This is a genomic window from Lentilactobacillus buchneri (assembly GCF_018314255.1).
Taxonomy (GTDB): Bacteria; Bacillota; Bacilli; order Lactobacillales; family Lactobacillaceae; genus Lentilactobacillus; species Lentilactobacillus buchneri.
The window spans coordinates 461,370-576,712 of the sequence record NZ_CP073066.1 but is presented as its reverse complement, the minus strand read 5'-3'; the positions used below and the strand labels follow the sequence as shown (position 1 = coordinate 576,712).

At 44.6% G+C, this 115,343-nt stretch carries 126 protein-coding genes, 8 tRNA genes, 1 pseudogene and 1 riboswitch (2 of these 136 cut by a window edge); of the genes and pseudogenes, 119 read left to right on the top strand and 16 right to left on the bottom strand.

Translation table 11 applies throughout. From position 1 onward, the window contains the following. Window positions 1-127 carry the 3' portion of a cupin domain-containing protein gene (locus KE627_RS03020; protein WP_056938789.1) on the top strand. The gene continues 290 nt to the left of window position 1, outside the view, so 127 of the gene's 417 nt are visible here — the last part of the coding sequence; its start codon lies beyond the left edge, outside the window; its stop codon occupies window positions 125-127. A 2-nt stretch (window positions 128-129) separates the two neighbouring features. Continuing rightward, window positions 130-447, top strand: coding sequence for a carboxymuconolactone decarboxylase family protein (locus KE627_RS03015; RefSeq protein ID WP_013728555.1), 318 nt, complete (start codon window positions 130-132; stop codon window positions 445-447). A 158-nt stretch (window positions 448-605) separates the two neighbouring features. On the opposite strand, the gene KE627_RS03010 is transcribed toward KE627_RS03015, so the two are convergent. From KE627_RS03010 to KE627_RS02995, 4 genes are all read right to left on the bottom strand, one after another. Next, window positions 606-1,247 carry an NAD(P)H-binding protein gene (locus KE627_RS03010; protein WP_013728554.1) on the bottom strand — a complete coding sequence of 214 codons (642 nt, stop codon included), beginning with the start codon at window positions 1,245-1,247 and terminating at the stop codon, window positions 606-608. Between the two features lie 105 nt (window positions 1,248-1,352). Next, window positions 1,353-2,711 (bottom strand): FAD-dependent oxidoreductase, encoded by a 1,359-nt coding sequence (locus KE627_RS03005; protein WP_013728553.1) that lies wholly within the window; start codon window positions 2,709-2,711, stop codon window positions 1,353-1,355. A gap of 352 nt (window positions 2,712-3,063) precedes the next feature. Beyond that, the gene (locus tag KE627_RS03000; RefSeq protein WP_013728552.1) at window positions 3,064-3,522 is read right to left on the bottom strand and encodes a threonine/serine exporter family protein; all 459 of its coding nucleotides are present in this window, start codon (window positions 3,520-3,522) and stop codon (window positions 3,064-3,066) included. Continuing rightward, window positions 3,519-4,301 (bottom strand): threonine/serine exporter family protein, encoded by a 783-nt coding sequence (locus tag KE627_RS02995; RefSeq protein WP_056938790.1) that lies wholly within the window; start codon window positions 4,299-4,301, stop codon window positions 3,519-3,521. Before KE627_RS02995 ends, KE627_RS03000 begins: the two co-directional genes overlap by 4 nt. A 424-nt stretch (window positions 4,302-4,725) precedes the next feature. On the opposite strand from KE627_RS02995, the gene KE627_RS02990 reads away from it, so the two are divergent. The 7 genes from KE627_RS02990 (at window position 4,726) to KE627_RS02960 (ending at window position 12,583) form a co-directional block, all read left to right on the top strand. Beyond that, complete coding sequence (locus KE627_RS02990) at window positions 4,726-5,601, top strand: homoserine O-acetyltransferase/O-succinyltransferase family protein (RefSeq protein ID WP_056938791.1); 876 nt, start codon at window positions 4,726-4,728, stop codon at window positions 5,599-5,601. Beyond that, window positions 5,598-6,920, top strand: coding sequence for an O-acetylhomoserine aminocarboxypropyltransferase/cysteine synthase family protein (locus KE627_RS02985; RefSeq protein WP_056938792.1), 1,323 nt, complete (start codon window positions 5,598-5,600; stop codon window positions 6,918-6,920). Before KE627_RS02990 ends, KE627_RS02985 begins: the two co-directional genes overlap by 4 nt. Window positions 6,921-7,787: 867 nt before the next feature. Next, window positions 7,788-8,816 (top strand): N-acetyl-gamma-glutamyl-phosphate reductase, encoded by a 1,029-nt coding sequence (argC, locus tag KE627_RS02980; protein ID WP_013728548.1) that lies wholly within the window; start codon window positions 7,788-7,790, stop codon window positions 8,814-8,816. 17 nt (window positions 8,817-8,833) lie between these two features. Further along, entirely contained in the window at window positions 8,834-10,042 is a 1,209-nt protein-coding gene (gene argJ, locus KE627_RS02975; protein WP_056938793.1) for a bifunctional glutamate N-acetyltransferase/amino-acid acetyltransferase ArgJ, read from the top strand. A 12-nt stretch (window positions 10,043-10,054) separates the two neighbouring features. Then, window positions 10,055-10,804 (top strand): acetylglutamate kinase, encoded by a 750-nt coding sequence (gene argB / locus KE627_RS02970; RefSeq protein WP_056938794.1) that lies wholly within the window; start codon window positions 10,055-10,057, stop codon window positions 10,802-10,804. Window positions 10,805-10,816: 12 nt separating this feature from the next. Beyond that, window positions 10,817-11,980, top strand: coding sequence for an acetylornithine transaminase (gene argD / locus KE627_RS02965; RefSeq protein WP_056938795.1), 1,164 nt, complete (start codon window positions 10,817-10,819; stop codon window positions 11,978-11,980). A 108-nt stretch (window positions 11,981-12,088) separates the two neighbouring features. Next, window positions 12,089-12,583, top strand: a complete 495-nt coding sequence (locus KE627_RS02960; protein WP_225424196.1) for a hypothetical protein — start codon at window positions 12,089-12,091, stop codon at window positions 12,581-12,583. A gap of 46 nt (window positions 12,584-12,629) precedes the next feature. On the opposite strand, the gene KE627_RS02955 is transcribed toward KE627_RS02960, so the two are convergent. From KE627_RS02955 to KE627_RS02940, 4 genes are all read right to left on the bottom strand, one after another. Continuing rightward, window positions 12,630-14,114, bottom strand: a complete 1,485-nt coding sequence (locus KE627_RS02955; protein ID WP_056938796.1) for a hypothetical protein — start codon at window positions 14,112-14,114, stop codon at window positions 12,630-12,632. A 28-nt stretch (window positions 14,115-14,142) separates the two neighbouring features. After that, window positions 14,143-16,248 (bottom strand): hypothetical protein, encoded by a 2,106-nt coding sequence (locus KE627_RS02950; RefSeq protein ID WP_056938797.1) that lies wholly within the window; start codon window positions 16,246-16,248, stop codon window positions 14,143-14,145. 561 nt (window positions 16,249-16,809) lie between these two features. Then, entirely contained in the window at window positions 16,810-17,136 is a 327-nt protein-coding gene (locus KE627_RS02945) for a heavy metal-binding domain-containing protein (protein WP_013728541.1), read from the bottom strand. Between the two features lie 208 nt (window positions 17,137-17,344). Next, complete coding sequence (locus tag KE627_RS02940) at window positions 17,345-18,703, bottom strand: FAD-dependent oxidoreductase (RefSeq protein ID WP_056938798.1); 1,359 nt, start codon at window positions 18,701-18,703, stop codon at window positions 17,345-17,347. 207 nt (window positions 18,704-18,910) lie between these two features. On the opposite strand from KE627_RS02940, the gene KE627_RS02935 reads away from it, so the two are divergent. The 18 genes from KE627_RS02935 to KE627_RS02850 all read left to right on the top strand — a co-directional run bounded on the left by KE627_RS02935 (window position 18,911) and on the right by KE627_RS02850 (window position 30,930). Further along, window positions 18,911-19,789: an RluA family pseudouridine synthase gene (locus KE627_RS02935; protein ID WP_013728539.1), complete on the top strand. Its 879-nt coding sequence runs from the start codon at window positions 18,911-18,913 to the stop codon at window positions 19,787-19,789. 159 nt (window positions 19,790-19,948) lie between these two features. After that, window positions 19,949-20,125 (top strand): hypothetical protein, encoded by a 177-nt coding sequence (locus KE627_RS02930; protein ID WP_013728538.1) that lies wholly within the window; start codon window positions 19,949-19,951, stop codon window positions 20,123-20,125. A 129-nt stretch (window positions 20,126-20,254) separates the two neighbouring features. Then, on the top strand, window positions 20,255-21,046 hold the full coding sequence (locus KE627_RS02925) for a DUF1003 domain-containing protein (protein ID WP_056938799.1): 792 nt from the start codon (window positions 20,255-20,257) through the stop codon (window positions 21,044-21,046). A gap of 88 nt (window positions 21,047-21,134) precedes the next feature. Beyond that, window positions 21,135-21,725: a GNAT family N-acetyltransferase gene (locus tag KE627_RS02920; RefSeq protein WP_013728536.1), complete on the top strand. Its 591-nt coding sequence runs from the start codon at window positions 21,135-21,137 to the stop codon at window positions 21,723-21,725. A 427-nt stretch (window positions 21,726-22,152) separates the two neighbouring features. After that, on the top strand, window positions 22,153-22,353 hold the full coding sequence (locus KE627_RS02915; RefSeq protein WP_013728535.1) for a helix-turn-helix transcriptional regulator: 201 nt from the start codon (window positions 22,153-22,155) through the stop codon (window positions 22,351-22,353). Window positions 22,354-22,364: 11 nt separating this feature from the next. Further along, complete coding sequence (locus KE627_RS02910; protein ID WP_013728534.1) at window positions 22,365-22,847, top strand: DUF3278 domain-containing protein; 483 nt, start codon at window positions 22,365-22,367, stop codon at window positions 22,845-22,847. A 10-nt stretch (window positions 22,848-22,857) separates the two neighbouring features. Then, window positions 22,858-23,382 (top strand): DUF3278 domain-containing protein, encoded by a 525-nt coding sequence (locus tag KE627_RS02905; RefSeq protein WP_013728533.1) that lies wholly within the window; start codon window positions 22,858-22,860, stop codon window positions 23,380-23,382. After that, complete coding sequence (locus KE627_RS02900) at window positions 23,382-23,915, top strand: DUF3278 domain-containing protein (RefSeq protein ID WP_013728532.1); 534 nt, start codon at window positions 23,382-23,384, stop codon at window positions 23,913-23,915. Before KE627_RS02905 ends, KE627_RS02900 begins: the two co-directional genes overlap by 1 nt. Before the next feature lie 99 nt (window positions 23,916-24,014). Continuing rightward, complete coding sequence (locus KE627_RS02895) at window positions 24,015-24,410, top strand: hypothetical protein (protein ID WP_013728531.1); 396 nt, start codon at window positions 24,015-24,017, stop codon at window positions 24,408-24,410. A gap of 77 nt (window positions 24,411-24,487) precedes the next feature. After that, complete coding sequence (locus KE627_RS02890; RefSeq protein WP_013728530.1) at window positions 24,488-24,709, top strand: MerR family transcriptional regulator; 222 nt, start codon at window positions 24,488-24,490, stop codon at window positions 24,707-24,709. A 530-nt stretch (window positions 24,710-25,239) separates the two neighbouring features. Beyond that, the gene (locus KE627_RS02885; protein ID WP_013728529.1) at window positions 25,240-25,860 is read left to right on the top strand and encodes an FMN-dependent NADH-azoreductase; all 621 of its coding nucleotides are present in this window, start codon (window positions 25,240-25,242) and stop codon (window positions 25,858-25,860) included. 313 nt (window positions 25,861-26,173) lie between these two features. Next, entirely contained in the window at window positions 26,174-27,085 is a 912-nt protein-coding gene (locus KE627_RS02880) for a cation diffusion facilitator family transporter (protein ID WP_013728528.1), read from the top strand. Between the two features lie 22 nt (window positions 27,086-27,107). Continuing rightward, the gene (locus tag KE627_RS02875) at window positions 27,108-27,755 is read left to right on the top strand and encodes a metal-dependent transcriptional regulator (protein WP_014940349.1); all 648 of its coding nucleotides are present in this window, start codon (window positions 27,108-27,110) and stop codon (window positions 27,753-27,755) included. Between the two features lie 5 nt (window positions 27,756-27,760). Next, the gene (locus KE627_RS02870) at window positions 27,761-28,531 is read left to right on the top strand and encodes a threonine/serine exporter family protein (protein WP_013728526.1); all 771 of its coding nucleotides are present in this window, start codon (window positions 27,761-27,763) and stop codon (window positions 28,529-28,531) included. Window positions 28,532-28,540: 9 nt separating this feature from the next. Next, the gene (locus KE627_RS02865) at window positions 28,541-28,996 is read left to right on the top strand and encodes a threonine/serine exporter family protein (protein ID WP_013728525.1); all 456 of its coding nucleotides are present in this window, start codon (window positions 28,541-28,543) and stop codon (window positions 28,994-28,996) included. 104 nt (window positions 28,997-29,100) lie between these two features. Beyond that, entirely contained in the window at window positions 29,101-29,418 is a 318-nt protein-coding gene (locus KE627_RS02860; RefSeq protein WP_013728524.1) for a PadR family transcriptional regulator, read from the top strand. Further along, a complete protein-coding gene (locus tag KE627_RS02855) occupies window positions 29,411-30,043 on the top strand; it encodes a DUF1700 domain-containing protein (protein WP_056938800.1) in 633 nt (210 codons plus the stop codon). The genes KE627_RS02860 and KE627_RS02855 overlap by 8 nt, the downstream gene beginning before the upstream one ends. Further along, the gene (locus KE627_RS02850; RefSeq protein WP_056938801.1) at window positions 30,040-30,930 is read left to right on the top strand and encodes a DUF4097 family beta strand repeat-containing protein; all 891 of its coding nucleotides are present in this window, start codon (window positions 30,040-30,042) and stop codon (window positions 30,928-30,930) included. The genes KE627_RS02855 and KE627_RS02850 overlap by 4 nt, the downstream gene beginning before the upstream one ends. Before the next feature lie 74 nt (window positions 30,931-31,004). On the opposite strand, the gene KE627_RS02845 is transcribed toward KE627_RS02850, so the two are convergent. Then, entirely contained in the window at window positions 31,005-31,385 is a 381-nt protein-coding gene (locus KE627_RS02845) for a DUF1634 domain-containing protein (RefSeq protein WP_013728521.1), read from the bottom strand. A gap of 1 nt (window position 31,386) precedes the next feature. After that, window positions 31,387-32,223 (bottom strand): sulfite exporter TauE/SafE family protein, encoded by an 837-nt coding sequence (locus KE627_RS02840; RefSeq protein WP_013728520.1) that lies wholly within the window; start codon window positions 32,221-32,223, stop codon window positions 31,387-31,389. Window positions 32,224-32,382: 159 nt separating this feature from the next. On the opposite strand from KE627_RS02840, the gene KE627_RS02835 reads away from it, so the two are divergent. The 18 genes from KE627_RS02835 to rpoC all read left to right on the top strand — a co-directional run bounded on the left by KE627_RS02835 (window position 32,383) and on the right by rpoC (window position 51,030). Continuing rightward, window positions 32,383-33,072: a phosphatase PAP2 family protein gene (locus KE627_RS02835; protein WP_013728519.1), complete on the top strand. Its 690-nt coding sequence runs from the start codon at window positions 32,383-32,385 to the stop codon at window positions 33,070-33,072. A gap of 50 nt (window positions 33,073-33,122) precedes the next feature. After that, on the top strand, window positions 33,123-33,632 hold the full coding sequence (locus tag KE627_RS02830; RefSeq protein WP_013728518.1) for a GNAT family N-acetyltransferase: 510 nt from the start codon (window positions 33,123-33,125) through the stop codon (window positions 33,630-33,632). An 84-nt stretch (window positions 33,633-33,716) separates the two neighbouring features. After that, window positions 33,717-33,888, top strand: a riboswitch (Lysine riboswitch). Window positions 33,889-33,983: 95 nt separating this feature from the next. Then, window positions 33,984-35,468 carry an amino acid permease gene (locus tag KE627_RS02825; RefSeq protein WP_056938802.1) on the top strand — a complete coding sequence of 495 codons (1,485 nt, stop codon included), beginning with the start codon at window positions 33,984-33,986 and terminating at the stop codon, window positions 35,466-35,468. Window positions 35,469-35,606: 138 nt separating this feature from the next. Beyond that, window positions 35,607-36,647 carry a tagatose 1,6-diphosphate aldolase gene (locus tag KE627_RS02820; RefSeq protein ID WP_056938803.1) on the top strand — a complete coding sequence of 347 codons (1,041 nt, stop codon included), beginning with the start codon at window positions 35,607-35,609 and terminating at the stop codon, window positions 36,645-36,647. A 102-nt stretch (window positions 36,648-36,749) separates the two neighbouring features. After that, on the top strand, window positions 36,750-37,388 hold the full coding sequence (locus KE627_RS02815; protein WP_013728515.1) for a deoxynucleoside kinase: 639 nt from the start codon (window positions 36,750-36,752) through the stop codon (window positions 37,386-37,388). A gap of 280 nt (window positions 37,389-37,668) precedes the next feature. Beyond that, on the top strand, window positions 37,669-38,952 hold the full coding sequence (gene serS / locus KE627_RS02810) for a serine--tRNA ligase (RefSeq protein WP_056938804.1): 1,284 nt from the start codon (window positions 37,669-37,671) through the stop codon (window positions 38,950-38,952). 319 nt (window positions 38,953-39,271) lie between these two features. Continuing rightward, a tRNA-Val gene (locus KE627_RS02805) sits at window positions 39,272-39,344 on the top strand. A 2-nt stretch (window positions 39,345-39,346) separates the two neighbouring features. Continuing rightward, window positions 39,347-39,419 (top strand) — tRNA-Lys (locus KE627_RS02800). Window positions 39,420-39,437: 18 nt separating this feature from the next. Next, window positions 39,438-39,519, top strand: a tRNA-Leu gene (locus KE627_RS02795). A gap of 33 nt (window positions 39,520-39,552) precedes the next feature. Then, a tRNA-Thr gene (locus KE627_RS02790) sits at window positions 39,553-39,626 on the top strand. Window positions 39,627-39,630: 4 nt separating this feature from the next. Next, a tRNA-Gly gene (locus KE627_RS02785) sits at window positions 39,631-39,702 on the top strand. 46 nt (window positions 39,703-39,748) lie between these two features. Next, a tRNA-Arg gene (locus KE627_RS02780) sits at window positions 39,749-39,822 on the top strand. 25 nt (window positions 39,823-39,847) lie between these two features. Beyond that, window positions 39,848-39,921 (top strand) — tRNA-Pro (locus KE627_RS02775). Between the two features lie 61 nt (window positions 39,922-39,982). Further along, window positions 39,983-40,056: transfer RNA gene (locus tag KE627_RS02770), tRNA-Pro, on the top strand. Between the two features lie 452 nt (window positions 40,057-40,508). Continuing rightward, complete coding sequence (locus tag KE627_RS02765; protein ID WP_013728513.1) at window positions 40,509-40,976, top strand: CtsR family transcriptional regulator; 468 nt, start codon at window positions 40,509-40,511, stop codon at window positions 40,974-40,976. Window positions 40,977-40,991: 15 nt separating this feature from the next. Continuing rightward, window positions 40,992-43,484: an ATP-dependent Clp protease ATP-binding subunit gene (locus tag KE627_RS02760; RefSeq protein ID WP_056938937.1), complete on the top strand. Its 2,493-nt coding sequence runs from the start codon at window positions 40,992-40,994 to the stop codon at window positions 43,482-43,484. 247 nt (window positions 43,485-43,731) lie between these two features. Further along, entirely contained in the window at window positions 43,732-47,349 is a 3,618-nt protein-coding gene (gene rpoB, locus KE627_RS02755; RefSeq protein ID WP_041805722.1) for a DNA-directed RNA polymerase subunit beta, read from the top strand. Window positions 47,350-47,367: 18 nt separating this feature from the next. After that, window positions 47,368-51,030, top strand: coding sequence for a DNA-directed RNA polymerase subunit beta' (rpoC, locus tag KE627_RS02750; RefSeq protein WP_056938936.1), 3,663 nt, complete (start codon window positions 47,368-47,370; stop codon window positions 51,028-51,030). A gap of 70 nt (window positions 51,031-51,100) precedes the next feature. Here the strand turns inward: rpoC and KE627_RS12255 are convergent, their stop codons facing one another. Then, the gene (locus KE627_RS12255; RefSeq protein WP_228284300.1) at window positions 51,101-51,499 is read right to left on the bottom strand and encodes a prepilin peptidase; all 399 of its coding nucleotides are present in this window, start codon (window positions 51,497-51,499) and stop codon (window positions 51,101-51,103) included. Between the two features lie 51 nt (window positions 51,500-51,550). Then, a pseudogene (locus tag KE627_RS12250) lies at window positions 51,551-51,787 on the bottom strand (prepilin peptidase); the annotation flags it as partial. Window positions 51,788-52,035: 248 nt separating this feature from the next. On the opposite strand from KE627_RS12250, the gene rpsL reads away from it, so the two are divergent. The 39 genes from rpsL to KE627_RS02550 all read left to right on the top strand — a co-directional run bounded on the left by rpsL (window position 52,036) and on the right by KE627_RS02550 (window position 74,647). After that, window positions 52,036-52,449 carry a 30S ribosomal protein S12 gene (gene rpsL / locus KE627_RS02740; RefSeq protein ID WP_013728508.1) on the top strand — a complete coding sequence of 138 codons (414 nt, stop codon included), beginning with the start codon at window positions 52,036-52,038 and terminating at the stop codon, window positions 52,447-52,449. A gap of 56 nt (window positions 52,450-52,505) precedes the next feature. Then, on the top strand, window positions 52,506-52,976 hold the full coding sequence (gene rpsG / locus KE627_RS02735) for a 30S ribosomal protein S7 (protein ID WP_013728507.1): 471 nt from the start codon (window positions 52,506-52,508) through the stop codon (window positions 52,974-52,976). 80 nt (window positions 52,977-53,056) lie between these two features. Further along, window positions 53,057-55,159, top strand: a complete 2,103-nt coding sequence (fusA, locus tag KE627_RS02730) for an elongation factor G (protein ID WP_013728506.1) — start codon at window positions 53,057-53,059, stop codon at window positions 55,157-55,159. Window positions 55,160-55,530: 371 nt separating this feature from the next. Then, window positions 55,531-55,839 carry a 30S ribosomal protein S10 gene (gene rpsJ / locus KE627_RS02725; RefSeq protein WP_013728505.1) on the top strand — a complete coding sequence of 103 codons (309 nt, stop codon included), beginning with the start codon at window positions 55,531-55,533 and terminating at the stop codon, window positions 55,837-55,839. Window positions 55,840-55,866: 27 nt separating this feature from the next. Further along, window positions 55,867-56,502, top strand: a complete 636-nt coding sequence (gene rplC, locus KE627_RS02720; RefSeq protein ID WP_013728504.1) for a 50S ribosomal protein L3 — start codon at window positions 55,867-55,869, stop codon at window positions 56,500-56,502. Window positions 56,503-56,519: 17 nt separating this feature from the next. After that, window positions 56,520-57,143, top strand: a complete 624-nt coding sequence (gene rplD / locus KE627_RS02715) for a 50S ribosomal protein L4 (protein WP_013728503.1) — start codon at window positions 56,520-56,522, stop codon at window positions 57,141-57,143. Next, entirely contained in the window at window positions 57,143-57,430 is a 288-nt protein-coding gene (gene rplW / locus KE627_RS02710) for a 50S ribosomal protein L23 (RefSeq protein ID WP_013728502.1), read from the top strand. Before rplD ends, rplW begins: the two co-directional genes overlap by 1 nt. 33 nt (window positions 57,431-57,463) lie before the next feature. After that, the gene (rplB, locus tag KE627_RS02705; RefSeq protein ID WP_211772865.1) at window positions 57,464-58,303 is read left to right on the top strand and encodes a 50S ribosomal protein L2; all 840 of its coding nucleotides are present in this window, start codon (window positions 57,464-57,466) and stop codon (window positions 58,301-58,303) included. A 51-nt stretch (window positions 58,304-58,354) separates the two neighbouring features. Then, entirely contained in the window at window positions 58,355-58,630 is a 276-nt protein-coding gene (gene rpsS / locus KE627_RS02700; RefSeq protein ID WP_056938935.1) for a 30S ribosomal protein S19, read from the top strand. A gap of 18 nt (window positions 58,631-58,648) precedes the next feature. Beyond that, window positions 58,649-59,005, top strand: a complete 357-nt coding sequence (gene rplV, locus KE627_RS02695) for a 50S ribosomal protein L22 (RefSeq protein ID WP_013728499.1) — start codon at window positions 58,649-58,651, stop codon at window positions 59,003-59,005. 3 nt (window positions 59,006-59,008) lie between these two features. Then, a complete protein-coding gene (gene rpsC / locus KE627_RS02690) occupies window positions 59,009-59,674 on the top strand; it encodes a 30S ribosomal protein S3 (RefSeq protein WP_013728498.1) in 666 nt (221 codons plus the stop codon). Window positions 59,675-59,676: 2 nt separating this feature from the next. Next, window positions 59,677-60,111, top strand: coding sequence for a 50S ribosomal protein L16 (rplP, locus tag KE627_RS02685; RefSeq protein WP_014940334.1), 435 nt, complete (start codon window positions 59,677-59,679; stop codon window positions 60,109-60,111). Further along, window positions 60,101-60,295, top strand: a complete 195-nt coding sequence (gene rpmC, locus KE627_RS02680) for a 50S ribosomal protein L29 (protein ID WP_008855795.1) — start codon at window positions 60,101-60,103, stop codon at window positions 60,293-60,295. Before rplP ends, rpmC begins: the two co-directional genes overlap by 11 nt. A gap of 24 nt (window positions 60,296-60,319) precedes the next feature. Continuing rightward, entirely contained in the window at window positions 60,320-60,586 is a 267-nt protein-coding gene (gene rpsQ, locus KE627_RS02675) for a 30S ribosomal protein S17 (RefSeq protein ID WP_013728496.1), read from the top strand. 58 nt (window positions 60,587-60,644) lie between these two features. Next, on the top strand, window positions 60,645-61,013 hold the full coding sequence (gene rplN / locus KE627_RS02670) for a 50S ribosomal protein L14 (protein WP_013728495.1): 369 nt from the start codon (window positions 60,645-60,647) through the stop codon (window positions 61,011-61,013). 30 nt (window positions 61,014-61,043) lie between these two features. Further along, entirely contained in the window at window positions 61,044-61,352 is a 309-nt protein-coding gene (rplX, locus tag KE627_RS02665; protein ID WP_013728494.1) for a 50S ribosomal protein L24, read from the top strand. A gap of 28 nt (window positions 61,353-61,380) precedes the next feature. Beyond that, window positions 61,381-61,923, top strand: a complete 543-nt coding sequence (gene rplE, locus KE627_RS02660; RefSeq protein ID WP_056938934.1) for a 50S ribosomal protein L5 — start codon at window positions 61,381-61,383, stop codon at window positions 61,921-61,923. A gap of 15 nt (window positions 61,924-61,938) precedes the next feature. Next, a complete protein-coding gene (locus tag KE627_RS02655) occupies window positions 61,939-62,124 on the top strand; it encodes a type Z 30S ribosomal protein S14 (RefSeq protein WP_014940332.1) in 186 nt (61 codons plus the stop codon). Window positions 62,125-62,149: 25 nt separating this feature from the next. Next, entirely contained in the window at window positions 62,150-62,548 is a 399-nt protein-coding gene (gene rpsH / locus KE627_RS02650) for a 30S ribosomal protein S8 (protein ID WP_013728491.1), read from the top strand. Window positions 62,549-62,574: 26 nt separating this feature from the next. Further along, the gene (rplF, locus tag KE627_RS02645; protein ID WP_013728490.1) at window positions 62,575-63,114 is read left to right on the top strand and encodes a 50S ribosomal protein L6; all 540 of its coding nucleotides are present in this window, start codon (window positions 62,575-62,577) and stop codon (window positions 63,112-63,114) included. 28 nt (window positions 63,115-63,142) lie between these two features. Continuing rightward, window positions 63,143-63,508 (top strand): 50S ribosomal protein L18, encoded by a 366-nt coding sequence (gene rplR, locus KE627_RS02640; RefSeq protein WP_081464586.1) that lies wholly within the window; start codon window positions 63,143-63,145, stop codon window positions 63,506-63,508. A gap of 19 nt (window positions 63,509-63,527) precedes the next feature. After that, on the top strand, window positions 63,528-64,031 hold the full coding sequence (rpsE, locus tag KE627_RS02635; protein WP_013728488.1) for a 30S ribosomal protein S5: 504 nt from the start codon (window positions 63,528-63,530) through the stop codon (window positions 64,029-64,031). A 14-nt stretch (window positions 64,032-64,045) separates the two neighbouring features. Beyond that, a complete protein-coding gene (gene rpmD / locus KE627_RS02630; protein WP_013728487.1) occupies window positions 64,046-64,231 on the top strand; it encodes a 50S ribosomal protein L30 in 186 nt (61 codons plus the stop codon). Window positions 64,232-64,256: 25 nt separating this feature from the next. Further along, the gene (gene rplO, locus KE627_RS02625) at window positions 64,257-64,691 is read left to right on the top strand and encodes a 50S ribosomal protein L15 (protein ID WP_056938933.1); all 435 of its coding nucleotides are present in this window, start codon (window positions 64,257-64,259) and stop codon (window positions 64,689-64,691) included. Continuing rightward, the gene (gene secY / locus KE627_RS02620) at window positions 64,691-66,007 is read left to right on the top strand and encodes a preprotein translocase subunit SecY (protein WP_013728485.1); all 1,317 of its coding nucleotides are present in this window, start codon (window positions 64,691-64,693) and stop codon (window positions 66,005-66,007) included. The genes rplO and secY overlap by 1 nt, the downstream gene beginning before the upstream one ends. A 44-nt stretch (window positions 66,008-66,051) precedes the next feature. Continuing rightward, a complete protein-coding gene (locus KE627_RS02615; protein ID WP_173667730.1) occupies window positions 66,052-66,702 on the top strand; it encodes an adenylate kinase in 651 nt (216 codons plus the stop codon). A gap of 123 nt (window positions 66,703-66,825) precedes the next feature. Further along, entirely contained in the window at window positions 66,826-67,044 is a 219-nt protein-coding gene (gene infA, locus KE627_RS02610) for a translation initiation factor IF-1 (protein ID WP_003559541.1), read from the top strand. A gap of 36 nt (window positions 67,045-67,080) precedes the next feature. Continuing rightward, entirely contained in the window at window positions 67,081-67,200 is a 120-nt protein-coding gene (gene rpmJ, locus KE627_RS02605; protein WP_013728483.1) for a 50S ribosomal protein L36, read from the top strand. 24 nt (window positions 67,201-67,224) lie between these two features. Beyond that, window positions 67,225-67,587, top strand: a complete 363-nt coding sequence (gene rpsM / locus KE627_RS02600) for a 30S ribosomal protein S13 (protein WP_013728482.1) — start codon at window positions 67,225-67,227, stop codon at window positions 67,585-67,587. Between the two features lie 25 nt (window positions 67,588-67,612). Then, window positions 67,613-68,002, top strand: coding sequence for a 30S ribosomal protein S11 (gene rpsK, locus KE627_RS02595; protein WP_013728481.1), 390 nt, complete (start codon window positions 67,613-67,615; stop codon window positions 68,000-68,002). A 93-nt stretch (window positions 68,003-68,095) separates the two neighbouring features. Continuing rightward, complete coding sequence (locus KE627_RS02590; RefSeq protein WP_014940328.1) at window positions 68,096-69,046, top strand: DNA-directed RNA polymerase subunit alpha; 951 nt, start codon at window positions 68,096-68,098, stop codon at window positions 69,044-69,046. A 28-nt stretch (window positions 69,047-69,074) separates the two neighbouring features. After that, on the top strand, window positions 69,075-69,458 hold the full coding sequence (gene rplQ / locus KE627_RS02585; RefSeq protein ID WP_013728479.1) for a 50S ribosomal protein L17: 384 nt from the start codon (window positions 69,075-69,077) through the stop codon (window positions 69,456-69,458). Between the two features lie 182 nt (window positions 69,459-69,640). After that, on the top strand, window positions 69,641-70,474 hold the full coding sequence (locus tag KE627_RS02580) for an energy-coupling factor transporter ATPase (protein WP_013728478.1): 834 nt from the start codon (window positions 69,641-69,643) through the stop codon (window positions 70,472-70,474). Beyond that, on the top strand, window positions 70,444-71,319 hold the full coding sequence (locus tag KE627_RS02575; protein ID WP_013728477.1) for an energy-coupling factor ABC transporter ATP-binding protein: 876 nt from the start codon (window positions 70,444-70,446) through the stop codon (window positions 71,317-71,319). Before KE627_RS02580 ends, KE627_RS02575 begins: the two co-directional genes overlap by 31 nt. Then, window positions 71,312-72,109 carry an energy-coupling factor transporter transmembrane component T family protein gene (locus tag KE627_RS02570; protein ID WP_056938931.1) on the top strand — a complete coding sequence of 266 codons (798 nt, stop codon included), beginning with the start codon at window positions 71,312-71,314 and terminating at the stop codon, window positions 72,107-72,109. Before KE627_RS02575 ends, KE627_RS02570 begins: the two co-directional genes overlap by 8 nt. A 10-nt stretch (window positions 72,110-72,119) precedes the next feature. After that, complete coding sequence (gene truA, locus KE627_RS02565; protein WP_041805959.1) at window positions 72,120-72,914, top strand: tRNA pseudouridine(38-40) synthase TruA; 795 nt, start codon at window positions 72,120-72,122, stop codon at window positions 72,912-72,914. A gap of 126 nt (window positions 72,915-73,040) precedes the next feature. Continuing rightward, window positions 73,041-73,484: a 50S ribosomal protein L13 gene (gene rplM, locus KE627_RS02560; protein WP_013728474.1), complete on the top strand. Its 444-nt coding sequence runs from the start codon at window positions 73,041-73,043 to the stop codon at window positions 73,482-73,484. A gap of 13 nt (window positions 73,485-73,497) precedes the next feature. After that, window positions 73,498-73,890, top strand: a complete 393-nt coding sequence (gene rpsI / locus KE627_RS02555) for a 30S ribosomal protein S9 (protein ID WP_013728473.1) — start codon at window positions 73,498-73,500, stop codon at window positions 73,888-73,890. A 160-nt stretch (window positions 73,891-74,050) separates the two neighbouring features. Continuing rightward, a complete protein-coding gene (locus KE627_RS02550) occupies window positions 74,051-74,647 on the top strand; it encodes an ECF transporter S component (protein ID WP_013728472.1) in 597 nt (198 codons plus the stop codon). Between the two features lie 44 nt (window positions 74,648-74,691). Here the strand turns inward: KE627_RS02550 and KE627_RS02545 are convergent, their stop codons facing one another. After that, window positions 74,692-74,991, bottom strand: a complete 300-nt coding sequence (locus KE627_RS02545; RefSeq protein WP_013728471.1) for a hypothetical protein — start codon at window positions 74,989-74,991, stop codon at window positions 74,692-74,694. Between the two features lie 222 nt (window positions 74,992-75,213). Between KE627_RS02545 and KE627_RS02540 the strand changes: the two genes are divergently transcribed. From KE627_RS02540 to KE627_RS02375, 34 genes are all read left to right on the top strand, one after another. After that, window positions 75,214-75,789, top strand: coding sequence for a glycoside hydrolase family 73 protein (locus tag KE627_RS02540; RefSeq protein ID WP_041805957.1), 576 nt, complete (start codon window positions 75,214-75,216; stop codon window positions 75,787-75,789). Window positions 75,790-75,803: 14 nt separating this feature from the next. Then, entirely contained in the window at window positions 75,804-76,376 is a 573-nt protein-coding gene (locus KE627_RS02535; protein ID WP_056938930.1) for a xanthine phosphoribosyltransferase, read from the top strand. A gap of 78 nt (window positions 76,377-76,454) precedes the next feature. Then, complete coding sequence (locus KE627_RS02530; protein ID WP_056938929.1) at window positions 76,455-77,615, top strand: ATP-grasp domain-containing protein; 1,161 nt, start codon at window positions 76,455-76,457, stop codon at window positions 77,613-77,615. A 64-nt stretch (window positions 77,616-77,679) separates the two neighbouring features. Beyond that, entirely contained in the window at window positions 77,680-79,914 is a 2,235-nt protein-coding gene (gene pcrA / locus KE627_RS02525; RefSeq protein ID WP_013728467.1) for a DNA helicase PcrA, read from the top strand. Window positions 79,915-79,932: 18 nt separating this feature from the next. Further along, window positions 79,933-81,960 (top strand): NAD-dependent DNA ligase LigA, encoded by a 2,028-nt coding sequence (gene ligA / locus KE627_RS02520; RefSeq protein ID WP_013728466.1) that lies wholly within the window; start codon window positions 79,933-79,935, stop codon window positions 81,958-81,960. 17 nt (window positions 81,961-81,977) lie between these two features. Next, complete coding sequence (locus KE627_RS02515) at window positions 81,978-83,120, top strand: CamS family sex pheromone protein (protein ID WP_013728465.1); 1,143 nt, start codon at window positions 81,978-81,980, stop codon at window positions 83,118-83,120. An 83-nt stretch (window positions 83,121-83,203) separates the two neighbouring features. After that, window positions 83,204-83,515 carry an Asp-tRNA(Asn)/Glu-tRNA(Gln) amidotransferase subunit GatC gene (gene gatC / locus KE627_RS02510; RefSeq protein ID WP_013728464.1) on the top strand — a complete coding sequence of 104 codons (312 nt, stop codon included), beginning with the start codon at window positions 83,204-83,206 and terminating at the stop codon, window positions 83,513-83,515. Beyond that, window positions 83,515-84,978 carry an Asp-tRNA(Asn)/Glu-tRNA(Gln) amidotransferase subunit GatA gene (gatA, locus tag KE627_RS02505; protein WP_056938928.1) on the top strand — a complete coding sequence of 488 codons (1,464 nt, stop codon included), beginning with the start codon at window positions 83,515-83,517 and terminating at the stop codon, window positions 84,976-84,978. The genes gatC and gatA overlap by 1 nt, the downstream gene beginning before the upstream one ends. Further along, window positions 84,978-86,399: an Asp-tRNA(Asn)/Glu-tRNA(Gln) amidotransferase subunit GatB gene (gene gatB, locus KE627_RS02500; protein ID WP_013728462.1), complete on the top strand. Its 1,422-nt coding sequence runs from the start codon at window positions 84,978-84,980 to the stop codon at window positions 86,397-86,399. The genes gatA and gatB overlap by 1 nt, the downstream gene beginning before the upstream one ends. Window positions 86,400-86,414: 15 nt before the next feature. Then, window positions 86,415-87,413 (top strand): diacylglycerol kinase, encoded by a 999-nt coding sequence (locus KE627_RS02495; protein ID WP_056938938.1) that lies wholly within the window; start codon window positions 86,415-86,417, stop codon window positions 87,411-87,413. Window positions 87,414-87,490: 77 nt separating this feature from the next. After that, on the top strand, window positions 87,491-88,861 hold the full coding sequence (gene rlmD / locus KE627_RS02490) for a 23S rRNA (uracil(1939)-C(5))-methyltransferase RlmD (protein WP_013728460.1): 1,371 nt from the start codon (window positions 87,491-87,493) through the stop codon (window positions 88,859-88,861). 478 nt (window positions 88,862-89,339) lie between these two features. After that, window positions 89,340-90,539 carry a quaternary amine ABC transporter ATP-binding protein gene (locus tag KE627_RS02485; RefSeq protein WP_013728459.1) on the top strand — a complete coding sequence of 400 codons (1,200 nt, stop codon included), beginning with the start codon at window positions 89,340-89,342 and terminating at the stop codon, window positions 90,537-90,539. After that, window positions 90,532-91,383: an ABC transporter permease gene (locus tag KE627_RS02480; protein WP_013728458.1), complete on the top strand. Its 852-nt coding sequence runs from the start codon at window positions 90,532-90,534 to the stop codon at window positions 91,381-91,383. The genes KE627_RS02485 and KE627_RS02480 overlap by 8 nt, the downstream gene beginning before the upstream one ends. A 12-nt stretch (window positions 91,384-91,395) precedes the next feature. Further along, window positions 91,396-92,298, top strand: a complete 903-nt coding sequence (locus KE627_RS02475) for a glycine betaine ABC transporter substrate-binding protein (RefSeq protein ID WP_013728457.1) — start codon at window positions 91,396-91,398, stop codon at window positions 92,296-92,298. 527 nt (window positions 92,299-92,825) lie between these two features. After that, a complete protein-coding gene (gene deoC, locus KE627_RS02470) occupies window positions 92,826-93,497 on the top strand; it encodes a deoxyribose-phosphate aldolase (RefSeq protein ID WP_013728456.1) in 672 nt (223 codons plus the stop codon). A 27-nt stretch (window positions 93,498-93,524) separates the two neighbouring features. Next, on the top strand, window positions 93,525-94,721 hold the full coding sequence (locus KE627_RS02465) for a phosphopentomutase (RefSeq protein WP_013728455.1): 1,197 nt from the start codon (window positions 93,525-93,527) through the stop codon (window positions 94,719-94,721). A gap of 14 nt (window positions 94,722-94,735) precedes the next feature. Continuing rightward, window positions 94,736-95,449: a purine-nucleoside phosphorylase gene (gene deoD / locus KE627_RS02460; RefSeq protein ID WP_056938927.1), complete on the top strand. Its 714-nt coding sequence runs from the start codon at window positions 94,736-94,738 to the stop codon at window positions 95,447-95,449. A gap of 20 nt (window positions 95,450-95,469) precedes the next feature. After that, the gene (locus tag KE627_RS02455; protein WP_013728453.1) at window positions 95,470-96,417 is read left to right on the top strand and encodes a sugar-binding transcriptional regulator; all 948 of its coding nucleotides are present in this window, start codon (window positions 95,470-95,472) and stop codon (window positions 96,415-96,417) included. Window positions 96,418-96,520: 103 nt separating this feature from the next. Next, window positions 96,521-97,822 (top strand): pyrimidine-nucleoside phosphorylase, encoded by a 1,302-nt coding sequence (locus KE627_RS02450; protein ID WP_013728452.1) that lies wholly within the window; start codon window positions 96,521-96,523, stop codon window positions 97,820-97,822. Window positions 97,823-98,653: 831 nt separating this feature from the next. Continuing rightward, the gene (fabZ, locus tag KE627_RS02445; protein WP_013728451.1) at window positions 98,654-99,100 is read left to right on the top strand and encodes a 3-hydroxyacyl-ACP dehydratase FabZ; all 447 of its coding nucleotides are present in this window, start codon (window positions 98,654-98,656) and stop codon (window positions 99,098-99,100) included. Window positions 99,101-99,124: 24 nt separating this feature from the next. Continuing rightward, window positions 99,125-99,592: a MarR family winged helix-turn-helix transcriptional regulator gene (locus KE627_RS02440; protein WP_013728450.1), complete on the top strand. Its 468-nt coding sequence runs from the start codon at window positions 99,125-99,127 to the stop codon at window positions 99,590-99,592. Further along, the gene (locus tag KE627_RS02435) at window positions 99,589-100,572 is read left to right on the top strand and encodes a beta-ketoacyl-ACP synthase III (RefSeq protein ID WP_013728449.1); all 984 of its coding nucleotides are present in this window, start codon (window positions 99,589-99,591) and stop codon (window positions 100,570-100,572) included. The genes KE627_RS02440 and KE627_RS02435 overlap by 4 nt, the downstream gene beginning before the upstream one ends. Window positions 100,573-100,613: 41 nt before the next feature. Then, the gene (locus KE627_RS02430) at window positions 100,614-100,853 is read left to right on the top strand and encodes an acyl carrier protein (RefSeq protein ID WP_013728448.1); all 240 of its coding nucleotides are present in this window, start codon (window positions 100,614-100,616) and stop codon (window positions 100,851-100,853) included. Window positions 100,854-100,877: 24 nt separating this feature from the next. Next, the gene (locus KE627_RS02425; protein WP_013728447.1) at window positions 100,878-101,795 is read left to right on the top strand and encodes an ACP S-malonyltransferase; all 918 of its coding nucleotides are present in this window, start codon (window positions 100,878-100,880) and stop codon (window positions 101,793-101,795) included. Then, window positions 101,795-102,526 carry a 3-oxoacyl-[acyl-carrier-protein] reductase gene (gene fabG, locus KE627_RS02420; RefSeq protein WP_013728446.1) on the top strand — a complete coding sequence of 244 codons (732 nt, stop codon included), beginning with the start codon at window positions 101,795-101,797 and terminating at the stop codon, window positions 102,524-102,526. The genes KE627_RS02425 and fabG overlap by 1 nt, the downstream gene beginning before the upstream one ends. A gap of 20 nt (window positions 102,527-102,546) precedes the next feature. Further along, window positions 102,547-103,776 carry a beta-ketoacyl-ACP synthase II gene (gene fabF / locus KE627_RS02415; RefSeq protein ID WP_013728445.1) on the top strand — a complete coding sequence of 410 codons (1,230 nt, stop codon included), beginning with the start codon at window positions 102,547-102,549 and terminating at the stop codon, window positions 103,774-103,776. Between the two features lie 3 nt (window positions 103,777-103,779). Continuing rightward, entirely contained in the window at window positions 103,780-104,253 is a 474-nt protein-coding gene (gene accB, locus KE627_RS02410) for an acetyl-CoA carboxylase biotin carboxyl carrier protein (protein ID WP_014940304.1), read from the top strand. 4 nt (window positions 104,254-104,257) lie between these two features. Next, window positions 104,258-104,674, top strand: a complete 417-nt coding sequence (locus tag KE627_RS02405) for a 3-hydroxyacyl-ACP dehydratase FabZ family protein (RefSeq protein ID WP_013728443.1) — start codon at window positions 104,258-104,260, stop codon at window positions 104,672-104,674. Window positions 104,675-104,687: 13 nt separating this feature from the next. Then, window positions 104,688-106,067 carry an acetyl-CoA carboxylase biotin carboxylase subunit gene (accC, locus tag KE627_RS02400; protein WP_013728442.1) on the top strand — a complete coding sequence of 460 codons (1,380 nt, stop codon included), beginning with the start codon at window positions 104,688-104,690 and terminating at the stop codon, window positions 106,065-106,067. Then, window positions 106,048-106,893, top strand: coding sequence for an acetyl-CoA carboxylase carboxyltransferase subunit beta (locus KE627_RS02395; RefSeq protein ID WP_013728441.1), 846 nt, complete (start codon window positions 106,048-106,050; stop codon window positions 106,891-106,893). The genes accC and KE627_RS02395 overlap by 20 nt, the downstream gene beginning before the upstream one ends. After that, window positions 106,883-107,653 carry a carboxyltransferase subunit alpha gene (gene accA, locus KE627_RS02390; RefSeq protein ID WP_056939203.1) on the top strand — a complete coding sequence of 257 codons (771 nt, stop codon included), beginning with the start codon at window positions 106,883-106,885 and terminating at the stop codon, window positions 107,651-107,653. The genes KE627_RS02395 and accA overlap by 11 nt, the downstream gene beginning before the upstream one ends. Before the next feature lie 27 nt (window positions 107,654-107,680). Next, window positions 107,681-108,439, top strand: a complete 759-nt coding sequence (gene fabI, locus KE627_RS02385) for an enoyl-ACP reductase FabI (protein WP_013728439.1) — start codon at window positions 107,681-107,683, stop codon at window positions 108,437-108,439. A 26-nt stretch (window positions 108,440-108,465) separates the two neighbouring features. Next, window positions 108,466-109,458: a biotin--[acetyl-CoA-carboxylase] ligase gene (locus KE627_RS02380; protein WP_013728438.1), complete on the top strand. Its 993-nt coding sequence runs from the start codon at window positions 108,466-108,468 to the stop codon at window positions 109,456-109,458. Window positions 109,459-109,525: 67 nt separating this feature from the next. After that, window positions 109,526-110,068 carry a biotin transporter BioY gene (locus KE627_RS02375; protein ID WP_013728437.1) on the top strand — a complete coding sequence of 181 codons (543 nt, stop codon included), beginning with the start codon at window positions 109,526-109,528 and terminating at the stop codon, window positions 110,066-110,068. A gap of 238 nt (window positions 110,069-110,306) precedes the next feature. Here KE627_RS02375 and KE627_RS02370 read toward each other — a convergent pair whose 3' ends face one another. From KE627_RS02370 to gntK, 3 genes are all read right to left on the bottom strand, one after another. Beyond that, window positions 110,307-111,587, bottom strand: a complete 1,281-nt coding sequence (locus tag KE627_RS02370) for a gluconate:H+ symporter (protein WP_211772864.1) — start codon at window positions 111,585-111,587, stop codon at window positions 110,307-110,309. A 2-nt stretch (window positions 111,588-111,589) separates the two neighbouring features. Then, the gene (locus tag KE627_RS02365; protein ID WP_146971951.1) at window positions 111,590-112,519 is read right to left on the bottom strand and encodes an IS30-like element ISLpl1 family transposase; all 930 of its coding nucleotides are present in this window, start codon (window positions 112,517-112,519) and stop codon (window positions 111,590-111,592) included. 230 nt (window positions 112,520-112,749) lie between these two features. Beyond that, entirely contained in the window at window positions 112,750-114,312 is a 1,563-nt protein-coding gene (gntK, locus tag KE627_RS02360) for a gluconokinase (protein WP_013728435.1), read from the bottom strand. Window positions 114,313-114,610: 298 nt separating this feature from the next. Here gntK and KE627_RS02355 point away from each other — a divergent pair, with 298 nt between their 5' ends. After that, window positions 114,611-115,343, top strand: partial view of a MurR/RpiR family transcriptional regulator gene (locus tag KE627_RS02355; RefSeq protein WP_013728434.1) — the 5' portion only. The gene runs 113 nt beyond the window's last position; only the first 733 of its 846 coding nucleotides appear in the window; its start codon is at window positions 114,611-114,613; the stop codon falls past the right edge of the window.

The window sequence follows — 115,343 nt, the reverse complement described above, 5'->3', positions numbered from 1 at the left end:
TGGCGTCAAGCACTGGCATGGGGCCACAAAAGACAGTTGGTTCTCACACATTGCGATTACCGCTGGGACACCGGAGTGGCTCGAACCGGTCTCAGATGAAGAATACGATCAATTGGAGGTTCAATAATCATGGCTAAAAAACAAACTGCTGGAAGAGATGCACTGGGTGATTTTGCACCCAAATTTGCCGAACTAAATGACGACGTTTTATTTGGCGAAGTCTGGTCAAGAGAATCAAAGCTGTCTGCCAGGGACCGCAGCATGATCACCTGTGCCAGCTTGATGTCACAGGGGTTGTTCCCACAACTGGAAGCCCATATGAAAATGGCCAAGGCAAACGGGGTTACAAAAGACGAAATCGTCGAGATCATCACTCATTTAGCATTTTATGCCGGCTGGCCAAAGGCTTGGTCTGCGTTTGACATTGCGAAGAAAATTTTTCATTAATTGATGATGGAAATTTATGAGTGTGGAACGTAATGCGTTTTGACCCATCATTTAAGCAAAGGAGCGAGTCATTCCTGTCTTGGAATGACTCGCTCCTTTGTTTAAACTCTGCACATTTTATCAATATAACAGTGGTAATCAAAGTCACCGAAATTGAATCAATAAAATGACGGCTTATCGAACTTGGTGTTCGGTTCATTGACACCGATACTCTTGCGAGTAAATTTCCGTGAGTTGTCGTTTAAGATGTCGATGATTAACTGGGCCACCGCCTGACGAGTGACTTCCGTACCACCAAACGGTTCACCGCTTTCAGTCAATTCGTAATTGGTATTGCCATCCTTGTTGTACAGCCATGCCAATCGCAAGAGGGTATATGTCAGATCAGAATCTTCGATCGCTTTGGCAGTGGTTTTGCGCTTGGTGATCGAGCTTTCAATCATGCTGGTATTCCACTGACCAAAGGCACCTTTGACTTCGTCTTCGATCCCGAGAACGGTCGCCCCAATGAACTGGCGAACGTGGTTGGCATCCATTGCCTCAATGATGTTCTTAACGGACGTGATGTCCCGCATCTCATTGAGATAGACAGCGTCGACACCATCCATGGCCTTGTTCAAAGTATCGTGATCGTTAAAGTCACCATCAATGACTGTTTCGCGCTTGGGATCCGTTACGTGAAGCCGACTGGTGGCATTCCGAGCGTAAAGTTTTAAATTAAAATCAGTTTGTTTTAAGAGCTGGGGGATTAAGAAACTGGGAATTTGTCCGGCAGCACCAAGAATTAAGACAGTTTTCAAAAAAATTCCTCCCTAAAATGATTTTAGCTACGCCTTTACTATAACGCAGATTTGCGTTTGCGTAACGGTGAGCAATCGTTTTAGGGAGGAATTTTGTTTAACTGATTATTTGGCTAAAGTTTGGAGTGCTTTTTGAGCAGCTACATTCATGATATTCCACGGCCGGTCAAATCCTGGTTGGAAGAAGAAGTCGGCATAGGCTAAATCATCCAACGTCATTTTTGCTTGGACGGCCAAACTAATGGCATTCATGTTGGCGGTGACGTCACGCTTCGACATAATCTGAGCACCCAAAATCCGGTGATTTCCGGGATCAAAGGTCAACTTGAAGTAGACCTTTTGATTGCCGGCCTCATTTGGTACGAATGGTGGCTGGGTGGTATCAGTTACGAAGACGGATTGACTCAACACGCCGTTGGCTGCGGAAGTCCCTTCCTTGATTCCCGTTGAAGCAAAGTGGTAATCAAAGACAGACAGGGCAGATGAACCGGAAACAGCCGGCATCTTCATGTCGTCTCCCAGGACGTTTTTCGCAGCAATCCTGCCTTGGCGTCGAGCATTGGTAGCCAAAGCAATCTGGAGTTCCTTACCAGTTGGGGCAAATGGAACTTTGGTGCTGTCACCGACGGCGTAAATATCAGGCTGGCTGGTTTCTTGATGATCATTGACTTTGACCAGACCCTTATCGGTTAAATCAAGGGTGCCCTTTAACCAGTCGGTATTTGGCTTGATGCCGGCAGTCTCGATGACCAGGTCACTTGGATATTCAGCTTGATCAGTCTTAACTGCCGTCACCTGGCCGTCCTCACCATTGAATGACTTGACTGTTTGGCCGGTTGCCAAGTAAATGTTGTGATCCTTTAGCGTCTTGGAAAGGACATCGGTAAACTCCTGATCCAGGTACAGGGCCAATGGACGAGGGAGAATATCAATCAACGTCACATGCTTGCCGGCTTTGGAAAAGACTTCAGCGGCTTCAATACCGATATAGCCGGCACCGACGACGGTGACATTTTGAACATCGGGGTCAACCGTCTTCTCCTTTAATTTGATGGCCCAGTCACGTCCACGCATTGCATAGACATTTTTGAGATCGCCGCCAGGAACAGGAATTCTTGCCGGTACGGCACCGGCAGATAGTACCAACTTGTCATATTTTTCTTCACGAGTTGAATCATCGTCCAAATTATGGACAACTACCGTATGCTCGTCTGGATTAATTGAGGTAACTTCTTGGTGGACAAACACATTGACACCTTGGGCCCGCATTTGTTCCGGCGTTGCATAACGAACAGCGTTGACATCCTTGACGACCCCTTCAAGATAAAGCTGCATCCCACAGGAGAGAAATGAAATGAAGTCGCCCTTTTCATACCATTGAATTTCGGTATCCGGCTTTTCTGCCAAAATCCCCCTGACAGTTTCAAACCCACCGTGAGATGAACCAACAACAATAACTTTCATCAACGATTCCGCCTTTCTAGATTCGATATTTACAAGTATTTGACTTGCTAAATACAGCGTAACATATTTATGAGGTGATTTGTCGAATAAATTAGAATAATTATAAACTACATATTGATTCTTTTGCCATAAAATGCGGATTATTGTTTAAAAGGTGAATACACAGGTAGATAATGCCCACCGCCGACCATCATTCAAAAGTTATCATGATAACATTTTATTTAGAACCATTATGACGGAAACGCTATCATTTTGAACTGATTTTCGAAACAACAACACTCAAAAAGGCGCCCAAGATTCAACTGGACGTCTGCTTGATTTGGATTCCTTATGATTAATGAGGGCGGTCACCTTATCGTTCACGCTGCTTTGCCAAAAGTCGCAGCAAAAGCGGTTTAATTCGATAAAAAATAACTTCTGCCACGACGAACCCGACTGCCAAGGCAATGGCAATTGTCAGCGCATTGAACATGTATTGCCCGGTGCGGATTTCATTCCCCAAAGTGAAGCTGCGCATCCCCAGGTATAAAATGCCGCCCGGGACTAATGAAACCAAGCTGGGGACATAAATAATATTGACGGGGACTCTAAACATCACCGCAGAAATATTACCCAGAATGCCGATAACAATTGCCGCGGTGAAGTTGGGGAGAATTAACCCGTTATCGACTTGCAAGACTAAATAATAGGCCACCCAGGCCAGTGATCCGGTGATGCCGGCGGGTAACAGTGATCTCCGGGGGACGTTGGTAACCAATCCGAAGCCGACCGTTGAGGCGAAACTGACGATGAGTTCAATCAGGACTTTCATAGGCCGCCTCCAATCAGATGGAAAATGATTCCGGACAGCCCAACGCCCAAAACAACTCCGGCACCGATGGATCCAGCGATAATCAAGGCGTCAACCGCCCGGACAACTCCGGAAATAGTATTCCGATCGATGATTTCTCGAAACGAGTTGGTAATGGCCACTCCTGGAACCAGTGGCATTAAAGCACTGACAATGATGTTCCCGGCGTTAGTGGCGATTCCCAGGGACTGCAGGACGGCTGCCAAAAAGCCGACTGTAAAACCGCCTAATCCAGCTGCCACATAAGGGGTCTTGATCCGGGGGCTGGAAAGGGCCGCTGCCAAGTAGCCAAAGATGCCGACGAAAAACGCTAGTGAAAGATCGGCCCAAGTTGCCTTGAACAGCAGCATTGGTGCGACAGACACCATGGCGGCACCAAACACTTTTTCCGGCCAAGTAAAGTCAATCACTTTCTTGTCGATTTGGTCGATGGTTCGTTTGAGCTCGGCAAAATCAATCTGTCCGGTCACAAATTTCCGTGACATGGTGTTGATTTCGTCAACCTTTTCCAAGTTGAAATCCCCCAGGCGGACTTTAACCAAGTGGGTTTTGGTCTGATTTTTGACCCCGACAAACAGGTCGGTAATCGTCGCGTGGCAGCTGATATCATAATGGGCAGCGCGGCCGATATATTCAACGGTGCCTTCGACACGCGATGTTTCCGCACCGCTGGTGAGCAGAATTTTACCGACCTTGCCGCAGACGGCGATCAGCTCATCTTCAGATATTGATTGATCCATACTTTCACCCCTTGAAAAATCTCTTTGCATTCCATTATAAACTCATATGTTTTTAATCATGACAAAAAGATTTTTCAAATGGGTGTTGACAAGGGCATGTTGTGATGATAAAGTTATTAGCAATTATTAAAAATACATTAGACATTGAAGAGAAGAGTAACGTTAACGCATTCCTAAAGAGAGCTTCGTTTGGTGAGAGAAGTGGTTTGCAGCGACGTGAAGATGAGCTCTGAGTCAGGTATCCGGTCAAAAGGCTAGGATATCCGCGAGTCCGCGATATTGGACCGGGTATTCCAAGGAGTACTTATTAAGGCTGTCATTGTGAGGTGACAGTAAATCAGGGTGGCATCGCGAAGCTTTCGTCCCGTAGTTGAAATAACTATGTGGACGGAAGCTTTTTTTATGACTTAAGGAGATGATTTGGATGACGGCAAATGCAATTAATGGGTTCTTATTGGCAGCACAAAAGTGGGTTAACCACGAAGTTACTAATCCGCTATCAATCTTGGTGTTGAACCTAATGCCAACACGGCAGAATACTGAGCGTCAGTTTTTAACGCGGTTCAGTGAAATTGGTTCCGACGCGGAATTAACGTTTATGTATCCGTCATCCCATCATTTTCGTGGGACGTCAACAGACCTGATTCAACGGGATTATGTCTGTTTGGATCAAATTAGGGATGCCCATTATGATGGCTTAATTGTCACTGGAGCGCCAATCGAAACGCTCCCGTTCAACCAAGTTGATTATTGGGATGAGCTTGAGGAAATCATTGACTGGTCAAAGGATCATGTCACTGAATGTTTGTATGAATGTTGGGCTGCTCAAGCCTGTTTGTTCCACGACTTTGGTGTTCGGAAACACTTGCTGCTGAGCAAATTGTTTGGTGTTTATCCGGCAGAAACCATCAACGCGGAATCACCGATTGCCCGTGGATTTGGCGCTGGGGGATTGCTGAAGATGCCCCAATCCAGACATACCGGCATTGTTTTGGACGAGGATCATCTTCCGGAAGGTTTGATGGTGGATGTTTCATCAGCTGTTACCGGCCCGATCATCTTGTCAGCTGACAGTCTTCACAGCACTTACATCACCGGTCATCCCGAGTATTCCGAAGGAACGCTGGTATTGGAATATTACCGCGATTTATATGAGCAGATGCCGATCAGATTGCCGCAAAACTACTTCATTGATCAGGATTCCGGAACGGTGGACTATTCTTGGAAAAACAGCAGTATTCAGATTTATGATAACTGGACGAAAATCATCGCAAATAAGAAAGTGGGTTTATCAATATGACAGAAGAAAACAGTCACTTACACTTTGAAACACTTCAGGTACATGCGGGTCAAACGGTTGATGAAACCGGTTCTCGAGCAGTCCCAATTTATCAAACCACCTCGTACGTATTCGACAATCCAGAGCAGGCCGCCGGCCGATTTGGCTTGACGGACCCCGGCAACATCTATACGCGTCTGACCAACCCAACCACCGATGTTGTCGACAAGCGGGTCGCTGCTCTAGAAAACGGTACCGGCGGCGTCACCCTGGCAACCGGTTCGGCAGCCATCACCGCCGCCATTTTGAATGTTGCCGGCAAGGGTGACGAAATTGTCTCGGCCAGCACGTTGTATGGCGGAACCTTTAACCTCTTCAACGTCACTTTACCGAAATTAGGCATTAAGACCCATTTCGTGGACCCGGACGATCCGGCCAATTTTGAAGCACCGATTAATGAGCACACAAAAGCACTCTATATCGAAAGTATTGGGAATCCGGGAATTAATTTGATTGATTTCGAAGCCGTTGCAAAGATTGCTCACAAACATGGCATTATCTTGATTGTTGATAACACGTTTGGCACCCCATACCTGGTTCGACCATTGGATCACGGCGCTGATGTGGTTGTCCATTCGGCCACCAAATTCATTGGCGGCCACGGGACCACAATGGGTGGCGTGATTGTGGAAGGTGGCAAATTTGACTGGAAAGAAAGCGGCCGTTATCCCGGCTTCACCGAACCGAATGCTCAATATAATGGCCTGGTATTTGCCGATCTCGGTGGTAGTGCGTTCACAACCAAAGTCAGAGCAGAATCTTTGCGGGATCTGGGGGCCACGATTAGTCCGTTCAATTCGTTCCTATTACTTCAGGGGCTGGAGTCACTTTCATTACGAGTTGAACGTCACGTTGAAAACACCAAGAAAATTGTCAACTTCTTGGATCGCCATCCCAAGGTGGCCTGGATCAATTATCCGGGACTTGAAGACAGTAAGTACCATGATTTGGCTGAAAAGTATTTTCCAAAGGGGGTCGGCTCAATCTTCACCCTTGGTTTGAAGGGCGGTGAAAAAGCTGGCAAGCAGCTTATTCAAAACCTCAAGTTATTCTCATTACTGGCCAATGTCGCCGATGCCAAATCATTAATTATCCATCCAGCTCCGACGACGCATGCGCAGTTGAATGAAGAAGAATTGCGTGAGGCTGGGATTACGCCCGACCTAATCAGAGTGTCGGTGGGTGTCGAAAATGCTGATGACCTGATTGCCGATCTCAGTCAGGCTTTGGATAAAATTCCGGAAGACGTTCAGGAAACAGTTGGGGCACCGAAACCTTGAATTGAATTAGTTTGACGAAGGATTAACTGCACTATGTGGTTAGTCCTTTTGTTTTGTGGATGATTGTCGACTCAGTTGGTCAAACTGTGGGGGAATTTAACTTAACGTTTGTGATTTTGCCAGCTGGGCTCCGCCTGCCATAGTGGCTTTGATTTCAAGCCTGTAGTCTTGAAATACAAAGGTGCTGTAATCGCCGCTTTCAGCGACTCAACAGCACTTTCACTATGGCTGGCAATGCCCAGCCGGCAAAATCAGGCAACCGAGAAGGCAAAATGACTGATGTTTGGTTCATGCAGTTCTCAAGCTATATTGGTTTGCAAGTCTCCAAGACCTTCCAAGGGTTTCGACTATTCGAATCTAATTTTTCTACCATCTGCCAAATGAGGGTTACAAGCTGCCAGGTGAGGGATATTTCAAACCATGTGGATGTTAACTCGTAACGGGGGTTCCATCAGCGTTCCAAAGAAGTGGCGCTCAGTTCGTTGGCATTGACTACCATAGTGAAAGGTGTTGTTGAGTCGCTGAAAGCGGCGATTACAACACCCTGGCATTTCGAGACTACAGGCTCGAAATCCAGGCCACTATGGTAGGCAGAGCCGACGAACTGAGCACCACGGCAGTCTAAGCAAAAAGAACCTCGATATGAATAAAACGACAATATTATTCATGAATACTGATGTGAATAAATTTCCTTCACAAGCCCAATATACACCTGTATACTCAAAATAATGAATAAATATTAATTTTTAAATAAAAATATGAATAATACCCAAAAAACATTGCATTAATCTGTATGTTGTTGTAAGATGTTTTCAATTCATTAATATTCAATTAGAGGAATATTTAGAAAAATGAGAGGCGATTGGTTTGCAAGTGGCTTTAGTCGGGATTACAGGATATGCAGGAATGGTATTGTATCAACTCCTTCGTCGGCATCCAGAAGTAGCCGGGATTAACCTGTATGACCATAAATTAACTGAAAATGAGAAATTGTCGCAAATGGTTTCGGCTTTTTACACGGATGACACCCAAGTGCAGCCATACGATCCTGAAACAATTATGGCAGACAATCAAATGGTCTTTTTCGCGACGTCGGCCGGGGTAACCGCCCAGCTCAGCCAACCCTACATTCAGGCAGGCTTTCCAGTGATCGACCTATCTGGAGACTTAAGGCTGGAGGATGCCAGCGAGTATCAACGCTGTTATCACAAGCCAGCGGCGCCACAACCGGCAATGCGGCAAGCTCATTATGGCCTGGCAGATTTCGAATCGGCCGCTCATCAGACCTACGTTGCCAATCCGGGCTGTTATGCCACGGCAACGTTATTAGGTTTGGCACCATTGGTTCAAAATGACTTGATTGACCCGGAGTCTATTGTCGTTGATGCCAAATCGGGAACCTCTGGCGCCGGCAAAAATCCCGCCCAGGCCACTCATTTCACACAGGCTAATGACAACCTGCAGATATATAAACCCAATCAACACCAGCACATTCCGGAAATCATGTTGGAATTGCAGCGCTGGAACGATGATGTGGCCGCTATCCAATTTATGACGACGCTGCTGCCAATCACCCGCGGCATCATGAGTACGATTTATGCCAAGGTTAAGCCCGGCGTTGGCGATGCCCAAATTGATCAGGCATATGACACCACCTACGGCAATAAGCCATTTGTTCATTATACCGGTGAGCATTTACCCGATATCAAACAGGTAGTCGGGACTAACAACTGCGATATTGGGGTTGTCTACAATCCGGTCACTCAGACGGTGGTCGTCGACAGCGTGATTGATAATTTACTGAAAGGAGCGGCCGGCCAAGCCGTTCAAAACTTTAACCAGATGTTTGATTATGAAGAAACCAGCGGCTTGAACCTACAAACGTTTTTGCCGTAAACCGAGGAGAGATTTGAATGCAGATGACAAGTAAGACACTCATTGAAGTGAGTCAGTTCACTTGGCCGAAAGGCTTTTCCGCCGACTCGACCCACGCCGGGTTCAAGCCCGACCAGGACGATATGGGATGGCTTTATTCCAGTACCCCCGCAAACGCAGCCGGGGTTTATACCACGAACCAGTTTCAGGCCGCACCAACCAAGCTGACCAAACAGACGATCAACTTGGCACATCAATTACAAGCGGTGGTCATGAATAGTGGTAATGCCAATTCATGCAACGGGGCGCAAGGAGAAACCGATGCCTTGATGATGCAGAAAATGACCGCCGATCGACTTCAAATCGATCCGCAACTGGTGGGGATTGCCTCCACTGGCGTGATTGGCGAACCGCTGCCAATGGACAAGATTAAGGCCGGGATTTCCCAATTGAAGCTGACCCAAAACGTTGGCGTCACTAAAGCAATCTTGACCACCGACACCCATCCCAAAACGATGACCGTCAAATGTTTGATTGATGGCCAGGAGGTGACCACCACCGGATTTTGTAAAGGGTCTGGGATGATTCATCCCAACATGGCCACGATGCTGGGCTTTGTGACAACTGATGCAGCAATTGCCGGAGGAGATCTCCAGCAGCTGCTCAGCACGACAGTCGATGAAACCTTCAATCAGATTACTGTCGACGGCGACACGTCCACCAACGACATGGTGGTTGTGATGGCCAACGGCGCTGCTGAGAATCAGCCCTTAACCAAAGCCGATCCGGATTACCCAACCTTTGCGGCAGCTTTTAAGCAGGTCCTCACCCATTTGGCACAGGAGATCGCCGGTGATGGCGAAGGGGCTTCCAAGTTAGTCGAAGTCAATGTCTCTGGCGCTTATAACCATTTGGAGGGCCAACGGGTTGCCAAGGCAATTGTCGGCTCCAACCTGGTCAAAGCGATGATCTTTGGCGAAGACGGCAATTGGGGCAGAATTATGCAGGCAATCGGCCAGACAACCGCCCACGTTGATTTAAACGGCGTCAGCGTTGCCATTAATGACCTGCAGCTGGTTCACAACTGCTTGGGCACCGGGATCGATGATGATAAAGTCGCAGCAACCCTTAAACAGAACAAAGTCGTGATTGACGTCGACCTACATGCCGGAAAAGCTACCGGAACTGCTTGGGGCTGTGATCTCACTTATCAATATGTTCAAATCAACGCATCATATCGAAGCTAGGAGGTGAAGGAAATGAGTCAGATAATTGTTGTCAAAGTTGGCGGTCACGCCACTGATCAGCTGACAGAAGAATTTTTTGAACAGCTACGGAGCTGGCGCCAAATGGGCAAACAGATTCTGATTGTCCATGGCGGTGGGCCACAAATCTCTGAGTGGAGCGCCCAACTCAATTTGCCGGTCGCCAAGATTAACGGCGTCCGGGTTACCAGCTCCCAAACCCTCAAAGTCACCCAAGCTGTATTATTGGGACTGGTTCAGCCGGCACTCTGTCGCCAGTTGTCTGCTCATGGACTTCCGGTCGTCGGATTAAATGCCGGCGGTCAGCCTGTACTGGTTGGTGACTACCTGGATCAGGCAGTTTATGGTGAGGTTGGCGAGGTTACCGGCATCAATCGGGATTACATCGACCACGCCTTGGCCGATGGAATTGGCGTGTGCGCCCCGTTGGGCGTGACCAAGTCGGGTAAGAATTTAAATGTCAATGGTGACGTGGCTGCTGCAGCAGTTGCCAGACTGCTGGGGGCAGAAAAGCTGTATCTGGTAACCGATGTGCCCGGTGTGATGGTCAACAGCCACGTTATTGATCAATTGAGCCTGCAGAAGGCCAATCAACTGTTCGAGGCTGAGATCATCAAATCAGGGATGCAGCCAAAAATCAAAGCCGCATTTGACGCATTAAAGCATGGCGTGAAAGAAGTTAAAATTACTAATCAGCTGCAGCATTCAGGGACCAGTTTATCGGTCAAGCAGCTGGCAATTTAAGGAGTGTAGAATATGGAACATGTTTTTCCAACGTATGCCCAATACCCGATGGAAATTGTTTCGGGGCATGATTGGCATTTAGTGGATAGTCATCACAAATCGTATTTGGATTTTACCAGCGGAATCGGGGTCTGCAGCTTCGGTTACAGCAATGATTGGATCGAGCAGAGTGTGATTAATCAGCTTGGGAAAGTTTGGCATACCTCCAATCTGTACCCCAGCAGTCTGCAGGATGAAGTAGCCGCTTCGCTGTGTCCAGCTGGCATGCTGGCCTTTTTCTGTAACTCGGGTACTGAAGCCAATGAGGCCGCATTTAAATTGGCCCGCAAGGCAACTGGTAAAGGCAAAGTTCTCGCGTTTAACAATGGCTTTCACGGCCGAACTTACGGGTCGATGTCCTTGACCGGCAATCCCGACATCCAGACGGGATTTAAGCCACTGGTTCCAGAGGTCAGTTTCGCTGATTACAACGATCCCCAGGCACTTGACGCGATTAATGAGGATTTGGCGGCTGTCATTTTGGAAGTGATTCAAGGAGAAGGCGGCGTCGTTAACGGCAATGGCGAGTGGCTGCAAAAAGTTGCCGCTAAATGCCACGACCAGGGCGTTCTGTTAATCATCGACGAGGTGCAGACAGGCATTGGCCGAACCGGAATGAAGTTTGCCTTCCAACACTACGATCTTGATCCTGACATTATTACGTGTGCCAAAGCCTTGGGCAATGGCCTGCCAATTGGTGCGATGCTGGGTAAAAAGGAACTGGCGAAGGCGTTTGGTCCGGGTTCTCACGGCACGACTTTTGGCGGCAACAAGATTGCTTTGGCTTCCGCAAAAGCAGTCTTAGAACAGTTAACCCCGACATTTTTGGCTGAGGTTCAAGAAAAATCTCAAGCGGTCTTTGCGGCCATTCACAAACAAATTTCGCCATTAACCGTTGTGGACAGCGTGAGTGGATTAGGTCTGATGATCGGGATTCATTTGAGTGCTGCCGTTAAAGTCGAGGATGTTATTGGCCAACTTCAAGAAAACGGGCTGCTGACGTTGTCGGCTAAGCACAATACGTTACGGTTACTGCCACCATTGGTAATGAGCGAGGCTGATCTGTTAGCCGGGATTGATCAAATTGCCGCCGTTTTGGCAAAGGTAGCTGCGGTCACTGAATCACAATCCGTCTAAAATGTGAAATAAATGTGAATAATTTTAATAATGCCTTTACATCCCAAGTCGCAACGGTTATCTTTAAGATATTCTGTTGCCGTTGAGAGGTGGATCAACTTGAAAATCGTGAGACATTTCTTGAATTATGGGTGGTCTCTGTTGGGTGGCTTGGTTGCGCTGTTACTGATTTATTTTTATGATGGTGCGCTGCAGCTTCCTGAGTGGTCCACCAAAGGCAGTCTGCGGTTGGCATTTAACCTGTCTGCTTGGGATTGGTACTTTTTGTTAGATATGCTCCTGATTCTGCCGGTGGTTCGAATCCTGATGCGGCAGGCATTCAGCCAAGAATCGGTTGAATTTGAAACCTATAAAGACAAAGCCCTCCGCCTGCATCATGCTGACGTTCAAGCCAATCATAAGAACCGTGCCTGGTCGGCCAATGGCGTCACCGTCAACCCTTGGGAGTTCCGCTACACTCAGACCCAATCATACAAGGGCGCGGCTGATTTTGGCTTTAACATTTTTAAAAATTTGTGTTTGAATCTTCTCATTGTGCTTTTCGGACCTTTGTGGTTGATTTATGCACTCATTAAACGTTCAAGGCACAGGAAAAGCCTGTAACTTCAGCATCATACTGAGTTGCAGGCTTTTTAGGTGCCATTCAAATTTAGTTTAGTGGTGCGGTACTCTTCATCAATTCCGCCGGCCACAGAGCGAGAAGGTGGCCGTAGCCTTGGGAGTCAAATGCCAGGCATTCCCATTCACGTTTGGATTGGAAAACCGAGTAGTTGACGTCATCCGGGGTTGCGGTGCCTGCAGTCAGTTTATCAACCGGAACGGAGGTCAAGACATCGTCAGAAACCACATAAATGCGATTATTGACATTGTTGAAAGCGACCCCTTGATTAGGCGAGCCACCGCGGGTCTTTAATTTTTCAGGGGCAGCGGCGAATTTGACACTGTTTTCGTCGAGTCGACCATAGAAGAACATGTAGCCCATGCCGTTCTTTCGACCCCAATAAGCGTTACCGTTCTTATCAAAGACTAACGTGTGCAGCTGGAGGTTGCCTTTGGTTCCCTGGAACATTTTGAAATTGTATTGTCTGATCGGCTCCATGGTATTGGGATCCATTTCCAGGACGGTGTTGTTTTCATCCCGGTTGCGCAGATCGGTCAACGTATTATCTTCAACCAGGTACAAATGCTTGTTTTGTGGGTTGAAGGTCAATGTTTGGCCGTGGCCAATATCGACTTGTGGACTGAGCTGAGCGGTTTCGGCAATTTCAATGTTCTTGAATAATTCAGGATTTTTCGCCTTGATTTTGGCGATCTGTGACTGGCCGTGCGCAATTTGTTTTTGCAACGCGGTTAATTTGGTCCTGTCAGCGGCCATCTTTTTGGCATTTGCTTTTAGACTCGCGGCTAAATGCTTCTTAGTCGTGCTGCTGGCCTTTCGATATTTCGCCTGGGTCGTCCGCTTGGCGTTTGCCAGGTCATTCATTGCTGCCTTAACGGTGGCTTCCTTGCTGGTAAGTGACTTGACAGTTTTAAAGGTATCTTTCATCGACTCATACAGATCATCGTACTGGTTGTTGTGGGTGACGCCGTCTTCAGTATACGGATTGAAGTAGTTAAAGGCGTTCCATAGGGCCATTGGGTCATTTTCCAGCCCCAGTTGTTTGAGCTTATTGGTATCAAATTTGATGATCACGCCCAAGTTGGTATCACTGCCGTTAGATTCGACAAAGTACACGTTCCCAGAGTCGTCCAGTGCGACGCTTTGGAAGTTACCGTGTTGGTAGTCGGTTACATTGAAACCGTCGGGGAGGAACCACTGAGTTTTAAACGAATTAGCGGTCGTTGTCGTCGCGTCAGTGGTCGCAAAGGTGTCGCCGGCGTTGTCCTGAGTTGGATCGATGGTGCCCTGGTTATATTTGCGATCCATGTTCCCGATCGGCGAAGTGTTATCAATATTTTTCAGATCACTTGAATCATAGTTGGTGAGGACATTGCCGGCGTTGACTTGGGGAATTGATTTGACCGCACCGGGAACGTCGATGATGTCGGCTTGGGCGTTGGTCGAGGCTGCGAGAACACCCGCGGCGGTAAATGCCAAGGCAAACGTGAAGATCGTTCTTAAAGGTTTATTCATCTTATCTCGTCCTTTTCTAAATAAATGATTATTGCGCGTCGAATGTGTAGGTCAGGCTGAGGGATTGGTCATCCGCATTTTGTTTGACCGATTTGGCGTGGTAGGTAATGGTTTGCCAAGCAATGTTAATCGACCCGTTGTCGTCTTTTCTAAAGACCGGATATTTTGGCGATTGAAGCGTTGACCAACTGCTGTTCTTCAAATTGCTTTTGGCAGAATCCAGGTCTGCCTGGTTCAAACTGGCAGTTTGGCCATTATCGACGTACTGCATCTCGGCAGCTGATTTAAAACTGTTATTGATCGCTGCCAGCGAATCAGAACTGTATTTTGCCAGTGCCTGTTTGAAGTTAGCCAGATTGGTGGCTGACAAACCGGCAATGTCAGCCGCACTTAACTGGCTGTAAGTTGGCTGACTGCTGCCGCCGACATCTGGAAATTCCCAGCTGTTGTTCACGTACGTCAATCCGGTTGGGGTCAGCTGTTGAGCGTTGGCGCTGTCTCCTGAAGAACTGGCAGCGTATAAATTAAAGTGAGTTGAGTTGTTGGCCTTGCCGACATTGATCGAAACGGAACTGCCAAACTTGGCTTTGGCCAAAGTGCTCTGCTGGTCATCGGAAAGGTGTTCCTGGTTCAACAGATAACCGGTTCCGGACAACGACGAGGCGGCCAGGGCATTGATTTCGACAACGTCACTATCGCCAAGCAGCCACTTGCCGGATTTTTGAGTGCCTAAAGTGGTGCCTTTCTTGGCCGGATCATCCGCATCGGTGTTGACATAGTCAATCGATTTGATGACTTTCCCGTTACTTGGGTCAACAAAATTGATGCGAACTGCGTTATCGGCGATTGATGTATCGGAGCTGTTGGCTTTCAGGTAAACGGCCCCGCCAAACTTGGTTTTGGCCAAGTCTGAGATTTGATCTGCTGACAAGTCGGTCAATTGGTACCCAGAATCCTTTAAGGCTGTGGAAATGGCGGACTGGATTGCCTTTCGATCAGTATCATTTAATGAGGTCGTTCCGTTTGAACTGGTCCCCAGTAATTGGCCGGGTTGGGCGCCTGTTGGGGTGTAGTCGACAGTATCGATCACTGCGTTGGCATCGTTGACCAGATTGATGCGGATGGCGTTTCCGGGAATGGGATCGGCATTCTTAACGGTCAGTGAGGCCCGGTGACCAAATTTAGCCTGGGCAAGAAAGCCGGCCTGGTTGGCAGAAATCGTGTCCAGGTTGTAGCCGGTCCCTTGGAGTGCTTGGCGAACGGCAACTTGAATGTTGGCGAGATCGTCGTTGCCGAGCGTCCAGGAAGTTTCGTATGGGATACCCAGTGGTTGGTCGTATTGGGCGTTGGCGCTGGTGTAATTGATGTAGCGGATCAAACTACCATTGCTGTCAACCAGGTCGATTCGCAAGGCATTATTTGGAATGGGGGATTCTGCTTGACGCAGGCCTTTGTAAAGAATCCAGCCATTTGCTTTGGCGTCGGCAGAATTCAGCGCACTGATGTGAACCCAAACATCGCCTTCGCGAGCCCGGGTGCCCATGCCGTCAATCTTAAACGTGGTATTGGCATATCTAACGGAGTCGCCAATCTGTTTGCCAGCTTGGTAGGTCGTGTTGATGGGTGCTTTGTATGTAACGGTTTTGCCATCGTTTTGGAACCCGGGAGCGGCAATTTTGAAGGTGTATTTACCCAGACTGGCCGGTGGGGTCGTTTGGTTGAACGTCCAGAAAGGTTCCAGACCGCCACTAAACTGACCAGCTTTTTTGCCACCGTAAATCCAGCCATGGTATTGGCCGTCAAAGGAAGTCACTTTGTAGTAGACGGCACCATTTTTGGCAGTGGCCTGACGATCAGCCGCAAAATTGTCAGCAGAAGATTTAGACGAGGCTAATTGCTTTAAAGTCGCCTTGCCGGCAACAACGTGGGCACCTTTGCCAACGGGTGGTTTGGAGTAAAGCGCAGACGTCCCGGTAAAGGTTACGTTATGGTTGGCAGGACTTCCGGTTAACGGATGTTCAGCCGTAAGTGCTTTGGGGGCGCTGGCGTGGGCGCTGGGAGCAACGCAACTGACGCCGAGAATCCCCAGCGCAACGGCTGAGATAAAGATAGAACTTTTCAACTTAACAATCATCAATTTCATCTCCATGAATTCTTAAGATTTTGTTTCTGCAATTTCATAGTATCGTGAAAGAGGGGATTTGAATTGAAGTTGGTTAAACTTTTACGTGTTGGTTACGTGAATTTTACAAAGAGTGCGAAGGGGGACGTTTAGCGATTGGATTCTAAGCCCCTCCGGACGAAAGCCGAGTCAGGCTTTTGGCTGGAGGGGCTTAGAATCCAATCGCTGTCCCCCGAAGCACGTTTCAGCTAAGTAGCAGAAGAGCGACGAAAGCCGAGTCAGGCTTTCGGGTGGTGCGACTTAGGTTCTCCCTGCTGTCCCCCGAAGCACGTTTCAGCTAAGTAACAGAAAAGCGACGAAAGCCGAGTCAGGCTTTTGGCTGGAGGGGCTTAAAATCCTTTTGCTGTCCCCCGAAGCACGTTTCAGCTAAGTAACAGAAGAGCGACGAAAGCCGAGTCAGGCTTTTGGCTGGAGGAGGGAGGGCAAAAGGTTCTGCTTTTAACCATCAAAAGATCCACAGAAAAAAGGCCCAAAGGTATCACTACCTTCAGGCCTCCAAATAAAACCGGCGGATTACTTATACTTAACCGCAGTCCCATAAGCAGCGACTGACTGCATATCCGCACCAATCGATCCGGAATCAAAGCGCATCATCACGACCGCGTCGGCGCCCATTTTAATGGCGTTTTGTTTTAGCCGGTCAACGGAAATGTTGCGGGCTTCATCTAACATCTTGGTGTAATCTTTGATTTCGCCGCCGACAATGTTTTTCAATCCGGCACCGATGTTTCGAACGACGTTTTTGGACTGGGTGGTTAAGCCAAAGACTTCACCGATCACTTCGTATTCTTTTCCGGGGATGTTTTCAGTTGTTGAAATGATAAAATGGTCTTCTGCCATTATTCATACCTCCAATTTCCTGTCTGAATCTGCCATAAGTATAGCCTGAATTATTGATAGCACAAGCATGATATAAGAAAACCCGCCCGACCGAAGTCAGACGGGATGCATTTGTGAGACGCTAAATGTGGTTTAGAAAGATCGTCATCACCATGCAGTAAATATTATAACGTGGTTCAGACTTATTTACAAAGCTAAAATGTAACCGTTATTTTGAAGTGGCCTTGGTAAGCTTGGCAGCTTGCTCTTGGGCGGCTTGTGCCAAAATGTTCAAGTAATTGAATGGGCGGTCAAATTGTGGTTGGAACAGCATATCAACCATTGCCAAATCGTCGATCGTGTTTTCATTTTGGATACATACCGACAGGGTATTAGCTGATTGGGAAACATCGTAGGTACTTAGTAATGAACCACCAAGAATTCGACGGGTTTCTGGATCATAAACCAATGACATCAAAACAGGTTCAGTGGTTGGCATGAACTCTGGCCGGTAGTTATCGGTGATGATCACCTCGCTGGCGTTGATATTTTGTGCCTTTGCCGCAGCCATGGTCAAGCCGGTGGAAACGATGGTCTTGTCGTATAACTTCAGACCTGATGAAGATTGGGTTCCCATGTACTTAACTGTTGGCTTTTCAATGTTCTTGCCGACTAAGATTCCTTGACGAACGGCATTGGTTGCCAGTGGAATATAGGCCAAGCCGTGAGTTGGGTTGTAGTGAACGGCAACACTATCGCCGGCACCGTAAATATCAGGATCTGAAGTCTGCATGTATTCGTTGGTAATCAACGCACCGTTGTCGGTCATTGCCAACTTGCCTTTGAATAGACCAGTGTTGGGACGGAAGCCGACGCAGAGAACAACTAAATCGGTTTCGTAAGTTCCTTTGGTAGTTTTGATGGTAACGGTGTCGTCACCGGAAATTTCTGTGACTTGCTGATCCAAGCCAAGGGTGACGCCGTGGTCGGTGAAGTCTTTTTCAACAACGTCGGTGAATTCTTTGTCAAAATACTTGCTCATGATGCGGTCGGCACCATCCAGTAAGGTTACTTCATGTCCTTTGGTGTTGTAAGCTTCGGCTAATTCGGCACCGATGTAGCCGGCACCAACGATGGTAATGCGTTTCTTTTCGGGTGCAGTTTCAAAGAGTTCTTTGGCGTGATTCCAGTTCTTGCAAAGGTAAACATTTTTGTTGTCAACGCCTTTGATTGGTGGAATAACTGGCCATGAACCGGTAGTGACAACTAATTTGTCGTAAGTGTCTTCAAATGATTGATCATTTTTAAGGTCGGTTACTTCAATGGTTTTGGAGGCGGGGTCAACGTTGGTAACTTCGTGATTCATCTTAACGCTGGCGCCTAGTTTTTTAAGTTCGTCTGGGCTAGAATAGAACAAGCCTTGCGGATCCTTTACATGTCCCCCGAGATATAAAGCGATTCCGCATGAAAGAAACGAAATGTTATCATTCTTTTCGTAAACGGTGACCTCTGCGTCTGGGTGTTCTGCTAAAATTGTTTTGATGGCAAAGGTTCCTGCGTGAGTACAACCAATAACTGCAACTTTCATATTAACTTCTCCTTCGTTTTATAAAAGATTCACAAGCGTTTGCTTGTACTTACATATTACAAGTTGCGCAAGCGATGTCAAGACCTTGACAAAAGCCTTTTTCTGTTATGCAATGTGGTTCACATGCTGGGATTGCTGTTAGGGCGGGATTTATAACGTAAACAAAATAGTTGTACACAATATAAAAATATTTTTTTGGAGGCCATTTTGAAATTTTCTTGGACAGTGACAGACAATGACCCACAATCGTTGAAAAAATTTTTGAATACCAAGGGCATCAGCCACCGGATGTACAAGAGCGCTAAAACTGATGGTGGTCAATTTCGAGTAGGTGGGCGAAAAGTTGATGCAACAGTTGTTCTGCGAGCCGGTGATCAGGTAACGGTTGATTTTCCTGCTGAGGCAAGCGATCCAAACGTTGCCGTCAGCAGGCAACCAATTTCAGTTATCTATGAAGACGACAACTGGCTGATTGTCGATAAACCGGCTGGCCTAACGGTGGTGCCGGGACCGGCGAACCGCGATGATACCCTGGTGAATCGAGTCAAGGGCCACCTGGTTGAGAATGGCGCCGAAGACTTGGTCCCCCATATTATTACGCGGCTGGATCGATTTACCAGCGGCCTGGTGTTAATTGCCAAGCATCGGCTGGCCAACAGCTTAGCCAATGAGATGTTGGCGGCCAAAACGCTCCACAAGCAGTATCAGGCTGTGGTGGCAGGGGTTGGATTGCAGAAACACGGTTTCATCGACCGGCCGATTGCTAAAGACCCCACCGGATACGGTCAACGGATTACCGCTGATGGCAAGCCGGCACAAACGGAATACTGGGTTGACCAGGCGTACGAGGATCGGACATTGGTTGATGTGGTCCTGCATACCGGCCGAACCCACCAAATTCGAGTCCACTTCGCTTCGATTGATCATCCGTTACTTGGGGATGCCCTGTATCACGGCCCAATGGAATTGGGAATTGGTCGTCAGGCACTCCATGCCACCCAGCTCAATTTTGAAGATCCATTTTCCAACAGGGCGTTAAGCTTTAAATCTCAACTCCCACAAGACATTTCAGCACTTCTTCATTAGAGGTCTACTCATATTGTGCACAAATGAACATTGCAAGACCAATGGTTGATCGGCTTGCGTTAATTTCAAATTAGAATTCGATGAAAGCGGGTTCATTTCCGTTGTATTTTCACATACTTCTGGTATAGTATGGGTATCAACTTAAGGAGGAGACTAGATATGTCTACCAATGGTGAATCGGATCAGACGGTTCAAAAAATTATTGCTGAGATGGAAACTAACTTGTCTGTATTATCATGGATGAAGGCGGCAGAGGAAGACAAGCAAACCCGCGAGCACATCCGTGCTTTGAAGGCCGCTTTGTTGAAAGCAAAATCAGATTTAATTAAGGCATAATGTTTCACGCTTTGGTTAGGCGCTAGTTTTAGACGACTATTAAATGATTTGAAAAGAATGGCTTACTGATATAATAATCGGTGAGACATTCTTTTTTTTGCATACATACATTAGGGAGGGATTGAGAACATGCCAGAAGCTAAAACAGCGATTTGCTTTATCGACCACCGGGAGCATATGTTGATCGATGGTCGATACCTAAAGGATTTGGAGCCGGCAACCAGAAATTTGATCAAGGGGGATTATCCGAAAGCCAAGGTTACCGATTTTATTTGTGACCATGACTTACTGAAGTACCAATTAATGCGCGTCGATGGGATGGTGAATGCCGACGTCAAGCAGACTAAAAAGATTAATCGTCGACTGACCAAGGCGATGCAGAGTGATGATTACGATATTATTGACGTCAATGATAATTTGGCCAAGAGTTTAACGTTTGGTCAGAAAGTCTCCGATGCCGTTGCCCGCTTCGGTGGTAGTTGGGGTTTCATTGGCGTTTTTACGTTTGTGTTAATTGCTTGGATGTGTATCAATGGCCTGCAGTTGTTTGGCATGCACTTTGATCCTTATCCATTTATTCTCTTAAACTTGGCGTTAAGCTGTATTGCCGCCATTCAGGCACCAATTATCATGATGAGCCAGAACCGGGCTGCCGACCGTGATCGGATGAGCTCTGAAAATGATTATCACGTTAACCAGAAATCTGAACATGAACTGCGAATCTTACATGCAAAATTGGATAATTTAACCCAAAATCAATTACCACATTCTTTGGAAATCCAGAAATTGGAAATTGAAATTCTTGGCCAAATCCGCACTGAATTGGACATGATTCAACGAAACCAGTTTGGCAACCCCAAGAGTAATCTGAATGAAAATGATCAGCAGGGTCATGAAAACCATTCTGAAAATGATCAGTAGTTTCATCCTCAATTTTGACAATAAATGAAAACTTCAGTAATATATGATGTAACACATACTGAATGTTCATTTACTTAGGAGGATTTTTTTGATAACCGTTAGAGAAGCACAGCAAGATGACGCCGGCCAGATAGCCCCGTTAATTGATATTATTTTTGATGAGATGGAACTTGATGAATTAGAAGACGTTCCCGAACCTGGATTAGCCAAGGTCATCACGAGGGCTTACCAGACAGACACGTATCTGTCCAGTAAGGCATCCACCGTGGTGGCCGAGGCCAATGGCCAAGTTGTTGGGGTCGTCTTTGGCTACCCCAGCGAAAATGAGGACGCTATTAATAAGGTTCTGATCAATTTATCGAAAAAGAGTGCTGATTTTAAAGAGCCGTATATCCCTGATTCCGAGACCAATTCTGACGAATGGTACTTGGATTCCATCGCCGTTGATCCTAATTGGCAGGGCCATGGAATTGGTAGTAAATTATTGGCTGCAGTGCCACGAATGGCTTTAAATGATGGTAAGTCGGTGATTGGCTTGAATGTGGATTTTGAAAATCCCCAAGCAAAGAAATTGTATGAACGAAAAGGATTTAAGACGGTGGGTACTCAGATGATTGGTGACCACTTGTACGATCATATGCAAAAGACCGCCAAGCAGCGGAGTTTGTTGTATGTATAAATAGTGTGGAAAAATGAGCGTCTAGCTTCCAGAATATAAGGGGGGCAAACAAATATCCAGGGCTTGGATATTTGTTTGCCCCCCTTATATGCCCGGAAGCTGCTCATTTTTCCACGATTCAGCTAAATAAAAGTAAGAATACTCAAGGAGAGGCTGGGGCACAACTAATTGGAAGTTGTGTCTTGGCCTCTCTTGCGTTCCACTGTTATCTAGTTTAAACGTGGAACTATCGGCTGATCCCAGCCATTTAAGCAAAGAAACGAGTCATTCCAAGACAGGAATAACTCGTTTCTTTGCTTAAATTCTGGGATCAAAACGCCTCGCGTCCCACTCTTTTTTGTCATATATAGTTGACATTATCTGCCAGTAGCATTATATTATTGATGACACATATATGTGACAAAGCAGCCAGGGGAGGCGGGTTAATTTGAACAGAGTCCGGGAATATCGAAAGCAGGTAGGCATTTCCCAATTTGCCTTGGCTGAAAAAGTCGGGGTGGCCAGGCAAACCATCAATTTGATTGAAAATGATAAGTACAATCCGTCGTTAAAATTGTGTATCAGCTTGGCGGAAGAATTGGGGACGGATTTAAACACACTATTTTGGAAGGTAGATGAAAATTCATGAAAGAGGGTTTCTTGATTAAAATCATGCGATACTTTTTCAGTATTCGCGGCGTATTGGATGAGCATAATGCTCGAGAAATCGGCAAGGTCGCCACAAACGCCTTTATGTTTTTGTGGATGTATACAGGGATTGCTAATGCCGTTTTTCTGCTTCTCCCACAGGCCATTAAGACCGGGTCAATGATCAATGGCTTTATTCTGTTCAATATGTTTATTGTATGGGGTGGCGTAGGACTTTACGTCACGCATAAAGTTTCAGAATTAAAACTGAATTATCAAGAAGTCTCAACTAAAGAGTATCTAAAGGCAGTTCATAAAGCCGTGATCCATGGCGCATGGTTTGGCATCAGTTATGGATTGGTTACGTATTTGATGTTTGCTCAATTTAACGGTTTTTTCTCGATCGTTAGCATTGGCTTTGCGATATTCATTGTTTTGATTTCTTGGACATCTGATACTCATCGAGAGATTGCCCACATTGTCAAAGTTGAATAGGAGGAAAATCATGCGACAAGACGATACGATTTCCACAAAATTATTCCGATACTTTTTTCACATTCGCGGGGTGTTAGACAAAGACGCCCGGCAACAAATGAATGCCGTCATCTCCAAGGCGTTTTTATTCATGTGGTTATACATATTGGTTTTCAACGGTGGTGTTTTACTGTTCGTAAAGAATACCCCCAATAGCGAATCTTGGATGCTGTTTGTCTATTTAAGTCTATTGATTGGCGTGGGCGGCTCCGGCCTTTATATTCGACGGCGGGCAGCTGACCTGGGTTTGGATATCCGCAAGGTGATTGCCAACCAGTATGATGACGCGGTTGAAGATGCGGTCATGGGCAGCGTCTGGGTTGGTTTTCTCGGCGGGGTGGTCCTATTTGCTGTCTGGATGAACGTCAGTCCGGCTGATCGGCCCTTCCCAGGAGTCTTTGCCTTCTTATTCTTGGTGGTCGCTTGTGTCTGGGAGGCCCGAGAAGCAATCAACCATATCGTTGTGGTGGAATCTGATGTCAAGAGGAGAAAATAATGAAAGCTAAAGAAAGTTTTGGATCAAGATTATTGATGCATTGGTTTGGGGTCAAACGACCATTCGACGAGTACAAGCACCAACAAATCGGCAGGATTGGCACCAACGCTTATATGATTTTGGCAGTCTACCTATTGGTTTCGAGCATTGTCGCCATTTTTGTGGGTCAAAAGCACCCAGAAGAAGCACTGATGGGTCTGGTCATGATTAACATTGTGATGGTTGGCTTCGTGGTAAACATTTATATCTTAATTGCGACTACCCGGGCACACATTGTGACGCGTGAGATTCAAGCGACCAGTCGGCAGGAGATCATCAAAAAAGCGGTTCTGAAAGGAATTGGTTTTGGAATATACTTCATGGTAATTATGTTGATGGCAGATATTTTAATGGATTGGTACTTTGACGGCACCAGTCCACTCAATAGTGTCGAAAACATGGGAGTGATTTGGCCAAACGTCAGAAGCGGGCTATTTTTTGGAGCGACGATGGCGATTTATGAAATTCTCACCACCAAGGTCTATAAAGAATAATTCATCGACTGGCTTTTTCATTGAACTTGCATGAACCGGTAATTATCAGTAGAATGATTTTTGCGTGATTGAATTATGATGAATGCAAAGGGGAATTCGATGGAAGATAATATTAAGCTTGGCAACCCGGTTTTTGACAAAATGATGTTTGTGCTGGATAAGCCAGTCAATGAACAGAATCACCGGGATTACCGATTCAACAATGAAGAATTGGTTGAAATTAGTGATGGGATTTGGGCGATGCCTGCCTATATGAAAGATGACGATGATTTCAGTATGTTCTTCATTATTACTGAAATTGATGATGGCAACACGGTGTTGGCATTCTCTACCGGTGAGAAAAAAGGCGAGCAATTTTCGTTGAGTAATCCGATTATTACCGGTGAGGCGCTCAATATGCTGGTTCAGCATGACAAGGACTTGGCAGCGTCGATTCTGCACTTCTTAGATCAAATTTCGAAAGCCGATGAGGGCAATTGGCGGATGGTCGAATAATTCGCTGTTGCATTTTGTCGGTAAGCTGTTAGACTATCATTTGATTTGAATTTTAACGAAATTTGGGAGTAACGGTTATGAAATTGACATTGAATGAAACGGCAGCCAAATTTAACGTCAGTCCTGACGTGATTGATGATTATATCAAAAACGGCCTGGTTCCAAGCAAGCCTCAAGTGGCAGTCGGTGCAGAATTTGACGACACCGATATGTACTGGATGGAAATGGTCAACTGTTTTATTGAAAATGGCTCGTCGGTAGAAGACGTCAAACAACTGATTAAACGTTGTAAGATCTAGACAAAGTTATTGTTAAACCAAGAATTGAATGATATTCTAAACACGTGGGGTATCGGCACTCTTTAAGTCATTAATTAGATGATCGTTTGTATAACTGTTAGATTGCACAAGTAATGTGACAAAAGAGTTCCATCGTGCGAATAAAAGCACTTTGAGTATTCGGTTATAAACCGGATCAGTATTCGAATATGAACGAAGTGATATTTGATTAAAACCATTAGAGTGGCCGATTCCCCGCAGGAGGGTCCAGTGCAGAGTGCACTGGGCCCTTTTTTAAGAGTGCGACAAGGGGCGTTTAGCAATAAGATTATAAGCACCCTCGGGTGAAGCCGAGTCAGGCTTTGCCAGAAGGTGGCTTAGGTCCCCATCATTGCCCCAAGGAGCACATTTTGGCTAGAGAGAAGCAAAGCAGTCCCCACCAAAACAGCGACCATGTTTTACTAGAAAATGAAAGCGTTGTCATTCCCACGAAATCATGCTATATTATCGGAGTTGACAACCCGATTGAATCGTAAAAGAGGTCTTGAATAATGGCAAAAGTACTAGTGGTGATTGCCCGTCCCGAAAGCCCAAAGTCGCGGACATTGAAAGTGTTGAACGCGTTTATGGATGAGTATGTGAAGGTCCATCCAAATGATGTTATCGAAAAATTGGATTTGTACAAAGTTGATTTTCAAGAAATTGACGGCGATATTTTTTCTGCGTGGGATGAACTTGAAGCTGGCAGACAGTTTAGCGACTTAACGTCGATCCAACAAGTGAAGCTCGCTGAATTTAATACCTCAACTGACCAGTTTTTGGCAGCTGATAAAGTGGTTATCGCAAATCCCTTGATTAATTTAATGGTCCCAACTAAATTAAAGGCGTGGATCGACACGATCAATGTCGCCGGGAAGACGTTTAAATATACTGATACGGGAACTGCAGTCCCGTTGACCAGCGGCAAAAAAGCCTTCCATATCCAGGCGGCCGGCGGCAAGTACAATAACCAGGATTTTGGGACTCAGTATGTTAAGGGAATTTTGAATTTTGTCGGCGTTCAGTCAGTGACTAAATTAAGTGTTGAAGGAATGGATCATTTCCCGGATCAAGCAGAACAAATCGTCGCGGATGCGGAAATTGAGTCCAGGAGGTTGGCGGATAAATTTTAATAGAGTGCGAAAGAGGACGTTTAGCAATCAAAAGCTAAGCCATTCCGGACGGAAACCGAGTCAGGTTTTCGGCAGGAATGGCTTAGCTTTTGATTGCTGTCCTCTTTCGCAGGTTTAATCAAAATAACAGGAAAACTCGGGACGGAAACCGAGACAGGTTTTCTGCAGGAATGGCTTAGCTTTCGATTGCTGTCGGGCCATTTTCAACGGCTTAGTAGAGCGATTTTCTGGTATCCCTAAAAGGATTGTTCACGTGTTATGGAAATTTTCATGAACTAATGCAATAATGATAGTAGATTGGAGTGATTAATGGATGGCTGAAAAAAATCATAATCACGAAGAATTAGCCGGTGCCAAGTTTTTCTGGGTGACCGTGCTAAATGTTGTTATTACCATTGCCGAGTTCATCGGCGGGGCGCTGTCAGGAAGTTTGTCACTGATTTCTGATGCTTTTCATAACGCTGGGGATTCGGTTTCAATTGTTTTCAGTTACGCGGCTAGTCGAATCAGCAAACGGCGGCAAAACGGGCGCAATACTTTTGGCTATAAACGAGCTGAGATTATTGCCGCATTCTTAAATTCAATTGCCTTGGCTTTGATTTGTGTAATTCTGATTATTGAAGCACTCAAACGGATCAGCAAACCCGAACCGATCAACGGTAATTTAATGCTGACCATTGCGGTTATTGGTTTGGCAGCTAACTTGCTGTCGGCCTTTCTGCTGAACTCGGGTTCCAAAAGCAGTCTTAACATGAAAGCAACCTACCTGCACATCTTGAGTGATGCACTGTCGTCTGTGGCGATTATTATTGGTGGAATTTTAATCGATCTTTATAATTGGACATTGGTTGACCCAATTGTCACCGTGTTGGTTGCCGTGTATATTTTCTATGAGTCGATCCCGATTATTCGCCAAACCTGCCGAATTTTGATGCAGGGGGCACCGAGCCTGGATTACGATCAGATTAAAAAAGATCTGTTGCAAATCGACGGTGTCTTCAGTGTCCATCACGTTCATGCATGGTCAATTGATGAAAACAACGTGATCTTTTCCGCCCACGTTAATATGCATGATATGAAGTTGAGTGAGGCTGAGCCGATTTATTCAGAAATCAGCAAGGTATTGAAGGACAAGTACCACATGTGTCACGTGACGATTCAAGCAGAAACGACCCGTGGTGAGCACGAAGACATCATTTATGACCGTGGTAATGATATTCCATAAAGTATAGGAGATTTTGAGTTAAATGACCCCAATGAAAGAGGACTATTTAAAAATAATATTTGAACTTGGCGGAACTGATGATTTGGTCAGCAACAAGCAGATCGCTCTCAGTTTAAACATCGCTGCCGGGTCAGTGACCGAAATGGTGAATAAGATGATGGCTGAAAAATTGGTCACCCACCAACCGTATTCCGGTGTTCAATTGACTCAAAAGGGTAAGCGTTATGCCGAAGAACTCGTGCGCAAGCATCGCATTTGGGAAACTTTCCTGGTGAACACGCTGCACTATGACATTTCCGACGTTCATGATGAAGCTGAACTGTTGGAGCACGTCACGTCCGACAAGATGATTGACCACCTGGATGACTTTTTGGGCAATCCCAAGCGTTGTCCCCATGGCGGCGTCATTCCAGATCGGAATGGTAATTATCACCCCGATCATGATAAACTGCTCACTGATGCAAAAGACGGTGAAGAAGTCATCGTTAACCGATTTATTGACAATCATGACTTATTAACGTTGCTGGGCGATATTAAGCTCGATATTGGCGATAAGTTGAAAATTATTTCTCACGATCCCTTCGAAGGGTCGGTAACCGTCAAGAATGTGACGGATAAGAAAAAATTGGTGATTGGCTTTAAAACGGCTCATTATGTTTTCGTGAGGTGATTGAAATGGCCGATACTGCAACTCGGCAGGAGAATTATGATCATTTAGTCTTGAACACCTGTGTGCTGGCTGGACGGATCATGATTGAATCCGGCTCAGAAATGTCCCGGGTCAACGACACAATTATGCGAATCGCCAAGAATGCCGGGTTAAAGGATGCCCAAGTCTACGCGACTTTGACCGGGATTATCATGTCAGGCGGCGTTAAGGAAGTTGGCGCCGAAGTCGGTTCGATTGACAAACGGGCTTTTGACATGGAAAAAGTAGCCAAGGTCAATGAATTGTCCAGGGCCTACGCTGCCAAAAAGATTGATATCTATGAGTTTCGTGACGATTTAGTCCACATTGATGACTTGGTAGCAACTTTCCCGCTCTGGTTGCAGACCTTGGGCGCTGGGCTAGTGAGCGGCACCTTGGTCGTGGTGTTTCAAAACAATCTGCCGGATTTTTGGATCACGTTTATTGTCGGCATGTTCGGCTGGGCAGTTTACTATTTTTTGAATATTTATATTCAAATACGGTTCTTAAGTGAGTTCCTGGCCGCAGTTGTCGTGGGTGCACTAGCTCTGATCGCTGTGAAAAATGGGATCGGCGTCAAAGCCGATGATATTATCATTGGCGGGATGATGCCACTGGTGCCGGGAATTCCCTTGACCAACGCGGTTCGAGATGCGTTGTCCGGCAACTTAATTAGTGGTCCGGCACGGGGGATTGAAGCCCTGATTAGTGCCTGTGCGCTTGGGTTTGGTGTGGCAATCGCGCTGCACTTCTTTTGAGGGATGCTTATGAGTCTGTTTATTATTAAATGTATTTGTGTTTACTTTTCAGGCATTGGCTTTGGCCTAATCGTCAACCTGCCACACCGGGCTTTGAATGTCGCCGGGATCACCGCCACTTTGAGTTGGCTGGTGTACTATGGCGTCATGAATACCTGGGGTGGATTGGGAGCTGCTAATTTTTTTGGCGGCTTGACGATTGGTTTGGTGTCCGTGGTGATTGCCCACCTCAAAAAAATGCCGAGTATCTTATTTGACGTCCCTGGCTTGGTTCCATTGGTGCCTGGGGGTCAGGCGTATAACACGATTAAAAACTTTGCATTAGGTGATTATCAGGTGGCCTTTAATTATCTTTCAGAGGTCGTCTGGATTGCCGGATCGATTGCCTTGGGGTTTATCGTGGCCGAGTTGATTAACAAAATTCGAATTAAGATTAAATATGTGTCTAAAGGATGGGATAAATAACCCATCCTTTTTTTCTGCCATAAATTGTTTGACATTCCTGGTTAGAGGCGTATTATTTGTCTTGGATAATATTATACCGCGTATAATACTATGGAGGTGGCAATATGGCGATCCAAATAAGTTCGGAATTGTTGGATGGATGTGTGCTGGGAATTCTGAATGGTCAGGATTATTACGGCTACGCGTTAACCCAGAAGGTCCAAGAGTCGATTTCTGTTTCGGAGTCGACGATGTACCCGGTTTTAAGACGGTTGAAGAAGAACGATCTGTTGACAACTTATGATGAGCCATATCAGGGTCGCAACCGACGGTATTATAAAATTACGCCGGAAGGAAAACGACAGTTTGGCATTATTCAGCAGGAGTGGCAGGAATTTAAGCAAGGGATTGATAACATGTTAGGAGATGATCAGAATGAATGATTACATTGAAGAGTTTCAGGCACTGCTGGGACAATTGAGTCCTGAAGAGCGGGATGAAGCAGTCGATTTCTACCGTGAATATCTTCAAGACGGCGGCTATGCGAGTTACGACGATTGCATCAGGGAGTTGGGAACGCCTCATCAATTGGCTCGGAAGGTGTTGGCAGATTATTCCATTCGGACACTGGACGCACCGATGTCTCAGCAGTCTCGACAGCAACAACCGAAAAATGATGTTAAAACCATTTGGCTGATTATTTTAGCATTGCTTTCGACTCCAGTGACAATTCCGCTGGCACTTGCGCTTGCAGGGGTGATTTTTGCCGGAATCGCAGTTTCGGGTTCACTGATTATTGCCGTTTTGGCGATCTTCTTTGCGGTGGTCGTGGTTGGTATTACCGGGTTTGTCGTCGGATTGGGCACCCTGTTTAGTTCGTTTTGGACGGGCATTTTCTATTTGGGAATGGGTCTGATGGTCATTGGGGTCATGATTATGCTGGTGCCGGTCTTCAAAGCCGTCATCAACGGTCTGATTCGTGGTATCACGTTATTTTCGAAATGGATTTATAACAAGATTGTCCCGAAGAACCGGGCTGAACGAAAAGGAAAGGGTGACCAAAAATGAAAAAAACTGTCATCGTGGGATTAACTGTGACCTTGGTTGGAACCGTTCTGTTGGCGCTCGGCCTAGGCAATGGTGGTGCCCGCACGGTCTATTGGGATCACGGGTTCACAACTGATCAGTCCACGCCGGTTAAGTCACACCAAACCAGTGCCAAATTTTCCGGCGTGAAAAACTTTTCTTTGTCAACGGCCAGTCCGGTGCAAATTAAGAAGGGTAACGTTTCTAAAATCGAGGTTACTTATCCAAGTGCTACCAAGATCACGCAATCAGGCAATACCCTTCATTTCAATTTAAAAAGTCCACGTAAGCACCATGGTATCATCTTCTTTGGTGATTTTCGCCGAGCGCGCCAGGCCTTTGGCAAGACCATCATCACCGTTCCAAGAAGCATGAAGGTCGGTACGATCAACAGTGATGTTGCCAACTCAATTACTATCAAGAATATGACCATCAAGACGATCACTTCGTCTGGGGTCGGCGATGTTAATTTGAATCACGTGACGACCACTGAAAACTTGGACTTGGAGAATACCGGTGATGTGAATTTAACAACCAGCACTTTTCCCAGCGCACATCTTGATGTTGGTGCCGGCGATGTCGATCTGACGTCCAATAAATTCGACTCAATGGCCGTTGAAACCGGTGCCGGGGATATTAATTTCAATTCCCAAAAAGTCGGCAAGTCTTTTACCGCCCACAGCGACGTTGGCGATATTTCAGGACATGTGGTTAAGAACAAGCGAACGCAGATTTCAGTGAGTGCCGATGTTGGCGATGCATCATTGTTTGGCAGCTCACACAACAAGAAGATTGACAGCAATGCCAAAAATCCGGTGACTTACAGATTTACCAGCGACGTTGGCGATGTCACGATTCACCAGAGTTAAAAATGTTAATCAACTCAAAAGAGGCGCCGGCAAAGGGAATGTTCCCTTACCGGCGCCTCTTGATTGTTAATTGATTATCTTAAAATTCCAAACACAAAACTAATTCCTAAAATCACCAGCACAATTGTGGTGATCCAAACGTACAAGCTGTCACCTTCGCGATAGAAGGAATAAATTGAAACGACCACCCGCAATACCGGTGTCAAAATCAATAGGAAAATTCCCAGCATCATGATGGCGTACGGCTTGAGTTCGGCAATTCCCGCCCAAATTTGGGTAAAGTCGGTGGGAAAGGCATTGTGAGGATAGCCGCCGTTGCCTTTGACAATTAAAAGCACCAAGCCAATGATCATCACGGTTGCAGAAATCATGACCCCCAACCGAAGAATCTTGCCGATAATCAATTGGACGTCGGCCATTTCTTCAGTCATTTGTTCTCTGGTATTTTTGTCCATCTTATCTGATCCCCTTCATAAACATTTCGATACCGATATAAAACAAGATCGGAACGAAAATCATTCGAATCGTCCGCGCTGACATATCCCGCATGATTCGTGAACCACCGCGGGCGCCGACCAAGATTCCCAGTGCCAAAGGAACGGCAATCATTGGTTTGATCGAGCCGTTGAAGAAATAGACAGTGGCACTGGCAGCCGCGGTAACACCCATCATTAAATTACTAGTGGAAGTCGATGGCTTGAGCGGCATCTTCATAACGGTGTCCATTGCCATCACTTTGAAAGCACCCGAGCCGATTCCAAGCAGCCCACTGGCAATGCCGGCACCGTACATGACTGCCAAGCCGCCGGGAATGTGTTCAACTTGGTAGTTGATCGTTTTGCCTTCAACATTATCGAAGTAGCTGCTGTCCAGCTTGAATTTGGACGATAATTGATCGGGATGAGCCCGATGAAGGACTTCCTGGTGACTGATTAATTTGCGAATCATATTGTAGCCTGAGAATAATAGCAATAATCCAAATAGTATGTACAAATATTTCGGATCAATCACACCGGTCAACAAGGCGCCGCTCAATGCCCCTAAAGTGGTGGCAATTTCCAAAAACATCGCGACCCGCAAATTGAGCACTTTGTCACGGAGATAGGCAATCGTTGCTCCGGAACTGGTGGCAATCACGGCAATGATACTGGCTCCGATTGCGTATTTAATGTCGACACCCATCAACAATGTCAAAATCGGCGTTAAGATGATTCCACCACCCAGGCCGAGGATGGCACCGGCAAACCCGGCGAACACGCCAATGGCAATCATCAATAAAGCATAGTTTATCAAGTCTTTCACTCCTTTTAAATGTGATCTCTAACTCACAAGATTATACACTTTCTGTAAATAATTAAAAGATAGCTAAGAATTTTCAGAAACCAGAAACCGGGTTTTCGATTTGTGATATACTCATTTTTGAGTAATACATACGAGAGGGTTGTTGAACTAATGTACGGAAACGAAGATTACATGCTGATGGAACGCGATCCAAACCGGTTGGTCAAGCTGATTGTGAGTTTGTGTTTTACGACCTTGCTGTCAATTTCGGTAGCGTTTAATTTTGATTATTTGCAATTTTTAGATTCAATTTTTACAACGGCCATTCAAGGATCCGCGCCGACACCGGGACTGGAACATTTCTACTCAGTAATCACATTTCTGGCCAGCCCGAAAATGGACATTTTCTGGGTGTTCATCATCGCCTTTTTCCTTTGGGGATTTAAGTACAAAGTTCCCGCACTTTGGGCATTAGGGACGATAGTCGGCGGCGACGTGATTGGCGCAGTCGTCAAACAACTGGTTAGACGGCATCGACCGCCGCTGCATCTGGGTGTCGATAATGGCTACAGTTTTCCAAGTGGTCACGTCCTGGGATTTTTCCTGGTTGCCGGGGTGTTATGGATCATCGTCCTGCCGTTGATTGAGCGGGCGTCCATTCGAGTGGTGATGAAAGTACTGCTCGTCATCGTCTTGGCGTTGGTGATGCTTTCCCGGGTCTACTTGAACGCCCATTACCCAACGGATACGGTGGGAGCCTGCCTGGTTGGCTATTCCTGGCTGTTGGTAGCTGAAATGCTTTATGCCAGTTACGCGCCCCAGGTTGCCCGCTACCGGTTTGTGGTTCACACTAAAATCTGATTGAAAATGCCGAGGATTTTTCCTGGGCATTTTTTTGAAAGGAGATCGCCATGGATTTACCGATTGAGACCAACCGACTTCAACTGACTGAATTAACGCTGGCTGACTTAACGGCTTACGAAAAATTAATCAGCATCCCAGAAATTGCCGCCGGCGCCGGTTTTAATCTGGTCAGTAATCAACAAATGCTGGGGGCAGTGGCCAAAAGACAGATTACAACGCCTAACTCCTTTGGCATCCGGATCCACGATCGGCTGGTCGGGGCAATTCTTTTATATGAACAAGTTGGTTTTGATCACCAACCCGATCCTGCCAATTTGGAACTGAGTTATTTTCTTCACCCGGAACTGTGGCGTCAAGGGATCATGTCTGAAGCCCTTACTAAATTAATTCAGGAACTCGCTGTTAACCCAACGATTGAGACGTTGAATGCAGAGGTGTTCAGCGATAATCAAGCCTCTATGGGTGTCTTAAAGAAGGTCGGGTTTCAAGTGAAGACCACACTGATTGATCCGCTTGTCGGCAAAGAAAAGACCATTTATCAGCTGGCGTTGCATTGAGAAAAGTCTTTCTGGTTTGTCAATTCAACCCAAGTGAGTTACAATTTTGATTGTCGAAGTTATTAACAACTAAATTAATCAATCTAATCGAGTAGAGGCGCATTCATCAAGAGTATATTTCAGGAACTTGAAGGAAGTTATGACTGAAGTAAAAAGGGATGAGTGCCGAAACGATCAGCTGCCTTCCAGTTGGTTGTTGGGGCCCAGTTTAAGAAGCTGGGGACTGTCGCGGAAATCGCGGAGAGCTATCAAGATGTTGAGAAACGCAAACTGTCTCTTTCAATATTTTGAAAGGGATTTTTTTGTAGATTTAGCGAGATTTTGAAATTATTGGATATAGGAGACGAAAAGATGAACGATAATGAGAGCCAAGAAGCCAACGGACAAGTCAAGCGGGGCCTAAAAGCCCGTCACGTGTCAATGATTGCTTTGGGTGGCTGTATTGGAACCGGGCTGTTCGTGGCCAGTGGTTCAGCTATCAGCCAAGCCGGCCCTGGTGGTGCTTTAACGGCATACGTCCTGATGGGGATGATGGTCTATTTCCTGATGACCAGTCTGGGAGAAATGGCCACTAATATGCCGATTTCCGGCTCGTTTGCCGCATACTCATCCAAATACGTTGACCCAGCCTTGGGATTTGCCATGGGCTGGAATTACTGGTTTAACTGGGCGATTACGGTGGCTGTTGATATTAGTACCGCCGCTTTGGTTATGAAATTCTGGCTGCCAAATGTGCCTGCCTGGATTTGGAGTGCAATTGCCTTAGTGATTATTTTCCTGATTAATGCCATGTCAGTCAGTACCTTCGGTGAAACCGAGTTCTGGATGTCCGCCATTAAAGTGGTCACGATTATTATTTTCCTGGTAGTGGGTGCCTTGACGATCTTTGGAATCATGGGCGGCCATTTTGTCGGCATGCGTAACTTTTCTATTAAGCAGGCACCATTTGTCGGCGGTTTTCCGGCAATCCTGAGTGTCTTCGTGGTCGCCGGGTTCTCATTTCAAGGAACTGAGCTGGTTGGCATCACTGCCGGCGAGTCCCAAGATCCCCAACACAGTGTGCCAAAGGCAATTAATGAAGTGTTCTGGCGGATTATTTTGTTCTACATTTTGACAATTTTCGTCATCGCCGCCATTATTCCTTACACCAGCCATTCACTGCTGGGATCAAGTGCCACTGACATTGCGATCAGTCCATTTACATTGGTTTTCCAGCGGGCTGGTTTGGCCGCTGCTGCCAGTGTCATGAACGCCGTTATTTTGACCTCCGTTATTTCATCGGCGAACTCCGGTATGTACGCCTCTACCCGGATGCTGTATTCACTGTCTAACAGCGGATATGCGCCAAAATCCCTGGGTAAAACGGCTGCCAATGGGATTCCATATTATTCATTATTGGCAACGACTTTTGTTTCGCTATTGACCTTTATTTCCAGTATTGCCGGGCCCCAAATCTATATGTGGCTGGTGGCAGCTTCCGGGTTAACCGGCTTTATTGCATGGTTTGGAATCGCCATTTCACATTACCGATTCAGACGGGCGTTCATTCGCCAGGGCCATGACCTCAGCGAACTCAAGTATCATGCCAAGCTCTTCCCGTTCGGTCCTGTATTGTGCCTGATTTTGTGTATTCTGGTAATTGTCGGTCAAAATCCGCAGGCCTTTGCAAGCTTTGACTGGAAGCAGATTCTGGTCACTTACATTAGCGTGCCGTTGGTATTGATTTTGTACATTTGGTATAAGCTCAAGCACCATACGAAAATCATTCCGCTGGATCAGGTTGACGTTCCCCCGGCCCATAGAGACGAGGATCTTTCAAAATTGAACAACAAGTAATATATTAATAATGAATTGGTCTATCCGTCTTGGATGGGCCGATTTTTATTATTTTATCGGCCTAAAACTTGATATTGGGGCATAATGTTTGGTACAATTTTACCAATTGGTATATTAAAAATATGAGGTGAAAGATATATGAAAAAGTTTATGTCAAAAGGTAAATTTGAAAGAATGAACAAATTGTCCAATGATCAGAACATTATCGATGCATTGGCGTTAGACCAACGTGGATCACTTGTTAAGGGAATGAAAACGGCCTCCGAAAAATACGGGAAGCTTTTCAGTATGAAGATGGTCTATGATTTCAAGGAGATTGTCTCTGAAATCTTGAGTCCACTGAGTTCTGCCGTGCTTTTGGACGAACAAATGGGTTTCAAGGGGATCCAGGCCAAGGCTAAAGACACTGGTCTGATTATGTCTTATGAAAAGACTGGATACGATGCCGACACCCCGGGACGATTACCAAGCTTGATTTCTGATCAATCAGCTCAAATTATGGTTGAGAAGGGAGCAGATGCCCTTAAGGTATTGGTCTACTACAATCCCAATGATCCTGATGAAATCAACGACGTTAAAAAAGCGTTCGCTGAACGATACGGGACGGAAGGTTTGGCAGCCCAGACGCCAACCTTCTTTGAAATTGTCACTTACGACGACCGTTACGACAGCAAGTCGTTGGATTTTGCCAAGATCAAGCCTGATCTGGTGCTGCAGTCAATGATGGAATTCACCAAGGAGAAATATCACATTGACGTTTTGAAGATGGAAATTCCATTTAACCCGACCTACGTCAAAGAATGGGCTGATGGTGGCGATTACGCCTACACCGAAGACCAAGCCAAGGGCTGTCTCAAAGAGTTGAGCGACGAGGCGACCCGCCCATTTATTTTCTTGAGTGCCGGTGTGCCGACCCCTGTTTTCCAACGGGAATTGAAGCTGGCTGGAGATGCCGGTGCCAAGTTTAACGGTGTCTTAAGCGGTCGGGCAACTTGGTTGGAAGGTGTCGACATTTACATTCGTGACGGTAAAGACGGCCTGGTTGACTGGCTCAAACGCAAGGGAACCAGAAACGTCACTGAATTAACCCAGATCTTGTCTGAGAATGCCACACCGTGGTTTGAAGCGTACGGTGGTTTGGGCAACATCCAAGTGGTTGACGTCTCAAACATTAACTAAATTTCCACAATATGTTGCACCTATCTCTTCTAACTAGTACAATATGTAGCGTTGATAAAATATTGTGCGATGATTGCACGCAAAAACGTTAGGGGAATAATTATGCTTGTACTTGCTGGAACGATTGGTGCCGGAAAGACATCACTGACCAAGATGCTGTCGCAACATTTGGGCACGCCTGCCTATTATGAATCAGTTGAACACAACCGGATCCTGCCGTTGTTTTATAAGGATCCCAAGAAGTATGCCTTCTTGCTCCAAATTGATTTTTTAAACCGTCGGATGGATGACATTAAAAAAGCTTGGCAAAATGACGAGAGTGTGTTGGATCGGTCAATTTTTGAAGATTCACTCCTCTTCCATTTGAATGCCGACTTGGGCCGGGCCACCGAAACTGAGGTGACAATTTACGACTCATTGCTGGAGAACATGATGCAGGAGATGCCACAAACCGATCACAGCAAGAACCCCGATTTATTGATCCACATTAACATCTCGTTTGAAACGATGTTAAGAAGGATTCAAAAGCGCGGCCGTTCTTATGAGCAGATTGATAATGATCCCGATTTGTACCAATACTATAAAGATTTGAATGCCCGCTACCAGACGTGGTACCAAGAATATGACAAATCACCTAAGATTCAAATTGACGGTGACAAGTATGATTTTGTTGAAAATGATGCCGATAAACACAAGGTGATCGATCTAATCGACGCCAAAGTGGATAAGTTGGCAATTTAATTTCAGACCGCTCTTGTGGTTTAGGGATTGATTCGTTATAATCGATTTCAGATAAAACGTTTTGTGCCTATTAAGTAGATTTCAGAGAGACAGTGGTTGGTGTGAACTGTCATCGAATATTCCAGCACAAGTGAACGGGCAGGTAATGCTGCACGGTGTATGCCGTTACCATACTTTGAGAGCTCGGCAAGATTGTCGAGAACTTGGGTGGTACCGCGAAAAGGATCCTTCGTCCCATAGACGAGGGGTCCTTTTTGTATACAGATTGGGAGGATTTGAAATGTTAGATATTAAGAAAATCAGAAAAGATCCAGATTTTACCAAAGAAAAGCTCGCTACGCGGGGAATCAAGCCCGAAACCATTGATGAATTAGTGGGCTACGATGCCAAACGTCGTGATTTGATCGTTGAATCCGAGTCCCTCAAAGCAAAGCGGAATGCCGTTTCTGACCAGATTTCACAAAAGAAGCGCAATAAAGAGGATGCAACTGAGGCCATCAACCAAATGAAACAGGTGGGCCAACGGATTAAGGAACTTGACGAGCAATTGCGTCAAGTTGAGGAAGATGAACACAATTTGGCTGCTCATCTGCCAAACATACCTCATGATGATGTCCCGGTGTCACTCACAGAAGAAGGATCCGTTGAGCTTCGTAAGATTGGTCAGATCCCGTCATTTGATTTTGAACCAAAACACCATTGGGAAATCGGTGAAAATCTTGGCATCCTTGACTTTGAGCGGGCCGCAAAAGTGTCCGGCAGCCGGTTTGTTTACTATATTGGCGACGGGGCTTTACTGGAACGGGCCGTTTACAACTTCTACCTCGACCAAAATACCGCTGCCGGTTATACCGAAGTGATTCCACCTTACATGGTTAATAATGATTCAATGTATGGCACCGGGCAATTTCCAAAATTTTTGGAGAACAAATCCGGCTATGAGATTCAGGACAGTGATTTAACCCTGATTCCAACTGCCGAAGTTCCATTGGTTAACTATTATCGCAATGAAGTTATTCCGACAGAAAAGCTGCCGGTATCGGTTACGGCCTTGTCACCGGCATTCCGATCGGAAGCAGGAAGTGCGGGCCGTGATACCAAGGGGCTGATTCGATTACACCAATTTAACAAGGTTGAAATGGTGAAATTTACCAAGCCCGAAGACTCGTGGAAGGCACTGGAAGAGATTACCCACCAAGCAGAAGTTAACCTGCAAAAACTCGGGTTGGCTTACCACGTTATTACATTGACGACGAGTGATATGAGCTTCACAGCCGCTATGACCCACGATCTGGAAGTTTGGTTCCCAGCCCAGGATAAGTACCGGGAAATTTCCAGCTGTTCAAACTGTACAGACTTCCAGGCTCGCCGAGCACACATCCAGTATCGGGATGATGAAGGGAAGCTTCACTTTGTTCATACTTTAAATGGTTCTGGACTGGCAGTCGGCAGAACGGTGGCCGCCATTCTGGAAAATTATCAGAATGAAGATGGCAGCGTCACGATCCCGGAAGTATTGCGGCCATATATGCACGGCATGACTAAAATTGAAAAGCAAAACTAGTTTTTGGATGAAATCAATCCTACCGCATGATGAATTTTGAATGTGGGCGTGATTATCGTACCAGGAGCAAGGCGAAGGACGGCTGACTGTCCTTCGCCTTTTTATTTATCACGAATAAAAATCCAATTAATTCAAAATTGGACTAGCAATGTTTTCCGAGATAGGATATAATATTTTTTGTCGGAAAAAGACGTTATTAACTAACGGCTAACCAATCAGGATTTTTTAAAATTCATCTTGACTTGAGTTGATTGGTATTGTAAAATTTAATAGTTGTGTTGATGATGTTGCTACCAACATTTGATTCATTTAGTTTCATGGAGGATTAGCTCAGCTGGGAGAGCATCTGCCTTACAAGCAGGAGGTCACAGGTTCGATCCCTGTATCCTCCATTGAGCCGTTAGCTCAGTTGGTAGAGCATCTGACTTTTAATCAGAGGGTCGGCAGTTCGAGACTGCCACGGCTCATTGCCAGTTTTTAACAATGCGGGCGTGGCGGAACTGGCAGACGCGCTAGATTTAGGTTCTAGTGTCTTATGACGTGGGGGTTCGAATCCCTTCGCCCGCATAGGTGCTAGTTACCTAACAATTTATACATTTTGCCGACTTAGCTCAGTTGGTTAGAGCGCTTCACTAGTAATGAAGAGGTCGGGCGTTCGAATCGTCTAGTCGGCATTTTGCGGAAGTAGTTCAGTGGTAGAACATCACCTTGCCATGGTGGGGGTCGCGGGTTCGAATCCCGTCTTCCGCTTCAATCAAGTACTATGATTGAGGTTCCTTAATTTAATACTTATTATGCACCCATAGCGCAATTGGATAGAGTGTCTGACTACGAATCAGAAGGTTGTAGGTTCGACTCCTACTGGGTGCATTTTTTATTGCAATGAATTCCTTTTCGGGAAGTAGCTCAGCTTGGTAGAGCACCTGGTTTGGGACCAGGGGGTCGCAGGTTCGAATCCTGTCTTCCCGACTTTGTTTAACATAGATCATATGGTATATTTATATTGTTAACTCAATAGTACTTAAATCATCGGGAAGTAGCTCAGCTTGGTAGAGCACTACGTTCGGGACGTAGGGGTCGCAAGTTCAAATCTTGTTTTCCCGATTTTTTTGTGGGAAATTACATATTAATTGAATCGTGTTTGAGGTCAGAACTGTACTTTGGTTCTGGCCTTTTTTGACATCTCGGCGAACGGCAATCGTGGTTGCTGGTGTTGATGTGACTTTCTGGTATGTTTTGATTTTAGAATGGGTCAGTTTAAATGCACGATCGTTTTGCTTCTTTCTGCTTTATCCCACTTCGAAAATACGCTCCGACACCCCAGAGTCCTACTGCATAAGTGAAGAGATCCCGACTCTAAACGTGCTCCGATGCCCTTGACCCCTACCACACAAAGCGGAAACATCAACGATGAACAAGGTTCGTTCACCATTGATGTTTCCGCTTTGTGCTCCGGGGTCACCCAGGGCATGTCGCACTCTCAAACACTTTCCTTGCACTTTGGCGTCACATTCGTATAATAATAGTCAATATTAGTCAAAGAATTGGGTGATTACATGGCGGACGAAAACATTTCTGATTTAATTGAACATTATCTCAAAGAAATCCTTGCCGAGAACGAGCAGGTTAAAATTCGTCGTTCTGAAATTGCTGGGCTGTTTGACGTTGTACCGTCTCAGATTAACTATGTAATCAACACGCGTTTCACGATCCAGAATGGTTATATTGTGGAAAGTAAACGTGGTGGTGGCGGCTACATTAGAATAGAAAAAGTTCATTTATTAGATGACATTGACGTTTTGAATTCATTAATTGCCGCAATTGGTAACAAATTATCGAAGCGGGATAGTGAAACGATCGTTCAAACGTTATATAATAATGAATTAATTAATCGTCGCGAGGTGAGCATCATATTAGCTGCGATTGACAAAGATGCAATTGACCTGAATAACAGCGATTTAACCGACATTTTACGTGCCAATATCATGGTGTCGATATTGAACCGGCTGCGATACGAACGATAGAAAGAGAGGGTATCTATGAATAATTTATTTACTCCGAGTGCTAAGAACGTTTTGACCATTGCACAAGAACAAGCCAAGAAATTCAAGCACCAAGCAATTGGAACTGAACATCTTCTATTAGGCTTACTGATCGAAACGAATGGAATTGCCTACAAGGCGCTTCAGCAGTTTTCAGTAACTGCCGAAGATGTCACTGAAGAAGTAGAGCGTTTCGCCGGCTATGGCAACCTTAAGGACCTTAGCAGTAACGATTATCTACCATACTCTCCAAAGGCAAAGGAAGTTTTGGCTCAAGCAGGAGAATTCGCCAAGAAGAACGGTGTTCCAAAGGTTGGAACCGAGCACATTTTGCTTTCACTTCTGACTGATGAGACCATTTTATCTTCCCGTATTCTGATTAACTTGGGACTCGATCTATCACAAATTAGAAAAGTAACCCTTCGAAAAATGGGCATCAGTGGTGGCTCAATGGCCTCAAACCTGGCTTCCAAACAACGTGGCCGTCAACAAAAGCCAGCTGACTCAAAGACACCAACAATTGATTCATTGGCTCGTGACCTCACTGAAATGGCCCGTCAAGACCGTCTTGACCCAACCGTCGGCAGGGATCTCGAAGTTAAACGCGTGATTCAAATTTTAGCTCGTCGGACAAAGAACAACCCTGTTTTAATTGGTGAACCCGGTGTTGGGAAAACTGCCATCGCTGAAGGCTTGGCAGAACGGATTGTCAGCGGCGACGTTCCTGGTGACATGTCCAAGAAGCGTTTGATGATGCTTGACATGGGCTCACTGGTTGCCGGTACCAAATACCGTGGTGAATTTGAGGACCGACTCAAGAAAGTGATTGATGAAATTTACCAAGATGGCAACATTATTCTGTTCATCGATGAATTACACACTTTGATCGGTGCCGGTGGTGCAGAAGGTGCGATTGACGCTTCCAACATTTTGAAGCCGGCATTGGCCCGGGGTGAGCTCCAATTAATTGGTGCCACAACCTTGGACGAGTACCAAAAGTACATTGAATCTGATGCTGCATTGGAGCGTCGATTTGCCAAAGTTATGGTTGATGAGCCAACGACTGATGAAACGGTGGAAATTCTCAAAGGTCTACGGCCAAAGTATGAACAACATCACCACGTTGAAATTACTGATGACGCCATTGAAACTGCGGTTAACCTTTCCAACCGCTACATCAGCGACCGATTCTTACCTGATAAGGCGATCGATTTAATGGATGAGGCAGCTGCCAAAGTTCGAATTGATCACCTTCAAAAATCTGATGCCGTTGATGATCATAAGAAACTGTCAGATTTGTTATCAGAATTAAATGAAGCCTTGGTAGCCCAAGATTACGAAAAAGCTGCTAAGATTCGCAAACAAACGAATCAGTTACAGGATGAACTTGCTCAAGATAATGATTCCGAGGAAGGCTCAGAGGATGCGCATTACCCCGTTAAGGAAACGCCACAAGACGTTGCTGAAATCGTGGGCGAGTGGACTGGGATTCCGGTTACTCGTTTGAGCAGTACCGAAGCTGACCGCTTAGTCAACTTGGAAAAGATTCTTCACAAGCGGGTCGTTGGTCAGGAAGAAGCAATTTCAGCGGTTTCTCGTTCGATTCGTCGGGCTCGAAGCGGTTTGAAAGATCCGAACCGTCCAATTGGTTCCTTCATGTTCCTAGGACCGACCGGTGTTGGTAAAACCGAGTTGGCAAAGGCGGTGGCCGAAGCAGTCTTTGGTTCTGAAGAGGACATGATTCGAGTTGACATGAGTGAATTTATGGAGAAATATTCAACCAGTCGTCTGATTGGTTCTGCTCCCGGCTACGTTGGCTACGATGAAGGTGGCCAGTTAACCGAAAAGGTTCGTCAAAAGCCATACTCAGTTGTGCTTTTTGATGAAGTTGAAAAGGCTCATCCTGATGTCTTCAACCTCTTGCTTCAAGTTCTTGATGATGGTTACTTGACGGATGCCAAGGGTCGAAAGATTGATTTCAGAAACACCGTTATCATCATGACTTCCAACCTGGGTGCAACCACATTGCGGGATAAGAAGACTGTTGGATTTGGTCAAGAGGATGCCAAGGAAGGCTATGCAGCAATGAAGGACACGATTCAAGCTGCCCTCAAACAACGCTTCCGTCCTGAATTCCTGAACCGAATTGATGAAGTGGTTGTCTTCCACTCATTGACCAAGGACGAACTTGATCAAATTGTTTACCTGATGGCCAAACCGGTTATCAAGCGGATTCACGATCAAGGCATTGACATTAAGATTACCAAGACTGCAATCGGGATTATTTCCAAGCGTGGTTTTGACCCTGAGTACGGTGCTCGTCCAATCAGAAGAGCAATTCAAACTGAACTCGAGGATAATTTAAGTGCCAAGTTGCTTGCCAAGGAAATTGTCCCTGGCGACTCAGTCACTGTTGGCGGTAGAAACAACCAGATTACCATTTCGGTGAAGAAGCCGGAACGCAAAACTTTAGTGAATGATAAAAAATAAATTGCGATTCAAAATGAACCATGGTCTAAAAGGTTGACTTTACTTCTATAAATTGTTATTCTTTTAACTGTATTTGTTGTGAATCGAAATGGTCGACGCGATCTATTGTCCGGGTTGGCCTGCATAAAAAGCCAAAAGCAAGAAAGTCTTGTTTTTGGATTTTTTTTGCCCAAAACCCGGTCAGATGTGCTAAAAAGTGCATTTGTAATCAAACTGTAACATTTCGATTCCGGAATTTTTTGGAGAGGTGAAAAACTTGGCAGGACATTTAGTTAAATATGGAAAACACCGTACCCGACGAAGTTATGCACGAATTAAAGAAGTGCTTGATTTACCGAACCTGATTGAAATCCAGACTAATTCTTACAACTGGTTTTTACATGAGGGACTTAAGGAAACCTTCGACGGCATTATGCCAATCGATGACTTTCAGGGCAAGCTTTCTTTAGAGTTTGTCGATTATCAATTATTAACACCAAAGTACACCGTTGATGAGGCGCGTGAACACGAAGCAAACTATTCTGCTCCACTTCACATTACCTTAAAATTAACCAATCATGAGACTGGCGAAATTAAGACGCAAGATGTGTTTTTTGGCGATTTTCCATTAATGACTGATCAAGGAACATTTATTATTAATGGTGCTGAACGAGTAATTGTTTCACAATTGGTTCGTTCACCCGGCGTTTATTACCATGCTGATAAAGATAAGAATGGCCGTGATTCATTTGGTACTACTGTTATTCCTAACAGAGGTGCTTGGCTTGAATTTGAAACCGATGCAAAAAATATCGCGTACGTTCGAATTGATCGAACACGAAAAATTCCTTTAACAGAATTAATTAGAGCCCTCGGCTTTGGCAGTGATTCAGAAATCATTGACATCTTGGGCGACAACGACAGTTTAGGTTTGACCTTGGAAAAAGATGTTCATAAAGACACTGACGATTCACGTGTTGAAGAGTCACTGAAGGATATTTACGAACGTCTACGTCCAGGTGAGCCTAAGACTGCTGATTCATCAAGAAGCTTGCTGACTGCTCGTTTCTTTGATCCAAAACGTTATGACATGGCGCCCGTTGGCCGTTACAAGACCAACAAGAAACTGAGCTTAAAGAACCGCCTGTTAGGTTTGACACTGGCTGAAACCCTTGCCGATCCTGATACCGGTGAAGTGATTGCTCAAAAGGGCACCGTTGTCACGAAAGATGTTATGAAGGACTTGGCACCATTCCTTGATAACGATGAATTTAAAGCTTACACCTTTACCCCTTCAGATGAAGCCGTTGTGACTGAACCAATGACTGTTCAAATCATTAAAGTTCAATCAGTTAACGATCCTGACCGAGTGGTTCCTTTAATTGGTAATGACAACATTCCATTGAGCTTCAAGCACATTACTCCAGCTGACATCATTTCAGCAATGAACTACTTCTTTAACCTTCAAGAAGGCATTGGTTCAATTGATGATATTGATCACTTGGGTAACCGTCGAATTCGCTCAGTCGGTGAATTGCTGCAGAACCAGTTCCGAATTGGCCTGTCACGGATGGAACGAGTTGTTCGTGAAAGAATGTCAATTCAGGATACTTCAACTGTGACACCACAACAATTGATCAATATTCGTCCAGTTGTTGCCTCAATCAAAGAATTCTTTGGTTCATCACAGCTTTCTCAATTCATGGACCAGACCAACCCGCTTGGTGAATTAACTCATAAGCGTCGTTTGTCTGCCCTTGGACCTGGTGGTTTGACTCGTGACCGTGCCGGATATGAAGTCCGGGATGTTCACTATACCCACTATGGCCGGATGTGTCCGATTGAAACCCCTGAAGGCCCTAACATTGGATTGATTAACAGTTTGTCCAGTTACGCTCGGGTTAACAAATATGGTTTCATTGAAACACCATACCGGCGTGTTGATTGGACCACTCATAAGGTTACTGATCGAATTGATTATTTGACTGCTGACGAAGAAGATAACTTTGTTATTGCCCAGGCCAACTCACCATTGAATGATGATGGTTCGTTTGTCAATAACATCGTTATGGCCCGTCACAAGTCAAACAACATTGAAATTGGTATCGACAAGGTCGATTACATGGATGTTTCGCCTAAGCAAGTAGTTGCCGTGGCCACTGCATGTATTCCTTTCTTGGAAAACGATGACTCCAACCGTGCTTTGATGGGTGCCAACATGCAGCGTCAGGCCGTTCCTTTGATCGATCCTCATGCACCACTTGTTGGTACTGGTATCGAATACAAGGCCGCTCATGATTCTGGTGTTGCACTGATCTGTAAGAATGAAGGAACTGTTGAATACGTTGATGCTCGTGAAATTCGAGTACGTCGTGACGACAAGTCCCTTGATAAATATAAATTAATGAAATTCCGTCGTTCAAATGGCGGTAAGAACTACAACCAGCGTCCAATCGTGAAGGTTGGCGACCGAGTTGATGCTGACGAAATCTTAGCAGATGGCCCATCAATGGAAGGCGGAGAATTGGCACTTGGCCAAAACCCTGTCGTTGCATTTATGACTTGGCAAGGATACAACTTCGAAGATGCCATCGCGATCAGCGAACGTCTGGTTAAAGATGACGTTTACACTTCAATTCATATTGAAGAGTACGAATCAGAAACTCGCGACACCAAATTAGGACCTGAGGAAATGACTCGAGAAATTCCTAACGTTGGTGAAGATGCTTTGAAGAACCTTGATGAAGATGGTACTGTTCGAATTGGTGCCGAAGTTCATGATGGTGACATCTTGGTTGGTAAAGTTACCCCTAAAGGTGTGACTGAATTATCAGCTGAGGAGCGTTTGCTTCACGCAATCTTTGGTGAGAAATCACGAGAAGTTCGTGATACCTCATTGAGAGTTCCTCATGGTGGCGGCGGAATCATCCAGGATGTTAAGATCTTCACTCGTGAAAACGGGGATGAGCTTTCACCTGGTGTTAATAAGATGGTTCGTGTCTACATCGCTCAAAAACGTAAGATTCAAGTTGGTGATAAGATGTCCGGCCGTCACGGTAACAAGGGTACTGTTTCTGTTGTTATTCCAGAAGAAGATATGCCATTCTTGCCTGATGGGACACCAGTTGACATCATGTTGAGTCCCATGGGTGTGCCATCACGGATGAACATTGGACAAGTTTTGGAACTCCATTTGGGAATGGCTGCCCGCAGACTCGGAATTCACGTTGCAACACCTGTTTTTGATGGTGCTCGTGATAAAGATATCTGGGATGCAGTTAAAGAAGCCGGCATGCCTTCAGATGGTAAGTACATCTTGTATGATGGCCGAACTGGTGAACCATTCGATAAGAAGATTGCCGTTGGTGTCATGCATTATCTTAAGTTGGCCCACATGGTTGACGATAAGATCCATGCACGTTCAATTGGACCTTACTCATTGGTTACCCAACAACCACTTGGTGGTAAAGCACAATTTGGTGGCCAGCGTTTTGGTGAAATGGAAGTTTGGGCACTTGAAGCTTATGGTGCCGCATATACTCTCCAAGAAATCTTGACTTACAAATCAGATGACGTTGTTGGCCGTGTCAAGACCTACGAAGCCATTGTGAAGGGTGAGCCAATTCCAAAGCCGGGTGTACCGGAATCATTCCGGGTTCTTGTTAAGGAATTGCAGTCATTAGGCCTTGATATGAAGGTTCTCGATGCGAGTCATAAAGAGATTGAACTTCGTGATCTTGATGACGATGACGACGTTGTAAACGTTGACGCATTGAGCAAATTGGCTGACAAGAAGAAAGAGCAGGAAGATCATGCAGCTAAACAACCTGCTGATCAAGTTGAAACACCAAGTAAATCAACCAACGTTAACAACAGTAATGACTAGAAATGGGAGGTCAAACTAGTGGTCGATGTTAATAAATTCGAAAGTATGCAGATTGGACTAGCCTCTCCTGATAAGATTCGTAGTTGGTCATATGGTGAAGTTAAAAAGCCTGAAACCATTAACTACCGAACTTTAAAACCAGAAAAAGATGGTTTGTTTGATGAACGGATTTTCGGTCCTACCAAGGACTGGGAATGTGCCTGCGGTAAGTACAAGCGGATCCGTTATAAGGGAATCGTTTGTGACCGTTGTGGAGTTGAAGTCACCCGTTCAAAGGTTCGTCGTGAACGGATGGGCCATATTGAACTGGCAGCTCCAGTTACTCACATCTGGTACTTCAAAGGAATCCCAAGTCGAATGGGTCTTGTCTTGGACATGAGCCCTCGTGCACTTGAAGAAATCATTTACTTCGCTTCATACGTTGTTACCGAACCAGGTAACACGCCAATGGAAAAGAAGCAGTTGCTTTCAGAACGTGAATACCGCGAAAAGAAGCAGGAATATGGTCCTCGGTTCTCAGCTCAAATTGGTGCCGAAGCCATCAAGACACTGCTTGAAGATGTCGATGTTGAAAAAGAAGTTACCGAATTAAAAGATGAATTGAAGAATGCAACCGGTCAAAAGCGGACCCGTGCCGTTCGTCGACTCGATATTTTGGAAGCTTTCGTCCAATCCGGAAATGAACTTTCATGGATGGTAATGGATGCAATCCCAGTTATCCCACCTGACTTACGACCAATGGTTCAACTTGAAGGTGGCCGTTTCGCCACTTCTGATTTGAATGATTTGTACCGTCGGGTAATTAACCGTAATAATCGTTTGAAACGATTGCTTGACCTGAATGCACCTGGAATTATCGTTCAAAACGAAAAACGGATGCTTCAAGAAGCCGTTGATGCTTTGATTGATAACGGTCGTCGTGGCCGTCCAGTTGCCGGACCAGGTAACCGCCCATTGAAGTCACTTTCTCACATGCTTAAAGGTAAGCAGGGACGATTCCGTCAGAACTTGCTTGGTAAGCGTGTTGATTATTCTGGCCGTTCCGTTATCGATGTTGGCCCTCATTTGAAGATGAACCAAATGGGATTACCAGTTCCAATGGCAATGGAATTATTCAAGCCATTTATTATGAAGGAATTGGTTGGTCGCAATTTGGCATCCAACATTAAGAACGCCAAACGCAAAATTGAACGCCAAGATGACGATGTTTTCAGTGTCTTGGAAGATGTTATCAAGGAACACCCAGTTCTGTTGAACCGGGCGCCTACACTTCACCGTTTGGGAATTCAAGCTTTTGAACCCGTACTGGTAAGTGGTAAGTCGATGCGGCTTCATCCATTGGTTTGTGAAGCCTACAATGCCGATTTTGATGGTGACCAAATGGCCATCCATGTTCCGTTGTCTGATGAAGCCCAAGCTGAATCACGTTTGCTGATGCTAGCTGCCGGCCATATTCTGGCACCTAAGGATGGGAAGCCAGTTGTTACCCCATCTCAAGATATGGTTATCGGTAACTATTACCTGACCATGGAGGAAGCCGGCCGCGAAGGTGAGGGAATGATCTTTAACTCACCTGACGAAGCACAATTGGCATTTAAGAACGGAATCGTTCACTGGCACACACGTGTTGGAATCAAGGCTTCCGCATATCCAAAGAAGACCTTTACAAAGGATCAACTTGGAAAAATTTTGGTAACCTCCGTTGGTAAGATTGTCTTCAATGAGATTTTGCCAGAAGATTTCCCATTCATTAACGAACCTTCAGAAACCAATTTGAATGGTTATGTTGATGACAAATTCTTCCTTGAACCAGGTGAGGACATTCATGAGCATCTGAAGAATGCCAAATTAATCCTGCCATTCAAGAAAGGCTTCTTAAGTGATATCATTGCCGAAGTTTACAAGATCTACAAAGTGACTGAAACTTCATTCTTGTTGGATAGAATGAAGGATCTGGGTTACAACGAGTCAACCAAGTCTGGTTTGACCGTTGGAATTACCGATATCACTCAGTTGCCTGATAAGCAAGAAATTATCGACGCCGCCCATAAAAAGGTGGATATGGTTACCAAGCAGTTCCGTCGTGGTCTGATTACCGACCACGAACGTTATGAACGAGTCATTGGTATTTGGAATGACGCCAAGGATGACATTCAAAAGCGTCTGTTGGAAAACCAAGATCCACAGAACCCTATCTTTATGATGAGTGACTCTGGTGCCCGTGGTAACATTTCAAACTTTACTCAGTTGGCTGGTATGCGTGGCTTGATGGCTGCTCCTAACGGTGAAATCATGGAATTGCCAATTACTTCCAACTTCCGTGAGGGTCTGACTGTTTTGGAAATGTTCATTTCAACCCATGGGGCTCGTAAAGGAATGACCGATACTGCTCTTAAGACTGCCAACTCTGGTTACTTGACCCGTCGTTTGGTTGATGTGGCTCAAGATGTCATCGTTCGTGAAAAGGACTGTGGGACCGATCGTGGCCTGACTATCAGTGCAATTACTGAAGGTAACGAAATGATCGAACCATTGTATGATCGAATTGTTGGCCGTTATGCTCACAAAACCGTTAAGAACCCTAAGACTGGCGATGTGATTGTTCCTGCAAACACCATGATCACTGAGGATCAGGCTACTAAGATTGATGACCTTGGAATCAAGGAAGTTACGATTCGTTCAGCATTTACTTGCAACACCATCCACGGTGTTTGTGAGAAATGTTATGGTCGTAACATGGCTACTGGTGATGAGGTTGAAGTTGGTGAAGCGGTTGGTACTGTTGCTGCTCAATCAATCGGTGAACCTGGTACCCAGTTGACAATGCGTAACTTCCATACTGGTGGTGTTGCTGGTAACGCCGATATTACCCAAGGACTTCCTCGTGTTCAAGAAATCTTTGAAGCACGTAATCCAAAAGGTAAAGCTGAGATCAGTGAAGTTACTGGTACAGTTGAGTCAATTGAAGAAAATCCTGCTGAAAGAACAAAAGAAATTACCATTAAAGGTGAATCTGATACTCGAACTTACACCGTTCCGATCACAGCTCGAATGAGAGTCGCTGAAGGTGACTACATTCACCGTGGTTCAGCTCTCAATGAAGGTTCTGTTGATCCTAAGGAATTGTTGAAGGTTAGAGATGTTCTCTCAACTGAAAACTACCTGCTTCATGAAGTTCAAAAAGTTTACCGGATGCAAGGTGTGGAAGTGGCTGATAAGCATGTGGAAATCATGATTCGTCAGATGCTTCGTAAGGTTCGTATCATGGATCCTGGTGACACTGATGTATTGCCTGGTACCTTGATGGATATCAATGACTTCAAGATAAGTAACGGTGACACGGTTGTTAATGGTGGAATTCCGGCAACTGCCCGTCCTGTCTTACTTGGTATTACCAAGGCTGCTCTTGAAACAAATAGTTTCTTGTCAGCCGCATCATTCCAGGAAACCACGCGTGTTCTTACTGATGCCGCAATTCGTGGTAAGAATGATCCACTGGTTGGTTTGAAGGAAAATGTTATCATTGGTAAATTAATCCCTGCAGGTACTGGAATGCCAGATTACCGAGGAATTAAGCCTGAAGAAATTGGTAGTTCATCAACTGATGGTGTTTACTCAATTAGCCAGCTTGAAGAAAAAATGAAAGCTGAAGATGCTAACAAGAGCAAGACGACCAAATAATCATTAAATTGAATGAATCAATTTGAAAAAGGATTTCAACCTGCAATGGGTTGGAATCCTTTTTTATTTTCTATGAAATTAACGGTAATAAGATTGATTGGAATTGGTGGGTTAAATAGAATCCAATGGTGATGAATGGCACAAATGGAATTTTGGAATTTTTCGGCCACGGCGCAACAATTAAATAAAGCAGTGCAGCGACGCAAGCAATAAACGTTTGCCAAAGTAAGCTTGGAATATCCAGTGCCAGCCACAGGCAAAAATAAATGTCGATGTCGCCACTGCCCATCCAGGAAAAGTGGTGGTTTAAAAATTGGATGAGCAGATAGATCAGAATGGCAATCAAAATTTCTTGGACTGGATGGGTGTTTGATAATCCGCAGACAAGCAACAGCATGATAATTCCGTCTGTTGGAATTGTTTGGTCGACAATGTCAAAGGAACTGAGTGCGATTAAAATAATCAACATGCCAACGTACAGACAATTTATCTCAAAAAGATTCAAACCCGCAGCAACAGATCCGGCCGCCAACTCAACAGTGAACAAATTTGCTGAAAACTTTTGTTTGCAGTAACGACATTTTCCCATTAAAATGATGTAACTGAAGACAGGAATTAAATCAAAATTCTTCAGCTGACCACCACAACAATCACAATGGGAGCGGGGAGCGACAATCGATTCCCCGCGTTGTCGTCTGACAGCAACCAAATTAAAAAACGACGCCAGGCTTGCACCCAGCAAAAATTGAATAATCATCATCATAGTTTTTACCTCTGTACTTTATGTACGTTGTTACGTTTTAAATTATTCAACATGATTCATTGACACAAACGGCCAGTCATGATAAATTAGACAAGGTGCTTTTTGTGACAGATTCCTGAATATTCAGACATGCTGACTGTATATGACAAAAAGTGTTGGGCGGTACACATTTCTTTTTACATAAAAAAGAACCGCCTGGATGTGTGGACTTACATTGAAAATTTGAAAGGAGAACTTTTTAGATGCCTACAATTAACCAATTGGTCCGTAAAGGACGTCATTCTAGAACTTCAAAATCAAAGTCACCAGCTTTAAACTATGCTTACAATAGTTTCAAGAAGAAGCAAGTTACTGTTCCAGCCCCTCAAAAACGAGGTGTTGCAACTCGTGTTGGTACTATGACACCAAAGAAACCTAACTCAGCTTTACGTAAGTATGCCCGTGTTCGTTTGTCTAACTTAATTGAAGTTACGGCTTACATTCCAGGTATTGGTCATAACTTACAAGAGCATAGTGTTGTTTTGATCCGTGGTGGCCGTGTTAAGGATTTACCTGGTGTTCGTTATCACGTTATTCGTGGTGCACTTGATACCGCTGGTGTTCAAGACCGTCGTCAAGGTCGTTCAAAATACGGTACAAAGAAGCCTAAAGAATAATCTTACTAATGCAATCTAAATATTTAGTTTTATAGAATCATGAGGAGGATAACGAAATGCCTAGAAAAGGAAATGTTCAAAAGCGGGAAGTACTTCCTGACCCAATTTATAACTCAAAATTGGTAACCCGTTTAATTAACCGTTTGATGTTAGACGGTAAACGTGGAACTGCATCACAAATTTTATATGGTGCATTTGATTTAATTAAGAAAGAAACTAACAACGAACCAGTTGACGTCTTTGAAGAAGCTATGAAGAACGTTATGCCGGTCCTTGAAGTTAAGGCTCGTCGTGTTGGTGGTTCTAACTACCAAGTTCCAATCGAAGTCCGACCAGATCGTCGAACAACTTTGGGATTGCGTTGGATCGTTAACTATGCCCGTTCACGTGGTGAGCATACGATGACTGAACGCCTTGCGCGTGAGATCATGGATGCCGCTAATAATACCGGTGCATCAGTTAAGAAGCGTGAAGATACACATAGAATGGCTGAAGCCAACCGTGCCTTTGCACATTATCGTTGGTAATCTCAGGATTTTTCTAAACAGCTCAAACTAATAAGTGGCTGATTTAGCCACTTTTTGTACGAATCGGAAGGAGTTACACAATGGCTAACAAACGAGAGTTTCCGCTCGAAAAAACTCGTAATATCGGAATTATGGCCCATATCGATGCTGGTAAAACGACCACGACCGAACGGATCTTGTACTATACTGGTAAGATTCATAAAATTGGTGAAACCCATGATGGTGCTTCACAAATGGACTGGATGCCACAGGAACAGGAACGTGGGATTACCATCACGTCAGCTGCCACAACTGCTCAATGGAAAGACCACCGTATCAACATTATTGATACCCCAGGACACGTGGACTTTACTGTTGAAGTTGAGCGTTCATTGCGTGTCTTAGATGGTGCTATCGCTGTTTTGGATGCCCAAGCGGGTGTTGAGCCTCAAACTGAAACTGTTTGGCGTCAAGCATCTGATTATGACGTTCCCCGGATCGTCTTTGTTAACAAGATGGATAAAGTTGGTGCTAACTTTGATTTCTCAGTTGGCTCAATTGAAGACCGTTTGAATGCTAAGCCACTTCCAATCCAGATGCCAATCGGTGCTGAAGATGATTTCGAAGGGGTTATTGACCTGATCGAAATGAAGGCCGACATCTACGATGAAGATAAGCTTGGTTCAAATTGGGATACAGTTGATGTTCCTGATGAATATAAGGATGAAGCTAAAAAGCGTCGTGACCAATTAGTTGAAACTTTGGCTGATGTTGATGACGACATTATGAACAAGTACCTTGAGGGTGAAGAAATTCCAATTCCTGAAATCAAGGCTGCTATTCGTAAAGCTACCTTGAACTTGGAACTGTTCCCAGTATTAGCTGGATCAGCCTTCAAGAACAAGGGTGTTCAAATGTTGATGGATGCTGTTATTGACTACTTACCATCACCACTTGATGTTAAGCCATACAATGCAACTGATCCTGCAACGGGTGACAAGATTGAACTGAAAGCTAATGATGACGCCAGTTTTGCTGCTTTGGCCTTCAAAGTTGCTACTGACCCATTCGTTGGTCGTTTGACTTATATCCGTGTTTACTCAGGTACCCTTGAGTCAGGTTCATATATTTTGAATGCAACTAAAGACAAACGTGAGCGTGTTGGTCGTTTGCTCCAAATGCATTCAAATCACCGTCAAGAAATTCCAGAAGTATTCTCAGGTGATATTGCTGCCGCCATTGGTTTGAAGAACACCACTACTGGTGATTCACTGACTGATGTTGACCATCCACTTCATTTGGAATCAATGGAATTCCCTGACCCAGTTATTCAGGTTGCCGTTGAACCTAAGACTAAGGCTGACCAAGATAAGATGAACGTTGCTCTTCAAAAGCTTTCTGAAGAAGATCCAACATTCAAAGCAACAACCAACCCTGAAACCGGTGAAACTTTAATTGCCGGAATGGGTGAGTTGCATTTGGATATCATCATTGATCGTATGAAACGTGAGTTCCATGTGGAAGCCACTGTTGGTGCCCCACAAGTTTCATACCGTGAAGCATTTACCAAGCCAACCAAGGCTCAAGGTAAGTTTATCCGTCAGTCTGGTGGTAAAGGTCAATATGGTGATGTTTGGATCGAATTTACACCAAACGAAGAAGGAAAAGGCTTCGAATTCGAAGATGCCATCGTTGGTGGTGTTGTTCCTCGTGAATACATCCCAGCCGTAGAACAAGGTTTGAAAGAATCATTGGCTAACGGTGTTCTTGCCGGTTACCCATTAATTGATTTGAAAGCCAAGTTATATGATGGTAGTTATCATGAAGTCGATTCTAGTGAAGCTGCATTTAAGGTAGCTGCTTCAATCGCTCTTCGTAATGCTGCCAAGACCGCTGCTCCAGTAATCTTGGAACCAATCATGAAGGTTGATATCAACGTCCCTGAAGAGTACATGGGTGATGTTATGGGCCAAGTTACTGCACGTCGTGGACGGGTTGATGGAATGGAAAGCCGAAGCGGTGCCGAAGTTATTCATTCATTCGTTCCACTTGCTGAAATGTTCGGTTATGCAACGACACTTCGTTCTGCATCACAAGGCCGTGGTACTTTCACCATGACATTTGATCATTACGAGCCAGTTCCAAAGAGCATCCAAGCTGAAATTATTAAGAAAAACGGTGGGAACCAACCTGCTGAAGATTAATTTCAAACGTAGAGATCGGAATTTAATTCCGGTCTCTTTTTTTGACTAAAGGTCTGTCAAATCATCCCGCGGCAATGTATAATAAATTGGTTGAAGTTATTTACGTTCATTTGAATATCAAAAGAAGTTAAAATCATTTTTCAAGTAACAGTAATGTTACAAAACGAATTAATTGCTGTTAACACTTGTTTTATGCGGCTTTTTTTAGTACACTATTTGAGTACTTGTTTTTAGGGATAAGTTTGCCCTAAAGCAATATGTATTAGCTTTGATGTGAAAGGTTGCGACACACCCGGATGCTTTGCCATGGGTTTGGCGGTAATTTTCACGGAGTTAGTCCTATTTTCAAAATAGACGAAGGAGGGAACACAATGGCAAAACAAAAAATTCGTATTCGATTGAAGGCATACGAGCATCGTATCCTTGATCAATCCGCAGACAAGATTGTTGCAACTGCGCAAAGAACTGGAGCTACTATCTCAGGTCCAATTCCATTGCCTACTGATCGTACAATCTACACTGTTTTAGCTTCACCACATAAGTTTAAGGATTCTCGTGAGCAATTCGAAATTTTGACTCACAAGCGATTAATCGATATTTTAAATCCAACGCCAAAGACAGTTGACTCATTAATGAAGCTCGACTTGCCTAGCGGTGTGGATATTGAAATCAAACTATAATAAATACAATATATCGGAGGTGTACTCATGGCCAGAAAAGGAATCTTAGGAAAGAAAGTTGGAATGACGCAAGTCTTCACTGAAAACGGCGAATTAGTTCCAGTAACTGTCGTTGAAGTGACACCTAATGTCATTATGCAAATCAAGACCGTTGAAAATGACGGTTACGATTCAGTTCAATTAGGTTATGCAGACAAACGTACTGTGCTTACTAATAAGCCAGAACAAGGTCATGCAAAGAAAGCAAATACGACTCCTAAGCGCTTCATTAAAGAAATCAAAGATGTTGAGCTGGGAGACTATAAAGTATCTGATGAAGTTAAAGCAGATATCTTTAAACCAGGAGACATCGTTGATGTAACTGGAACCACAAAAGGTCATGGATACCAAGGTAACATCCATAAAGACGGCCAATCACGTGGACCAGAAACTCATGGTTCCCGTTATCACCGTCGTCCAGGTTCACTCGGTGTCATTATTAACCGTGTTGTTCCTGGCATGAAATTGCCTGGACGAATGGGTAACAAGACTGTTACCATTCAAAATTTGGAGATCGTAAATGCCGATACTGACAACAATGTTCTCTTAATTAAGGGTAATGTACCTGGTGCAAATAAATCATATATCACAATTAGAAGTGCCGTTCACGGCTCAAACAAGTAGAAGGGAGGCAACCATAGATGACTGACGTAGCATTATATAAACAAGACGGAAGCAAGAATGGTACCGTTGCATTAAACGATGGTATCTTCGGCATCGAACCTAACAACAATGTTGTGTTTGACGCAATTGTTATGCAACGTGCTTCTTTACGTCAAGGAACTCATTCCGTTAAGAACCGTTCCGCAGTTCGCGGCGGTGGAAAGAAGCCTTGGCGTCAAAAGGGTACTGGTAGAGCTCGACAAGGTTCTATTCGTTCACCACAATGGCGTGGCGGTGGAATTGTTTTCGGACCTACTCCACGTTCATACTCATACCGTTTGCCTAAGAAGGTTTCACGTTTAGCATTGAAGTCAGTGTTATCAGAAAAGGTTTCCGACAACAAATTGGTTGTTGTTGATACTTTACAATTTGATGCACCTAAGACTAAAGAATTCGCTGAATTGTTAGGTAAATTAGACGTTTCAACTAAGACATTAGTAGTTTTGGAAGACGACAACGAAAAGGCAGTTCTGTCTGCTCGTAATTTGGAAAACGTTAAAGTTGTTTCTGCTCAAGGCATTAACACTTTGGATGTTGCCGATCACGACAAAGTTGTTATTACGAAAGCTGCTCTTTCTCAAGTAGAGGAGGTGCTCGCATAATGGAATCACGCGATATTATTTTACGCCCAGTTATTACTGAGGAAACAACCAGTAAGATGGACGACAAGACATACACATTCGATGTTGATTTACGAGCAACTAAGACCCAAGTTAAAAAGGCCATCGAAGACATTTTCGATGTTAAAGTTGTCCGTGTAAACATCATGAACGTTCGTGGCAAGCTCAAGCGCCAAGGCCGTTACGCTGGTTACACTAAGAAGCGTCGTAAGGCAATCGTTACATTGACTGAAGATTCAAAAGAAATCGAATTATTCAACGAAGAATAATCAAACAAATCTCTAATATAGGAGGAACACGTTTTGGCCATTAAAACATATAAGCCAACCAGCAATGGTAGACGTAATATGACAAGCTTGGACTACAGCGCAATTACTAAGCGTAAGCCTGAAAAGTCTTTACTTGAATCAAAAAGTAAAACAGCCGGCCGTAATAATTACGGTCATATGACTGTTCGTCACCGTGGTGGTGGTAACAAGAATCAATATCGTATTATTGACTTCAAGCGAATTAAAGATGATGTCACAGCCACAGTTAAAGCAATTGAATACGATCCTAACCGGACTGCTAATATTGCTTTGATTGTTTATACTGACGGAATCAAATCATACATTATTGCACCTAAGGGATTAAAGGTGGGCGACAAGGTTGAATCTGGCGTTGATGCTGATATCAAGCCTGGTAACACATTGCCATTATCCAACATTCCTGTTGGTACAATTATTCACAACATTGAACTTAAGCCTGGTAAGGGTGGTCAGCTTGTTCGTTCAGCTGGTGCATCTGCTCAATCGCTTGGTCGAGATGGCAAGTATTCACTTGTTAGACTTGCATCTGGCGAAGTTCGTTTAATCCTTAGCACTAACCGAGCAACTATTGGTTCGGTAAGTAATGAAGAACATGAACTTATCAATGTTGGTAAAGCTGGTCGTACACGTTACAAGGGTCAACGTCCTCATGTTCGTGGATCTGTAATGAACCCTAACGATCACCCTCATGGTGGTGGTGAAGGTAAAGCACCAGTTGGTCTTCCATCACCATTATCACCATGGGGTAAGAAGACAGTTGGTAAGAAGACTCGTTCTAAGAAAGCACGTTCGGACAAGTTTATTGTTCGTCGTCGTAAAGGTTCAAAGATGTAATAGAACGCATTTATTAATAACAATTAATATCTGTGCAGAGGAGGTTGCAAAATGAGTCGTAGTTTGAAAAAGGGACCATTCGCCGATGAGTACTTACTCAAGAAGGTAGATGCCCAAAAAGACCAAGATAAAAAGGCCGTTATCAAAACTTGGTCACGCCGATCAACGATTTTCCCTAGCTTCATTGGATATACATTTGCTGTTTATGATGGTCGTAAACACGTCCCAGTATATGTTCAAGAAGACATGGTTGGTCATAAGCTCGGAGAATTCGTACCCACTCGTACATTCCATGGTCATGGAACTAACGATAAGAAGACTGTTTAATAACAAGGAGGATAACAAATGGCTGAACAAGTTACATCAGCAAAAGCAACTGCCAAAACTGTTCGCATTGCCGCACGTAAGGTCCGTCTTGTAGTTGATCTTATCAAAGGTAAGAGTGTTGCTGAAGCAGCCGCAATCTTGGATTTCACACCCCGCGGTGCTTCTCCGGTAGTTTCAAAAGTTCTTAAATCTGCAGTTGCTAATGCAGAAAATAATTTTGATTTAGATAGTGAAAACTTGTTTGTAAGTGAAGCATTTGTTAACGAAGGCCCAACGCTTAAGCGATTCCGTCCTCGTGCAAAAGGTTCAGCTTCACCAATCAACAAGCGGACAAGTCACATTACAATTGTTGTATCAGAAAAAGAGGAGGGATAACGCGTGGGTAATAAGATAAATCCTAATGGTTTACGAGTTGGAATCATTCGCGACTGGGAAGCTAAGTGGTATGCAGGTAAAGACTATGCAGCTTACTTAAAAGAAGATTTACAAATTCGTAAATATATAGAGAAGCGTCTTGCTAATGCGTCTGTTTCTACTGTTGAAATTGAACGTGCAGCAAACCGCGTTAATGTTTCAATTCATACCGCCAAACCAGGAATGGTCATTGGTAAGGGTGGATCTGAGGTTGAAAATCTTCGTAAAGAACTTAATGACCTCACTGGTAAGAGAGTTCACATCAACATCATCGAAATCAAGAAGCCTGATTTGGATGCCAAGTTGGTTGGTGAAAACATCGCACGTCAACTTGAAGGCCGTGTTGCTTTCCGTCGTGCTATGCGTCAAGCAATGCAACGGACAATGCGTTCCGGTGCCAAAGGAATTAAGACCCAGGTTGCTGGTCGTCTGAACGGTGCTGATATGGCTCGTGTTGAATCATACTCAGATGGAACTGTTCCTTTGCATACTTTAAGAGCAGATATTGACTACTCATGGGTTGAAGCTTTTACTACCTATGGATCAATTGGTGTAAAAACTTGGATCTATCGTGGTGAAGTTCTCCCTGAAAAGCCAAAGGACAGCAACGCTGCTAAAGGAGGGAAATAAACATGTTAGTACCTAAACGTGTAAAGCATCGTCGTGAACATCGTGGCAAGCTCCGTGGAACTGCCAAGGGTGGCAAGACGGTTACTTTCGGTGAATACGGTTTACAAGCACTTGATTCTCATTGGATCACTAACCGTCAAATCGAAGCATGCCGTGTGGCGATGACTCGTCACATGAAGCGTGGAGGAAAAGTTTGGATCAAGATTTTCCCTCATAAATCATATACTGAAAAAGGTGTCGGAGTTCGAATGGGTAATGGTAAAGGTACACCAGCTGGCTGGGTTTCACCAGTTAAGCGTGGCAAAGTATTGTTCGAAATTGGTGGAGTTGACAAAGCAACTGCCCATGAAGCATTACGACTTGCATCAAACAAACTTCCTGTTCGCACTAAGATCATAGAACGTGAGGAAGTAGGTGGCGAATCAAATGAAGGCTAAAGATATCAGCAAGTTAACCACTGCTCAAATGATTGATAAAGAAAAAGATTACAAAGATGAACTGTTCAATCTTCGTTTCCAATTAGCCACTGGCCAGTTGGAGAATACTGCACGCTTGAAGCAGGTTCGTAAGAACATTGCGCGCATTAAGACTGCACTTCGTCAACAAGAACTCAACAAATAGAATACGATAAGGGAGGTATAATTAATGGCTGAAGAACGTAACCAGCGTAAGGTTTATCAAGGACGCGTTGTTTCTGACAAGAGTGATAAGACAATTACTGTTGAAGTTTCAACTTACAAGAAACATGCAACATATGGTAAGCGTGTTAGATACTCAAAGAAATTTACGGCTCATGATGAAAATAACGAAGCTAAAACCGGTGATCTTGTTCAAATTATGGAAACACGTCCATTGTCAAAGACAAAACGTTTCCGTTTAATCAAGATTGTTGAAAAAGCAGTTATTATTTAACTTTACTTAATTATCATTATTATCGTATTCGATCCAATGATGAAGGGAGGATATACCTGTGATTCAACAAGAAAGTCGTTTAAAAGTTGCCGACAACTCAGGTGCAAGAGAATTGTTAACTATTAAGGTTTTAGGTGGCTCAACCAGAAGGTATGCCGGAATCGGCGATACTATTGTTGCTACGGTTAAACAAGCAACACCAGGTGGCGTTGTCAAAAAGGGTGACGTTGTTAAAGCTGTTGTAGTCCGTACTAAGGCTGTTACTCGTCGTAATGATGGTTCATACATTCGTTTTGATGAAAATGCTGCGGTTCTTATCCGTGATGACAAGAGTCCCCAAGGCACTCGTATCTTTGGCCCAGTTGCTCGCGAATTACGTGACAGCAACTTCATGAAGATTGTTTCATTAGCCCCAGAAGTACTGTAATCACAACCAGGATATAAGGAGGTGCCGTAGATGTTCATTAAAACTGGTGACAAAGTCCGTGTTATTAGTGGTAAGGACAAAGGTAAGGAAGGGACAGTTACTAAAACTATCGCTTCAAAAGATCGTGTGATTGTTGAAGGAATCAACAAAGTTAAGAAGCATACAAAAGCTTCTCAGACGAATCCACAAGGTGGAATTGTTGATGCTGAAGCCCCAATTCACGTATCAAATGTTATGCTAATTGACCCATCAACCAACGAGCCAACTCGTATTGGTATTAAAGTTGAAGATGGTAAAAAAGTACGTTACTCAAAGAAATCGCAAAAAGCGATCGATTAATCACTAGCGAAAGGAGGATACCTTTTAAATGTCAAGTCGTTTACGAGAAAAATTCAATAGCGAAATTACACCACATATGATGGATAAATTTAGCTACAAATCAGTTATGCAAGCTCCTAAGATCGATAAAATCGTTCTTAACATGGGTGTTGGAGACGCTGTTACTAACGCCAAGAACCTCGATGAAGCCGTTTCTGAATTAGCATTGATTTCAGGCCAAAAGCCACTGGTTACAAAAGCTAAGAAATCAATTGCCGGATTTAGATTACGTGAAGGAATGTCAATCGGTGCTAAAGTTACACTCCGTGGAGATAGAATGTATGACTTCTTAGATAAGTTAGTCAACGTTTCGTTACCACGTGTTCGTGATTTCCATGGTGTCAGCACTCGTGCCTTTGATGGTCGCGGTAACTACACTTTGGGTGTCCGTGAACAGTTGATTTTCCCTGAAATCAATTACGATAATGTTAACCGTGTTAGAGGTTTGGATATTGTAATTGTAACTACTGCAAATACCGACGAAGAGTCACATGAATTGTTAGTTCAATTCGGTATGCCGTTTGCCAGATAAAGAGGAGGTTTCACATTGGCTAAAAAATCATTAATTGTAAAAAGTGAACGCCCTGCTAAGTTCTCAACTCAGAATTACACACGTTGTGAACGTTGCGGACGACCTCGTTCTGTATACAAGAAATTCCATTTATGCCGTTTGTGCGTCCGTGAACTTGCCCACAAAGGTCAAATTCCTGGCATGAAGAAAGCTAGTTGGTAATAATTAAAAAGGAGGTTGTGCGCTGATGTCTATGACTGATCCAATTGCAGACTTTTTAACTCGCATTCGTAATGCAAACATGGTTTACCATGAAACAGTTGAAGTTCCTGCATCAAAAATCAAACGTGACATCGCTGAAATCCTTAAACGTGAGGGTTTTGTACGCGATGTTGAATATATCGAAGATGACAAACAAGGCATTATCCGTGTTTTCTTAAAGTATGGCAAGGATAAGCAACGTGTCATCACTGGTCTTAAGAGAATTTCTAAGCCAGGTTTACGTTCGTATGTTAAAGCAGATGCTGTTCCCAAGGTTTTAAATGGTCTTGGAATTGCTATCATTTCCACATCAAATGGTGTGATCACAGATAAGCAAGCACGCGCCCAAAAAATTGGCGGCGAAGTGTTAGCTTACGTCTGGTAAAATTCATCAAATCGGAGGTGTAATTAATGAGTCGAATTGGTTATAAAACCATCGAATTACCAAAAGGTGTCGAGGTAAAAGCAGATGGGAATACTGTAACTGTCAAAGGTGCCAAAGGATCTTTAACCCGCGAGATTTCATCACAAATCAAGATGACTATCAAAGATAACGAAGTTAACTTTGAGCCCATTGGTGATTACAACGACAAAGTACGTGCATTGCATGGTACAACTCGTGCCAACGTCAGCAACATGGTTGATGGCGTAACTACTGGCTTCAAAAAGACTTTGAAGTTGGTTGGTGTTGGTTATCGTGCACAACTTAAGGGCAAGAACCTGACATTAAACGTTGGTTATTCAAACCCAGTTGAAATGACTGTTCCAGATGATCTAACTGTTGAAGTTCCTGATAACACAACGATTCACATCAATGGTATCAGCAAACAAGCAGTTGGTGACTTTGCTGCATCAGTTCGTTCAGTACGTTCACCAGAACCATATAAGGGTAAAGGTATTCGTTATGAGAATGAACATATTATTCGTAAGGAAGGTAAGACTGGTAAGTAGTAAGATGCCAGCCTAATAAAATTTTGAGGTGACTATTTTGATTTCTAAACCAGATAAGAATAAGAATCGGAAACGCCGTCATAATCGTGTCCGTAATAAAATTTCTGGTACTGCCGAGCGCCCACGCTTGAATGTTTATCGTTCTAATAAAAACATCTACGCTCAAGTAATTGATGACGTAGAGGGTGTAACGCTTGTTAGTGCCTCAACACTTGATTCTGCAATCAGTAGTGGTAACAAGACTGAACAAGCAGCTAGTGTTGGTAAATTAGTAGCTCAACGCGCTAGCGAAAAGAACATTAAAGATGTTGTTTTCGATCGTGGTGGATACTTGTATCATGGTCGTGTTCAAGCTCTTGCAGATGCTGCTCGTGAAAATGGACTAGAATTCTAAAAAGGAGGAATAACCGCACATGAAGAAATTTATTGATCCAGATAAGTTAGAGCTTGAAGACAACGTAGTTTCGATTAACCGGATCACTAAAGTTGTAAAAGGTGGACGTCGTCTTCGTTTTGCTGCTTTAGTTGTTGTTGGAGACAAGCACGGTCATGTTGGTTTTGGAACTGGTAAAGCTCAAGAAGTTCCAGAAGCAATCCGTAAAGCCGTTGAAGCTGCTCGTAAAAACTTAATTGAGGTTCCGATTGTTGGTACAACGATTCCTCATGAAGTTCTCGGAACATTTGGTGGCGGCCGAATTTTATTGAAGCCTGCTGAAGAAGGTTCTGGAGTAGCAGCTGGTGGTGCCGTTCGTTCCGTGATGGAATTAGCTGGTATTGACGATGTTACTAGTAAACGACTAGGTTCCAATACTCCTATCAACGTTATCCGGGCAACATTCAAGGGCTTGGTTGAGTTGAAGAGTGCTGAAGAAATTTCAGCTTTACGTGGGGTTTCAACCCAACATTTAGCTGAATAAGGAGGGTGTTTTAGATGGCTCAATTAAAAATTACTTTAAAACGTAGCGTAACTCATCGCCTTCCAAAGCAACGTAAAATTGTGAAGGCACTTGGCTTGGGTCGAGTTAATAGTACCGTTGTTAAACCAGACAACGAATCTATTCGTGGAGCCCTTTTCCAAATTGCTCACTTAATCGAAGTTGAACAAGTTAAAGACTAAAAATTAGTAAGGAGGTGCCAATTTCATGAAATTAAATGAATTGAAGGCTGCTGAAGGTTCTCGTTCATTACGTACTCGTAAAGGTCGTGGCCGTTCTGCCGGTAAAGGTAAGACTGCTGGTCGTGGCCAAAAAGGTCAAAAAGCTCGTAGCAAGACTCGTGTAGGTTTCGAAGGTGGCCAAATGCCATTGTATCGTCGAATTCCTAAACGCGGATTCAACAACATCAACCGCAAGGAATATGCTGTTGTAAATGTTGTTAAGCTTGAAAGCTTTGACAACGGTACGGAAGTTACGCCTGAATTACTTCAACAATCAGGACTCGTTAAGAATGCCAAATCAGGCATCAAGATTCTTGGTGAAGGTGAACTTACTAAAAAGTTGACCGTCAAGGCTAGCAAGTTTTCAAAGGCTGCACAATCCGTAATTGAAAATGCGGGCGGTAAAATCGAGGTGGTTTAATGCTTTCGACTTTAGCAAAAGCATTCAAAGTGAAGGATATTCGCAATAAAATGCTTTTTACTTTGTTTGTGCTAGTTATATTCCGTCTGGGAGCATACATAACTGTTCCCGGGATCAATGCCAAAGCATTAACATCCGTTGCATCTTCTGGTTTGGTTAGTATCCTGAACACCTTTAGTGGTGGTGGGTTGACTAATTATTCCATCTTTGCGATGGGGGTCTCACCTTATATCACTGCACAAATTATCATCCAGTTGCTCCAGATGGACATTGTTCCAAAATATGTTGAATGGGGTAAGCAAGGTGAAGTTGGTCGTCGTAAATTAAATCAACATACGAGATACTTAACCGTCATCCTAGCCTTTTTCCAATCCGTTGGAATTACCGCAGGATTTAATCAATTAAGTAGTCTGAATCTTGTTCAAAATCCAAGTATCAAAACATTTGTGATCATCGGCTTGATTTTAACCGGTGGAACAATGTTAACAACTTGGATGGGGGACATGATTACTGAGCGTGGCTTAGGAAATGGGATTTCAATGATTATCTTTGCTGGTATCATTGCCCGAATTCCAGTCGGACTTCAGTCATTGTGGACCCAGTATTTTGTTGGCGTTTCTGGCGCTGATCTATGGCAACCAATCCTTTTTGCGATTGCATTGCTGATAATCGTGTTAGTGATCGTAACCTTTGTTACTTGGGTTCAACAAGCTGAACGAAGAGTACCAATTCAATATACAAGGCGAGTTTCTGGATCCCCAGACAGCAGTTACCTTCCATTGAAGGTTAACGTTGCTGGTGTTATTCCAGTTATCTTTGCAAGTTCATTTATTGCAACGCCGCAAACTATCTTGATGGCATTCACTAACAATTACTCAACTGCAACTTGGTTCCAGGTATTGAATAATCTATTCAATATGCAAACGCCGACCGGTGCAGCTTTCTATACAATTCTCATTATCATGTTCACTTTCTTCTATGCCTTTGTTCAAGTTAACCCGGAAAAGCTTTCGGAGAATTTGCAAAAGCAAGGCAGTTACATTCCTGGTGTTTGGCCAGGGCATGAGACCCAATCTTATGTGTCTGATCTGTTGATGAAGCTAAGTACTGTCGGTGCGTTATTCCTTGGAGTGGTTGCTTTGATTCCTTTGATTGCGCAAAACCTGTGGAACTTAGATGAATCAATTGGGTTAGGTGGAACTAGCCTGTTAATTGTTGTTGGTGTTGCTATTGAAACAATTCGTCAGATTCGTGGTTTAATGATGAAGCGAGAGTACGTTGGCTTCATTCATGATACTCGACCAACTGATGACTAAATTTGAGCAATTCCGCTATTAATTAGGAGGACAATAAAATGTCATTGAACTTGATATTAATGGGATTACCTGGTGCGGGGAAAGGTACTCAAGCCCAATTTATTGTGGACAAGTATCACGTACCTCACATTTCAACAGGAGACATGTTCCGAGATGCAATCTCGAATAGTACACCACTTGGGGTTAAGGCCAAATCCTTTACTGATAAAGGGGATTTAGTTCCTGATGAAGTGACTAATGGGATTGTAAAGGAAAGATTAGCCCAAGATGATACTAAACCAGGCTTCTTATTAGATGGTTATCCCAGAACTTTGGAACAAGCAGATGTGTTGTCGCAAATGACCAAAGACTTGGATAAACCTTTGACAGCCGTTATCAACATTGATGTTGATCCTAAGTTGTTGACTGAGCGTTTGTCAGGTCGCTTCATCTGTAAAAACTGTGGTGCCACTTATCATAAGTTGTACCATATGCCTAAAGTTCCCGGTACCTGCGATGTCTGTGGTGGGCATGAATTTTATCAGCGTGAGGATGACAAACCAGAGGCTGTTAAAAATCGTCTTAAGGTTAACGTTAAGATGAATACACCATTGATCGCATACTATAAGGATCGAAATCTTTTATTCAATGTCGATGGCAGCAAAGACATTGATGAAGTTTGGCAAAATGTTGACAAAATCTTGAGCACACTCTAAACCTCACTAATTAAGTGTTGAGTCGGTTAGATTGATGAAATATAATGAATGTGTTAAACTGTCAAAGGTTTGTCAAGATTAATTTAATTTATTCAATCTAATTTAACATTGGAGGTGTATTGAGTGGCTAAAGATAATGTTATTGAAGTTGAAGGAAAAGTCGTAGAAACATTGCCGAATGCAATGTTTAGAGTTGAACTGGAGAATGGACACGAAATTCTAGCTCATGTTTCTGGAAAGATCCGAATGCATTACATTCGGATTCTTCCTGGAGATAAGGTTACCGTTGAAATGTCTCCTTACGACTTAACCAAGGGACGTATTACTTATCGATTTAAGTAGTCCTTTTTCGTCATTTTTTTTCGAGGAGGGTTAAAAATGAAAGTACGACCATCAGTACGAAAAATGTGTGAACATTGCAAGATTATTAAACGAAAAGGCCGAGTAATGGTTATTTGCTCAGCAAACCCAAAGCACAAACAACGCCAAGGTAAATAAACATAAACAGGAGGTGTATGCTCAATGGCTCGTATTGCCGGAATTGATTTACCCCGTGACAAGCGAATTGTTATCGGATTAACTTACATTTTTGGTATTGGTAACACAACAGCTCAAAAAGTCTTAGCAAAAGCTGGAGTTTCTGAAGATGTTCGTGTACGTGATTTGACACCAGACCAAGAAGACAAGATTCGTGAAGTTGTCGGCGATCTTAAAATCGAAGGTGACTTACGTCGTGAAGTAAGTATGAACATCAAACGACTTCAAGAAATTGGATCATATCGTGGGATGCGTCATCGTCGCGGATTGCCAGTTCGTGGTCAACATACCAAGAACAATGCCCGCACACGTAAAGGTAGCAAAGTTGCTGCTGGTAGAAGAAAATAATTAAAGAAGGAGGTCATCAGTTTTTATGGTAAACAAAAAGACAAGTCGTAAACGCCGTGCTAAAAAGAATATTGCTGCTGGTGTTGCACATATCCATTCAACATTCAACAATACTTTAGTTATGATTACCGACACCACTGGGAATGCGGTTTCTTGGTCATCAGCCGGTGCATTAGGTTTCCGTGGAAGTCGTAAGTCAACACCATTTGCTGCTCAAATGGCTGCCGAAGCTGCTGCTAAGGCATCAATGGAACATGGTATGAAATCCGTTGAAGTTGCTGTCAAAGGACCAGGTTCAGGCCGTGAAGCTGCCATTCGTGCACTTCAAGCTACTGGATTGGAAGTTACTGCTATTCGTGATGTTACTCCGGTACCTCACAATGGTTCTCGTCCTCCAAAGCGTCGTCGAGTTTAATTAAGACATTCAATATAGTGAATTTTACTTGGTTTAAGCATATTGATATTTTGCATGAAGACTCACGCGTTTTGAAAGGGGTTAATGATAAGAATGATTGAATTTGAAAAGCCTAACATTCATAAAATTGAAGAAACAAATAATTTTGGTGAAGTTGTCGTTGAACCGCTCGAGCGTGGATATGGTACAACTCTCGGAAATTCTTTGAGACGTACATTACTGTCATCTCTTCCTGGCGCTGCTGTTACCAGCATCCAGATTGATGATGTACTGCACGAATTTTCGACGATCAAAGGTGTTGTCGAAGATGTGACTCAGATTATATTGAATGTTAAGAAAATTTCTTTGAAATTAGATGGGCCAGAAGATGAAGAAGAAAATTTGGAAATCGATGTAATTGGTCCTGCTGATGTTACTGCCGGTGATATTCAAGCTGACAGTGATGTGACTGTTCTGAACCCTGATTTGCACATCGCTACCGTTGCTGAAGGTGCCACATTCCATATGCGGTTAACCGCCAACAAAGGTCGTGGATACGTTTCTGCTGTGGAAAACAAAAAGCGCAGTTCTGAAATGCCTATTGGTGTGCTTCCCGTCGATTCTATTTATACCCCAATCGAACGTGTCAACTATCAGGTTGAAAGTACACGGGTTGGTCAACGCGATGATTTTGATAAGCTTACACTGGATATTTGGACTGATGGTTCAATTACTCCGAGTGAAGCAGTTAGTTTGGCGGCCAAAATTTTAACCGAACATCTAGAGATGTTTGTTGATTTGACTGATGAAGCTAAGAATACCGAAATCATGGTCGAGAAGGAAGAAACCCACAAAGAAAAAATGTTGGAAATGACAATTGAAGAATTGGACCTATCAGTTCGTTCATACAACTGTCTTAAACGTGCCGGCATTAATACTGTTCAAGAACTTACGGAAAAGACCGAAGCTGATATGATGAAGGTTCGTAATCTTGGTCGCAAGTCACTTGAAGAAGTTAAAGAAAAGCTTGCTGCATTGGGCCTTTCACTTCGTAAAGAAGACTAATAAAGATAAAGAAGGAGGACATCCAATTATGGGTTATCGGAAATTACAACGTAGTAGTGCACATCGTCGCTCATTGCTTCGTAATTTGACTACTGAGTTAATTATTCATGGTCAAATCATTACTACTGAAGCAAAAGCTAAGGAAGTTCGCTCAACTGCTGACAAGATGATTTCACTTGGCAAGCGCGGCGATTTACACGCCCGTCGTCAAGCTGCATCATTTGTTCGTGATGTTGTTGCTGATGTTAAAGAAGATGGTGACGATATTAACGTTACGACTGCTTTGCAAAAAGTATTTGGCGAATTAGCTACAAAGTATGCTGATCGTAATGGTGGATATACACGAATTTTGAAGACTATGCCTCGTCGTGGCGACGGTGCTCCAATGGTCATTTTAGAGTTAGTTGACTAACTAGTATTAAACCAAATCACATATTTATCACGAGAATCACTCAGGTTTTTGGTATAGAACGTTATGATGGTGGAACCCAGTTCCTAGTCTAGTTTGAATGTGGGACTTATCTCATGCACCGATTACCTGTAAGTGATTTTTTTGTACATAGATAAAACACTTTGCACAGCGTGAGGAACATCATGAAGGATATTATTCAAATTAAAAACATTTCTTTCAATTACCCCGAACAAGAAAAACTTTTTAATGATTTTTCGATGAATATTCAGGAAGGTAAATGGACGGCCATCATTGGCCAAAATGGAAGTGGGAAGAGTACACTGGCCCGCTTAATTGACGGCTTGATTGTTTTGAAGTCTGGTCAAATCGTTGTTGATGGACTGACGGTCAACGATGCAAATATCTTTGATATTCGAAATAAGATTGGCATGGTTTTTCAAAATCCCGAAGACCAGTTTGTTGGAGCAACCGTAGAGGATGACGTTGCATTTGGCTTAGAGAATCGCCGAGTTCCTCGTGAGCAAATGCATCAAATTGTTGAACAAAGCCTTCGACAGGTTGGCATGTGGGACTTTCGTGATCGGATTCCTGCTAATTTATCTGGCGGACAAAAGCAGCGCGTTGCGATTGCCGGAATTATTGCCCTTAGTCCGAAAATCATCATTTTGGACGAAGCTACCAGCATGCTGGATCCTCGCGGCCGACAAAACATTTTAAAACTGGTTAATCAGATTAAACGCGAAAATAATCTGACCGTCATTTCCATTACGCATGACATAGATGAGGCCGCCGGTGCTGACCAAGTCATTGTTGTCAACCAAGGTCAAGTTGTTGAAGCTGATCAGCCGGATCATATTTTTGGTGATATTGAAAAATTGACATCGATTGGCTTATCCGCACCTTTTACGTCCGAATTACTGTCAGCCCTCAAAAAGCGTGGAATCGACTCACATAGTCAATATCTCAATGATGAGAGGTTAATTACATGGATCAAACAATTAATTTCAAAGAAGTAACTCATACTTATCAAGCTGATACACCATTTGCTCAAAATGCTTTGAATCAGGTATCCTTAACCATTGCCAGCGGGTCATTTACAGCAATTATCGGTCACACCGGTAGCGGCAAGTCCACTTTGGTACAGCACATTAATGCGCTTCTCAAGCCGACTACGGGAGAAATTGAGGTGTCAGGGCGAACGATTACACCTGCGACCACCAATAAGAATTTAAAGCAACTTCGTAAGCACGTCGGCATGGTATTTCAATTTCCGGAAAAACAATTATTCGAAGAAACGGTTATCAAAGATATTATGTTTGGCCCCAAAAATTATGGGGCTTCTGACGAAGAAGCCAGAAGCGATGCCCAACAGGCGATGGCATTAGTTGGCATCGATGAAGATTTACAAGACAAGTCGCCATTTGATCTTTCCGGCGGCCAAATGAGAAGAGTTGCGATTGCTGGGGTTTTGGCAATGAAGCCGGAAATTCTCATTCTGGATGAACCCACTGCTGGTTTGGATCCTCGCGGCCACAAAGAAATTATGGACTTGGCTGAAGACCTGCACGAACATCAGGGCATGACGATTATTCTCGTCACGCATCAAATGGATGATGTTGTTGATTACGCTTCTGACGTTATTGTGATGGATCAAGGGAAGATTGTTAAACATGGAAGACCGCAAGAGATTTTTTCGGATCCCCAGTGGGTATATCAGATGCATCTGGATTTGCCGAGTAGTGCTGAGTTTGCTTCCCGATTGATCACTGCAGGGGTTCCGTTAAAAAGTGTTCCACTGACAATTGACAAATTGGCGGATGCAATCGTAGAAGCTGTTCAAGGGGGTCACGTCCATGAGTAATTTTCTATTTGGTCGGTACCTTCCAGGCAATTCTTGGGTTCATCAAATGAGTCCCCAATCCAAATTGATGCTAAGCTTTTATTTTGTGGTTGTGATTTTCTTTGCCAATAACATTTGGACTTATGCGGCATTGAGTGTGTTGATTCTCATAGTGGTCCTCATGTCAGGCGTGTCGATTGGTTATTTTCTAAAAGGGATTAGGCCACTTATTTGGTTGATTATTTTTACTGTCTTACTGCAGATTCTATTCAGCAGTGGGGGACATGTCTATTGGCATTTTGGTCCATTTTCAGTCAGTGATACCAGCTTAATTAACGGTGGTTTTATTTTCATCCGATTTCTGTTGATTATCATGATCTCGACGGTTTTGACCTTGACAACAACGCCCTTGGCGATTGCAGACGGGGTGCAGACCGTTCTTCGGCCTCTCAAAAAAGTTCACTTTCCTGTGGACACATTGGCGTTGATGCTTTCAATTGCTTTACGTTTTGTACCGACCTTAATGGATGAAATGGAAACTATTTTAAATGCTCAACGGTCAAGAGGGGTGGACTTTGGGTCCGGAAGCTTACGCCATCGGATTCAAGCAGCCGTTCCCCTGCTCGTCCCATTATTTACCGGAGCAATCAATCATGCAGAAAACCTGTCAACTGCCATGGAAGCCCGTGGCTTTACCGACAGTGAGCACCGCAGCAAATACCGGATTTATCGGTGGCAGCGAAAAGATACCATTAGTTGGGCAGTCTTTTTGTTAGTCGGGGTGCTCGTTTTATTCATAAGAAAGAGTTGAGGTGTTCAATATTCGATACAAAGTGACGTTAGCCTATGATGGCACGTTGTTCAGCGGCTTTGAGCGCCAGCCCAAGCGCAGAACGATTGAGGGTGTTTTGACCCAAAAAGTGAATATCATGGCAAAAAATCCCGACCCACCAATTGTCGTCTACGGATCTGGCAGGACAGATGCCGGTGTCCATGCCCTTGGACAAGTTGTCCATTTTGATTTCCCGTTCGATTTGCCAACCAAGGCAATTTATCGGGGACTAAACAGTCTCCTGCCGCTTGACATGGAGATTAAAAAAGCGGAAAAGGTATCCAATACTTTCCATGCCCGCTACGATGTGTCCGGTAAACGGTATGTTTATCGGCTGGATTTAGGCGAATTTAAGGATCCGTTCAAACGGAATTATACCGGAAATTGGCGTTTTCCCATTGATATTGAACGGGTTCAAACGGCAATGAATGATTTCGTTGGTGAACATGACTTTTCCAGTTTTGTCGCTTCGGGGTCGACTGCACGATCCAATGTTCGAACGATTTATGAAGCTAATGCGATTTTGGACAAATCAGCCAACGAAATTCGGCTTGAGTTCTATGGCAATGGTTTCCTCTATAACATGGTTCGAATCATGGTTGGGGTAGTTGTTGAGATTGGGTCTCAAATGCGCCCTGAGCACGATATATTGCGCTTATACGAGGTGAAAGATCGTGACCAGGCCCGACGAACCATGCCGGCATCCGGTTTGTACTTAAAGAAAGTCTATTATGAGGGTGAAGATCCGAAGCATCCCACGAAATTGCCAAAACGACAACGATAATTTAGGAAACTAATTGACTTTCATCAGAATAATTTGTATTATGTTAATTGGTATTGTTTGCCCCACGATAAGCCCCGGAATCTTATTTGGTGTCGAACAAACACAGGAACAATGGAGGAATATACAGTGCGTACAACTTATATGGCAAAACCTGGTGAAGTAGAACGTAAATGGTACGTTGTTGACGCAACAGACGTATCTCTTGGACGTTTATCATCAGCAGTAGCATCAATCTTAAGAGGTAAGAATAAACCAACATTCACACCCAACGTGGATACTGGGGATAATGTGATTGTAATTAATGCAAGTAAAGTCGGTCTGACTGGTCACAAAGACACTCGGAAGATCTATTACCATCACAGTCGCTTTATTGGTGGCTTGAAGCAACGAACTGCCGGTGATTTGCGTGCTAAGAATCCCGAAAAGTTAATTGAAACTTCCGTTAAAGGAATGCTTCCTCATGGAACATTAGGTCATAAAATTGGTTTGAAGTTACATGTCTATGCAGGTCCTGAACACGATCATCAAGCTCAAAAACCAGAAGTATTAGACATTAATAACCTAATTTAAGGAGGAATTCACTTTGGCTCAAGTACAATATCGCGGCACTGGCCGTCGTAAAGATTCAGTTGCTCGAGTACGTTTGGTACCCGGAACTGGAAAAATTATCATGAATGACAAAGCAATCGAAGACTATATTCCATTTGCTAACTTGCGTGAAGTTGTTGTGCAACCATTCAACGTAACTGAGACTTTAGGTAACTATGATACCTTGGTTAACGTTAACGGTGGTGGATTCTCCGGCCAAGCCGGCGCAACTCGTCACGGAATTGCCCGTGCATTGCTTGCAGTTGATCCCGACTTCCGTGGACCATTGAAGCGTGCCGGTTTATTAACTCGTGACGCACGAATGAAAGAACGTAAGAAGCCAGGTCTTAAAAAGGCCCGTAAAGCTTCACAATTTTCAAAGCGTTAAAATTTACTTTGCTTTTTCAAAACACTTCTCTTTTGAGGAGTGTTTTTTTGTTGAGAATATTTTAAGCTTGTTGGTAAACTGACATTCACCAGCAAAATTGTATTAGAATACAATCCGTTATTGTATAATGGTTCCAACAACTTTAAAGGGGTAAGAACACATGCCTGTTAAGAAAAATACTTTACGACTGAACATGCTGGCAATGTTTATTGCGATCATTCTGTTGCAAACTTCGATTCCTTTGATCGGGTACATCCCAATTGGTCCACTTGAAATTACGATTATCCCGATGACTGTCGTCGTTGCAACGGTTTTGCTTGGAACTGTTGACGGAGCGATCATTGGTGGTGTTTGGGGGCTGACGACTTTTGTCCGAGCTTTTGTATGGCCGACCAGCCCTTTAGCGGCAATCGTCTTTGTTAACCCGATTATTTCGGTCATCCCCCGGATTATGATTGGCGTAGTTGCTGGTATGACGTACACGTATCTCAAGAAACACTTGAAAAGCCAGGCAGCCAGTATTTCTGTATCGGCTGTCTTGGGTTCATTAACCAACACGGTCCTGGTGCTGGGACTCATTTATCTGTTTTATAAGGCGAAAGCCCCTCAACTGTATCAGATTAATATCAAAGAACTCCTCCCATATTTACTAGGGGTGGTTGGTACGAATGGTGTTCCGGAAGCAATCTTTAGCGGAATTGTCACACCGTTGATTGCGGTGCCGGTTAAAAAGATTTTTGACCGGACCAGCAGATAAAAAATAGACCTTGCACAAATATATGCAGGGTCTACTTTTAATCATTATTTCTTGCTCGATTTTTTGGCTTTGGGGGATTTAGTTTCATTATCGTCCTCGTCCTCATCCTCAACTTCAGGTTGGGGAGCTGCCTTGATCATTTTGAGATGTCGATTATTGATGACAACCTTTTTGTGGTACTTGTCGATAATCTCAGGATCATCCGATTCAAAAGTGATTAAAAATGAGTTGGTGTAACTCTTATCAACGAAACCGGTAAACGTCTGTTTTTCGATCTTGAATGAAACCTCATCACCAACATGAAATTTTGATTGAGCTTCTGATACTTCGGTGTTTTTAGCCATTGGTTTTCATCTCCAGATTTAAGTGTCAGAGGATAACATAACCGAAATTAACAGATTTGTCAATTTTTACGCATTTATAAAAATTGAACAAAGCACAAATTTCGTTTGTCTTTATTCGGATTTATCGTTAGAATTAATTTTAAAGTTAGAAAGTTTGAGGTTGGATTGGCAAAATATAAGAAGGGGCGGAAACGCCGCGCAAAAAAAGCAAATGCCGTTTTGATGTTGATTCTGGTGATCTGTGGGTTGGTGATCATTTTTGGTTTCCACGCTTTATACGAAAACGGTTATCATTCGAGCAATATTCAAAGCTCGAACGACGAAGTGGCCATTGAGCACCGTAAATTTATCAACAAATTAGCGCCACAAGCCCAGCGGCTGCAGGGGCAATATAATATCTTACCGAGTATTACTTTAGCTCAGGCCATTTTGGAGTCCAACTGGGGCACCAGCAAGCTTGCGAGCAAGTATTATAATCTGTTTGGCGTCAAAGCTCAGGATAATACCACCAACTCGGTCTACCTGAATACGCAGGAATTCGTGAATGGCCGTTATGTGACGATCAAAGCTCGGTTCCAAGTATATCAGGACTGGAATGAATCCTTGGCTGATCACGCCAAATTGCTTGCCTATGGCACGAAATGGAACCCACAGCAGTACAAGGACGTGGTGGCCGCAAACAACTACCTGCAGGCCGCTGATGGTCTTCAGCAGGATGGCTATGCGACCGACCCTGCTTATACCAAGAAATTGATCGCCATCATCAGACAATACAAACTTTATCAATACGATGACTAGAAAGGAATTTTGAGATGGACTTACTTAAGAAACGCATTTTGGAGGATGGTACTGTATTACCAGGAAACGTATTAAAGGTCGACAACTTTTTAAATCACCAGGTTGATGCAAAATTGATGGACCAAATTGGTGCCGAATTTGCCCGCTTATTTAAAGATGAAGGGGTAACCAAGGTTGTGACCGTTGAATCTTCCGGAATCGCCCCGGCATTGACAACGGCGATCCATATGGGGGTTCCGTTGATCTTTGCCAGAAAGCATAAGAGTTTAACTTTAACCGATAACCTGTACACCGCCAGCGTTTATTCTTATACCAAGCAAGTTAGCAACGATATCAGTATTGATAAACGATTTTTGAAGCCAAATGATCGAATTTTGATTATTGATGATTTTTTGGCAAATGGTCAAGCCGTTCAAGGACTGTTGGAAATTGCCAAGTTGGCAAATGTTAAAGTTGAAGGTGTTGGGATTGTGATCGAAAAGAGCTTCCAAAAAGGGCACACCATGATTGAAAAATCAGGTGTCCGTTTGGAGTCTTTGGCTCGAGTTGCCTCTCTGGATAACCAAAAAGTCACATTTGTTGATTAGAGCTGTGAAAATAATGGTACGATAAGTTTAATGATGACTTACAATTAATAAAATGACGATATGAAAGTAGTGAATTAATTGGCAAACGCAAATGTTATCTATCCCGGTCAAACAATTGGGATTCTTGGAGATAGTATCAGCACCCCAACGTTATTGGCTCGCGCAAAACAAATGGGCTTTAATGTTGGCATGTACAGTTCCAACGAAAACAGTAAGGCGATGGAACTGGCAGACTATAAATACATTGGCCCCTACACTGACAAGGAAACCTTGAAAATGTTTGCCGAACGCTGTGAAGCGGTGATCTATGACAATCAATTTATCGATTCAGATGTCATTCGATACATTTCCCAATACACGGCTGTGCCGCAACGGGACGGATTATTGGATATTGTCCAAGATCGACTGATTGAACGAACGTTTTTTGAAACCCTGAATATTAACATGGTTCCTTACTCGACGATTGTCACGTTGGAAGACATTTACCAAGCCATTAATTCCATTGGGTACCCGGCTATTTTAAAGCCCATTCAGCGGGGACTAAATGGCGGCAAAGAATTGCTGATTAAGAACCAGGCTGATATTGTCCTGGCATCCGGTTTTTTAGATTCCGGAACTTACATTTTGGAATCCTATGTGGAACATGATACTGACTACTCCGTGGTCGTTACCCGGACCGAGTCAGGGTCAATTGTGATGTTTCCACCAGTCGAAGTGATGTATGAAGGCGATCAGTTAATGACCGCCTATACGCCGGCAAAACTCGATCCCAGTGTGAAGAAGGAAATGACCCGAATTACCAATGAAATTGCCAACAACCTTGACTATGTCGGTACTTTCGAAGTCACACTCTTCTTGGCCAAGAGCGGTTCGATTTATGTCAGCAGAGTTGCTCCCAAATTGAGTGCGGCTGGGTTTGTATTTGATTACGCTGCTAATGCCGATGAATTTGAACAACATTTGCGGGCAATTGCCGGTTTGCCTTTGACACAAATTATTCCCGGAATTGCAACGGTTTATCAGGCCATTCGACAACAGGAATATCAACGTGTCCAAACCCAATGGGTCATCAAAGATAATTGGCACTTCACGTTTTATGGCAACGAGCCAACTGACGACCATCAGCTGGTTGGCTATGTCCTGATTCCGACCAAATCTATTTCAGACACCCTGGTTAAACTGGAGGCCACTGGGATTTGGCATGACATAGATTACAAAACAAAATATAGCAACATGTAGAGAGTCGGGAAGCCGACTTTTTTGTTATAATTGAAAAGATAAATGCGAGAGGATGGAATATTTAGTGGCAGAAGAAAGTTTATTAGCAGGATTAAATAAAGATCAAAAAGACGCCGTTATCCATACTGAAGGACCCGTCCTCATTATGGCCGGTGCCGGCAGTGGCAAGACCCGGGTATTAACCCACCGAATTGCCTACATAATTGAACATAACCATATTATGCCGTGGCGGATTTTAGCGATCACTTTTACCAATAAGGCTGCCCGGGAAATGCGTGAACGGGTTTCAAAATTGTTGGGTGAAGGTGGTAACGATGTTTGGGTTTCAACATTCCATGCACTATGTGTGCGGATTTTACGCCGCCATATTGATTTGCTGGGCTACAATAAGGCTTTTACGATTGCCGATACCAGTGAGCAGCGGACGCTTGTCAAACGAGTACTGCGAGATTTGAATATTGATCCCAAAAAGTTCGATCCCAGAGCCGTTTTATCGGCTATCTCCAACGCCAAAAATGATCTGCTCACACCCAAAGCATTCAAAGCTCAGGCCAATAGTGCTTTCGATCAAATCGTGGCTGACGTCTATGATCGCTACCAAGCAGAGCTGAAGCAGAATCAATCATTGGACTTTGATGATTTGATTATGATCACCATCCAATTATTTGATGAACATCCGGATGTTTTGGAATCCTATCAGGACAAATTTCAATACATCCATGTTGATGAGTATCAGGATACCAATGAGGCTCAATACCGACTGGTGAATACCCTTGCCAAGAAAAATCGTAACATCTGTGTCGTCGGGGATGCCGACCAAAGTATCTACGGCTGGCGTGGTGCCAACATGCAGAACATCCTTGATTTCAAAAAAGACTATCCGGATGCCCATGTGACCTTATTGGAACAAAACTATCGTTCAACTAAAACGGTACTTGATGCCGCTAATTCGGTGATTGCCCATAATGACAATCGTGCCGACAAAAATTTGTGGACTGAAAATCCCAAGGGCGATCAGATTTCATATTATCGTGGTCAGACCGAAAACGACGAGGCAAGATACGTTGTTGCCAAAATTCAAGAAGAAATGGCCAAGCCAAAACGCAATTACGGCAGTTTTGCAATCCTTTACCGAACCAATGCGCAGTCACGGGTAATTGAAGAAACCTTGCTCAAATCAAATATTCCCTACACCATGGTTGGCGGACACAAGTTCTATGATCGAAAAGAAATTCGAGACGCCTTGTCTTACCTGACTCTGTTAGCTAATCCAAACGACTCCATGAGCTTTGAACGGGTCATCAACGAACCTAAACGGGGGATCGGCCAAGCCAGTATTGAACGATTACGACTATTCGCCAACGATCATCAGTGGAGTCTCCTTGAGGCTGCTAAAAACGTTGATTTAGCCAATGAGATTTCTACCCGTGCAAAAAATTCGATCGCTGAATTTGAACAGACGATGCGAACGATTTCAGAGAAGATGGCACAATTATCAATCACTGAAATTACTGAAGAAATTCTCGATAAGAGTGGCTATCTAAGTACCTTGAAAGCTTCGAAGTCTTTGGAAGCTCAAACCAGGCTTGAAAACTTGGAAGAATTTATTTCTGTGACTCAAAAGTATGATGAAGAAAACGAGGGCGAAACCGGTCAACAGAACTTAGTGAATTTCTTAAGTGATTTGGCCTTGGTTTCTGATCAGGATAGTCTCGAAGAAGACAATTCCCAAGTGACTTTGATGACTTTGCATGCAGCCAAGGGACTGGAATTTCCAGTGGTCTTTTTGATGGGAATGGAAGAAGGATTATTCCCGCTTTCACGAGCCGCAGCAGACGAATCAGAACTTCAAGAAGAGCGCCGATTAGCGTACGTTGGCATTACGCGTGCCAAAGAAAAACTCTATATTACCAATGCCTACTCGCGAATGTTGTATGGCCGTCGCCAAAACAATCCAGAGTCGCGCTTCGTCAACGAAATTAGCCCAGAGCTTATCCATTCGGATAATCAACAGCAAACTGAGTCCCCCCTAAGCACGCCGTTTGATCGCCGAACCAGGCGGGCAACGGCAACTACTTATCGGCGACCTGGAAAAGTCGTCGAAAGCCCTAAAGGATCCGGTGCAGACAAACTCGCTTGGGCCGTTGGTGATAAAGTATCACACAAGGCTTGGGGAACCGGCACGGTTGTCAAGGTTACCGGAACCGGCGAGGATATGGAGCTCGATATTGCATTCAAGCAAGAGGGCATCAAGCGGCTGTTGGCTGCATTTGCCCCAATTAAGAAGCAGGAAAATTAATCAACAGAAGGTGTTATTGTGGCATTTGAAAATATGTCCGAGCAACAGGCCGCTGCTAAGGCTGGCGATCTGAGGAAACAATTGAACCAGTGGGCTGACGAGTATTACACCTATGACGCACCAAGTGTCGAAGATGCCGTGTATGACCAAACTTATCAGCAGCTGGTCGCATTGGAAAACCAATTTCCACAGATTGTGACTCCTGATTCACCTACTCAAAAAGTCGGCGACCACACGCTCCCCGGCTTTACCAAGGTTAACCATGAAATTCCGATGCTTTCACTGGGAGATGTTTTCTCTAAGGAAGAGTTGGCGGAATTCGTCGACCGTCTAAGTGAAAATGATTCAGTCGCATTTGATTATAATTGCGAATTAAAAATCGATGGTTTGGCAATCAACCTTCGATATGAGAACGGGGTCTTTGTTCAAGGATCCACTCGCGGAAACGGTCAAATTGGTGAAGATATTACCCGTAACTTAAAGACGATTAAGTCAATTCCGCAAAAGTTGACTCGACCGATCAATATTGAGGTTCGTGGCGAATGTTACATGCCCAAAGAATCGTTTGCCAAATTGAATGAACAGCGCCAGTTGGATGGTGAAGAACCATTCGCCAATCCAAGGAATGCTGCGGCCGGAAGTTTGCGTCAGCTGGATCCACGTGTGACCCGCAGTCGCAAATTAAGTACTTTTATGTATAACGTTGCCGATATCGATGATCTGCAATCTGACACTCAAAGCGGGATGCTTGCCGAACTCAAAGAATTGGGCTTTACGATCAATCCAGATTTCAAAGTTGCCCACAATATGGCTGATATTGACAATTACGTTGATAAATACAAAGATTTACGGGATGGTTTGCCCTATGGGATTGACGGCATTGTGATTAAGGTCAATTCACTACCGCTGCAGCGCTCACTCGGGGCAACCGTTAAAGTTCCCCGCTGGGCGATTGCATACAAGTTTCCGCCAGAAGAGGTTCAAACGATTGTTAGGGACATTGAATGGACCGTTGGACGGACCGGGGTGGTGACACCCACTGCGGTTATGGATCCGGTGACATTAGCCGGCAGTACTGTCAGCCGGGCATCACTTCATAATCCGGATTATTTGGCAGAAAAAGATATCCGGGTCGGCGATACCGTTAAGCTGCATAAAGCTGGCGACATCATCCCTGAAATCTCGCAGTACTTACCAGATAAACGGCCTGCCAACAGTCAGGCCTATGAAATCCCAACCCAGTGTCCATCATGCGGTTCCACGCTGGTTCACTTGGACCAAGAGGTGGCGCTTCGCTGCATTAATCCTCAGTGTCCGGCGCAACTCAAAGAAGGCTTAACCCACTTTGCTTCCAGGGATGCCATGAATATCGACGGTTTGGGGCCAAAAATCATCGCCCAGTTGTTTGAAAAACACATGGTCTCCGATGTTGCCGGACTTTATGATTTGTCCTTTGACCAACTATTAACTTTGGACAAATTTGGTGAAAAATCAGCCACTAAGCTGCTGGCTGCCATTGATAACAGCCGATCGAATTCTTGTGAACGACTGCTTTATGGTTTGGGAATCCGCCATGTTGGGATCAAGGCAGCTCGATTAATTGCCCAACGTTTTAAAAATATTGATAAGGTTATGCAGGCAAGCGCGCAAGATATCGCCGAAATTGCTACAATGGGAATGATCATTGCTGACAGCGTGGTTACTTACTTCTCAATGCCTGAATCCAAGCAGTTGATCGACCAACTCAAACAAGTGGGCGTTAACATGGATTATCTGGGTGTGACTGATGAACAACTTGCTGAAAGTGATTCATTCTTCACCGGCAAGAAGTTTGTTTTGACAGGGAAATTACAAAATATCACCCGGCCGGATGCAACTCAATGGCTTGAGGACCATGGTGCCAAAGTCAGCAGTTCAGTTTCCAAAAATACAGACATCGTTGTTGTGGGTGAAGACCCCGGCAGCAAGTATGATAAGGCGAAAAGCCTCGGCATTCAGACATGGGACGAAGCCCGTTTCCACCAAGAAATGGCCGATGAAAAGTGACAATGGAGGAACGAATCGTGAAAAAAATTATCCTGGGGATTTCAATCATTCTGTCGGGATTTATGTTGGCAGCGTGTGGAAGCGTTGATAATCTGTCGAAGGATACCAGCAATTCCAGTGGCTCAAAAGCCAAGACGCAGTTAACCGGCCAAACGAACACCGACTATTATCAAGGTGTGATTAAGAATGGCCGTTATCAGACCAGTAAATCTCGTGGTGTGAGTGTTTCTCAAGAATCGAATCAGTTCAATATTAAAGGGTTTGAAAACGGCCTGTTGGATATTTCCAAAAAAGAATTTTCAACTAAAAAATACATCTTCCAAGAAGGTCAATATCTTTCTACCAGCACGGTTGAAAATTGGTTGGGCCGTCAATCCAAATCAAACCCAACCGGCTTAAATCCGGTTAAGTCCAAATCGACCAACCCTAACACTAGAAATCCAATTTATCTTTCCCAAATTGATGAGCAGGATTTTATGACTCAAAGCGGCAAATCGCTTCGCTTGTCAGGGATGACCATCGGACTGGGGATTAACTCGGTTGATTATTATAAGAAGACGGCCTATGGGCCAACTTATGAAACCGACATTTCTGATGCCCAAGTTAAAAAGCAGGGTAAAGCTATCGCCAACCAAGTGATTAAGCGGCTGCGACAACGGCGATCGCTGAAGAACATTCCAATCATCATTGCTTTATACAAGCAAGCTTCGGATGATAGCCTGGTCGGCGGGAACTTCTTTGCATATTCCATGAATGACGATGGTGAAACCAAAGTTGCCAAGTGGGACAAAATCAATCAAAAGAACTACGTCTTCCCATTACAATCTGACAAGAAGGGTCCCAGCCAAAATGATGCTGATTCGTTTGATAACTTCAAATCAGAAATTCAAGGCTTCTTCCCGAATTTGAGTGGGGTGACTGCTCAAGCACAATACACCGATGGTTCACTCAGTGGGATGAATATCAGCATCACGACTCAATTTTATAGTCAGACTGAGATCATCAGTTTTACCCAATACATTCAAAATGCCGCCCAGCGATATTTGCCGGCCAATGCACCAATTGACATTACGGTATCTTCGACTGAAGGCATTCAGAGTTTCTTGAGCCGTAAGCAAAATGAGAAGAAATTTTCTGCCCATATTTTCAATAGTTATTAATTTCTAAAAAATGCGATTCTTTATATGGTAGAATTATTGTTGTTATTAAATTTTGGATATATTCAGAAGAGAGAAGGATTTCAATGACTGAAAAGATCTCCGAAGATCAAGTAAAACACGTTGCTGAATTAGCAAAGCTAAAAATTGCCGACGATCAACTGCCATATTTCACCACTCAATTAGACCAAATCATTGGGTTGTTTGAAACACTGAGCGAAGTTGACACTGACGGCGTTGAACCTACCAGTAGTGTGACTGATCAAATTAACGTGATGCGAGACGATATTGCCGAAGATTGGCACCAACGTCAAGCATTGCTTGATAACGCACCAGACACGGCCGATGGCTACATCAGAGTGCCAACCATTATTGATGAAAGCGGGGATAACGAATAATGAATTATTTCGATCAATCACTTTCCAGCATTCACAAACAACTGGTCAACAAAGAAATCTCTGCGAAGGATTTGACCCAGCAAACTTTGGATAACATTAAATCCGTTGATAATGACATCAACGCTTTTATTACTGTCAACGATGAAGGGGCTTTGAAGAAAGCTGCCGACGTTGATGCTAAGGGCATTGACGCTGATAACCTTTTGTCCGGAATGCCAATTGCCATTAAGGACAATATGGTGACCAAAGGCTTGACCACAACCGCAGCGTCGAAAATTCTGGAAAACTTCAAGCCGATTTATGATGCTACCGCTGTTGACAAGTTGAACAAACTTGGCACCATTACAGTTGGTAAGACCAACATGGATGAATTCGCCATGGGCGGGTCAACTGAAAACTCTGCATTTAAGATTACTCATAACCCTTGGGACACAACCAAAGTTCCTGGTGGTTCGTCAGGTGGTTCAGCTGCTGCTGTTGCTGCCGGTGAAGTCATTGCCGCTTTGGGGTCAGATACTGGGGGTTCTATTCGTCAGCCAGCATCATTTAATGGTGTGGTCGGCATGAAGCCGACTTATGGCCGAGTTTCACGATGGGGACTGATTGCTTTTGGTTCCAGTTTGGATCAAATTGGGCCAATCACTCGTAACGTCAGTGACAATGCAACGATTATGAACGCCATTGCCGGCCACGACGAGCATGACTTGACTTCTTCGACTAAAGAAGTTCCCGACTTCACCAGCACATTGAACAAAGGTGTTAAGGGCATGAAAATTGGAATTCCTACTGAATTTATGGCCCAGGGACTGGATGACGACATCAAGCAAACCGTCTTAGATACTGCGGAAACCTTCAAAAAGTTGGGGGCAACCGTTGAAGAAGTTTCACTTCCACATACCAAGTACGGTGTGGCGGCTTATTACATCATTTCCTCATCCGAAGCTTCTTCCAACCTGCAGCGTTTTGACGGCATTCGTTATGGCCGCCGGGCAAAAGATGTCAAAGACTTGGAAGACTTGTACGTTAAATCCCGTTCAGAAGGTTTTGGCGACGAAGTTAAGCGTCGAATCATGCTGGGAACATTCTCACTTTCAGCTGGTTTTTATGACGCCTACTTCAAAAAAGCCGCTCAAGTTCGGACGTTGATGATTAATGACTTTACCAATGTCTTCAAAGACTATGACTTGATTTTGGCACCTACTGCACCGACGCCTGCATACGGAATCGGCGAGGATGTCTCAGATCCGATGACCATGTATATGAACGATGTGTTGACCCTGCCGGTTAACTTGGCTGGCTTGCCAGGAATGTCAATTCCTGCCGGGTTCTCCAAGGGCTTACCAGTGGGTGTGCAATTGATTGGTCGCCCATATGACGAATTGACCGTTTACCAAGCAGGTAGTGCATTTGAACAAGAAACTGATTTTGCAAAACAAACACCAAAGATGGGAGGTAACAACTAATGAATTTTGAAACGACAATCGGACTGGAAGTCCACGTTGAATTAAAAACCAATTCCAAAATTTTTAGTCCATCTCCTGTAGAATTTGGTGATGAACCCAACTCCAATACCAACGTCATTGACTGGGGATATCCTGGTGTTTTACCAACCACCAATAAAGGAGTTGTCCATGACGGCATCATGGCTGGTTTGGCACTTCACGCCCAAATTGAACGCCACCCACACTTTGACCGGAAGAACTACTTCTATCCCGATAATCCTAAAGCTTACCAGATCACTCAATCAGAAACCCCAATTGCCCATGATGGCTGGGTTGAAATTGATGTTGACGGTAAGAAAAAGAAGATCGGAATTGCTGAAATGCATATCGAAGAGGATGCTGGTAAGAACTCGCATGCTTCCGAATATTCTTACGTTGATTTGAACCGTCAGGGAACGCCACTGATTGAAATTGTTTCCAAACCCGACATTTCTTCTCCAGATGAAGCATATGCCTACTTGGAACAATTACGTCAGGTTATCCAGTTCACGGGTGTATCCGACGTTAAGATGGAAGAAGGTTCCATGCGTGTCGATGTTAACATTTCTGTTCGCCCCGTTGGCCAGCAGGAATATGGGACCAAGACTGAATTGAAGAATTTGAACTCCTTCACGTATGTTAAAAAAGGTTTGGCATTTGAGGAAGCTCGTCATCAACGTGTTTTGATGTCGGGCGGCAAAATTGCCCAGGAAACCCGTCGTTTTGACGAGTCAACCGGCCAAACCATCTTAATGCGGACTAAGGAAGGCTCCGATGATTACCGTTACTTCCCAGAACCTGATCTACCAGTTTTGAATATTTCCCAGGACTGGATTGACGAGATTCAATCAGAACTGCCTGAGCCGCCTGCAAAACGTCGTGAGCGTTACGTCAATGAACTTGGGATTACAGATTACGATGCAATGGTCATTACCCAGACCAAGGAAATGTCTGATTTCTTTGATAAGATGATTGCTGCCGGTGCCGACGCCAAATTGGCTGCCAACTACCTGCAAGGTGACGTTAATGCTTATATGAATGATAATCAGGTTGAACTACAAGATACCAAGATTACCCCTGAGCATTTGGCCACCATGATCAAACTAATTTCTGACGGCACGATTTCATCAAAGATGGCTAAGAAAGTCTTTAAAGCCATCACCAATGGTGAAGAGCCCAAGAAATTCGTTGAAGACAAGGGCATGGTTCAGTTGTCAGACCCAGCCAAGCTTCAGCCAATTGTTGATGAAGTCGTAGCGGCTAACCCACAATCTGTTGAAGATTTCCATAATGGTAAGGATCGGGCCATCGGTTTCTTGGTTGGTCAAATTATGAAACAAACCCACGGGAAAGCTAACCCGCAAGTAATCAACAAAATGCTAAAGGATTCAATGAGTAAATAGAAAGTCAGGATGGATATGCGAAAACGGGCCCGGGTTATTTATAATCCTACTTCGGGAAGGGAACTTCTCAAGCAAAAGTTAGTCGACATTTTGAATATTTTTGAGCAAGCTGGTTATGAAACCAGCGCTTATGCGACAACCCCCGCCAAGGATTCTGCTAAAAACGAGGCTCGCCGTGCTGCCAAGGACGGCTTTGAACTCGTGGTAGCTGCAGGTGGGGATGGTACCATTAACGAGGTGGTTAACGGCATCGCGCCACTGAAGAAGCGTCCCAAGATGGCGATTATTCCTGCTGGAACGACTAACGATTACGCAAGAGCGCTGCACATTCCCAGAGAAGATCCCGTCGAGGCTGCCAAGGTAGTCTTGAAGGACCAAACCCTGCGGATAGATATCGGTAAAGCAGGTGAAAATTACTTTATCAATATTGCTGCTGGTGGATTGCTAACCGAACTGACTTACGATGTTCCCTCAGACTTGAAAACCTTCTTTGGTTACTTGGCCTATTTGGTTCGTGGAGCTGAACTGTTGCCACGCATTAAGCCGATTGAGATGGATCTGAAGTATGACGATGAAGAGTTTAAAGGTAAGGCCTCGATGTTTTTCCTGGCCCTAACAAACTCGGTTGGCGGGTTTGAGCAAATTGTTCCAGACGCTTCGTTAGATGATGGAAAATTCACTTTAATTATCGTTAAAACCAGCAACTTGGTTGAAATTCTCCATTTAGCATCAAAAGTCCTCAACGGTGGCCGGCATGTCGATGATCCACGGATTATCTATAAAAAGGTGCGTAAAGTCACTGCCAAGCCGGTTCATGATCGAATGCAGATCAATCTGGACGGTGAATATGGTGGAGATGCACCGATGACTTTCGTTGATCTCAAACAACACATTGAATTTTTTGCCAATACCGACGAAATTCCCGATGATGCGTACTCTGATGAAACCAATGAGATGCGCCGAGTTGAAAAGAACTTCGTCACAGGCGTTGACAAACTCCCTGATAAAGAATAGTTTAATAAGATGTTATAATTGCGTTACGAAGCTTTCGTTTCGCAATTTTTGTTTCTAGGAATTAAAAAGGTGAATAAATGAAAAAGATGGTACCAGTTGAAAAGAACCAGAACTACGACGTTGACATTACTGATTTAACGTATCAAGGTCTGGGAGTCGCCAAGATTGATGATTTCCCAATTTTTATTGAAAATGCTCTGCCAACCGAAAACGTGACCATGAAGGTTATTAAGGTTAAAAAGAACTTTGCCTTCGGACGGGTAGTTAAGATCAATCAAAAGAGTAAAGACCGGGTTGAATTGGTGGATAAAGCTTACACCCAAACCGGAATTGCACCGCTTCAACATCTAAAATATGATGCGCAATTAAAATTCAAGCAACATCAAATTCAAGTTGACTTTGATAAAATGAAGCTTGATGTGACTGTTAATCCCACGATCGGCATGGACGATCCAACCCACTATCGTAATAAGGCTCAAATTCCTGTCCGCTCCATTAATGGGCAGCTTCAAACCGGTTTTTATCGGAAACACTCTCATGACTTGGTGCCGATTGAAGACTTCTATATTCAAGATCCCAAGATTGATGAGGCAGTGGTGGTTGTTCGTGACATTTTGCGCAAGTTCAGAGTTCAACCCTATGATGAACAAACCAACAAGGGCGTTGTCCGCAACATCATGGTCCGCCGCGGCTACTACTCTCATGAAATGATGATCGTCTTGATTACCAGAACAGAGAAACTGCCAAGCAGTAGCGAGATTGTGGCTGAAGTTGAGCAGTCACTGCCCGAAGTGAAAAGTATCGTCCAAAATGTCAATCCTGAAAAAACGAATGCCTTGATGGGCAAGAAAAATAAAGTTTTGGCTGGTAAGAGTACCATTGAGGATACCCTGCTTGGACTGAAGTTTGATATTTCAGCCAGCTCATTTTATCAAGTCAACCCGGTGCAGACGGAAAAATTATATGATTTGGCGACCAAGAAAGCTGACTTGTCGGCTGACGATGTTGTGATCGATGCCTATTGTGGAATCGGGACAATTTCGCTTTCGATGGCCCGCGTGGCCAAGCAGGTTTATGGGGTTGAAATTGTCCCTGAAGCTGTTGAAGATGCTAAGAAGAACGCCAAGCTCAACAATTTAACCAATGTGCACTTCGTTGCCAGCAAAGCCGAGACGCAAATGGCCAAATGGCAGGAAGACGGCTTAAAGCCGGATGTCATTTCTGTTGATCCGCCGCGTAAAGGCCTTGATGCCAGTTTGATTGACAGCGTGGTGAAAATGCAGCCCAAGCGAGTGGTCTATGTGTCATGTAATCCGGCAACTTTGGCACGAGATGTTAAATTATTTACTGAGCAAGGTTATCAGGTTAATCAACCGATTCAACCCGTTGACCAATTCCCACAAACCGTGCATGTTGAATCAATTACCGTCTTGGAACGTGGTCATTAAGCGTTGAATGAGCCCATCCAACGGATATTTGTTCAATTTACAAAAACGAATTGATGATTCCATCGATTTTCATTATTGCCAGAGGTCATTCAATGTTGCAGTTAACAGAGAATGTGTGAGGGAATCAGGACAAAAGCAATCACTTTTGTCCTGATTCCCTCTTTTTTTATCAGCAAATTTAAAAAAAGCCAAAAATATTTTCCAATCCCGTTGAAATCCTATTCTAAAAGTAAATGTAGCAACCCCGGCAACAAGATACAGTGCAAATGTATAAAATTGCTATTATGTAGATAAGGTCAACCATAAAACCGGTTACAATCCCCCAGTGAGGGAATCTGACGGATTTGCTAAATGGTTGAACTGAATGCATATTTTTGTTAAGGTTTTATAAGTCGTTCAATTACTGGCTTCCACATACGTTTGTGCTTTAGGCCGGTAATTGATTTTTATTTATCCTGAATGATGTAAGGAGGAGCACATGACAGCAAAACTACAAGTGCAACATCTTACCAAAATCTTTGGCCGCAGGATTCAAAAAGCTGAAGAACTATTAAAACAAGGTAAGTCAAAAGCTGAAATTTTACAAAATGCCGGGGCAACGGTTGGTGTTAGCGATGCCAACTTTGAGGTCAATGATGGTGAAATCTTCGTGATCATGGGATTATCAGGGAGTGGTAAGTCGACCATGATTCGAATGATTAACCGCTTAATTGAGCCGACATCCGGCAAGGTAATGATCGATGGCGAGAATTTGACAGACCTAAATAAAAAAGAGCTGTTGGATGTTCGTCGCAACAAAATGAGCATGGTCTTTCAAAATTTTGCGTTATTCCCAAATCGGACAATCATTGAAAATACTGCCTACGGATTGGAAGTTAAAGGCGTCGACAAGGATGAACGCTTAAAAAAGGCCCACGATGCCTTGGAATTAGTTGGTCTTCACGGCTACGACGACCAATATCCAACCCAACTCTCTGGTGGGATGCAGCAGCGAGTTGGGTTAGCCAGAGCATTGGCAACTGATTCTGAAATTCTGTTGATGGACGAGGCCTTTTCAGCCCTTGATCCCTTGAATCGAAAAGATATGCAGGATGAATTGCTGGATCTGCAGGAGAACTTACACAAGACAATTGTTTTTATCTCTCATGATCTGAACGAAGCCCTGAGAATTGGTGACCGAATTATGATCATGAAGGACGGCGTGATTGTCCAGACCGGGACTCCAGAAGAGATTCTGACTCAGCCTGCTGACGAATACGTTGAGAAATTTATCGAAGATGTTGACCGGACCAAGGTCTTAACTGCTTCCAATGTGATGATTCGCCCAACTTTTGTCAATATCGATAAGGATGGTCCACGGATCGCAATGCGTCGGATGCGTGAGAATGAAATTTCGTCTGTTTACGTTGTCAATAGTAAGCGGGAATTCGTTGGCGTTGCGGATGCTGATCACGTGATGGGATTAATTAAACAGAAAAACCCTGATCTGATGTCAGTTGTCCAAACCGATGTCCCAACGACGCATCCAGACACACCGATTACGGAGATTATGGAAAAAATCTCGCAGACACCGATTCCATTTGCGGTGCTTGACGATCAAAAACATTTACTAGGAATCATCATTCGAGGTGCCGTTCTAGGCGCCATTTCAGGAAATGAGGTGACAGAGGATGAATAACATTCCACAATTACCAGTCTCCAGCTGGATTGATAAATTTGTCGACTGGCTTGCCGGCTTTGAAGGCTTCTTTAACGGTGTCACCAATTTTATCGGCGGCATCATTAACGGTTTCCAATGGGTCTTTGACATCCTGCCGATTTGGCTGTTCATGCTGATTGTTCTGGGGGCCACCTACTGGCTGAACCGCAACACTAAGCATTGGACATTACTGATTTTTGAAGCCATTGGTCTCCTTTACATTTGGAATCAAGGTTTCTGGCGGGATATGACCCAGACCCTCACACTGGTTCTGACATCCAGTTTGATTGCGTTGGTGATTGGAGTCCCGCTTGGAATTTGGATGGCTAAATCAAAAGTTTTTGCGGTGATCAATAAGCCAATTTTGGACTTCATGCAAACAATGCCAGCCTTTGTTTATTTGATTCCGGCAGTTGCCTTCTTTGGGATCGGTATGGTTCCAGGGGTCATTGCCTCCGTTATTTTTGCAATGCCACCGACGGTTCGAATGACCAACCTGGGAATCCGTCAAGTGCCCAATGACTTGATTGAAGCAGCGGATTCCTATGGATCTACGGGTTGGCAAAAGTTGTTTAAGGTTCAATTACCGTTAGCGAAATCAACCTTAATGGCCGGCGTTAATCAAAGTATGATGCTGTCGTTGTCAATGGTTGTGATTGCTTCGATGATTGGGGCGATGGGACTTGGAAACAAGGTCTACTTTGCCGTTGGTCGAAACGATGCTGGTGGCGGTTTTGCTGCCGGTTTGGCAATCGTTATTCTGGCAATCATCCTTGACCGGATTACCCAGGCGATTAACCGCACAAAAGTCCCTAAGTCATAGAAGGGGGTTACTATGCGAAAAAAGAACAATCGATTTCTATTAACCATTGCCTTGTTCTTCTCGATGATTCTCCTTTCGGCATGTGGTAGTAAGCCTGCTCGGTATCATGCTAACGAAAGCCTTGGCAAGCAGATCAACTACACAATTACCGGGATTGAGGCCGGTGCCGGGATCATGTCCAGTACGCAGAAGGCTATGAAGGCATATGGTTTGGACAAAGGTAAATGGCAGCTGCAGACCAGTTCCACCGCGGCAATGACCAGTACATTGGGTAAAGCCATCAAAAATCATCAGCCGATTGTCGTAACCGGCTGGACTCCGCACTGGATGTTTACCAAATACAATTTAAAATTTTTGAAAGATCCTAAGAACGTATACGGCAAAGCCGAAGACATTCACACCATCGTTCGAAAAGGATTGAAGAAGGACAAACCACAGGCGTACGAAATGCTGAACCGCTTTAATTGGCGGCCAAAACAAATGGCAGATGTGATGCTGAAAGTCAACAATGGCGAAGATCCGCATAAAGCTGCCAATGATTGGATCAAGGCTAATCAAAAGCAGGTTGATACCTGGACGAAGGGTATTGCCCACGTGCATGGTCAATCGATCAAGCTGACGTATGTCGCCTGGGATTCTGAAATTGCCTCAACCAATGTGGTGGCCAACGTATTGCGGTCATTAGGTTACAAGGTGGAAATCCAAGCAATGGAAGTCCAACCACTGTGGGCATCAATTGCTACAAATGCAGCGGATGGGATGGTAAGTGCCTGGCTGCCGACAACTCAGGGACTGTATTATAAGGACTACAAGGGCAAGTTTGACGATTTGGGTGTCAACTTGCATGGCGCCAAGGTCGGCTTGGCTGTCCCAACGTATATGAAGAATGTGAATACGATTGGAGACTTGAAGTAGAGTGCGAGTCAGCCCGGTTAGCCCCGGTGTATAAGGCCGAAGGGCGAATTGATAAGCGGGGTGTGCTTATCGATTTGCGCTTCGGCCTTATGCGTTAGGGGCTGGGCTGAGGAGCACATTTCAGAACAGAGTGCGACGAGACCCGGGTGATCCCGGAGCATAAAGTGAACCCTTCAATAAGGCGTGGTTCTGTGCCTTATTGAAGGGTTCGCTTTATGCAGTAGGGATCAGGGTCGTCGGAGCACATTTTCACTATGTAAGTAGGGACAACCAAGGCTCGGATTATCGATATCTCCACCAACCAGCTCGTTTAACATGCACAAGCAACCATGGATGTTTTCAACAACAGAAAGTAAAACTAATCAATATTCCCACCTCCCAAAAGCCACCGCCCCTCAAGGACGATGGCTTTTATCAACCCACTAAAAGCTCACAAGTTCACATAACAGAACAAAATTTCAACAAACATCTTTACATATGTTCTAAATTCCTGTAAACTATCCTTGTAAAGAAATGAAAGGGGTTACATGACCATGACAAAAGAAATTACGACTGCTCAACTCGCAAAGTATTTGGACCACACAAACTTAAAACCAGAGGCAACTGAGGCCAGCATTCGCCAAACTTGTGAAGAAGCAATCAAGTATAATACGGCTTCTGTTTGTATCAATTCACACTGGATTCCACTTGCCGCCGAGCTTTTAAAGGACACAACTGTTAACCCAATTACGGTTGTCGGCTTCCCACTCGGGGCAACCAACACTGAAACCAAAGTTTACGAAGCCATTACGGCGATTGATGACGGTGCCGAAGAAATTGACATGGTTTTAAATGTCGGTGAACTGATCGGCGGCAATCTCGATTACGTCACTGCCGATATTCAAGCCGTTGCTGAAGCGGTTCACGCCAAGCACAAAATGCTCAAAGTCATTTTTGAAACATCATTATTGAACGACGAGCAAATTGTCAACGCCTGCCACGCTTCTGAAGCTGCCGGTGCTGATTACGTGAAGACATCGACCGGCTTTAGCTCGGAAGGGGCAACCCTTCATAACGTTGCCTTAATGAGAAAGACTGTCGGCAACAAGTTGGGCGTTAAGGCTTCCGGTGGAATTCATTCTCGAGAAGAAGCTTTGGCAATGATCGAAGCTGGTGCCAGCCGGTTAGGTGTCAGCGCAACCGTCAAGATTTTATCTTAAGCAGCTGGTTGTAGGGGAGGAATTTAGATGACAGTTAAGAAATATAAACGCATTTTTGGCATCGTAATGGACTCAGTTGGAACAGGCGAAGCACCAGATGCTGCTAAATTCGGCGATGTCGGTTCAGACACTTTGGGACACGTTGGCGAGGCTTATGAGGGAAAGCTGCAGATTCCCAATTTACAAAAACTTGGCATTTCCAATTTGCGCCAAACGGCAATTGAAGGCGTCGACAAAGTGACTTCACCAATCGGCTACTATGGTAAGATGCAAGAAATTTCCGCCGGCAAAGACAGTATGGACGGCCACTGGGAAATGATGGGGTTGCCGGTTGAAAAGCCCTTGAGCACCTTTCCAAATGGGTTCCCGGAAGAGATTCTCAAAAACTTGGCAGATTTTTCAGGCCGTAAAATTATTGGTAACCGGCCCGAATCCGGCACCAAGATTATTGCGGAACTCGGGGAGCAACAGATGAAGACTGGGGATCTGATTGTTTACACGTCCGGTGACTCAGTTCTCCAAATTGCCGCCCACGAAGACGTCATCCCGCTTGAAGAACTCTATAAAATTTGCGAGTATGCCAGAACGTTGGTCAACGGTCCCGAATACACGGTTGGCCGGATCATTGCACGCCCATACGTTGGTCCGGATAAGGATCATTTCACTCGGACTGCCAACCGGCACGACTTCACGTTGGAGCCGACTGGCACGACTGATTTGGACGACCTGCAGAAGGCGGGGGTCCACACCGTTGGGATCGGTAAAATCAACGATATTTTCTCAGGCCACGGAATTGATGAAGGCTACCATAATGAAAGTAATATGGACGGCATGGATCACGTTGACCACGTGATGGCAGAAGACTTTACCGGCTTTTGCTTCACCAACTTGGTCGACTTTGACGCAATGTACGGCCACCGCCGTAATCCCATTGGCTTTGGCCAAGCCTTAATGGATTTTGACAAACGTTTGGGAACGGTGCTGAAGAATTTGAAGGACGACGACCTGCTGCTGATCACGGCCGATCACGGCAACGATCCAGGTTTTAAAGGCACCGATCATACCCGCGAACTGGTGCCATTGCTGGCCTATTCACCTTCAATGCAACATGCCGATAGCTTAGGCATCCGTAAAACCTTTGCCGATTTTGGCGCAACCGTGCTGGATAACTTTAACGTTGCCGGCAATGGGGTTGGCGATAGTTTTCTGGCTGATTTGAAATAAACGGAGGCAATCATATGAGTACACATATTGGCGCAAAGCCCGGCGAAATCGCCGACACAGTTTTAATGCCTGGAGATCCACTGCGGGCAAAGTTCATTGCTGAAACTTATCTGGACAATCCTGTCCGCTACAGTGAAGTCCGAAACATGTTCGGGTATACTGGAACTTATAAGGGTCACCGAATTTCGGTTCAGGGATCTGGGATGGGGATTCCATCCTTGGCTATTTATACGACTGAACTCATTAAAGAATATGGGGTTAAGACCATTTATCGGGTTGGGTCATGTGGTGGGATGAGTCCAGACGTGAAGATCCGTGACGTCATTTTGGGCCAATCCGGGACCACCGATTCATCGATCATTCAAAACACCTTTGGCCCAGGAATGTACTACTCGCCAATTGCTGATTTTGGCCTGCTGGATTCCGCTTACCATACCGCGCAACAAATGGGAATTAACACCAAGGTGGGCAACATTTTTGCCGCTGATCGTTTCTACAACGATGAGTTGGATATCCACAAATTAATTGATTATGGCGTTTTGGCAACTGAAATGGAAACCTCCGGGCTATATTTGCTGGCTGCCAAACATCACATTCGCGCACTGACCATTCTGACGGTCAGTGATCATTTGCTGACCGGCGAAGCCCTCCCCGCCAAGGAACGGGAAACGTCATTTGATGAAATGGCCAGATTATCACTGGAAACCGCCATTAAAAATATGTCATAAAGAGAAATTGGAGCGATCACATGGATGAAATTAAGGACATCACCAAACTCAAACAAAGCTTGCGCGTGGCCGAATTATACTTTCAGGATAATTTGAGTCAAATCGAAATTGCCGCTCGATTGGGGGTCTCCCGCCCGACGGTGTCACGATTGCTGCAATATGCCAAGGATAACGGTTTGGTGAAGATCCAGATTGTCAATCCCTTGGTTGATTCGCAGGTGTTGTCCAAACAGTTGAGTGATAAGTACGGAATTGAATTCCATGTGGTGCCAAACAATTACGGCGGGACCGTCAGTATTCAAGACGGTGTTGGCCGCTATACCGCCGACTTTTTGTCTGCCAACGTTCAAGCTGGTGACATCATCGGGATTGGCTGGGGGGAAACCATTCATTCGGTTACCAAGCAACTCGAAGAGCAGGATATTGCCGGCGTTCAGGTGGTTCAACTCAAAGGTAGTATCAGTCATTCCCAGGAAAAAACCTGGGCCTATGAGTCTGTCAATGAATTGGCAAAAGCCTATCATACCCATCCCGAGTATCTGCCGCTGCCGGTGATATTTGATAACCAAGTCACCAAGGAAATGGTTGAAACCGACCGGCATATCAAACACATTCTTGATCTTGGGCGCCGAGCCAACGTTGCCTTGTTTACTGTCGGGACTGTTCGATCAGAGGCATTGATTTTCCAACTTGGGTATTTCAATGATCAGGAAAAAGCTGAAATTCAGCGACTGGCTGTCGGCGATATTTTTTCACGCTTTGTTGATGAAAATGGCCAAATTGTCTCAAAAGAAATCAACGATCGGACCATCGGCATTCAGCTGGATGATTTAAAAGATAAGCCGCACGCAATCTTGGTCGCCAGCGGCAATCGAAAGGCGGCAGCAGTCCATGCGGCAATCAATGCGCACTACACCAATTGCGCAATTCTGGATCAAAGTTTGGCACAACTCTTACTAGATTATTAACGGCAACGCCCAATCCATATTCGAACCAATCAGGGTTGGGCGTTTGTTCAACGCTCAAATGAAAACGCTTTATTTTAAATGAAAAATCAAAGGAGAATCCACAATGAGAATGGTAGACGTAATTCACACCAAACGAGCTGGTAAACAGCTGACAGATGAGCAGATTCAATTTTTTGTCGATGGGGTGGTTTCGGGCGACATTCCGGATTATCAAATTAGTGCCTTATTGATGGCAATCTTCTTCCAAGGGATGACCAGCGAGGAACAAGCCAAATTGACTATGACGATGATGAAATCCGGTGACCATTTGGACTTGAGCCAAATTCCCGGCGTGAAAGTCGATAAGCATTCCACGGGAGGGGTTGGCGACAAGACGAGTATTCCATTGGCAGCCGTGGTAGCCGCTCTTGGAATTCCGGTACCGATGATTTCCGGCCGGGGGCTTGGACATACCGGCGGAACATTGGACAAGCTGGAAGCAATCCCAGGGTATCAGGTTGAAATTAGCGAGGATGACTTTATTGCCCAACTTAAAAAAGACCAACTGGCAATTATTGGCGCAACTGGGAATATTGCCCCGGCAGACAAAAAGATTTATGCCTTGCGGGATGTCACCGATACGGTCGACTCTATTCCATTGATTGCCAGTTCAATTATGAGTAAGAAGATTGCTTCGGGGGCAGACGCGCTGGTCATTGATGTGAAAACCGGTGCGGGAGCTTTCATGAAGACCCTGGACGATTCAAGAGCGCTGGCTAAAGCCTTGGTTGAGATTGGCAAAGGTGTCGGCATGCAGTGTATGGCGCTGATTACCGACATGAATCAGCCGCTGGGTGATGCAGTTGGTAACGCGCTGGAAATCCAAGAATCAATTGATTTGCTAAAGGGCAATGGGCCGGCAGATTTGGAAAAATTGATCGTCGTGATTGGCGGCTACATGGCAGTTATGGGTGGCCAAGCGGAAACGACTGAAGAAGGCCAGCAAAAATGTACCGCAGTGATCCATAACGGTCAGGCGTTGGAGCGACTCCGCGCAATGATCGCGGATCAGGGCGGCGATCCGGCAGTCATTGACGATCCAGAACATGTCTTACCGCAAGCTCAATTCAAGATTGACCTGCCCGCACCAAGCAGCGGCGTCGTTTCCAAAATTGTGGCTGATGAGATAGGGATTGCCAGCATGCTCTTGGGCGGTGGCCGGCAGAAGGCCGATGACCAGCTGGACTACGCGGTTGGCATTATGCTGCATAAGAAGATTGGCGACCAGGTCAAAGCCGGGGAGTCACTGCTGACAATATATAGCAATCGTGACGATGTCGATGACATTAAGAAGCGGTTGTATGACAATATTGAAATCTCTGAGTCCGCCAACAAACCAACGTTGGTTTATGAAACAGTTGAATAAAAACAGAGTGTGAAAGAGGACGTTTAGCAATCGAAATTTAAGCCACTCCAGACGGAAACCGAGTCAGGTTTTCGGCTGGAGTGGCTTAAATTTCAATTGCTGTCCTCTTTCACACGTTTAATCCAAATAACAGTAAAACACCAGGAAACCGAGTTAGGTTTTCGGCTGGAGCGCCTTAAATTTCGATTGCTGTCCTCTTTCACAGGTTTAATCTAAATAAAAGTAAGACACCAGGAAACCGAGTTAGGTTTTCGGGTGGAGCGCCTTAAAATTCAGTTGCTGTCCTCTTTCACAGGTTTAATCCAAATAAAAGTAAGACACCAGGAAACCGAGTCAGGTTTTCGGCTGGAGCGGCTTAAATTTCGATTGCTGTCCTCTTTCACAGGTTTAATCCAAATAAAAGAAAGACACCAGGAAACCGAGTCAGATTTTCGGCTGGAGCGCCTTAAATTTAGTTGCTGTCCTCTTTCCCACGTTTTAACTAGATAACAGTGGAATTCACAAAAGTCGCACATAAGCGAGGCCGAGATATAACCGATAATGAGTTATGTCTCGGCCTTTTTGTTAGGCCAACCCGCAAGTTCAAAAGAAAGACGTCTGCCATTTCCGGACGACTAGTCACAGAAGGCCTTTTGTGGTAAACTTCAGAAACGCAACACGTTGTATTGAAATTTAGTTTGATATTCAAACTAAATTAGGTTATTATGTTGTGTGTTCCGAAAAGAACCTCGGTAAATGTCAATTTTGAGCGTTTAGTTTTAGCTAATAGTTTGATAGTCGAACTAAATTTTAAATGGCATTGACCACCCTGTAAGTGAAAGGAAGAAATCAATGAGTGTATTAGATGCATCTGAAATTATGGATTTAATTCCCAACCGGTATCCAATTTTGTTTATGGATAAAGTTGATGAATTAAACCCCGGTGAGTCAATTGTGGTTACCAAGAACGTCACGATTAACGAGGAATTTTTCCAGGGCCATTTCCCCGGAAATCCCGTGATGCCTGGTGTCTTGATTATTGAATCATTGGCTCAAGCGGCTTCAATCTTGATTTTGAAAACTGAAAAGTACAAAGGCAAAACAGCTTATCTTGGCGCAATTGACAATGCCAAGTTTAGAAAAGTTGTTCGCCCAGGGGATGTCTTAAAACTTCACGTTACCATGGAAAAGCAGCGTGAGAACATGGGCAAAGTTAAGTGTGAAGCCAAGGTTGATGACAAAGTCGCCTGCTCTGCAGAATTAACCTTTATTGTCCCTGATCCAAAGAAGAAAATTTAATTATCAGTCTAGGGGAGCTAAGAAATGAATTCGCAAAGTGATGAAATCAAAAAAGATACCGACTTTATCAATGAGTCGCTCATCAACGTCTACGACAGCATCATGCGGATTGAGGAGAGCGAAATTCGAAAAAGTCGGTTCAAAGACATTACTGCGAAGGAAGTTCACTTGGTTCATACCATTGGCCTGCATGATCGAAAGACAACCTCGGAAGTGGCCCACATTTTGAAATTGAGCAAAGGAACTTTGACCGCCAATTTGAATAATTTGGAACGCAAAGGGTATGTGATGCGAATCGCCAACCAGGAAGATCACCGGATTATCAATCTGGGATTGACCAGTAAGGGGCGATTGTTGTATCGGGCCCATGACGCGTTTCATAAATTGTTGGTCAAACGGTTCTTGAGGGGCTTTGACGATGACGACATTCGGTTGATCAAGCAGGCGATGGTTAACCTGGAAGACTTTATTGATGAGGTATCTGCAAAATGACCTTTGAAGATTTCAAAATCATTGAGACTGCCAGTTCAGTTCCACAGCGCGTGGTTGATAACGATGAGCTTTCATCGATGATGGATACTTCTGATGCGTGGATTACTCAACGAACCGGAATCAAGCGGCGTCACGTTGCCGTTGAAGAGACGACCAGTTCACTGGCGACCGCGGTTGCGACAAAGCTGTTGGCAAAAAGCGGCCTCAAACCCACTGAGATTGATCTAATCGTTGTCGCTACCATGTCACCGGATTATTTGACACCGTCAGTCAGTGCCATGGTTCAAGGCAACCTGGGTGCTGATCAGGCGATTGCCTTTGATATCGACGCGGCCTGCTCAGGGTTTGTCTACGGCTTGAAGGTCGTTCGTCAGATGTTGAAAGCTGATCGGCCGATGCACGCCATTTTGATTGGGGCCGAGACATTAAGTAAGCTTTTGGATTGGCATGATCGTTCGACGGCCGTCTTGTTTGGCGATGGCGCGGCTGGGGTATTGATGACCAACCAATCTAGTGAGTCCGGTTCGTTTATCTCTGAGGACTTGAAGACGTTGGGTAAGCTGGGTAAGCATTTAACAGCTGGCCAAGTTGGCGTTAAGTCACCATTTGCCGCACCGGAAACCAGCTACTCGCCATTTTTCAAAATGAATGGCCATCGCGTTTATGGTTTCGCGGTTAAGAATGTTCCAGAATCAATTAACCGTGCCCTTGAGAAGGCAAACCTGACCATTGATGACATCGACTGCTTCGTCTTACATCAGGCAAACGAACGGATCATCGAAAAGATTGCCGATACTTTGGGCGCTTCGATGAATCAATTTCCTGTCAATATCAATGAATATGGCAACACATCAGCGGCCAGCGAACCGATTTTGCTTGCTGAGCTGGTCGCCAAACAACGCATTAAAAGGGGGGATGTCATCGCCCTATCCGGATTTGGCGGCGGATTAACTGTTGGCACAATGATTATCAAGTACTAAAAATAAAAATTGGAATAACATAAAATTTGGAGGAAATTAAAATGACTAAAGAAGAAGTATTTAACAAGGTAAAAGATATTATCGTGGACCAATTGGACGTTGACGCAGACAAGGTTAAGGAAGATACCAACTTCAAGAACGACCTTGATTTGGACAGCTTGGACATCTTTGAAGTTGTCGACAAGATTGAAGATACTTACGATATTGAAATTGACACCGATGAAGGTATGGAAACCGTTGGCGAGTTGGTTGATTACGTTTTAAAACAACAAACCAAGTAGTCAGAAAGTAGGCAGGTAGATAATTTGAAACTAGGATATTTATTTAGCGGTCAGGGTAAACAATTTGCCGGGATGGGACAGGATCTCTACCAGCAGGAGCCGATTTACCGTCAAACAATTGAAGAAGCTTCTCAGATACTTGGAAAAGACATGAGTGATTCAAAGATTTTTGATGATCCCGCCAATACACAAGTTTCAATTGTCATCCTGAGTACAGGAATTTATCGAATTCTGGCGCATGATTTAGGGCAGCCAGTCGGCGCCACCGGATTGAGCTTGGGCGAATATAGCGGCCTGATCGCCGCTGACAGTCTGAGCTTTGAAGATGGTCTGCCGCTGGTCGGCGACCGCAATCACTATATGGATCAGGCTGGACAGCATTATCCGGGTAAAATGGCAGCTGTTTTAAAAGCTAATGCCAACCTTGTGGATGAGGCCTGCCGGGTCGGCTCAAAAGTCGGACCGGTCTATCCGGCCAATTACAACACGGATACCCAAATTGTGATCGGTGGATCGGCAGCCGGTTTAAACGCTGCGACCGAGTATCTCCATGAGCACGGCATCAAGCGGGTGGTTCCTTTGAAAATGACCGTGGCTTCCCATACACCATTTATGCAGGAAGCCAGCGACGAGCTGTCAAAGCGACTGCAGACGGTCAATTTTCAAGATCCCGATTTTCCGGTGTTCAGCAATACGATTATCAAGCCGTTTACGCGGCTGAACGTCAAGCAAACGCTGGTTAATCAACTCGTCAACCCAACGCATTTTAACGAATGCCTCAAGGAATTATTGAACCTGGATGCCAATGTTTTAATTGAAATTGGCCCTGGTGATACCTTGATGAAATTTGCCAAGCCGCTCATTTGTAACGCTGACAAATTCCATGTCGATAGTGTGGAAACCTTAAATCAAGTTCGATCAAACAAAAAGCTGGTGAAATAATGACGGAAACAAAACAAGTTGCGTTAGTGACCGGGGCTGCCAAAGGAATTGGTTTGGCAATTGCCAAACGGTTGGCTGACGATGGCATGACGGTGGTTATCAATGCCCATCATGAATTAAGCGACGAAGACAGTCAGCAGTTAGCCGCTGCCGGGTATTCATTCGATGTCTTAGTTGGCGACGTTGCCAGTGAAGCAGATGCTGAGCAAATGATCAATTCGGTGGTCGAAAAATATGGCCAAATTGATGTTTTGGTCAATAATGCCGGGATCACCAAGGACAAATTGCTCAGTCGGATGAAATTAGCCGATTTTCAGGCGGTCTTGGAGACTAACTTGGTCGGCGCTTTTAACATGACCAAGTTTGCGATGAAATTAATGCAAAAGGCCAGAAAAGGCTCGATTGTCAACATTTCCAGTATTTCCGGCCTCCACGGCAACCTTGGCCAGGCCAACTATTCCGCAAGTAAAGCAGGCTTGGTTGGGTTAACCAAGACGGCCGCCCGCGAAGGCGCATTGCGCAATATTCGTGCCAATGCCGTTGCGCCAGGAATGGTCAAGACGGATATGACTGACAAAATGAGTGAACGCAGACAAAGCGAATTCACTGATCAAATTCCACTGAAGCGCTTCGCTGAACCGACAGAAATTGCCGATGCCGTTGCCTTTTTGGTGGGTAACCAATACATTACTGGCCAAGTCATCACGGTTGATGGCGGGTTGACAATTTAGATTGTTAAAGGAGTAATTAAATGAGTAGAGTCGTTGTTACAGGTTTGGGCGCTGTGACGCCAATCGGCAACGATGTTGACAGTTTTCTTGAAAATCTGTTTGCATCCAAGGTTGGTATTGCCCCAATTACCAAATTTGATTCAGAGCCCACTGGCATTACAGTTGCCGGTGAAGTCAAAGATTTTGATCCTTTAAAACGGGTTGATAAGAAGTTTGCCAAACGAAATGACCTCTTCTGTACATATGCGTTGTACAGTGCCACTGAAGCCATGGAAAATGCTGGACTGATTGACGGTGGCGTTGACCCCGAAGAACTGGGTGTCATTTATGGTTCCGGGATCGGTGGCTTGACAACAATTGAACAACAGGTCATCAAGATGCATGATAAGAGTCCCAAACGGGTGTCACCATTATTCGTGCCTGACTCCATCATTAACATGGCTGCTGGTAACATTTCAATTGCCTTTAATGCCAAGAATACCAGTCAAGCAATCGTAACTGCCTGTTCCTCAGGTACCAATGCGATTGGAAACGCCTTTGAATACATCAAGCAGGGCAAAGCCCAAGTTATGATTGCCGGCGGGACAGAAGCCTCCGTCAACGAAATCGGGATTGCCGGGTTTGCCGCTTTGACCGCTCTTTCCAAGGAAACCGATCCGAAAAAGGCCTCAATTCCATTTGATAAAGACCGTAATGGGTTTGTCATGGGTGAGGGGTCAGCAACCTTAATTCTCGAAGATTACGATCATGCAAAAGCTCGCGGTGCCAAGATCTTGGCCGAAGTTGTCGGCTATGGGACAACCAGTGATGCTTATCATATGACTGCGCCGGACCCAGAAGGTAAGGGTGCTAAACGTGCCATGCAACAGGCTGTTAAAGAAGCCGGGATTGATGAAACCCAGGTTGATTACATCAATGCCCATGGAACCAGTACTCACGCCAATGATAGCGCGGAGGCCAAGGCGATTAACGAAGTCTTTGCCAATAATGATCATGTCAAGGTCAGCAGCACTAAAGGAATGACTGGCCATGCATTAGGGGCTGCCGGTGCCATTGAAGCCGTTGCAACAATTGGTGCCATTTTGCATAACCAAATGCCTGTCAACGTCGGTGTGGTTAATCAGGATGAAGAATGTGACGTGGAGCTGGTTGACGACAGCAATAAAAATGCCGAAGTCAACTACGCCATCAGCAACTCGTTTGGTTTTGGCGGCCACAACGCCGTAATTGCATTTAAAGGGTGTGATTAGGTAATGGATGAGAAAGAAATTGAACGTTTATTAGACAAATTTGACCGTTCGTCACTGAAGAATTTTGAATTGGCTCAAGATGACTTCAAGCTTAAGTTCAGCAAACGGGAGGGCGATGACCACGCCGTCGTGGAAGATTCTGCGCAAGCGGCATCTGCCAGCACAAATGGTTTAGGCCATGGACAAAATAGTCAACCAACCACGGTAGAGCAGCCAGAAACACCGGTCGCCCAAAACGTTGCCGAAATCAAGGCACCGCTGGTTGGCGTTGTGTACTTTGCCCCAAGTCCTGACAAGCCGGCTTTCAAGAAGCAGGGTGACCACGTTGAAAAAGGCGATGTGGTTTGTGTCATTGAAGCGATGAAAATGATCAACGAGGTCAAAAGTGATGTGACCGGGACGATCTCCAACATTTTGGTTGAAGATGGCAGCATGGTCGAATACGATCAACCAATTTTTCAAGTAACGAAGGGGTAATGAGATGAAACCAGATGTTCAAGATGTGATTCCACAGCGCTACCCCTTCCAAATGATTGACAAGTTTATTGATGTCAAGCCAGGGGAGAGTGCCGTTGCTGTTAAACTGATTTCAATTAATGAATGGTTTTTTGCCAACAAACAAGCCAATAACCTAGTGGTGCCACGGCCGATTATGATCGAATCGATGGCCCAGACCGGGGTAGCCGCAATTCTGTCAATGCCGGAATATCAAGGCAAAAACGCCTTTTTTGGCGGCATCAAGAATGCAGTCTTCCAAGATGATTTCCGCCCTGGTGACAAATTGACCTTTACCGTGGAATTAAAGAAGTTAAAGCACAATATTGGCCTTGGCCACGGCACCATTCATCGAGAAGGACAGCAGATTTGTGAAGCAGATTTAATTTTTGCAGTTGAGTAATAGAGGTGAGCGCATGTTTAAAAAAGTATTAGTGGCTAATCGTGGGGAGATCGCCGTTCAAATTATTCGCGCTTTGCACGATATGGGGATTACCGCTGTTGCCGTGTATTCCAGTGCCGACAAAGACGCCTTGTTTGTCCATTTGGCAGACGAAGCCATCTGTATCGGCGGGCCGCAGCCCAGTGAATCTTATTTGAACATGGCCCAGATTATTAGTGCCGCCAATTTGACCGGATGTGAAGCAATTCACCCTGGTTACGGATTCTTATCCGAAAATGCCGAGTTCGCAGAATTATGCGAAACCTGCCACATTAAATTCATCGGCCCAAGCCATGAGTTGATTGCTCTGATGGGCGACAAGGCCAACGCTAGAGAAGCGATGAAAAAAGCCGGGGTCCCTGTGATTCCCGGAAGTGACGGGGTAGTCAATACGGTTGCCCAAGCCGAACAAGTCGCGGACCAAATCGGTTTTCCGGTGTTGTTGAAGTCAGCAGCCGGTGGCGGCGGTAAAGGGATTCGTGAAGTTGATCGACCTGAAGAACTCAAAAATGCTTTTGAGCAGACCCAGCAGGAAGCCCGAATTTCATACGACGACGAAGATATCTATGTTGAAAAGTTGATTCGTCAGGCCAAACACGTGGAAATGCAAGTCATTGCCGATAATTTTGGCCACGTCGTCTATCTGCCTGAGCGTGACTGTTCACTACAGCGGAATCATCAAAAAGTGATCGAAGAAAGTCCCTGTGTTTTGATTTCAGCTGAAGAGCGGCGGCATTTGGGTGAGATTGTCGCCAACGCCACGCTTAAGCTGGGATATACCAATACCGGAACCTATGAGTTTCTAATGGACGATGAGCATCACTTCTATTTCATGGAAATGAATACCCGACTTCAAGTTGAGCACACAATTACCGAAGAAGTGACCGGAATTGAATTGGTCAAAGGGCAATTGGCGGTGGCTGCCGGAGAAGAACTGCCGTTTACCCAAGCCGATGCTGCCGTGAAGGGGCACGCCTTGGAATGCCGGTTGAATGCGGAAGATCCGACTAATAATTTTGCCCCGCAACCCGGTCAGATTAATCATTTATTTTTCCCCGCCGGTTCACTCGGCGTCAGAATCGATTCAGGTGTCACCAACGGCAGCTTTATTTCGCCGTTCTATGATTCAATGATTGCCAAAGTGATTGTTCATTTGAACGATCGCGATACCGTTATCTCAAAGATGCACCGAATTTTAGGGGAACTGGAAATTGACGGCATTCGGACCAACCAAAGCTTTTTGGATTATTTGATTGGCACCGACAAATTTCATCAGGGAATTTATTCGACCAGTTACATTCAAAATGAAGTGTTGAGTGATAAGGAGGGATTCCATGCTACGCAGTCGGTTTAATATGCCAAGCCATGAAGAACTGGTAAAGCGGATGGATGCCATTCCCGATCATGTGCTGCGGGAATGCCCAATTTGTCACGCAACCTTTTTTTCATTAAGGGCTGGCAGCACGAAAACCTGTCCCAATTGTGGTTATGGTTTTCGAATCACGGCCAAACGACGGGCCAAAATTACCTTTGATTCATTTGATGAAATTGACAAATCAATGACGGTTCCGGACCAGTACACTGATGAAAAGTATTTGGCCAAGGTGAAAAAGGCTAAAAAAGTCACCGGAATCAACGAAAGTGTCCTCACGGGTATTGGCACCCTTGATAAGCAGCAGGTCGGTGTGGGCATCATGGATCCATTCTTTGTCATGGGCAGTCTGGGAAGTTCAACCGGTGAGAAGATTACGCGATTGTTCGAAGAAGCGACCCGGAAAAAATTGCCGGTGATCATGTTTACCGCTTCCGGCGGTGCCCGGATGCAAGAGGGAATTCATTCGCTGATGCAGATGGCCAAAGTATCGGGGGCGGTTGCGGAACACAGCCGGGCCGGACTATTGTATGTCGTTGTCTTATGCGATCCCACGACTGGCGGGGTCACCGCCAGTTTTGCCATGGATGGTGATGTCATTTTAGCAGAGCCTCACGCGTTGGTCGGATTTGCCGGCCGGCGAGTGATCGAACAGACGATTATGCAAAAGCCCCCCAAAGACTTTCAGAGTGCTGAAACGGTGATGGCTCATGGCTTTATCGATGCGATTGTGCCGCGTAAACAAATGAAAGCAACTTTGAGTCGCTTAATTTCTCTGCACACAAAGGAGAACGTCTATGGCAGATAAAACAGCATATCAGCGGGTGAAAGCAGCTCGCCGTCCTGATAAAATCACGACTGCCGAGTTGATCAATCATTTAACCAGTGACTTTTTTGAACAGTATGGCGATCGACTGGAAGCCGATGATCCGGCAATCATTGGCGGTATTGGCTTGTTGAATGATAAACCAATCACAGTAGTCGGGATTCAAAAGGGATCAGATACCGATGAGAATATTGCCAGACATTTTGGCAGTCCAACGCCTCAAGGTTATCGCAAGGCGTTGCGGTTGATGAAGCAGGCAGAGAAATTTCATCGGCCAATTTTAGCGCTGGTGAATACCCCCGGTGCTTGGCCAGATGTTGAATCCGAGTATCATGGTCAAGGGTCCGCGGTGGCACAAAATATTATTCAGGGGATGCAGCTCAGGGTGCCATATATCACCATCATCGTTGGTGAAGGCGGCTCTGGTGGTGCTTTGGCACTGTCCTGTGGCGATCGGGTCTTCATGTTTGAAGACAGCATTTATTCGGTGCTCTCACCGGAAGGATACGCCAGCATCATGTGGAAAGATTCATCCAAGGTCAAGGAAGCCGCAGAAGAACTCAAATTAACTCCAGAAGCATTATTAGCAGATGGCATTATTGATAAAATTATTCATGAGTATCAACCCGGGGAAGATTTGAGTGCGTTACGTGACTTCTTGGATCAGGAATTTTCTCAATTGGCCAAGTTACCAATTGATGATTTGGTGGACCGTCGAAATCAACGTTACCGGAATTTTTAATTGAAGATAAGATTTGGAGGCTCAAATATGAGTGGCTTTTTAGATGGAAAGACAATCGTCATCATGGGGGTTGCAAATAAACGCAGTATCGCCTGGGGCTGTACCCAAGCGATTTTGGATCAAGGCGCCAAGGTTATTTTGACCTATCAAAATGACCGCATTAAAAAAAGTTTGGAACGCTTTGTGCCGGACGACTTGGATTTGATCGAGTGTGATGTTGCCGATGACGCAAACGTTAAGCAGGCTTTTGAAACTATCGGCAATCAGTATGGCAAAATTGATGGGGTCATTCATGCCATTGCTTATGCTGACAAGGATACTTTGACTTCCGGACTGGTCAACACGACCAAGGACGGTTATGATTTGGCACAAAACATCAGTGCTTATTCACTGATTGCCGTGGCACGTTATGCCCAACCGGTCTTGAATAATCCAGCCAGCATTTTAACTTTGACCTACTTTGGCTCAACCCGGGCAATTCCAAATTACAACATGATGGGTGTTGCCAAGGCCGCTTTGGAAGCCAACGTGCGTTACCTGGCATCTGATCTCGGCGAAAATGGCATTCGTGTCAACGCAATTTCTGCCGGCGCGGTTAAAACCTTAGCAGTTACTGGGATTAAACATCATGGTGAATTGTTGAAGGAATCCGAGTCACGGACAGTTGATCAAAAGAGCGTCACCACCAGTGAAATTGGTAACGTCGCCGCCTTTTTGATGAGTGACCTGTCAACTGGGATGACCGGTGACGTGGTCTACGTTGATAAAGGTGTCCATTTAATTTAACGACGATTGTAAGTGGGGGATGGCCAATGGTCAATCATCAAAGACAAATTTTAGATGCATTGCTAACGGCGGCTGGCCGCTATGTTTCCGGCAATGAACTGGCTAAGAAACTGCAAATTAGTCGGCCGGCCGTCTACAACAATATTCAAAAATTATCGCACCGCGGTCATGTGATTACCACACGCAAAGGGCTGGGTTATTGTTATCAAAAATCCCAATTTTTTGATGACGCTGTGATCGATCATTATCGGACAACTACTTTTCCGGTGGCGATCCATGCGTTTGCCAGCATTTCCTCAACGAACGATTACGCCAAGCAGTTTGGCAGCAGTCAGGACTTTACCATTCCACAGGTGTTTGTGGCTGATACGCAAACTCAGGGGCATGGCCGACTGGGGCGACATTTCTATTCCCCGGCGAAGGGTGGAATCTATTTGAGCATTTTGATTCCTTTACAGAATCGCCGAACCATTCATTCTGGGTTGATAACCACCGGAACCGCGGTTTGCGTGGTCAGAACCCTGCAACAGTTTTTTCCCGATGAGGACTTTCGGGTCAAATGGGTCAACGACATTTTGGTTCATGACAAAAAATGTGGTGGTATTTTGACCGAAACGGTTTCCAGTCTCGAAGACGGTCTTCATGAAAATGTGGTGGTCGGGATTGGGTTGAATATTGATTCCACTGATTTTCCCGATCAAATTGCCCATAAAGCCGGGGCGATTGTGACCAACACAGCAATTGACAAAAATCGGATTGCTGCCAGTCTCATCGACAACTTTTTTTATATGTATCAAACTTACACCAGCGGTAATTTTCTGCAGGAATACGCCAAGTTATCAGAAACCCTTGGTAAGCGGGTCCAAATTGTGATGGGGAACCGAACCATCACTGGGCTGGCTGATCACTTTACTGGTGATGGGGCCTTGGTGGTCAAGCAGGACTCCGGAGAACCGATTACCGTTTCAAGCGGTGAAGTAACGAAAGTTTATCTGCCTGGAAATGGTTACTCAGGCTAATTTAATATCCAATGACGGTTAAGCGGCGCATAGAAGTCGGTTAACCGTTTTTTGAAAGGAAAATGATATGAAAATTAGACAATTGACACAAACAGCCTTGATGATTGCAGCCATTATCGTGTTGGGGATGATTCCACCAATTCCTTTAGGGATCATTCCCGTGCCGATTGTGATGCAGAACTTAGGGATTATGTTAGCAGGCCTCTTTTTGGGGTCAAAGAACGGCACGATCGCAGTTGGGGTATTCTTACTGCTGGCATTTTTGGGGTTCCCGGTCCTCTCCGGTGGTCAAGCCGGCCCAGCAGTCTTTATCGGCCCCACAGCGGGCTATTTGTTCGGTTGGCTCATAACGCCTCTCATGATGGGTTGTTGCCGCTCACGGCCGTTTATGAGCCATTCATGGGGTCAACTAATTGTCATTTGGATCAGCAGTGTTTTGATTGTTAACGTGATGGGCGCCCTCTGGCTGTGGTGGGTGACGCCGATCTCACTGATCGGTGCATTGACTTCAGGCCTGTTGTTTATCCCTGGCGACACGCTGAAGGCAGTTGTCGCATACTTGGTAGCCGTCCGAATGAAAGTGATGAGTGGAGCAGCTGGACGGGTTTAATTGACTGGATACAAAAGACTCGAGCAAATATGATTGGTTTGCTCGAGTCTTTTTGGAGTTTGTGTGATTGAAATGGCGCTCAAAAGCTGGGCGCCTGGGGGCACACTCTGGTTAAAATGTGTTCTCTCAGGCAGCTTTTTCCGCTTAGTCCAATACAGGCCGTCAACGCAAAATCAGCGTTAACGGCCTGTATTAAACTAATGCTCAAAAGCTGAGCGCCTGAGTTCACACTCTCTCATTAATGGAAAATCAAGTTCAGTCCCATAACCATGATGATACCAACGACTGAAATGATTGATTCCAACACGGTCCAAGTCTGAAGAGTTTGCTTAATTGTTAAATCGAAATATTCTCTGAACATCCAGAAGCCGGCATCGTTAACATGTGATGCGGCCAATGAGCCGGCACCAATGGCCAGAACCATCAATGCTGGGTCAACCCCAGCTTGGGCCATCAATGGGGCGACGATTCCTGCAGCTGTCAATGAAGCAACGGTTGCGGAACCCAAAGCGATTCGGAGAACAACGGCAACCAACCAGCCAAGGATTAATGGTGAAATTGGTGAACCAATGAACAGTTGAGCAACGGCTTTACCAACACCACCGTCGATCAGAACTTGTTTGAAGGCACCACCACCACCAATAACTAATAGCAGCATGGCGATTGATTTAACCGCATTTTCAAGTGATTCCATGATTTGAGCAGTGGTTCGTTTACGACCCCAGCCCATGGTATACATTGCGAAGAATAATGAAATCAACATTGCGATACTTGGAGATCCAATGAATTCAATGATTGAATCAATCACAGAAGGGTTCTTTGGATCAACTCCACCATTGATGGTCATTTTATAAATTGTGGCAATCGCCAACAGCAGAACTGGGAACAGGGCAGTTAATACTGACAGTCCAAACGATGGTGATTCTTCAGGGGTAAATTGTTTCACTTCACCGATTGAAGAAAGGTTTCCTTTTCGCTCGAATGCAGCGGGTGCAAATTTACGAGCCATCTTTGAGAACAATGGCCCGGCGATATAAGCGGCAATAATTGCAATGACAAATCCAAACAGGAGAACCTTACCATCGTTGGCACCCAAGACCTGCGCAATGGCAACTGGTGCTGGATGGGGTGGCAAAAATCCGTGGGTAACTGACAAGGCAGCGGCCATTGGAATTCCTAAATAAAGAATTGGCACACCTGCTTCAACGGCAATTGCGAAGACAATTGGAACCAGTAAAACCATTCCAACTTCGAAGAACAACGCAATTCCTAAAATAAATGAAGCCAACATAACGGCGATCTGGAGACGCTTTTTACCAAATCGTTTGATCAGCGTTTCGGCGATCATATAAGCACCACCGGAATCAGAAACCAATCGCCCTAACATGGCACCAAAGCCGAAGACCATGGACAATTCGCCCAGTTGACTTCCAATACCATTTGAGACGGAATCAGCGATCGTACCTAGTGGCATCTGCAGCATGATCGCAGTAACAACAGCGGTTAAGGTAGATTGCAAATTTAATCCGAATTTTTTGACAAATTGGTCAGCATGACCTGATAAGGTGTTTGCCAGTCAAGTATTTTAAGTGGTCTCTGATTAATTTCGAGTAAGGTGGTTTTCAAGCCTTGAGCACTAATGTGCTCAAAATAAGTCCCCTTAGGATAAAAATAGCGTAAGTTCCGATTAAATCGTTCATTACTGCCGCGCTCAGCTGGCGTATAAGCATGGCAGTAATAGGTCTTAATACCATATTGTGATTCAAGTGATACTAGCCCACTAAACTCAGTGCCACGGTCCACAGTAAAGCTGTGCACCGGACCATTAAAAGTGGTTAGGAACTTAGTTAGTGCTTCATTAACAGTCGCTGTCGTCCGATCTTTTAACCGGTATGCCCAAAGGAACCGTGATTTGCGATCGATTAAAGTTAATAAAACTGCCTTACTATGCCCACGAGGACCAACGACTGTATCTAGTTCAAAATCGCCGATGCGATTACGTTGATTAATCATCATGGGACGCTGTTCAATTGATCGCCCCAAAGATTGATTATATTTGGATCGTTGGTCAACGTTACGCCGTTGGCGTACGCCATGTTCAGGTAGATCATTCAAGGAGAAATCAATTCTCCCCTGATTTAGCCAATTATAAATAGATTTAGTAGCTAGTTTAAATTCGTGAGCAATCATTCCTGGTGACCAGCTTAGACGTAAATGGTTGAGAATTTTTTGCTTTAACTCATCGCTCAGCTTAGTTTTCCGACCACATCGTGATCGCTTGTATTCGGCATCTGTTTGTGCTAATTCAGCCTGATAAGGTTGACATCGAGATAATTCATAAGAAATTGTTGACGGTGATCGGTTCAGCCGAACGCCCATTTGGATATTGGACAGCCCTAGTTCACAAAAGGTTTCGATTTTAATTCGTTCGGAATAGGTTATACTAGACAAAAGATCAGCTCCTAAAAGATGGGTTTGTGGTAAACACCATTTTAAAGGAAGCTGATCTTTTTTGCCCGAACAGCGTTCGGATTAATTTTACAATCTACCTTAATACCAACGAAACGAAGGTATTAATTTTGAACTTGATAATCAGAACCAACAGGAAAATAATTCCGATCAGCAAGGCTAGCAGCTTTAATATCATAGTTTTCCCCTTTCAAATAAAAAACGGACAGGTGCTATTCAGACTTCTCGGCGTCTTCATCTTCGTGTTCGTGACGACGCTGATACTCGGCGATATTCTTGTATTCGGGTTGAAGTGAACGACTTAGGCGAATATAGATTGGAATCAATTCCCGGTACGCCTGGAAGTTCTTTGGATCCGGGTGATGAACAACCGTGGTGCCGACAAAATTGGAAACGTCGGAAAGGCTGTCAATCAGGCCCAAACTGTACATCCCCAAAGTGGCTGCCCCCAAAGCGGTACTTTCGAAACTTTCAGGAATCGCAACGTCCTGTTCGAAAATATCGGTCAGCATTTGACGCCAAAGCGCAGAACGGGCAAAACCACCGCTGGCTTGGATGCTGGTTGGTTGACCAACGACTTCTTCAAGGGCCAAAGCAACCGTGTAAAGGTTGTAGACGATACCTTCCAAAACGGCCCGAATCATGTGGGCACGCGTGTGGGTCCGGTTAAGGCCAAAGAATGAGCCACGGGCATTAGCGTCCCAGATTGGGGCACGTTCACCGCCCAGGAATGGGAAGAACAGCAAGCCATCGGATCCAGCCGGCACTTTGGCAGCAATTTCTGTCAAGAGGTCGTATGGATCGATGTGCATTTGTTCAGCAGTGACTTTTTCCGGGGCACAGAGTTGATCACGAACCCAGCGGAAGACAACGCCACCATTATTGACAGGGCCGCCAACGACCCACATGTTCTTGGCTAGGTAGTAGCAAAATACCCGGGCCTTTGGATCGGTATGCGGTTTATCAGTGACAACCCGAACGGCACCGGAAGTTCCAATGGTGACAGCGACAACCCCGGGTTGAATCGCATTAACCCCCAAGTTGGCCAGTGGACCATCTGAAGCACCGATGATAAATGGGGTATTGATGTCAATTCCCAGCACTTTAGCGTACTCTTCACGCATCCCTTTTAATTGATAAGTGGTATCAACTAAATCAGGCAATTGATCCCGTGTAACGCCGGCAAGTTTCAGGGCTTGTTCATCCCAGTCCATATTGTAGATGTTAAACATTCCGGTGGCATTGGCGATGGAGTAATCTTCTTTTAAGACACCGAATAATTTGTAAAGAATGTATTCCTTAATGCCAACGAACCAGCGGGCTTGCTTGAATAGATCGGCATGATCATTGCGCAGCCAAATCAGCTTGGTGAGTGGGGTCATCGGGTGAATGGGCGTTCCGGTATGCTTATAGATTTCCATTCCCTCAGGGCTGGCCTTCAACTTATCAGCATAATTGACCGCCCGGTTGTCACCCCAGGTAATTGCCCGGGTGAGTGGTTTGTGATTCTCATCCAGAAGAATTAAACTATGCATTGCACAGGAAAATGCAACACCCTTCAGCTCTCCTGGTTTCATATTGGCCTTTCGAACCAATTCGGTAATGCCGTCAGACATCGCTGAAAAGATTTCTTCAGGGTCTTCCTCGGCCATATCAGGGGTGTCCTGGTATAGGGGATATCCATTGTTGGAATATCCATGCACCTTACCCTTAACATCGTAGAGCACGGTTTTAACACTGGTTGTTCCAATATCAACACCTAGCGTATAATCCATGTAAATAACTTCCCTTCTGTATTAGTTGAGTCAACGGCCGAAGCGCTTTCAAATAATGGCAAAAAATATAGCTGCATCGTTAAACCAATGTCGAGTGCTGAAGAATTGGCTCGGTACCGCTTCTCACTAAAAATATCATTATCACCGGGAGACTTCAAATATTTCGACCATTGAATTTCCTGGTAATGGAAACGCAAACACAATTATATGAAAAACAATTTCACAATGCAAGAATTTTGTTGTAAAATATTTACATTGATGAAAATAAGACACTTACAATCCATGAAAGGTGATCATTATGAGCTCGCCAGTTCAATTATTAAAACAATCGTTTGATGAATTAAGCAGAACTAATAAAAAAATTGCAAAATATGTGATGGAGAATCCTCAAGCGGCCTCAGAAGCCAATATTGAAGATTTGGCAGAAGTGACTGAAACCTCAACCGCTTCGGTTTCTCGGTTAGTGAAGACACTGGGTTATGGCAATTTCCGTGAGTTTACTTTGGCGCTGGCCTACACGCAGTTACGGCCGCAGAACCTGCCGATTTTTAAAGATATCGATGCCAACGATTCTTTAGGAACGATCGCTGACAAGATTTTTAACAGCAGTCAGCGGGCAATTCAAGATACCCGGGCAGGAATTGATGAAGATGAATTTGCTCGGGCAGTCCTCAGAATTATTCATTGTCGTCGTCTGGGCTTATTTGGCCTTGGCGGCTCGTCAGTTGCGGCCCTGGACGGTTATCATAAGTTCTTGCGGACGTCGATTGACTGCTTCTATTATCCAGACTTTGACGTACAGTTGATGGAAGCTGTAAAATTGGGTGAAGAAGATTGCGCAATCGTGGTTTCCCACTCGGGCAAAAATCGCCAAACTTTAAAAGTTGCCGAAACCTTAAAGAAGCGAAAGGTGCCGGTTATCGGGATTACCAGCTATCCGGACTCACCGCTCGCACTGCATAGTGATATTACATTTATTTCGTCTAGTGATGAATCCAATTACCGTTCTGAAGGGATGTATTCACTGCTTG

What these genes read in the sequence shown, in the direction of transcription:
- KE627_RS03015 (WP_013728555.1), top strand. Translation starts at nt 130, where the DNA reads ATGGCTAAAAAACAAACTGCTGGAAGAGATGCACTGGGTGATTTTGCA.
- KE627_RS03005 (WP_013728553.1), bottom strand. Translation starts at nt 2,711, where the DNA reads ATGAAAGTTATTGTTGTTGGTTCATCTCACGGTGGGTTTGAAACTGTC.
- KE627_RS03000 (WP_013728552.1), bottom strand. Translation starts at nt 3,522, where the DNA reads ATGAAAGTCCTGATTGAACTCATCGTCAGTTTCGCCTCAACGGTCGGC.
- KE627_RS02995 (WP_056938790.1), bottom strand. Translation starts at nt 4,301, where the DNA reads ATGGATCAATCAATATCTGAAGATGAGCTGATCGCCGTCTGCGGCAAG.
- KE627_RS02990 (WP_056938791.1), top strand. Translation starts at nt 4,726, where the DNA reads ATGACGGCAAATGCAATTAATGGGTTCTTATTGGCAGCACAAAAGTGG.
- KE627_RS02985 (WP_056938792.1), top strand. Translation starts at nt 5,598, where the DNA reads ATGACAGAAGAAAACAGTCACTTACACTTTGAAACACTTCAGGTACAT.
- argJ (WP_056938793.1), top strand. Translation starts at nt 8,834, where the DNA reads ATGCAGATGACAAGTAAGACACTCATTGAAGTGAGTCAGTTCACTTGG.
- argB (WP_056938794.1), top strand. Translation starts at nt 10,055, where the DNA reads ATGAGTCAGATAATTGTTGTCAAAGTTGGCGGTCACGCCACTGATCAG.
- argD (WP_056938795.1), top strand. Translation starts at nt 10,817, where the DNA reads ATGGAACATGTTTTTCCAACGTATGCCCAATACCCGATGGAAATTGTT.
- KE627_RS02955 (WP_056938796.1), bottom strand. Translation starts at nt 14,114, where the DNA reads ATGAATAAACCTTTAAGAACGATCTTCACGTTTGCCTTGGCATTTACC.
- KE627_RS02950 (WP_056938797.1), bottom strand. Translation starts at nt 16,248, where the DNA reads ATGATTGTTAAGTTGAAAAGTTCTATCTTTATCTCAGCCGTTGCGCTG.
- KE627_RS02945 (WP_013728541.1), bottom strand. Translation starts at nt 17,136, where the DNA reads ATGGCAGAAGACCATTTTATCATTTCAACAACTGAAAACATCCCCGGA.
- KE627_RS02940 (WP_056938798.1), bottom strand. Translation starts at nt 18,703, where the DNA reads ATGAAAGTTGCAGTTATTGGTTGTACTCACGCAGGAACCTTTGCCATC.
- KE627_RS02930 (WP_013728538.1), top strand. Translation starts at nt 19,949, where the DNA reads ATGTCTACCAATGGTGAATCGGATCAGACGGTTCAAAAAATTATTGCT.
- KE627_RS02925 (WP_056938799.1), top strand. Translation starts at nt 20,255, where the DNA reads ATGCCAGAAGCTAAAACAGCGATTTGCTTTATCGACCACCGGGAGCAT.
- KE627_RS02905 (WP_013728533.1), top strand. Translation starts at nt 22,858, where the DNA reads ATGCGACAAGACGATACGATTTCCACAAAATTATTCCGATACTTTTTT.
- KE627_RS02900 (WP_013728532.1), top strand. Translation starts at nt 23,382, where the DNA reads ATGAAAGCTAAAGAAAGTTTTGGATCAAGATTATTGATGCATTGGTTT.
- KE627_RS02895 (WP_013728531.1), top strand. Translation starts at nt 24,015, where the DNA reads ATGGAAGATAATATTAAGCTTGGCAACCCGGTTTTTGACAAAATGATG.
- KE627_RS02890 (WP_013728530.1), top strand. Translation starts at nt 24,488, where the DNA reads ATGAAATTGACATTGAATGAAACGGCAGCCAAATTTAACGTCAGTCCT.
- KE627_RS02885 (WP_013728529.1), top strand. Translation starts at nt 25,240, where the DNA reads ATGGCAAAAGTACTAGTGGTGATTGCCCGTCCCGAAAGCCCAAAGTCG.
- KE627_RS02880 (WP_013728528.1), top strand. Translation starts at nt 26,174, where the DNA reads ATGGCTGAAAAAAATCATAATCACGAAGAATTAGCCGGTGCCAAGTTT.
- KE627_RS02875 (WP_014940349.1), top strand. Translation starts at nt 27,108, where the DNA reads ATGACCCCAATGAAAGAGGACTATTTAAAAATAATATTTGAACTTGGC.
- KE627_RS02870 (WP_013728526.1), top strand. Translation starts at nt 27,761, where the DNA reads ATGGCCGATACTGCAACTCGGCAGGAGAATTATGATCATTTAGTCTTG.
- KE627_RS02865 (WP_013728525.1), top strand. Translation starts at nt 28,541, where the DNA reads ATGAGTCTGTTTATTATTAAATGTATTTGTGTTTACTTTTCAGGCATT.
- KE627_RS02860 (WP_013728524.1), top strand. Translation starts at nt 29,101, where the DNA reads ATGGCGATCCAAATAAGTTCGGAATTGTTGGATGGATGTGTGCTGGGA.
- KE627_RS02855 (WP_056938800.1), top strand. Translation starts at nt 29,411, where the DNA reads ATGAATGATTACATTGAAGAGTTTCAGGCACTGCTGGGACAATTGAGT.
- KE627_RS02850 (WP_056938801.1), top strand. Translation starts at nt 30,040, where the DNA reads ATGAAAAAAACTGTCATCGTGGGATTAACTGTGACCTTGGTTGGAACC.
- KE627_RS02845 (WP_013728521.1), bottom strand. Translation starts at nt 31,385, where the DNA reads ATGGACAAAAATACCAGAGAACAAATGACTGAAGAAATGGCCGACGTC.
- KE627_RS02835 (WP_013728519.1), top strand. Translation starts at nt 32,383, where the DNA reads ATGTACGGAAACGAAGATTACATGCTGATGGAACGCGATCCAAACCGG.
- KE627_RS02830 (WP_013728518.1), top strand. Translation starts at nt 33,123, where the DNA reads ATGGATTTACCGATTGAGACCAACCGACTTCAACTGACTGAATTAACG.
- KE627_RS02825 (WP_056938802.1), top strand. Translation starts at nt 33,984, where the DNA reads ATGAACGATAATGAGAGCCAAGAAGCCAACGGACAAGTCAAGCGGGGC.
- KE627_RS02820 (WP_056938803.1), top strand. Translation starts at nt 35,607, where the DNA reads ATGAAAAAGTTTATGTCAAAAGGTAAATTTGAAAGAATGAACAAATTG.
- KE627_RS02815 (WP_013728515.1), top strand. Translation starts at nt 36,750, where the DNA reads ATGCTTGTACTTGCTGGAACGATTGGTGCCGGAAAGACATCACTGACC.
- serS (WP_056938804.1), top strand. Translation starts at nt 37,669, where the DNA reads ATGTTAGATATTAAGAAAATCAGAAAAGATCCAGATTTTACCAAAGAA.
- KE627_RS02765 (WP_013728513.1), top strand. Translation starts at nt 40,509, where the DNA reads ATGGCGGACGAAAACATTTCTGATTTAATTGAACATTATCTCAAAGAA.
- KE627_RS02760 (WP_056938937.1), top strand. Translation starts at nt 40,992, where the DNA reads ATGAATAATTTATTTACTCCGAGTGCTAAGAACGTTTTGACCATTGCA.
- KE627_RS12255 (WP_228284300.1), bottom strand. Translation starts at nt 51,499, where the DNA reads ATGTTGATTATTTTAATCGCACTCAGTTCCTTTGACATTGTCGACCAA.
- rpsL (WP_013728508.1), top strand. Translation starts at nt 52,036, where the DNA reads ATGCCTACAATTAACCAATTGGTCCGTAAAGGACGTCATTCTAGAACT.
- rpsG (WP_013728507.1), top strand. Translation starts at nt 52,506, where the DNA reads ATGCCTAGAAAAGGAAATGTTCAAAAGCGGGAAGTACTTCCTGACCCA.
- fusA (WP_013728506.1), top strand. Translation starts at nt 53,057, where the DNA reads ATGGCTAACAAACGAGAGTTTCCGCTCGAAAAAACTCGTAATATCGGA.
- rpsJ (WP_013728505.1), top strand. Translation starts at nt 55,531, where the DNA reads ATGGCAAAACAAAAAATTCGTATTCGATTGAAGGCATACGAGCATCGT.
- rplC (WP_013728504.1), top strand. Translation starts at nt 55,867, where the DNA reads ATGGCCAGAAAAGGAATCTTAGGAAAGAAAGTTGGAATGACGCAAGTC.
- rplD (WP_013728503.1), top strand. Translation starts at nt 56,520, where the DNA reads ATGACTGACGTAGCATTATATAAACAAGACGGAAGCAAGAATGGTACC.
- rplW (WP_013728502.1), top strand. Translation starts at nt 57,143, where the DNA reads ATGGAATCACGCGATATTATTTTACGCCCAGTTATTACTGAGGAAACA.
- rpsS (WP_056938935.1), top strand. Translation starts at nt 58,355, where the DNA reads ATGAGTCGTAGTTTGAAAAAGGGACCATTCGCCGATGAGTACTTACTC.
- rplV (WP_013728499.1), top strand. Translation starts at nt 58,649, where the DNA reads ATGGCTGAACAAGTTACATCAGCAAAAGCAACTGCCAAAACTGTTCGC.
- rplP (WP_014940334.1), top strand. Translation starts at nt 59,677, where the DNA reads ATGTTAGTACCTAAACGTGTAAAGCATCGTCGTGAACATCGTGGCAAG.
- rpmC (WP_008855795.1), top strand. Translation starts at nt 60,101, where the DNA reads ATGAAGGCTAAAGATATCAGCAAGTTAACCACTGCTCAAATGATTGAT.
- rpsQ (WP_013728496.1), top strand. Translation starts at nt 60,320, where the DNA reads ATGGCTGAAGAACGTAACCAGCGTAAGGTTTATCAAGGACGCGTTGTT.
- rplX (WP_013728494.1), top strand. Translation starts at nt 61,044, where the DNA reads ATGTTCATTAAAACTGGTGACAAAGTCCGTGTTATTAGTGGTAAGGAC.
- rplE (WP_056938934.1), top strand. Translation starts at nt 61,381, where the DNA reads ATGTCAAGTCGTTTACGAGAAAAATTCAATAGCGAAATTACACCACAT.
- rpsH (WP_013728491.1), top strand. Translation starts at nt 62,150, where the DNA reads ATGTCTATGACTGATCCAATTGCAGACTTTTTAACTCGCATTCGTAAT.
- rplF (WP_013728490.1), top strand. Translation starts at nt 62,575, where the DNA reads ATGAGTCGAATTGGTTATAAAACCATCGAATTACCAAAAGGTGTCGAG.
- rpsE (WP_013728488.1), top strand. Translation starts at nt 63,528, where the DNA reads ATGAAGAAATTTATTGATCCAGATAAGTTAGAGCTTGAAGACAACGTA.
- rpmD (WP_013728487.1), top strand. Translation starts at nt 64,046, where the DNA reads ATGGCTCAATTAAAAATTACTTTAAAACGTAGCGTAACTCATCGCCTT.
- rplO (WP_056938933.1), top strand. Translation starts at nt 64,257, where the DNA reads ATGAAATTAAATGAATTGAAGGCTGCTGAAGGTTCTCGTTCATTACGT.
- secY (WP_013728485.1), top strand. Translation starts at nt 64,691, where the DNA reads ATGCTTTCGACTTTAGCAAAAGCATTCAAAGTGAAGGATATTCGCAAT.
- rpmJ (WP_013728483.1), top strand. Translation starts at nt 67,081, where the DNA reads ATGAAAGTACGACCATCAGTACGAAAAATGTGTGAACATTGCAAGATT.
- rpsM (WP_013728482.1), top strand. Translation starts at nt 67,225, where the DNA reads ATGGCTCGTATTGCCGGAATTGATTTACCCCGTGACAAGCGAATTGTT.
- rpsK (WP_013728481.1), top strand. Translation starts at nt 67,613, where the DNA reads ATGGTAAACAAAAAGACAAGTCGTAAACGCCGTGCTAAAAAGAATATT.
- KE627_RS02590 (WP_014940328.1), top strand. Translation starts at nt 68,096, where the DNA reads ATGATTGAATTTGAAAAGCCTAACATTCATAAAATTGAAGAAACAAAT.
- rplQ (WP_013728479.1), top strand. Translation starts at nt 69,075, where the DNA reads ATGGGTTATCGGAAATTACAACGTAGTAGTGCACATCGTCGCTCATTG.
- KE627_RS02580 (WP_013728478.1), top strand. Translation starts at nt 69,641, where the DNA reads ATGAAGGATATTATTCAAATTAAAAACATTTCTTTCAATTACCCCGAA.
- KE627_RS02575 (WP_013728477.1), top strand. Translation starts at nt 70,444, where the DNA reads ATGGATCAAACAATTAATTTCAAAGAAGTAACTCATACTTATCAAGCT.
- KE627_RS02570 (WP_056938931.1), top strand. Translation starts at nt 71,312, where the DNA reads ATGAGTAATTTTCTATTTGGTCGGTACCTTCCAGGCAATTCTTGGGTT.
- KE627_RS02550 (WP_013728472.1), top strand. Translation starts at nt 74,051, where the DNA reads ATGCCTGTTAAGAAAAATACTTTACGACTGAACATGCTGGCAATGTTT.
- KE627_RS02545 (WP_013728471.1), bottom strand. Translation starts at nt 74,991, where the DNA reads ATGGCTAAAAACACCGAAGTATCAGAAGCTCAATCAAAATTTCATGTT.
- KE627_RS02540 (WP_041805957.1), top strand. Translation starts at nt 75,214, where the DNA reads ATGTTGATTCTGGTGATCTGTGGGTTGGTGATCATTTTTGGTTTCCAC.
- KE627_RS02535 (WP_056938930.1), top strand. Translation starts at nt 75,804, where the DNA reads ATGGACTTACTTAAGAAACGCATTTTGGAGGATGGTACTGTATTACCA.
- gatC (WP_013728464.1), top strand. Translation starts at nt 83,204, where the DNA reads ATGACTGAAAAGATCTCCGAAGATCAAGTAAAACACGTTGCTGAATTA.
- gatA (WP_056938928.1), top strand. Translation starts at nt 83,515, where the DNA reads ATGAATTATTTCGATCAATCACTTTCCAGCATTCACAAACAACTGGTC.
- gatB (WP_013728462.1), top strand. Translation starts at nt 84,978, where the DNA reads ATGAATTTTGAAACGACAATCGGACTGGAAGTCCACGTTGAATTAAAA.
- KE627_RS02495 (WP_056938938.1), top strand. Translation starts at nt 86,415, where the DNA reads ATGCGAAAACGGGCCCGGGTTATTTATAATCCTACTTCGGGAAGGGAA.
- rlmD (WP_013728460.1), top strand. Translation starts at nt 87,491, where the DNA reads ATGAAAAAGATGGTACCAGTTGAAAAGAACCAGAACTACGACGTTGAC.
- KE627_RS02485 (WP_013728459.1), top strand. Translation starts at nt 89,340, where the DNA reads ATGACAGCAAAACTACAAGTGCAACATCTTACCAAAATCTTTGGCCGC.
- KE627_RS02480 (WP_013728458.1), top strand. Translation starts at nt 90,532, where the DNA reads ATGAATAACATTCCACAATTACCAGTCTCCAGCTGGATTGATAAATTT.
- KE627_RS02475 (WP_013728457.1), top strand. Translation starts at nt 91,396, where the DNA reads ATGCGAAAAAAGAACAATCGATTTCTATTAACCATTGCCTTGTTCTTC.
- deoC (WP_013728456.1), top strand. Translation starts at nt 92,826, where the DNA reads ATGACCATGACAAAAGAAATTACGACTGCTCAACTCGCAAAGTATTTG.
- KE627_RS02465 (WP_013728455.1), top strand. Translation starts at nt 93,525, where the DNA reads ATGACAGTTAAGAAATATAAACGCATTTTTGGCATCGTAATGGACTCA.
- deoD (WP_056938927.1), top strand. Translation starts at nt 94,736, where the DNA reads ATGAGTACACATATTGGCGCAAAGCCCGGCGAAATCGCCGACACAGTT.
- KE627_RS02455 (WP_013728453.1), top strand. Translation starts at nt 95,470, where the DNA reads ATGGATGAAATTAAGGACATCACCAAACTCAAACAAAGCTTGCGCGTG.
- KE627_RS02450 (WP_013728452.1), top strand. Translation starts at nt 96,521, where the DNA reads ATGAGAATGGTAGACGTAATTCACACCAAACGAGCTGGTAAACAGCTG.
- fabZ (WP_013728451.1), top strand. Translation starts at nt 98,654, where the DNA reads ATGAGTGTATTAGATGCATCTGAAATTATGGATTTAATTCCCAACCGG.
- KE627_RS02440 (WP_013728450.1), top strand. Translation starts at nt 99,125, where the DNA reads ATGAATTCGCAAAGTGATGAAATCAAAAAAGATACCGACTTTATCAAT.
- KE627_RS02435 (WP_013728449.1), top strand. Translation starts at nt 99,589, where the DNA reads ATGACCTTTGAAGATTTCAAAATCATTGAGACTGCCAGTTCAGTTCCA.
- KE627_RS02430 (WP_013728448.1), top strand. Translation starts at nt 100,614, where the DNA reads ATGACTAAAGAAGAAGTATTTAACAAGGTAAAAGATATTATCGTGGAC.
- fabG (WP_013728446.1), top strand. Translation starts at nt 101,795, where the DNA reads ATGACGGAAACAAAACAAGTTGCGTTAGTGACCGGGGCTGCCAAAGGA.
- fabF (WP_013728445.1), top strand. Translation starts at nt 102,547, where the DNA reads ATGAGTAGAGTCGTTGTTACAGGTTTGGGCGCTGTGACGCCAATCGGC.
- accB (WP_014940304.1), top strand. Translation starts at nt 103,780, where the DNA reads ATGGATGAGAAAGAAATTGAACGTTTATTAGACAAATTTGACCGTTCG.
- KE627_RS02405 (WP_013728443.1), top strand. Translation starts at nt 104,258, where the DNA reads ATGAAACCAGATGTTCAAGATGTGATTCCACAGCGCTACCCCTTCCAA.
- accC (WP_013728442.1), top strand. Translation starts at nt 104,688, where the DNA reads ATGTTTAAAAAAGTATTAGTGGCTAATCGTGGGGAGATCGCCGTTCAA.
- KE627_RS02395 (WP_013728441.1), top strand. Translation starts at nt 106,048, where the DNA reads ATGCTACGCAGTCGGTTTAATATGCCAAGCCATGAAGAACTGGTAAAG.
- accA (WP_056939203.1), top strand. Translation starts at nt 106,883, where the DNA reads ATGGCAGATAAAACAGCATATCAGCGGGTGAAAGCAGCTCGCCGTCCT.
- fabI (WP_013728439.1), top strand. Translation starts at nt 107,681, where the DNA reads ATGAGTGGCTTTTTAGATGGAAAGACAATCGTCATCATGGGGGTTGCA.
- KE627_RS02380 (WP_013728438.1), top strand. Translation starts at nt 108,466, where the DNA reads ATGGTCAATCATCAAAGACAAATTTTAGATGCATTGCTAACGGCGGCT.
- KE627_RS02375 (WP_013728437.1), top strand. Translation starts at nt 109,526, where the DNA reads ATGAAAATTAGACAATTGACACAAACAGCCTTGATGATTGCAGCCATT.
- gntK (WP_013728435.1), bottom strand. Translation starts at nt 114,312, where the DNA reads ATGGATTATACGCTAGGTGTTGATATTGGAACAACCAGTGTTAAAACC.